We start from the raw sequence: 110,744 nt of genomic DNA, 5'->3' as shown, positions 1-110,744 counted from the left end.
TGTGTGGTGGCGCCATCCTTCTCGGAGGAGGCCCGCCAGCGGCTGGCGGCGAAGGCCAACCTGCGGCTGCTGGAGCTCGACCCCAAGGCCGTGACGGCGGCCTCCGGGCGCCTGCAGCTGCGCAGCGTGCTCGGGGGTGTGCTGGCCCAGCAGGCGGACGATGGCCCCGCCGATCCCGACAGCTGGCAGGTGGTGAGCGACCGCCAGCCCAGCGAACAGGAGTGGCGGGATCTGCGCTTCGCCTGGCAGGTGGTGCGTCACGTCCGGTCCAACGCCATCCTGGTGGCTCAGGGCGGCCGCACTCTCGGTGTCGGGGCCGGCCAGATGAACCGGGTGGGCTCGGCCCGGCTGGCCCTGGAGGCCGCCGGCGACGCGGCCCGGGGGGCGGTCCTGGCCAGCGATGGCTTCTTCCCCTTCGATGACACCGTGCTTCTGGCGGCACGGCATGGCATCACCGCGGTGATCCAGCCCGGCGGCAGCAAGCGCGACCCGGATTCGATCGCCGCCTGCCAGGCCAACGACATGGTGATGGTGATCACCGGCCGTCGTCACTTTCTGCATTGAGGTCGCCGGCAGTTGTAACTTCGTTGGGCCCACAACCGGCTCTGGCCCGGTGGAGTTCCAACGCGTGATGTTCGCCGCCCTCCCCAGTTCCCTTGCCTTCGGCCTCAACTTCGTGCATCCCCTGCTGATGTGGGTGCTGCTGGGCCTGGCCGGCTACGCGATGTTTCTGGGCATCAAGGCCAAGAAGACCCGCACCGCCACGCCCGAGGACCGCAAGGAGCTGATCAAGGGGCAGTTCGCCAAACGCCATTTCCTCTTCGGCAGCCTCGTGCTGGCCGTGCTGGTGCTCGGCTTGGTCGGTGGCATGGCCGTCACCTATATCAACAACGGCAAGCTGTTCGTCGGACCGCACCTGCTGGTGGGATTGGCCATGGCCTCCCTGATCGCCATGGCGGCGGCCCTCTCCCCCCTGATGCAGGCCGGCAACCTGATCGCCCGCAAGGTGCACGTGGGCCTCAATATGACCGTGATGACCCTGTTCCTCTGGCAGGCCGTCAGCGGCATGCAGATCGTCAACAAGATCCTCACCGCTCCGGCGGCCTGAGGGGATCGGGGCCCGTTCCGCTCTGAGCCATCAGGCCCTCAGAACTGGGCCCGGCGCCGGGGCGGGCAGGGGATGCCGTGGCTGGCGTGGAAATCCTCCTGCACCTTCCAGGTGAGTCGCCGGGAGATCTGTCGCACGATCTGGCGCAGCAGGTGGTCACCGCTGCTCTGCACCAGGTGGTCGGGAAGGATCGAGAGCATGCCGGGCAGGCGCAGCCACACGGCCAGATCCAGCTGCCAGCGCACCAGGGTGTGCAACATGACGCCATCCACCTCTTCGGTGGAGACCTCCGCCCCGCCGGCCTCATCGAGCCGCAGGGAGGCGGCGAATTCGACGTCGTAGAGACCCTGCAGGGCTTCATCCACCTGGGGCAGGGGCACGGTGAGGATGCGGTAGACGCCGGCGGTCTGGGGGAGCAGTTCGAGGCCGATCGTCGGCTCGACCTCAAAGCCGAAGTTGCCGAACCGGCCAAGGGTGAGCACGTAACCCTGGTTGCCGATCGGTTCGACCGTCATCGGGGCAGCGCAGCGGCGGAACCAGCCTTCGTGGCGGTCGAGGTAGGCGCCCACCACTGCAGCCGGAGCCCGCATCTCCATCAGATCGGCGAAGGCGCTGGCGTAGCGACGTACGGAGGGATCGGACCGCTCCCGCAGGGGTTCGCTCTTGGGGGCCCCTGGATCGTCGGGAGCCTGGTGCAGGGAGGAACCTGCCGCCATCGTGATCTGGGGCGTGCGGTGGGTCAGAAGGGAGCTGCTGGAAAGGACCGGGGTTGCGCTCTCACCGGCGGCCGTGGGGGAGAGGAAAACCTTTCATGAATGTAAAGCCACCCGGTCAACCCCGGCTCTGGGTGGGGTCATCCCGGCTGGTGGCTCACGCTTCGCTGAGGCCCACCAGGCGCTCGATCACATCCTCCACGACCCGGTCGGGGGTGGAGGCACCGGAGGTGATGCCCACACGGACCGGGCCGGCCGGCAGGAAGGGTTCCAGGGTCTCGAGGGCGCCCCCCAGGGGCTTGTGCTCGATGCGGTTGCCCGGGCCGATGCGCTCAGGGGTATCGATGTGGAAGGAGCGGATGCCGCGGCTGACGGCGATCTCCTGCAGGTGGGTGGTGTTGGAGGAGTTGTAGCCACCGATGACCACCATCAGGTCGAGGGGTTCGTCCACCAGGGCGAACATGGCGTCCTGGCGCTCCTGGGTGGCGTCGCAGATGGTGTTGAAGGCCAGGAAGTGCTCGTCGAGCTCGGCGGGGCCGAAGCGCTGCAGCATGGTGCGCTCAAACAGGCGGCCGATCTCCTCGGTTTCGCTCTTGAGCATGGTGGTCTGGTTGGCGACGCCCACCCGCACCAGGTCCCTGTCCGGGTCGAAGCCGGGGGAACAGGCATTGGCGAAATGGCGCATGAAGGCCTTCCGATCGATGGCCCCCTGGCCCCGCTCGAGGATGAAATCGCTGACCATGCGGGCCTCGGCCAGATCAAGCACCACCAGGTAGGTGCCGGCGAAGGAGCTGGTGGCGAGCGTCTCCTCGTGCTTCACCTTGCCGTGGATGATCGAGGTGAAGGCATGCTTCTTGTGCTTCTCCACGGTGTTCCACACCTTCGACACCCAGGGGCAGGTGGTGTCGACGATGTGGCAGCCGCGCTCGTTGAGCAGCTGCATCTCCTGCACGGTGGCGCCGAAGGCGGGCAGGATCACCACGTCACCGGTGCCCACCTCGGAAAAGTCCTTGACGTCGTCGTCGACGGGGATGAAGCGGACGTCCATCTCGCGCAGATGGGCGTTGACCGAAGGGTTGTGAATGATCTCGTTGGTGATCCAGATCCGTTCGCTGGGGTAGTGGCGGCGGGTTTCGTAGGCCATCGCCACGGCCCGCTCCACGCCCCAGCAGAAGCCGAAGGCCTCGGCCAGGCGGATCTTGAGACGCCCGCGCTGCAGCACGTGGCCGTTCTCCCTGAGGCTGGCGATCAGGTTGCTCTGGTAGGCCTGCTCAAGGCTGCCCGCGACCTCCTCACCCAGGCCGAAGCCGCGGCGGTTGTAGCGATCCGAATGGTGGAGAGAGCGCTTGAAGGCACGGGTGTCCACAGGCAAGTACCGGGGTGTGCCGACTCTATGGGGGTCGGTGGTGGGACGGGCGAAAAAAAACCGCGGCGCGAGCCGCGGTGCGTGAACGGCCTGAACCGGGTGGTCAGTTGGAGGACGAGACGAAGTCGGGATAGGCCTCCATGCCGTGCTCGCTGATGTCGAGACCGAGCTCCTCCTCCTTCTCGTGCACCCGGATGCCTCCGGTGAGAGCGCCGAGGACGCTCCAGAGGAGCCAGGCGGTGACGATCGTGAAGATGGAATAGGAGAAGCTGCCAAGGATCTGCAGGCCGAGCTGGTTGAAGCCCTTGCCGAGCAGCAGGCCGGCGTCCTTGTTGAACAGACCCACGGCCAGGGTGCCCCAGATGCCACCGATGCCGTGGACGGAGAAGGCGCCGACGGGGTCGTCGATGCCGATCGAATCGATGAAGCTCACGGCGTAGACGACCAGGCCACCACCGATGAAGCCCACGACCCAGGACGCCCACATCGGGAAGCCGTCGCAGCCGGCAGTCACGCCCACCAGGCCGGCCAGGATGCCGTTGATGGTCATCGTGAGGTCGGGCTTGCCGGAGTGAATCTGGGAGAAGAGGGTGCCGGCGATGCCGCCGCCGGCGGCGCCGAGGGTGGTGGTGACGGCGATGTAGGGAACGGCTTCGGTCATGGCCAGGACGGAACCCGGGTTGAAGCCATACCAGCCGAGCCAGAGGATCAGGCAGCCCAGGGTGGCCAGGGCCTGGCTGTGGCCCGGGATGGCCTGGGGCTTGGAATCGATGAACTTGCCGATGCGGGGGCCGAGGATCAGGGCGCCGATCACGCCGGCCCAGGCGCCCACGGTATGGACCAGGGTGGATCCGGCGAAGTCGATGAAGCCGAGCTGATTGAGCCAGCCGTTGGCGTTCCACTTCCAGCTGCCGGCGATCGGGTAGATGATGCCCACCAGGATCAGGGAGAAGATCACGAACTCCTTGAACTTGATGCGCTCGGCCACCAGGCCGGAGACGATCGTGGCGGCGGTGCCGGCGAAGGCAGCCTGGAAGAGGAAGTCGACGCTGGGGGTGAGCTTGCCTTCGGTCACCATTTCAGGGGTGACGGTGGGATCGAAGAACAGGCCCTTGAAGTGCAGCCAGCCACCGGCGATGGAATCGCCGTACATGAGGGAATAACCGATGAACCAGTAGGCCGTCACCGCCAGGGCGAAGACGATCAGGTTCTTGGCCAGGATGTTGACGGCGTTCTTCTGACGGCAGAGGCCAGCCTCCACCATGGCGAAGCCGGCGTTCATGAAGATCACCAGGAAGGCCGCGATGGCCAACCAGAGGTTGTTGATCAGGAAAGCGGGGGTGAGCTCGGGCAGTTCGGCGGCGTGGGCGGAGAGGGTGAACACGCCCAGGCCGAACAGGGCGAGGGGGACACAGGCGAGCCAGGTGAGCCCCTCCTGGGAGGAAAAACCACGAACCTTGCGCATTAACAGGGTGGGCGCCTCAAGAAGACTGGCCTCCCCGAGGCTTCGAGGCGCTCGGGACTTGTGCTGTTGACTTGAAACGGTCATGGGAACGCGGTGAAGTGAATGCTCGACTTCTGATGCCGCAACTGGCATCAACAATGTCCGACTATCCATGGGGTGAGACCGGGGCAATGTCTGATTCGATACCAGGGGAATTTCAGAACACATCCTCCGGATCGCAGGGGGGGCCCGGCTCCAGTCTTCCCGTCTCCGCTCCAGTCCCCATGGCCATTCCTGCCCACTGCTATCGCGGCAGCCACTACCACCCTCACCACGCCTGAGCGGCAAGGCCGAGGAACGTCACGGCGGCGTCCGTGAAGCTGTAGCGGCAGGGGAGCACCTCGACCCCGGCCGCCACGGCCGTGCGGAACAGCTCCCCATAGCGGGGGTCGGCACTGTCCCCGGGCGCGAAGCGGGTCACATCGCCCCGGCTCAGGCAGGGCACCAGCACCGCCCGGGCCCCGGGTAGCTGGGCCGTGAGTTCCACCAGATGCTTCTGGCCCCGCTCGGTGACGGTGTCGGGAAACAGGGCCAGATCGCCGTCGCTCCAGGTGGTGTTCTTCACCTCCACGTAGATCGGCCGCGGATCGGCGGCCCCCGCCGCCGGTGTCAGCAGCAGGTCGATGCGGCTGCGGCGCCCCTCTCCGTACGGCACCTCGGCCCGCACGCTGCCGACCGGGCCCAGCCAGGGCTCCAGGCAACCCGCCTCGATCGTGGCCCGCACCAGCCGGTTGGGCAGCGCCGTGTTGACACCCACCCAGACCTGGCCGCCGCCATGGGCTCCCACCTGGGCCTGTTCCCAGGTCCAGGCCAGCTTGCGGCTGGGTGAGGGGTCGTGGCGCAGGCGTACCCGGCCGCCCGGCAACAGCACCCCGGTCATCGGCCCGGTGTTGGGGCAGTGGGCCGTCACCGTCTGGCCATCGTCCAGGGCCACATCGGCCAGGAAGCGCTTGTAGCGCTTCAGCAGCACCCCCTCCACCAGCGGACCGGTGGGCAGCACGGGCACGGCGGTGGTGGCTGGGGCCATGGGTCGGCTGCCGGGGGAGGAGGGCCATACTGCCGTGCGTCCCGATAGGCACTGCCCCGCCGCCATGGCCCGATCCCTGCGCCGGATAGCCCTGATCGTGGGGGCGGCCACGGCCCTCAGCAAGGTGGCCGGCCTGCTGCGGCAGCAGGTGATCGCCGCCGCCTTCGGCGTTGGGGCGGCCTACGACGCCTACAACTACGCCTACGTGCTGCCCGGTTTCCTGCTGATCCTGCTCGGTGGCATCAACGGGCCCTTCCACAGCGCCATGGTGAGCGTGCTGGCCCGGCGGCCGCGCCACGAGGGCGCCCACGTGCTGGCCAGCATCAACACCCTGGTGGGCGCGGGACTGATCGTCGTCACGGTGCTGCTGCTGCTGGCCGCCGATCCGCTCATCGATCTGGTGGGTCCAGGCCTGGACGCGGAGCGCCATGCCCTGGCCGTGCTGCAGCTGCGTTGGATGGCGCCGATGGCCCTGTTCGCCGGTCTGATCGGCCTCGGTTTCGGCGCCCTCAACGCCGCCGACGTGTTCTGGCTGCCCTCGGTGAGCCCGCTGCTCTCCAGCGTCGCCGTCATCGTCGGCATCGGTCTGCTCTGGTGGCAGCTGGGCAGCAGCATCACCCTGCCCGCCACGGCGGTGATCGGCGGCGTGGTGCTGGCCGCCAGCACCACGCTGGGGGCGATCCTGCAGTGGCTGATCCAGCTGCCGGCCCTGGCCAAGGAGGGCCTCAACAGGCTGCAGCTCGTCTGGGACTGGCGCGATCCCGGCGTGCGGGAGGTGTTGCAGGTGATGGCTCCGGCCACCCTCTCCTCGGGGATGCTGCAGATCAACGTCTTCGTGTCGCTGTTCTTCGCTTCGGGCATGCCGGCGGCGGCGGCGGGCCTGGGCTACGCCAACCTGCTGGTGCAGACGCCCCTGGGCCTGCTCTCCAATGTGCTGCTGGTGCCGCTGCTGCCGGTGTACGCCCGGCTCACGGCACCGGAGGACCGGCCCGAGCTGATCGGCCGCATCCGCCAGGGACTGATGCTCTCCAACGCCACGATGCTGCCCCTGGGGGCGCTGATGGTGGCCCTGGCCGTACCGATCGTGGCCCTGATCTACCAGCGCGGCGCCTTCGATCGCAGCGCCGCCGACCTGGTGGGCCAGCTGCTGATGGCCTACGGGATCGGCATGCCGGCCTACCTGGGCCGGGACGTGCTGGTGCGGGTGTTCTACGCCCTCGGCGACGGCAACACCCCCTTCCGTTGGTCGTTGGCCGGGATCGGGCTCAACGCCGTCTTCTGCTGGGCGTTCACCGGCGGTCCCACCCCGGGCTGGGGTCTCCAGCTGCCGATGCTCAATGCCGGCGCCGCCGGCCTGGTGCTGGCCACCGTGGCGGTGAACCTGATCACCTGCGCCGGCCTGCTGCTGGCCCTGAGCCGCCGGCTGGGGGGCCTGCCCCTGCGGCTCTGGGCCGCCGACAGCGGCAAGCTGCTGCTGGCGGCCGTGGCCGGCGGAGCCGCCTGCTGGGGGCTCTCGCTGGCCGTGGCCTGGCCCCCGGGTCTGGGGGGTCTGTTGCTGCAGAACGTGCTCTGCAGTGGCCTGGCGGTGGGCCTCTACGGCCTGCTGACGAGCCTGGCCGGCGTGCCGGAGGCCCGCCAGCTGCTGCAGATGGTGCGCCGCCGGGCCTAGGAGAGCCGCACCTGGCGCTCCTCGCGGACCTGCACGGGAATCTCCAGGTGGGAGCGGCCGATCATCTGGGGGCCGTCGATGGAGAAGATCCGGGCTTCGATGCCGAAATCGCGGAAGGCGGTCTCCAGTTCCTGGATCAGGGCCTTCTCCACCTGGGCCTCGGCATCAACCACCTTGCCGATCAGACGACCCCCGAGCCTGCCGATGCGCTGGCGCACCACGTCGCGGGCATTGGTGACTTCGATGACCAGCACGACCCGCCTGCGTGGGGTGGTCACCCTATCGGTAGAGGGGGCTTGCGGCCGCGGCTGTCAGCAAAAGGGTTGCAGCACGTCTTCGAGATCCCGCAGCTGGCCGGCGGGCACCAGCCGCGCCAGGGGCAGCCGCGTGCCGCCGCCGCCGATCGGCACCTGCACCGCCTCCAGGGCCTGGCGGGCGCAGACTTCTGCGCCCTGGTCGAGCCGGGCGGCGCACTCGATCGCCAGGGTCTGGGCCAGGCCCGCATCGCCCAGGTACAGATGCCAGCCGGCCACCTGCACGTAGAGTCGATCGGCGATCGAGCGGCTCAGTTCTTCGAGATCAGCGGCGGCAAGCGTCATGGCTGGGGCTGGGGGCGTTGCAGCACCACCACGGTGCCATGGATCAGCAGCAGCCCCGCCCAGCCGAGCGTCAGCCAGTTCAGGTGGGACCAGGGGTGCCGCATCCCCTGGACGAACCAGAGGCCGCTGTTCACGGCGGCGAACAGGGCGGCATGGAGGGTGAGGTTCACGATCCGCGCGAAGTGCCGATAGGTGGGATCGTCGGGATCGGCGGGGCCGTACCAGCGGATCGGCATGGGGGAAGGTCTGGGCTCTGATGCGGACCCTATCGGGGCGGGGGTGGCAGGGGCGTTGTTGACGGATCGGCACCCCGTGGGGTGAGAATGACCTGGCAGGCGCTTGTAGCTCAGCGGATTAGAGCATCTGACTACGGATCAGAGGGTCGGGAGTTCGAATCTCTCCAGGCGCGTTCTCTCTCTCACCGCCCCCCGGGGCGGTTTTTTATGGCCGTCGGGCTGGCCCCGCCCGAAGCCCGGCCAGTCCAGCGCCGTTTGCCTACGATCGGATTCATCTTGCGTAGCCCCATGGCGGACCGAATGGATCACGGCCCTGCTCCCACCTCCTCCAGCGTGGCTGCCATCGACAGCTCCCTGGCCAGTGGTGATCCGGCCATCGCCGCCCTGATCGAGAAGGAGCTGCGGCGCCAGCAGACCCACCTCGAGCTGATCGCCAGCGAGAACTTCGCCTCCCGGGCGGTGATGGAGGCTCAGGGCTCGGTGCTCACCAACAAGTACGCCGAGGGCCTGCCCCACAAGCGCTACTACGGCGGCTGCGAGCACGTCGATATCATTGAGGAGCTGGCCATCGAGCGGGCCAAGCAGCTGTTCGGTGCGGCCTGGGCCAACGTCCAGCCCCACAGCGGCGCCCAGGCCAACTTCGCGGTCTTCCTGGCCCTGCTGCAGCCCGGCGACACGATCCTGGGGATGGATCTCTCCCACGGCGGCCACCTCACCCACGGCTCGCCGGTGAACGTGTCGGGTAAGTGGTTCAAGGCCGTCCACTACGGCGTCGACCCCGAGACCCACCAGCTCAACGTCGACACCATCCGCCAGCTCGCCCTGGAGCATCGGCCGAAGCTGATCATCTGCGGCTACTCCGCCTACCCCCGCACGATCGATTTCGCCGCCTTCCGGGCCATCGCCGACGAGGTGGGGGCCTACCTGCTGGCCGACATGGCCCACATCGCCGGCCTGGTGGCCTCCGGGGTCCATCCCAGCCCGGTGCCCCACTGCCACGTGGTCACCACCACCACCCACAAGACCCTGCGGGGCCCCAGGGGTGGCCTGATCCTCTGCAACGACGCCGACTTCGGCCGCCAGTTCGACAAGGCCGTCTTCCCCGGCTCCCAGGGCGGGCCGCTCGAGCACGTGATCGCTGCCAAGGCCGTGGCTTTCGGGGAAGCGCTGCAACCCAGCTTCCGCAGCTACAGCCAGCAGGTGGTGCGCAATGCCCAGGCCCTGGCCGAGCGGATCCAGGAGCGCGGCATCGCCGTGGTCTCCGGCGGCACCGACAACCACCTGGTCCTGCTCGACCTGCGCTCCATCGGCCTGACCGGCAAGCTGGCCGATCGCTTGGTCAGCGACGTCAACATCACCGCCAACAAGAACACGGTGCCCTTCGATCCGGAGTCGCCGTTCGTCACCAGCGGCCTGCGTCTGGGCAGCGCCGCGCTCACCACCCGCGGCTTCGATGCCGAGGCCTTCCGCGAGGTGGCCGATGTCATCGCCGATCGCCTGCTGCATCAGGACGATGCCGCCGTCGAGCTGCGCTGCCGGGAACGGGTGGCCTCCCTCTGCGGGCGCTTTCCTCTCTATGGGCGTCAACGTGAGCTTCAGCACGCCTGACGCCCCCGTTCGCCCGTAACCTGACCCCCTAAGGACCGTTGCTTTCCGGCCCGCCGTTGTGACCCTCGCCTACAGCCCCAACGCGGCGGCCTTGCTCACAGCCACCGCGGCGGCCCTGCTTACGGCGCTGATCGTGCCGGTGGTGAGGAGGCTCGGTCTTCGCTGGGGTCTGGTCGACCCGCCCGATTCCCGCAAGCAGCACACCCTGCCGATGGTGCGGCTCGGAGGGGTGGGGATCGTGGCTGGCTTCAGCCTCTCGCTGGCCTTCACCTGGACCTTCGGCGGCTTCGCCGAGCTGCCACCGGACAAGGACCAGCTGATCTGGACCACCCTGGCGGGGGCCCTCTGTTTCTTCGTGATCGGCCTGGCCGACGACCTGTTCGCCCTTCCCCCCCTGCCCCGTTTGCTCGGCCAGGTGCTGGTGGCCGCGGCGGTGTGGAACCAGGGGGTGCGCATCGGCAGTATCGATCTGCCCTTCGGCCTGGGGACCTCCGTCGCCGGTCTGCCGCTGCCGGAGGGGCTGAGCCTGCTGGCCACGGTGGTCTGGCTCGTGGGCATCACCAACGCGATCAACTGGCTCGATGGCCTCGACGGGCTGGCGGCGGGGGTGAGCGGCATCGCCGCCGTGGGGCTGCTCTCGGTGAGCTTCAGCCTCAGCCAGCCCGCCGCCGGCCTGCTGGCGGCGGCCCTGGCCGGCAGCTGCCTGGGCTTCCTGCGCCACAACTTCAACCCGGCCCGCATCTTCATGGGCGACGGGGGCTCCTACTTCCTCGGCTTCGCTCTGGCGGCGATCAGCATCGTCGGCCCGGCCAAGCGCCTCACCAGCGTCAGCCTGCTGTTGCCGCTGATGATCCTGTCCCTGCCCCTGGCTGACATGTCGGCGGTGATCATGGGCCGCCTCCGGGCCGGCCGCTCCCCCTTCTACCCCGATCGCCGCCACCTGCACCACCGCCTGCTGCGGGCCGGCTTCAGCCACCGCCGCACCGTGGTGCTGATCTACGCCTTCACCCAGTGGCTGGCGTCCATCGCCCTGGTGCTGGCCAATGCGGAGATGCGCTTCCTCTGGCTGGCCCTGGCCACGGCGGTGCTGATCGCCGTGCTGGTGGTCTGCCGCCGGCAGATGCAGCAGGAGGCCAAGTGAGCAGCTCCCCCGGCGGCGCCGGGGTGGAGGTGCTCTGCATCGGCACCGAACTGCTGCTGGGCAACATCGTCAACGGCAATGCCCGCTGGCTGGCCGAACAGCTCGCCGCCCTCGGGGTGGTGCACCACCGCCAGCAGGTGGTGGGCGACAACCGGGAGCGGCTGATCGAGGCGGTGCGGCAGGCGGCGGGGCGCTGCCGGGTGCTGATCACCACCGGCGGCCTGGGCCCCACCCCCGACGACCTCACCACCGAAGCGATCGCGGCGGCCTTCGACGCCGACCTGGTGGAGCACGGCGAGATCTGGGCGGCGATCCAGGCCCGGATCACGGCCCGGGGCCGGACCGTGGCCCCCTCCAACCGCAAGCAGGCCCTGCTGCCGCGTGGGGCCGCGGTGCTGCCCAACCCCACCGGCACGGCGCCCGGGATGATCTGGACCCCGGTGCCGGGGTTCACCGTGCTCACGTTTCCTGGGGTGCCCAGCGAACTGCGGGCGATGTGGGAGGCCACCGCGGCCCCCTGGCTGCAGGAGGCGGGCCTGGCTGGTGGGGTGTTCGCCAGCCGCATGCTGCGCTTCTGGGGCGTGGCCGAGTCCGATCTGGCCGAGCGGGTGCACGACCTGCTGGCGCTGGAGAACCCCACCGTGGCCCCGTATGCCGGCGCCGGGGAGGTGAAGCTGCGCATCACGGCCCGGGCCGCGGACGGGGCCGCCGCCGCCGCCCTGCTGGCCCCGGTGGAGGCGGAACTGCGCCGCCGCACCGGAACCAGCTGCTTCGGTGCCGACGGCGACAGCCTGGCCTCGGTGGTGCTGGCGGCCCTGCGGCGCCGCGGCGAGACCCTGGCGGTGGCGGAGTCGTGCACCGGCGGCGGCCTCGGGGCCGCCCTGGTGGCGGTGCCGGCGGCATCGGAGGTGTTTCTCGGTGGGGTGATCGCCTACGCCAACACCGTGAAGCAGCACCTGCTGGGGGTGCCGGCCGAGCTGCTCGCTGCCCATGGGGCAGTGAGTGACCCGGTGGCCGAGGCGATGGCGGAGGGGGCCCGGCGCCTCACGGGGGCCACCTGGGCCGTGGCGGTCACGGGCATCGCCGGACCCGGTGGTGGCACGGCCGAGAAGCCGGTGGGGCTGGTGCACATCGCCGTGGCCGGCCCCGATGGCTGCGGCAGCGAGGCGGTCCGCTTCGGCAGTGGCCGCGAGCGCACCTGGATCCAGACGCTCACGGTGGGGGAAAGTCTGAACCGCCTGCGGTTACGGCTGAACACGGCGGCCAGCTGATCGGGCCCCATCGGAACATCTGCTGCCCCCGGCCGCCAACGATCACGAATCCTGTGGCATGGACTTTTCCCCCCTGCCTGGCACTTTTCCCCCGAAACACAGGGCCTTTTCCACAGGTCGCCGGGGCTGGGCCGAAGCCGTCGCAGGGGTCCTCGCCTCTTGCTGCGGGAAAGGCCTTCCCCCCTTGACCTGACGCAGTCCCGCACGCAGGTCCGTCGACTGCCCCCGGGCATTGGCTGGGAAACCGCCCCCCGCCGTGATTCTCAGCGGCGGTCCCTTGGGACCGGCCCGGTGGGGCCGGCTTTGACGCCGGGGGGAGCCCCGTGGCCTGATGGGGGGGACCGACGACCAGCGCCGCATGAGCCAGATCCCCGACCACGCTCCCCGGACCGTCAGCATCGAGAACCAGATGCCGGAGGACCTCTTCGAGGCCATGCGGGAGTTCATCCGGGTGCACCCCCAGTGGGACCAGTACCGGCTGATGCAGGCGGCCCTGGCCGGATTTCTGTTCCAGCACGCCAGCCATGACCGGGCCGTGGCCCGCCACTACCTCGACGGCCTCTTCCGGCGCGAGCCCGCCCCGGCGGAACAGGCGCCTTCTAGTGTGGTTTCAGACTGTCTTGATCCTTCCTCTTGAGCGCCGGCACCCTCTACGACAAGGTCTGGGAGCTGCACCGGGTCGCCGACCTGCCGGGCGGAGCCACCCAGCTGTTCATCGGGCTGCACCTGATCCATGAGGTCACCAGCCCCCAGGCTTTCGCCGCCCTCAACGACCTGGGTCTCACGGTGCGCCACCCCGAGCGCACGGTGGCCACGGTGGACCACATCGTGCCCACCACCTCCCAGGCCCGCCCCTTCGCCGATCCCCTGGCCGAGGCGATGCTCGCCACCTTGGAGGGCAACTGTGCCCGCCACGGCATCACCCTGCATGGCCTCGGCAGTGGCCGCCAGGGGATCGTCCATGTGATCGCTCCGGAGCTGGGGCTCACCCAGCCCGGCATGACCGTGGCCTGCGGCGATTCCCACACCTCCACCCACGGCGCCTTCGGCGCCATCGCCTTCGGCATCGGCACGAGCCAGGTGCGCGACGTGCTCGCCAGCCAGAGCCTGGCGATGGGCAAGCTGAAGGTGCGGCGGATCCGGGTGGACGGGGCCCTGCAGAGCGGCGTCTACGCCAAGGATCTGGTGCTGCACGTGATCCGGACCCTTGGGGTGAAGGGCGGTGTGGGCTATGCCTACGAGTTCGCCGGACCGGCGATCGAGGCCCTCTCGATGGAGGAGCGGATGACGCTCTGCAACATGGCCATCGAGGGCGGCGCCCGCTGCGGCTACGTCAACCCCGATGCCGTCACCTTCGCCTACCTGAAGGGGCGGCCCCATGCCCCCACCGGCGACGCCTGGGAGCGCGCCGTGGCCTGGTGGAGCTCCCTGGCTTCGGGCCCTGAGGCCAGCTTCGACGACGAGGTGGTGTTCGATGCCGCCACAATCGCGCCCACCATCACCTGGGGCATCACGCCGGGCCAGGCCATCGGCGTCGACGAAACGGTGCCCACCCTCGAGCAGACCGAGAGCGACGAGCGGCCGATCGCCGAGGAGGCCTACCGCTACATGGATCTGCGTCCCGGTGCGCCGATCGAGGGGTTGCCGGTGGATGTGTGCTTCATCGGCAGCTGCACCAACGGCCGCCTCAGCGATCTGCGGGCCGCCGCCGACGTTGCCCGCGGCCGCCGGGTGGCTGCCGGCATCAAGGCCTTCGTGGTGCCGGGTAGTGAGCAGGTGGCGGCCGAGGCCGAGGCCGAGGGCCTCGATGCGGTGTTCCGCGCCGCCGGCTTCGAGTGGCGCGAACCGGGCTGCTCAATGTGCCTCGCCATGAACCCCGACCGTCTGGAGGGGCGCCAGATCAGCGCCAGCTCCAGCAACCGCAACTTCAAGGGGCGCCAGGGGTCGGCCACCGGCCGCACCCTGTTGATGAGCCCCGCCATGGTGGCGGCGGCGGCGGTGAGCGGCCATGTGGCCGACGTGCGCCGCCTGGTCGCCGCCCCGACGACCCCAGAGCCAGAAACCGCCAGCACCCGAGCATGAGCGCCACCCCCTTCCCGGCCGGACCGATCCAGCGCTGCGAGGGCCGCGCCGTGGTCGTACCCGGCGACGACATCGACACCGACCGGATCATCCCCGCCCGCTACCTGAAGTGCGTCACGTTCGACGGGCTGGCGGAGGGTGTCTTCGCCGATGACCGCAGCGAGCGGGCCGGGGATCACCCCTTCGACCGGGCCGAGAACCAGGGCGCTGCGATCCTCGTGGTCAACCGCAACTTCGGCTGCGGCTCCAGCCGCGAACACGCCCCCCAGGCGCTGATGCGCTGGGGCCTGCGGGCGGTGATCGGTGAAAGCTTCGCCGAGATCTTCTTCGGCAACTGCCTGGCCCTGGGGATTCCCTGTCTCAGCGCCGACCACGACGCCGTGCTGGCCCTGCAGGCCGCCATCGCCGCCCATCCCGGCGCGGTTCTCCAGCTTGATCTGGAGCCACCCCTGGTGAGGCTGGTCGCCGGCAGCGAGGTCCTGGAATGGCCATTGAGCCTGCCTGCCGGCCCGCGCCGCATGCTGGTGAGCGGCGAATGGAACGGCACCGCCCAGCTGGTGGCCCATGACGGCGAGCTGCGGGCCACCGCCAGCCGGCTCCCTTACCTGACCGGTTTCGCGGCGGCCTAGAAGGGCCGCTGCAGGGCCCCCTGGGTGGGGTGGTAGGGGATGAAGGGGGTGCCGGGTCCCTTGAAGTTGAAGTCGTTGAGGCGCACCCGGATGCCGCCCAGGCCGTCATAGGGGCTGTAATAAACGCCGATTTCGTAGGAGCGCCGCTGCCAGCGCAGCTCCACGTAGGAGCCGGTGACATCCCCATAGAAGCCCGAATTGGGATCCACGTTGAAGCCGATGCCGCCGCTGAACACCAGCGGCCCCACCAGCTGCTGGGACAGGCCGATGCCGACCGTGCCCAGGTCGACGGCCCGGTCGAACTCCAGCGGGCTCTGGCCCTGGCGCAGGGTGAAGCCGCCGGTGACCGTCAGCTGGGTGTAGTCAAGGAAGGGCTTCTCGAAGCGTCCCAGGGTGAGGGTGGGCCCCCCGGACAGACCGACCGTGTTCTGGTTGGTGCCGTCGCTGAAGTAGGCCGCCACGCCGAGCAGGTTGGCGTTGAAGCGCAGGCCGGGAACGATCGGCACCGGTGTATTGGCCAGGGAGATCATCGGTGGGCTGGTGGTGGGCTTGCCGGTCCAGATCGGGTAGGAGACGTTGAAGGAGCCGATGGCGTTGGCGCGCCACACCTCGAGCAAATCGGTGCCGGTGGTCGGGTTGGCCTGGAAGTTGCCCACCCCCATGCGCCAGTAGTAGCTGCGGGAGAGCTGGCCCCAGTTGGGCAGGCTGCCCTGCCGCTCAAGCGAGACGCCATAGGCGGAGTAGACATCCTGTTCGCCCAGGGAGCCGTTCCAGGTGCGGAAGCGGTAGGCACCGAAGAGGCGGAAGGTGCTGCTGCCCACCAGGGGCAGGTTCACCAGCCGGGCCAGGTCGCCGAAGCTGCGGGTGCCGTCGGCGATGTTGTCGGGATTGAGGGTGGAGAGGCTGAGGCGGGCATCGGCGTTGAAGCCCAGCAGGGGCCCGGTGAGACGGGCATCCAGACCGACGTAGTCGCCGCCCTTGGCTGGTTGCTCCACGATGGTGGTGGAGCCCGCCGGTGACCCTGGCAGGGGGTAGGCGTCGGTGTTGCCGGTGTAAAGGCGCTGGACCATCACCTGCGGTTGCAGGTTGAGGAGTCCCTTCTGACCGATCTTGATCGGCACGTTGTAGCCGAGGAAGAAGCCGTCCCGGTCTTCCCGGTCGTTGCCCAGCACCAGCGGATTGCTGACCTCCTCCTGTTTCTCGATGCGGCGCTGGCGGGTGACGCGGATCGGCAGGCGATCCTCCAGCCGCAACGTGTTGCGGCGGGCCTTCACCAGGGTGTCGCCGTTGGGCAGCAGGGTGATGACCACCTTCTCCGAATCCATCCACGACTGGGCGGGCGTGAACGGGTCGTTGGTGAAGCCCACCCGGTCGCCGGAGAGAGTGTTGGGGGTGAGCTTGAGGCGCCGGGCCTGGAGGCGCCAGCGGCTCACGGTGCCCTTGATCAGTTCCTGGTTACCCGTGGTGGTCTGGTCCTTGAGCTGCTCGGGGCGGGTGGTACCGAAATCGTTGGCGGTGTCCGGCGTGGTGAACTCCCGCGGGAAGCCGAAGCGCCGCTCGGCCTTGAGACTGCGCTCGAAGGTCACGTTCTCAACCCGCTGGGGAATCCTGGCGATGGCCTCGCGGCGCCGCCGTTCCTGATGCCGGGCGTTGCGCCACACCCCACCCTTGTCCTCAGGGGGCTGGACCGGGGGCCTCGGGGCCGGCTGGCCGCTGGTGCCGGTCCAACCGGGTCCCATCGTCAACTGCTCAAGCTGCTGGGCCAGCCCTTCGGGCTGCTCACTGGCCAGGGGTGGGGCGCCTGGGCAGCCCTGGGCAGGCGGCACCGGCAGCGGCTGGCTGGCGAGTTTGTCGGTGCCGAAGCGGTAGCGCAGACCCAGCAGGTAGGCGTTGCTGCCCTCGCTGACGCCGCTGAAGGTGCCGTAGGCCCCCGAGCGGTGGTGGATGCGGCCCACGGCCGACCAGCGGGGCGTGACCAGGGCTTCCACCTCGAAGGCCAGGTAGTTGAGCAGGCGCGACGAGTTCTCTCGGAAGGTCTGCTCGTAGTTGCTCTTGGCCGAGGTGACGCTCAGGCCCTCCACGAAAAAGATGTTGAGCCAGGGGCGCAGCCACAGGCGCAGGCCGACGCCACCGGTGAGCTCGCCGAAGCTCTGGCCAGGGGTGTCGGAGAAGGGGAACAGCTGGTTGAAGCCGCCCCCCGGCTGGGAATTGGCCTTGTGCCCCAGCAGGTTGGCATCGAACTCCAGCGACAGCGGGCCGGCCTGGAGGAGGCGGCGCTGCAGGCCGATCCCCCCGAAGTACTCGGGCCGGAAGCGGCCGCTGAAGGTGAAGGTGTCGCCGAACTCACCGGCATACGCCTGGCCGGCCCAGGCGGTGACGGCCCAGGGGTAGGGCTGCCACAGGGGCACGGCCGGGTAGGACGGCGTGCAGCTGATCGGCTCGGGTGGTGGCAGGGGGGCGGAAGCCTCCTTCTCGAGGTTGAAGTCCTCCTTGGTGGTGTCCAGATCAATGACGCCATACACATCGTCGATCTCCCCCACCCCCTCCAGCAGGGCGTAGCGGAGGCGGCTGCCCTGCAGGTACTGCTGGCCGCGCTGGAAGCGCACGTTGCCCACCGCCAGGAGGGTGCGGGTGCTGGCCTCGAACTCCAGCCGGTCGGCCAGCAGGCGGCCGCCGGCGAGGCGGGCCATGACACTGCCGGTGGCGACAAAACGCTGCAGCTGGCTGTCGTAGCCCTGCTGGTTGGCGGTCAGTTCCAGCTCGAGGGGCACCGCGTCGCTGGCGGGGTCGACGCCAGCCGCCGGGGCTGTGGCGGAAGCGGGGACGGCTGGGGTGGGCTCCGCTGGGGGCTGCAAGGGGGGAGCGGGTTCCCCTGGGGGGTCGGTCCCGGCCTGGGTCTCGGGTTGCGGCCCGCCCGGGGGCTCGTCGTCGAAGGGGTTGGCCGTAGCGGGTGCGGCCGGCGCCGGCGCGAGCTGCGCCTGGGCGACCTGGAGCCTGGAAGGGAGTTCCGGCCGGGCCTGGGCCGGTGCGGCCGTCAACGCCAGCACGCCGCCGATGCCCAGCCACAGGCCCATCCCAGGGGTCAGGCCTTCTGGGGCCTGGCGACGTCCCGAGCAGGGATGGAGCACCACAGGTAGCGGATGGGCGGCTAGGACGCGGCCGATCCTGCCATGGGAGTTCGGGGCCTATCCCCGCAGCGGTCCGGTTGTCCGGACGGGTGGCGCGTGGCGCCGCAGGAATCAGTCCTCCAGGTCCTTGCGGCTGGGGGAGCGGGTGGGATCGCTGGCCAGGAAGCCGAAGACGAAGATCCCGATGAAGAAGAAGACGACGGAGTAAACCGAGATCTTGAGAGCGAGCATGGTCTGTCCGGCGGGTGACAGGGAGTGACGGGCGCCGGTACGGGTCTCAATGACCCCTCGGCAGCCGCATCATCTTATGGGTGGTGGTTGACCATCCAGCCTGTCCGATGCCGTTTGGCAGGCGCAACCGGCTCCGATTGAAACGTTTCGGTCACGTTCCCCATGCCCCGGCCCCTGGATCTCCAACCGCTCTGGCAGGGCCTCCAGCCCGGGGGCGGCAGCGGTACGGCCCTCGGGGAGGCGTGGGGACGCCGCCACCGCCCCGACTGGGCGGCCCGGGGCCTGATCATCTGGCCGCGGGGCGGCCAGTGGCGCCGGCTGCACCTGTCCTGTCCCTGCCCGGAGCCCTGGCGGCCCCTGGCGGCCGGCGCCCGGGCCCGGCTGGTGCTGTCCTGGTGGGCCGACCGGGCCGAGCTGTGGGTCGATGGGCAGCGGGTCCACAGCGGCGATCTGTTCGACACCGCCTGCCGCTGGCCCCTGCCCGAGCGCTGGTGGCAGGGGGAGGTCCTGGATCTGGAGCTGCGGCTGCGCAGCCCTGTTCACGATGACGGTGCCCTGATCACCAGCCGGATCGAGCTCGAGCCGCTGGAGCCGGCCGATCCCCTGGGCCTGCTGGCGGCCACCGCTGCTGAGCTGCGCGAACTGCGCCGCGCCCATGGCCATGGGGAGGCCCCGGGGGAGGGGTTGCTGCAGGTGCTCGGCCATGCCCACCTCGACCTGGCCTGGCTGTGGCCGGTGGCCGACACCTGGCAGGCGGCGGAGCGTACCTTCGCCTCGGCCCTCGACCTGATGGAGCGCTTCGACACGCTCCATTTCGGCCATTCCACCCCGGCCCTCTACGCCTGGCTGGAGCGCCACCGGCCGGCCCTTTTCGCCCGGGTCCGCCGGGCCATGGTGGCGGGCCGCTTCGAACCCATCAACGGCCCGTGGGTGGAAAGCGACTGCGTGCTGCTCTCCACCGCCTCGCTGTTGCGCCAGTTCCAGGAGGGCCAGCACTACAGCCAGCGCGCCTTCCCGGAGTGGAGTCACCGGCTGGCCTGGTTGCCGGACAGCTTCGGCTTCGCGGCCGGTCTGCCGGCGGTGGCGGCCGCCACCGGGGTGCGCTGGTTCTGTACCCACAAGCTGGCCTGGAACGCCACCAATCCCTTCCCCCACCGGCTGTTCCGCTGGCGCAGCCGCTGTGGCGCCGAGGTGCTGGCCCTGATGACGGCGCCGATCGGCACCGACGGCGATCCGGTGGCGATGGAGCGCTACCGGCTGCAGTGGCAGCAGGTCAGCGGCTGCGCCGACGCCCTCTGGCTGCCGGGGGTGGGAGACCACGGCGGCGGACCCACCGCCGAGATGCTGGAGCAGCTGGAGCTCTGGCAGGACCAGCCGGTGGCCGCCGGCCAGCGGCACGGCACCCTGCGGGCCTACCTGGAGCCGCTGGAGTCCCTGGCGGGCCAGCTGCCGGTGTGGCGCGACGAGCTCTATCTGGAGCTGCACCGTGGCTGTGCCACCAGCCGCCCGGACCAGAAGCGCCACAACCGGACCCTGGAGCGGCTGCTGCGGGAGGCGGATCTGGCCGCGGCACTGTTCGCCCTGCCGGCCGAGGCCGCTGAGGCCGCCGAGGGCGATTGGCGCCGCCTGCTGTTCCAGCAGTTCCACGACATCCTGCCGGGCACATCGATCCCGGAGGTGTTTGAGCAGGCCGAACCGGAGTGGCGGGGCGCCCGCCGCCGGGCCGCCCGTCGCCGCGACCGGGCCCTGGGGCGGGGCCTGGCCGGGGGGGCGCCAGCCGGGGCTGCGGACGCCTGGTGCGCCCTGCAGCTCCAGCCACTGCCGGCCCAGCCCCGCACCCTGCGGCTGCCGGCGGGCGACTGGTGGCTGTCAGGGACGGACGGCGAACGGCGCCTGATCGGGCAGCCGGCCCCCGGCGGCGGCCAGTGGCTGCAGATCCCCGGCATCGAAGGGGTGGCGGTGCAACGCCTGCGGCGCCAGGACACCGGCGCCAGCACCATACCCAGCACCGGCATCGAGGCGGCCTGGCCCGTGGCAGCGGCGGTGCGGCTGGAACGGGTCGCCGGCGGCGGGCCGGACCACTGGCACCTGGGCAACGGTCTGGTTTCGGCGCTGATCGGCCCGCAGGGGGTGGAGCAACTGTTCGATGGGGCCGGTACGCCCCAGCTGGCGAGGCCGCTGGCCTGGTGCCGCTGGCGCGACCGCGGGGAGTTCTGGGATGCCTGGGACCTGGCGGCTGACTACCGCCAGCACCCGCTGGCGTGGCGCTGGCAGGGGGCGCCGCAATGGCTGGAGACGGGGCCGCTGTGTGGCCGCTTCGTCTGGCGCGGCCGCTGCGGCGAGAGTTCGGTGCGCCTCGACGGTCGCCTGCTGGCGGGCAGCCCCTGGCTGGAGCTGGTGTTGAGCATCCAGTGGCAGCAACGCCATGAGCTGCTGCGGCTGGAGATTCCCCTGGCCGCGCCGGCCTGCCGCTGGGCCGCCGACAGCTCCGGCGGGGTGATCGAGCGCCCGGCCACGGCCCGCACCGCCCGGGAGCGGGCCCGCTGGGAGGTGAGCGCCATCAGCTGGCTGGCCGCGGTGGGGCCAGGCCGCGGCGATGGCCTGGCGGTGCTGCTCGACGGCCCCCAGGGGGTGTCGGCAACGGCGGAGAGCCTGGGGATGTCGCTGCTGCGGGGTCCCACCTGGCCCGATCCCGGCGCCGACAACGGCTGGCAGCGGCAGCGGCTGGCCCTGCTGCCCTGCCCCGGTGGCTGGCGGGCCGCCGCCGCGCCCCAGCAGGCCACCCGGCTGCGGGAACCGCTGTGGTGCCGGCCGGTGCCGACGGCGGAGGGCTCAGCCGCGCCGACCCAAACACTCTTCCCTTCGCTCGGCGACGATCTGCAGCTGGTGGCCCTGCGGCCGCTGCCGGCGGCAGGCGCCCAGGGGGGGGCGGGGCAGGCGCTGCTCAGCGTGCAGAACCTCGGGCCCTGCCGACGCCGCCTCTCGATCGGCCCCGACTGGACCGTGCTGGAGCGCTGCGACGGCCTGGGCCAGAGGCTGGCCCTCGCCGACGGAAGCGATCCGCTGCAGCTGACCCCCTGGCAACTGGGGCACTGGACGCTGCAGAAGGTCGCGGCGGCTCAGTCCTCGTGATCGTCGAAGGGATCGGTGAGGCCCTTGGAGGGGGGGCCGAAGGCGGTGTACACGCCGAAACCGGTGAGGGCCAGCAGCACCGCGAGCACCGTGAGGGCCACGGAGAGGGCGGGGGACGTGCTGGCGGCGGGATCCATGGGGAGCTCTCAGGCGGGGCAGGAGACGCGAGGTTTGCGTCACAACTCTCGACAGCCCATCTCGGTGCGGCCGGCAAGACCCTTACAGTAAGCACCGCGATCCCGTGCCCGAGAGGTCCGAGCTGCCATGGCCCAACGCACCCGTCTGGGAGACCTGCTGCGCCCCCTGAATTCCGAATACGGCAAGGTGGTGCCCGGCTGGGGCACCACCCCTGTGATGGGCGTGGCCATGCTGCTCTTCCTGGTGTTCCTGCTGGTGATCCTGCAGCTGTACAACAAGTCCCTCCTTCTTGAGGGCATCAACGTCAACTGGAACGGCGTCGGCTGATTCCTCTCGCCCCCTGTCCATGAACATCTTCGGCATCGGTCTGCCCGAGATGGCGGTGATCGCCGCCATCGGACTGCTGGTCTTCGGACCCAAGCGCCTGCCCGAGCTCGGCAAGACCCTGGGGCGCACCCTGCGCGGCTTCCAGTCGGCCTCGCAGGAGTTTGAGAAGGAGTTCCGCACGGCCGTGGGTACCGACCAGTCCATCGACATCTCCGGCCCCCCCGCCGCCATTCCGCCGGCGGCTGACGCTTCAGCGCCGGCGGCGGTGGTTGAGGAGAGTGCCGGGCCCTCCAGCTGAGGGCGGCCATCCGTTGGATCTGCAATTGCTGGTGGGCTTGGGCAATCCCGGCCCCCGCTACGTCGACACCCGCCACAACGTCGGCTTCATGGTGCTGGAGCGGTTGGCCCGCGCCGGTGGCTCCAGCTTCCGCAACCAGGGCCGGCTGCACGGGCTGCTGGCCGAGACCGGTCAGGGAGACAAGCGGCTGCGGCTGCTGATGCCCCAGACCTTCATGAACGACAGCGGCCGCTCGATCCGCGCCGCCCTCGACTGGTTCCGGCTCGAGCCCGCCCAGATGCTCGTGCTGGTGGACGACATGGACCTGCCCCTGGGGCGCCTGCGGGTGCGGGCCTCGGGCGGGGCCGGCGGCCACAATGGCCTGCGCAGCACGATCGCCCACCTGGGCAGCGAGTCCTTCGCCCGGTTGCGCATCGGCATCGGTGCCCCCGGCGAGACGCCCGAGGAGCGCCGGGCCCGCACGGTGTCGCACGTGCTTGGCAAGTTCTCCGCCGCCGATCGGCCCGTGCTGGACACGGTGCTGGCGGAGGTGGAGGCGGGCATCGACCTGATCCGCCGGGTTGGCCTGGAGCGGGCCGCCAACCGCTTGAACAGTTTTCGCCCCGATCCACCGCCATCCTGAGAGCATCGATCGACACCGACGGCGCCCCGCCCCCCGCTTCCTGTGAGTCGCCTACCCGCCACCACCGCACAGCTGCGGGTGCTGCGCCAGAGCTTCAGCCCCTGCCTGCTGGAGGGGGAGATCAGCGCCGGTGGGTTCCAGTGGCGGTTCCGCTGGGCCTTTGATCGGGGCGAGCTGCAGGTGGAGCCCTCCCTGGGACGGGCCCTGATCCAGGACGCCCTGCTGCGCTTCCTGCTCAAGGCCGACTACCAGCTCGAACCGGGCGGCGACTACGTCTTCACGGTGCGGGCGTTGTTCTGATCAGATCCCGCCCCAGCCGGCGCTCCAGCAGCAGCTGGGCCACCACGTCGTCCCAGTCGCGCGGGGGCTGGCGCAGGCCCAGGGGCAGCAGCTGGCGCCAGCCCCTGGCGGGGAACAGCTGCCAGTAGCGCCGCCGCGCCGCCAGGGTGGTGCCGCGCTCATCCACCAGCTCCACCGGCAGCAGGGGCTCCAGGCGCCGCCGCCAGGGGCCGCTGCCGGTGCCGTCGCCGATCACCACAGCGGCCAGGACCTGGTGGCGGTGCCAGTGCTGCAGGTGCTCCCAGGCCGCTTCGGGGGGCAACACCAGGGCCTGGCGGATCTCGCGGCGTTCGGGATCGGTGAGCACCAGGCCGCACTTGCTGCGGCCGGGATCGAGGCCGGCCAGGGGGCCAGGGGCCGGCACCGCCGTGGTCATGGCCGCCCCGGTCGGGTGGCGGCGTCCTTGCGGACCCAGCGCATTTCAACGCTGATCGGGTCGGGGGTGTCGGCGTTCTGGCTGGCCACCGCCTCGAGGTTGGCGGTGACGCCGGCGGGCCGCTCGCTGAGCTCGCGGGCGAGGGCATTGAGGCTGGCGACATCGAACTGCAGGCCGTTGGCCAGGGTGCCCTGGCGCTGGGCCTTGGCGTAGGCGGCGGCCAGCAGCAGGTTGAGGCGGCTGCGCACGGCGTCGAGCTCGCGCACGTCGGGCTCGAGGGCGGTGCGGGAGAGCACCTCCCCCTGTTCCACCACCTGGCGGTTGGGGCGGAGGTCGGGGAAGGCGAGCACCTGGGCCTCGCCCCGCAGCACGTTGGCGGCCGAGCGGATGCTGACCACCCAGGTGCCGGGGGTGGCGAGCAGCGATTCGAGCCGGGTGATGTCGCTGCGGGGCACCAGCAGGATCTGGCGGTTGGGGGGCTGGCCGGGCAGCAGCAGCTGGAACGCCGCCCGGTTCGACTCCTGCAGCAGGGCGTCGATCACCTGCTTGGCCTGGTCGGGACGCTGCAGCAGCACCTTGGCGGTGGCCAGGGGCTGGCCGCTGGCGATCACCACATCTCCGCGGCGCAGGGCGATGACATTGGTTTCCAGGCCCTTGAGTTCCTTCTCGCCGGCGGCGATGCGGCGGCGCACGCTGGCCAGTTCGGTCTCGGTGCGGCGGATGTCCGCGTCCCGGCCGCGCACCTCCCTGGTGAGCCGGGCCCGCTCGGCCTCCAGCCGGACCCGCTCGGCCTGCAGGGGCTGCAGCTCACGGCGCAGGGTGTCGACGCGACGCTCGGCGGCCAGCAGCTGGGTCTGGGCCCGGCGCTGGCTGGCCAGGGCCTGGTCACGGCGGCGTTCGGCGGTGGTGAGATCGAGGCGGCTGCGTTCCAGCTCCCCCCGGGTGCGTTGCAGTTCACCCTTGTTGCGCTGCAGGGCGGCGCGGCTGTCACGCAGGCGGTCCTGGATCTGGTCGAGCTCGAAGAGCCCCACCCGCAGGCGTTCGCTCACCAGCAGCATCAGGGCCAGCGACACGGCGCTGATCAGGCTGCCGGTGAGCACCGTGATCACCACGGCCGTCTTGCGGGGCCGCAGGTTGAACAGGCTGAGGCGCGCCTTGCCCACACGGCTGCCGAGCCGGTCGCCCAGGGTGGAGAGCACTCCGCCGAGCACCAGAAGGGCCAGGATCAGCAGCCAACCCGACACCTTCTGCGCCTCGGCTTCGCGGTGCACCAAGTATCCCTGTCGGTGGCCTCATGGCACCCGGCAGGGGCCGCCCGATCAGCTGAATCTCAGCTGAACCGCTTGGCCAGGGCGATGGGGTCGAAGACGGTGATCTTCTTGCGGTCGATCTGGACCAGACCGTCGTTGCGCAGATCGCCCAGCAGGCGGGTGATGGTGACGCGGGTGGAGCCGATCGCCTCGGCGATGGCCTGGTGGGAGAGGCGCAGGTCGATGGTGATCCCCTCGCTGCCGGGAACGCCGAAGTCGCGGCAGAGCACGAGCAGGAAGCTCACCAGCCGGGAGGACATGTCCCGGTGGGTGAGGGTCTCGATCATGGTTTCGGTCTGGAGGATGCGGGAGGAGAGGCCCTGCAGCAACAGCAGGCCAACGCTGGCGTCCTGCTCGATGGCGCGCCGCACCGAGGTGGCCGGGGCCGTGACCATCTCCACCCGGGTGAAGGCGATGGCGTGATAAAAGCGGTCGGAACGCTGGCCGGTGAGCAGGGAGAGCACCCCGAAGAGGCTGTTCTCCCGCAGCAGGGCCACGGTGATCTCCTCGCCGGATTCGTAGACGCGCGAGAGGCGCACGGCGCCGCGGCGCAGCAGGTAGACGCGCTCGGCGGGATCGCCTGGGAAGAAGATCGTTTTACCGCGCTCGATGGTTTCAACGCTGCTGCCGGCCAGGCCCCGGATCACATCCAGCAGGGTGACGGTGGTCGCACCCGGTGCGCCCATGGGCGTCACAGAGCCGGGGGATCCGCTGGATGGGCTGCTGGGGTAGCGGCTGAAGCCACGCGTGGCGCCGACCATCAAGGCGTGGCGAGTGGGTAGGAACCTATGGATCGGCCTGGCTGATCCGTGTAGCCAATGACACTCTTTAACCGGTCGTCGTGCCTGGCGCCACAGCCAGGGCCTGGCGCTGGGCCTCCTGCAACGTCCGCAGGCCCGGTTCGGCCAGATCCAGCAGGGCATCGAGGCGGGAGCGGGGGAAGGGGGCGCCCTCGGCGGTGCCCTGGATCTCCAGCAGCCGCCCCTGCTCGTCCATCACCACGTTGAGGTCGACCTCGGCGCGGGAATCCTCGGAGTAATCCAGATCCAGCAGGGCCACGCCGTCCACCAGGCCCACCGACACGGCCGACACCTGCTGGCGCAACGGCGAGGCCTCCAGCACACCCTGCTGCTGGAGGCGCTCCAGGGCGGCGGCCAGGGCCACCCAGGCGCCGGTGATCGAGGCGGTGCGGGTGCCGGCATCGGCCTGCAGCACGTCGCAGTCGACCAGCAGGGTGCGCTCACCGAGGGCCTCCAGGTCGAGGGAGGCCCGCAGGCTGCGGCCGATCAGCCGCTGGATCTCCTGGGTGCGGCCGGAGAGCTTCATCAGCTCGCGGCCCTGGCGGCTGGGGGTGGAGGCCGGCAGCAGGCGGTATTCGGCGCTGAGCCAGCCGCTGCCGGAGCCCCGCCGCCAGCGCGGCACCTCCGGGTCGAGGCAGACGCTGCAGAGCACGCGGGTGCGGCCAGCCGAGAAGAACACCGAGCTGAGGGCGAAGCCCATCGGGTCCCATTCCAGGCCCACCGGGCGCAGGGCGTCGGCGCGGCGGCCGTCGCTTCGCAGGAGGTCGGCGGGGCTGGACACGCGGGCTGGGGCAGGGCAGGGGCAGCGTACGCGGCGCCAGTGGTACGTCTGTTCCGAGCCACTACCGATGGTGTGCCGAGCCGGCGAGGGCCGCTACATTCGGGAGGTGAGGGGCTGGGACTAGCCGTCCGGACCCTTCACACCAACGCTTCCCTGGGGTGTCCATGACCGCCAGCCTCATCGACACCAGCCACCCCCATCGCCCTGTGGCGCTGGTGCCACCCTTGGCGGCCCCGTTGCGGCTGGTGAGCCAGCCGGAGGGGCTGCTGCAGATCCATACGGCGCCGTTCCGAGGCAGCTTCGCGGCGGTGTTCAGCCAGGCCCTGCGCAGCGCCGGGCTGGGCAGCCGGGTGCTGGTGAGCCAGTTCCTCAAGGGGGGTGTGGAGCAGGGGCCGGCCGGCAGCCTGCGGCTGTGCGGCCGGCTGGAGTGGCTGCGGCCGGGCACGCCCCATTGCCTCGATGGGCCGCCGGGCTCCCAGGGCCCCGAGGGGGCCACGGCCGAGGAGGCGCTCGAGGCGGTCGCGGAGGTGTGGGAGGTGAGCCGCCAGCGGCTGCTGAAGGGCGATCTGGATCTGCTGGTGCTTGATGAACTGGGGCTGGCGGTGGCCCTGGGCTACCTAGGCGCCGAGGCGGTGATCGAGGCGCTTGAACAGCGGCCGGCCCATCTGGATGTCATCCTGACGGGCCCCTCGATGCCGGCCAGCCTGATGGCGATGGCCGATCAGGTCACCCAGTTGCGCCGCGGCGGCTGACGCCATGCTCAAGAACGACCACTGGATCAACGAACAGGCTGCGGCTGGGATGCTGGAGCCGTTCCAGCCGACGCTGGTGCGCCACCTGGATCCGGAGGCCCGCACCGGGCCGGTGCTGAGCTTCGGATGTTCGTCGTATGGGTACGACCTGCGGCTGTCGCCGAAGGAGTTCCTGATCTTCCGCCATGTGCCCGGCACGGTGATGAACCCGAAGCGGTTCAACCCGGCGAACCTGGAGCCGGCGCCGATGCACAGCGACGACGACGGCGACTACTTCATCCTGCCGGCCCATTCCTACGGGCTGGGGGTGGCGCTGGAGAAGATGCGGGTGCCGACGAACATCACCGTGATCTGCCTGGGCAAGAGCACCTATGCGCGGCTGGGCATCATCGTCAACACCACCCCGGCTGAAGCCGGCTGGGAGGGCCACCTCACCCTGGAGTTCAGCAATTCCTCCGGCGCCGACTGCCGCATCTACGCCGGCGAAGGCATCTGCCAGCTGCTGTTCTTCGAGGGCGACCCCTGCGCCACCACCTACAACGACCGCCAGGGCAAGTACCAGCACCAGCCCGAGCGGGTGACGCTGGCGAAGGTTTAGGGGGATTGGGGGGATGGATCAGTTGGCAGAGGAATGGCGCTTCTGTAGCGAAACGGACAGGTGGTTATGGGGTCCGTCTAAGGGGCTGGATGGAGTCGAATGACCGGAAGCGGCTGATCAAAGCCGTGAAGCCGCTCCTTGTCGGCACGAATGACTTCTATATCAGCAGCGGCCTTGACTTCTGGTTTGTTCCCGGTGGCGCGAGGGCCAAGGTGCCGAAGCGCTGGAAGCAGTTCCTCATCACGTGGTCCGCCATCTATCCGCTTGTCCTTTTTCTGCCCCTGGTGACCCTTCCGGTTCTGCGCACTCTTGGGGTACCCTCCTATCCGCCACTCAATACGCTGGCGGTCACAGCGGCCATCGTATTTCTTATGGTGTATCTGATCATGCCACGTTACACCCGAATTGTGCAGAAGTGGCTCTTCTCGTAGCAACCAACTATTGAGAAAAGATGCGTCGTTCGCGCAGTCGCCGAGATGCCGCATGGAATCGCTTGAACAGATCTCGTTGTCCCTCGCATCGGTCGACGCAGAGTGGCCCTCGCCACCTGCGAAGCGGTCCAGGTCACCATGCTGACCCTCCATAGAAGGGAATGCATCGCTGAGATACAGTGAAACCTCCTATTCGCTGCACGAGGAAACAACTTGAACAAGCCATGTCTCCAACTGCGCGCCGGAATCACCGCGGCCTTCCTGGCCGTGACCTTCGCGTCGGCGGCTTCCGCCCAGACCTTCAGGATGACGACCCCCACGGCCCCGGGCGTGGCCACCCCGGATCGGCTCGACACCTCCATCGGCACCCTCAACCTCAGCGATGGCGTGCCGAAGCCGGAGACGATCACGAAGATCTACGACAATCTGGATCGCTCCCGCGCCTTGCAGGCCTACCTGCTCGCCATCCCGATCGTCAACCAGGCCGGCATGCGCGATTCCCTGCGCAAATTTGGTCCCGTGAACACCACCAACGTGATCTGGGAAAACCTGGTGGATTCCAAGACCGTGGAACTCACGGCCAACGACAACACGATCTACAGCTTCATCTGGCTCGATACCCGCAAAGGCCCCCTGGTGGTGGAAATCCCCCCAAGGTGCTCGGTGCCATCAACGACTTCTGGTATCGCTGGGTGACGGACGTTGGCATCACCGGCCCGGACAAGGGCCAGGGCGGCAAGTACCTGATCCTGCCGCCGGGCTATCAGGGGGCCATCCCCGCGGGCTATGCCGTTGTCCGGCCGAAAACCTACGGCAACTGGATGCCCTTCCGCTCCTTCCTGGTCGATGGTTCTCCCAAACCCGGGGTGGAGTCCGTGCGGAAGAACCTCAAGATCTACCAGCTTTCCGATGCCGCCAATCCGCCGCCGATCACGTTCGCCAATGCTTCGGGAGTACCGGCCAACTTCGTCGCCCCGGGTGACGACTCCTTCTGGACCCTGCTCAACCAGGTGATCCAGGAGGAACCCCCAGAAGGAGCTGATCCGACCACCCTGGGCCTGTTCGCCTCGATCGGCATCGTCAAGGTCAAACCCTTCCAGCCCGACGCGCGCATGAGGACGATCCTCAGCGATGCCGCCAAGATCGGGGCGGTGACGGCGTGAACCCTGGCCTTCAAGATTCGCGAACCCGATGCCTTCTTCTATCCCAACAGTTCCTGGCGTCTGCCGTTCTTCGGTGGCTACAGGTTTGAGGTGTCCCCGGGTGTGGCCAATCTCGATGGAGCCATCTTCGACTACTACGTCGCCACCGGTGTCACACCGGCCATGGAGGAGAAGATGGTGGGCCAGGGTTCCCAGTATCCCTGGGCCTCCCTGGATGCGAAGGGCAACCCGTTCGACGGCGGCAAGACCTACAGGTTGCGGTTGCCACCCAACATTCCCGTGAAGGATTTCTGGTCCGTGATTGTCTATGACAACCAGACCCGTTCGATGCTGCAGACCGACCAGCCCCGGCCCAGCGTCAGCAGCCAGGACAAGGGCATCCAGACCAACGCCGACGGCTCCGTTGACGTCTGGTTCGGCCCCAAGGCCCCTGCTGGCAAACAGAGCAACTGGGTGCAGACCATCCCCGGCAAGGGGTGGTTCATGATCCTGCGCCTCTATGGCCCGCTGGAGCCCTGGTTCAACAAGACCTGGCGGCCGGGGGCCATCGAGCTGCAATCCTGAGCCCGCCGATCGCGAACTCCTCCGGCTGCCGGGCTGCGCGCTCCTAGCGTCGGGCCATCTCAGCGCGCCCAGCGTCTCACCAGCGCCATGACGACGCAGTACTACACCGCCTCAAGCCTCGACGGTTTCGTCGCCACCGAAGACGACGGCTTGGATTGGCTGTTCCCGCTCGGCGATGTCAGGGAAGCGGGCTACCCGGCCTTCATCGCCCAGGTGGGCGCCATTGCGATGGGAGCCTCCACCTATGAATGGATGCTGCACCATTCCGACAAAGTTGTGGAGGATTCGGGTTCCCCCTGGCCCTTCACCCAGCCCTGCTGGGTGTTCACCCACCGCGGGCTTCCCGGCATCGATGGAGCCGATCTTCGCTTCGTCCAGGGCAGCGTCCAGGAGGTCCACCGAACGATGCTGGAGGTGGCGGCGGGGAAGAACATCTGGATCGCCGGCGGCGGGGCCCTTGCCGTGCAGTTTCACGATGCCGGGTTGCTGGATGAGGCCATCATCCAGATCGGTTCGGTCACCCTTGCCCAGGGCAAGCCGCTCTTCCCCCGTCGGGTGACCAACCCACCCTGGCGCTTGCTGTCGGTGCGCCAGATCGGCTCGGGTCTGGCCGAGCTGCATTACGCGCTGCCCCGCCCCGGCCGCTGAATTCATGGCATGACGCCCATCATCCGATACCCCGAGGGCCACAAGCAGGCCGTGCGCGCGCGCATCGTCGAGGCGGCGTGATCGCCGCCCTCGGCGCTGAGGGGGCCAGCCAGCCGGCCCCCGTGCGTTCCGCCTTCGCGGCCGCCGCCCGCGGGCTGCTCGCGGCGATCGAGCGCAAGCTGCATCCGCGCCAACCGGCGCCCGAGCCCAGCGATGGGGCCCTGCGGCTGGTGCCCACGATGGTGGGGGCGGTGGTGCTGCAGGCCTGCCACCACTTCGGCCGCCGCTTCCGGGAGCGGGGCCGGGGCGGCCTGGTGCTGCTCAGCTCGATCGCCGCCTTCCAGGGGATGCCGTACGCGGCCCATGACGCGGCCACCAGGGCCTATGGGCAGAGCCTGGCCGAGGCCCTGCAGGTGGAACTCCAGGGCGACGGCTTCGCCGTGCTTGACGCTGCGCCCGGGCCCACCCACAGCGGCTTCGCCGCCAGGGCCGGGATGCGGTTGGGGGCGGCGATGGATCCGGAGGCCATCGCCCACCCGATCCTTGATGCGCTGGGGCGGCAGACCACGGTGCTGCCGGGCGCCCTCTCCAAACTCCTGACCTGTTCGCTCGTGCCCCTGCCGCGCTGGGCGCGGGTGAGCATCATGGGCACGGTGATGCAGGGCATGGCAGGCAGCTGATGCAGAGCAGCATCTTCACGGTGGTCCTGCTGCCTGTGGCGTTGGCCATCGTCATGCTGGGCATGGGCCTCAGCCTGGTGCCCGAGGACTTCAGGCGCATCACGCGCTACCCCCGGGCGGTCGCGGTGGGCACGGTCTGCCAGATCCTGGTGTTGCCGCTGCTGGGGGCGCTGATCGCCCTGGTGGTGCCCATGGAGCCCGTGATGGCGGTGGGCCTGATGGTCGTGGCCGTCTGCCCGGGTGGGCCGTCTTCGAACCTGATGACCTACCTGGCCCGGGGGGATGTGGCCCTGTCGGTGACCCTGACGGCCGTGAGCAGCATCGTCACGGTGTTCACGATTCCGCTGTTCACCAACCTGGCCCTGCAGCATTTCCTGGGGGAAGGGGCCGCCATCGCCCTGCCGATCGGGACCACGATGCTGCAGATCGTTCTGATCACCCTGCTGCCGACGGCCATCGGCATGGCCATTCGCCATCGCTTTCCCGGAACAGCCCGGCGCTTGGAGAAGCAGATGGGCCGGCTGGCCGGGGGCCTGCTGGCGCTGATCATCCTGCTGCTGTTCATTCGCGAGGCCCCCAAGCTGCCGGGGTTTCTGGCTCAGATGGGACTGGCCATCGCGCTGCTCAACGTGTTGGCGATGCTGGCGGGCTTCCTGGCCGGCAGGCTGTTCCGGCTGCCCCTGGCCCAGCAGGTGTGCATCGCGATCGAAGTGGGGATTCAGAACGGAACCCTGGCGATCGCCATCACCGCCGGCCTGCTCAACAATCCCGACATGGCGGTGCCGGCGGCGGTCTACAGCCTGCTGATGTACGTGTTCGGCTTTGGGGCGGTTCTCTGCGGCAGGCGCATCATCCCCTCGGCCCGCCAGGCGTGAACTCCGACGCCAAGGCGAAGGCGTTCTTCGAGTCCCCCGAGCTGGTGGAGATTCGTCGGCAGGCCGGTGTCGAATCCCCGGAGTTCCCCTATCTGCATCAGCTGGAGGCGGGCACGCTGTGACTGCTGGCGCCTTCCCTCCCCCATGAGCCCGATCTTCCCCGGCCGTTACACCGCCCAGATTGAGGGCCCGTTCGTGGTGTTCATCATCGGCCTGCGGGTGAATCGCTTCTGGGCGCTGCACCAATGGCTGCCGGTGGCCCGGGCGATGGGCCCGATGATGGATGAGTTGCTGGCCAGTCCTGAACTCGGTCTGCTCAGCGCCCAGACGATCCTCTACTGGCGCGGTGTGGGGCTGGTTCAGGACTGGCGTTCCTTCGAAGCTCTCGAGAGCTTCTCGAAGAACCCGAAGGCCTCCCACCTGACGGCTTGGAAGCGCTTCAACCAGGCGGTCGGCGCCAGTGGCAGCGTGGGCATCTGGCACGAGACCTATCTGGTGGAGGCCGGCCGCTATGAATGCGTCTACCGCAACATGCCCCGCTTCGGCCTGGCCCGGGCAGGAACCCATCAACCGGCCACCGGCGCCAGGGAAACGGCGAGCCGCCGCCTCGGGCGGGACGGCGATCCCACCGTGCCCAGCTATGACAACCCCTGAGGTCAGCACTGCCAGGATGATTGCCGTTTCTGAAATCCCCGTGTTGCGCCTTCGGCCGCCCCTCGTCCCCCTGGCCACTGCCGCAGCCCTCTTCGCCGGGCTCATGGCCGCCCTTGGGGGCGCTCCCGCCCTGGCCCAGCAGCCTGGACAGGGTGCCCAGAAGGCGGTGTTCGCCACCAAGGCGGAAGCCGAAGCCGCCGCCAAGCACTTCAACTGCACCGGCGCCCACAAGATGGGCAACCAGTGGATGCCCTGTGCCACCCATGGCGAAACCAAAGGCGGGGCGTCCAGCCACGGCTCCCATTGATGCCTGAACCGGACGCGCCGGAGACCCCTCCCGCCGGCGGCGCCCCTCCTGCTACGAGCCCCTCAGCCTGCGGTGGCCGGCCGAAGATCCTGGCCATCGGCATCGCCCCCCTGGGCATCATCTCGATCGGCATCGTGCCCATGGGAGTGATCAGCATCGGCGTCGTGCCGATGGGGGTGCTCAGCGTGGGGGCGGTGGCGATGGGGGTGATCAACGCCTCTGTGGTGGGCATGGGCATCCTCATCGCCGGGGTGAACGTGATGGGCGTCTGGTGGGTGGGGATGGAGGGGATGGGCCCCTACCGGCTGGGGAGCCCGAGCGGCCAGGTGCACCACCACAGCCGTGACCACAACCACAACCACGGCCAGGGCCAGCAGAATCTCTACGCCTATCCCACCAAGGAAGAGGCCCTGAGCAAGGCCAAGGACCTCGGCTGCGAAGGCGTGCACCCCATGGGCTCCCTCTGGATGCCCTGCGTGGAGCACCCGTCCCCCTGAACTCAGGCCAGCGTTTTGAACATCACCAGGGCATCCACCGCCCCCAGGCGGGGATGGCGGAAAGCCCCCGGCAGCCGGCCGATGGTGCAAAAGCCGTTGCGGCTCCAGGCGGCCACGCCGGCGGTGTTGGTGCTCACCACCAGGTTGAACTGCATCGCCGTGAAGCCCCGCCGCCGCGCCTCCTCCTGGGAGTGGCGGCAGAGGGCATGGCCCACCCCCCGGCCCCGGGCGGCCTCGGCCACCACATAGCCGGCGTTGGCCACGTGGGCGCCCAGGCACGGCTGGTTGGGCCGCAGGTAGTAGGTGCCCAGGATCGCCCCGCCCGCCTCGGTGGCCACGAAGGTGACGGCAACGGCCTCCACCCAGGCCTGGCGGGCCGCGTCGCTGTCGATGGCCGGGTCGTGGGGGAAGGTCTCGCCGGCCCGGAACACCGGCTCCAGCACCGCCCACACCCCTGGCCAGTCGGCCGGTTCGAACGCCCGGATCATCCCGCCGCTTGCACCACGATCGATTTGGTCACCGTACCGGGCAGATTCCGCGACACCGGGCAGACCTGCATGCGTCGCTCCAGGAAGGCCCTGCTGGGCTCATCCAGCTCCAGCGTCGCCGCCCCATCGGCCGCCTCCAGCCGCACCTGGACCGTGCCGTCGACCGCCTCGACCATCCAGTCGGCGGAGGCGGTCACACTGAGCACCCCGTCCACCGCCGCCAGGGGCAGGTCCCGCTCCCGGGCGTTGGCCACCAGGTCGTGGTGCTGGCAGAGCAGCAGCGACAGCAGGAAGAGCCGGAAGCCGGGGGTCTGCAGGCTGGGCTCCAGCGGCTGCCAGGGCTCCAGCTCGCCGTTGCGGACGTCGACGCTGAGGGCTTCACCGGCGGCGCCGTGGCGGCTCTGCAGGCGGAACTGGAACAGGAGGTTGGTCATCGCTGCTGCGGGACGGTGGGGGGGGAGGGGATGGCGGAGCTGAGGTGGCGCTGGCGCTGGAAGGCTTCGGCGCCCGTGAGCAGGGCCGAACCGACCAGCAGGGCGGCGAAGCCCTGGCGCAGGTGACGATCCGACAGGTGGGGGGCCAGGGCCTGGCCGGCGATCGCCCCCACCAGACCACCCACCACCAGGGGCCCCAGCAGCGGCAGGCCCGCTGCCGGCCAGTGCCCCAGGGCGGCAAGGGCCACCAGGCTGTTGGTGGCGATCAGCACCAGGCTGGTGCCGCTGGCCAGGGGCATCGGCAGACCGGCCAGCAGCACCAGGGCGGGCACGATGGCGAAACCGCCGCCCACGCCGGCGATGCCGGTCAGCAGGCCCACCAGCACCCCCTGGCCCGCGAGGGCCAGCGGCGATCCGGTGGCCCGGGGCGCCCGGGCGGTGCCGCTGGGGCGGCGGGAGAGCAGCCTGGCGGCCACCAGGGCGGCAACGGCGAACACCCCCAGCTGCACGGGCTCGGGGATCAGACCGTGCTTCACCACCGTGCCTCCGATCCAGCTGCCCGCCAGGGCCGGCACCCCCAGGAGCAGGGCGGGCCGCGGTGCCACCTGGCGTCGCCGCAGGTAGGGGCCGGCGTTGGCCACCGCCAGCAGGGTCACCGCCAGGAGCGACAGGGGCACCGCTTCCCGGGTGGGCAGACCGGCGCCGCTGATCAGCAGGGGCAGCAGCAGGATCGAGCCGCCGGCCCCAAGCACCGCCAGCAGGAAGCCGATCAGCCCCCCCCCACCGGCCATCAGCAGCAGAACGGCGGCGCTCAAGGACGCACCCGGTTCCAGGGCATCACGGCCAGCAGGCGTGCCATGCCGCAGACGGCGGCGGCCTGGGGGACGGGGGGACCTGACGCCATGGACGCAACCTGCCTGGGCACTTATGACTTTACACGCATACAACGACGAAAGAGTGGCGGCGGCGCTGCAGGTCGCTGCAGAGGGCTGCTCCATCGCGGAACCGTTCCGCTCCCCACCACGGCCGGGGAAACCCTGCATAATTCCTCTAGCGTCATAACCTTCTGTCATGGGCGTTGCCGGCCCCGGTTCCATTCCCAGCCCCGAACTGCTGGAGGAGTTCAGCCAGTTCTTCCGTCTGCTGAGCGAACCGGCCCGGCTCCAGCTGCTCTGCCACCTGCGCCAGGGGTCGGCCGATGTCGCCTCCCTGATCGAGGCCACCGGCTTCAGCCAGTCCCACATCAGCCGCCAGCTGTCCCAGCTGCAGCGGGCTGGCCTGGTGACCTGCGACCGGGACGGGGTCCGGCTCATCTACCGGGCCGACACCGAACTGGTGGAGGAGCTCTGCGAGCTGGTGCAGAAACGCATGAAGCAGCGCCTGCAGCAGCAGCTGGATCAGCTCCAGACCGCCTGAGGCCATGCGCCCCAGCGCCCCCTGGGGACCCGGGCCTTCCATGGTTTCAACCTGCTGCTGCTGCTCCTGATGGCCGCCAGCGGCCTGGAGATCTACAACGCCAATCCGGTCTTTGGCGGACGGGAGGGTGCCACCGTGCCGGAGCTGTTCACCCTCGGCGGTTGGCTGGCCGGCGGCCGCGACTGGCACTTCGGTGCCATGGGGTTCTATGGCGCCAGCCTGGGGCTCTGGATCGGCCTGTTGCTGTGGCGCCGCCACCGACGCCTGGCCAGCCCGGCTCAGCCTCAACGGGGCCGCGGCTGGCGGATGTGCTGGCCCTGGCCGGTCCCTCTCCCCTGGGGGCTTACCTGGCGATCCGTTCGGCCGACCAGTCCTTCGAAACCTGGGATCTGGCCTCGGCCCTGCACCCCCAGACCCCGCTGGCCACCCCCATGAACGGTGCGCCAGCCCCATCAAGCTCGGCGACATGCAGAGCAAATGGGTCACCGGCCTGGAGCTGATGACGAGCCTGGGCGAACGCCTGGGCACTTGGGAGGACAGGGGCTACGAGTGGTTCGCCGGGCTCTGATGGGGCCCTGGGCTGCTCAGGGCTTCAGGGGCGCCCAGGCCATCGTGGCGTTGAACTTCTGGCACCAGATCAGCACCGATTTCTGGGCCTTCAGATCGATCGAGGCGGGGATCACGTAGCTCTGGCCCCCCTTGCTGGATTTCAGCTTCGACAGCAGCGTGTAGCTGCCGGGCTTGAGGGGAAAGGCGGGCGCCTTGCTCATGGCCAGGGGCGTGGCGGAGGGGCTGAAGGCCACCCAGAGATCGGGAGCCATGTCGTTGGTCGTGAAGCCACCGCTCACGGGAGCCTCGGCCTTGCGGAAGCTGCCGCTGGCCATCGCCATGGCCATGCTCTGGGCCACCGAAGCCACGGTGGGGGTGATCGGATCACTGAGGCTGCGGGCGTGCAGGACGGCACCGGACAGGGCCGTGGCGGCGACGAGGCCGAGGGCGCTGGTGCGGAGGAGGGCGCTGGAGGAGCGGGTCATGGGGATCGGGTCGGATTGGATCCGAGGGCCTTCAGCCGATCGGCCGGGTGCGGTCGAGGGCCCCGAAGTCCACCCGGCGCCGCCCCTGGCTCTCCGCGGACACCAGATCGGCGAAGGTGCGGCCCCGGAGAATGTCCTCCAACCGGTCGTGGTCAACCTGGAGCAGGGACGATTCCGTCACCGGGTCGGAGCCCTCCACCAGCACCATCACGGCGCCACTGGCTCAGAACGGCCGTCAGATGCAGCTGGGGTGTGGCGGCGTTGAGCAGCGCAAGAACCGCTGGGAGCTGGTGCAACGCTGGTCGCAGCAGTTGTTCCCCGCTGCCGTGCCCACCCCCCAGGAACACGCGGAGGCGGATGAACTGGCGCGACGGGTTCGTCAGGCCCTTCAGGCCATCCCCGCCAACCAGCGCCAGGTGCTGGAAATGGCCTACTACGAGGGGGATGAGCCAGTCGGCGATCGGCGACCTGCTGAAGCTGCCCCTCGGCACCGTCAAGACCCGGGCCCGCCAGGGCCTGATCCGCCTGCGCGCCCTGCTCCACGACGCGCCCGCCCCGCCATGACCCCCATCCCCACCCAACTCCATGCCGATCTGGCCCTGCGGGTCGTCGTCGACAGCGGCGCGTTGCCCTGGCACCCGTCGCCCCTGGCCGGGGTGGAGCGGCGTCTGCTGGAGCGCGACGGCGGCGAGGTCGCCCGGGCCACCTCGCTGGTCCGTTATGCCCCGGGACGTCGCTTTTCCCCCCACCACCACGGCGGCGGCGAGGAGTTCCTCGTGCTCGAAGGGGTCTTCTCCGATGAGCACGGCGACTACGGCCCCGGCACCTACGTGCGCAACCCGGTGGGCTCCGCCCATGCCCCCTTCAGCGCCGCCGGCTGCACCATCCTGGTGAAGCTCCGCCAGATGGATCCGGGCGACCAGGCGCGGGTGGTGATCGACACCGGTTGCGCGACCTTCGTGCCCGGCCTGGTGCCCGGCCTGAGCGTGCTGCCCCTGCACGGCTTCGGCCTGGAGCACGTGGCCCTGGTGCGCTGGGAGCCCGGAACCCGCTTCCCCCTGCACGCCCACCCGGGGGGCGAGGAGATCTTCGTGCTCGAGGGGGTGTTCGAAGACGAGCAGGGGGCCTACCCGACCGGGACCTGGCTGCGCAACCCAGCCGCCAGCCGCCATGCGCCCTTCAGTGGCAGCGGCTGCCTCATCTGGGTCAAGACCGGCCACCTGGCCCCGTCAATCCCCGCCATGGGGCCACGGCCAGGGCGGTGAGGAAGCCCACCAGCTGGGCGATCACCACGCTTGGGCCCGACGGCAGGGCGAAGGCGGCCGAGAGCAGCAGACCCAGCACGGCGCAGGCGGCCCCCAGCGCGGCGGCCAGGGCCACATAGGTGTCGAAGCGGCGGCTCACCAGGCGGGAAGCGCAGGCGGGGATGACCACGAAGGCGCTGATCAGCAGCACCCCCACCGCCTTGACGGAGATGGCCACCACCACGGCCAGCAGGATCAGAAACAGCAGCCGGTGCAGGGAGACGGCGACCCCCCGGGAGCGGGCGAGCGGTTCGTCGAGGGTGAGCAGTACCTGGTCGCGCTGGGTGAGGGTGAGGTAGCCGGTGGTGATGACGAGCAGGACCCCGATCAGGCTGAGGTCGAGCCAGGTGACCCCCAGGATGTCGCCGAAGAGCAGCTGCTGGATGCCGCCCTTGTAGACCCTCAGCAGGCTCAGGGCCACCACGGCCATGGCGAGTGACGAGGAGTAGACGATGTTCAGCAGGGCATCCGCCGGTAGGCGGCTGCGTTGCACCAGCTGGTTCGTCATCAGGGCGAAGAGCACCGCGAAGGGGATCAGCACCAGGGTGGGATCGATGCCCAGCAGGAGGCCCAGCGTGATGCCGAGCAGGGCGGAATGGCCCAGGGCGTCACTGAAGAAGGAGAGCTGGCGCAGCACCGCAAAACTGCCGAGGACCCCGCCGAGGGCGCCGCTCAGCAGCCCTCCCAGCAGCGCCCGCTGCATGAACGGCAGCTGCAGCAGGTCCACCAGGGTCGATCCCTCCGTCATGTCCACCGCCATCGGTCCAGGGTACCCAGGCTGCCCGGACACCCTGGCGGGCCCGCCGGGCACCCCTGCCGTCAGGAGGCAGCGTGGGCCAGGGCCTCGCCCACCAGGGCCAGAGAAGCCGCCAGCAGAACCAGGCGGCCGGCCCGGCAGAACAGGCGTGAGGCGACAACGAAACCCATCGGGATCATGGCAGTGCTCCGTTTCAGGGCAAGGGGAAAGGACTCAGCGGCCCGTCGTCTGCAGGGGGCGGAGGTCCGGCAGGGCCACCGAAAAGGCGGGGGATCCGTGGCGGGTCAGGGGCCAGCGCCGCACCCAGCAGCTGTGGGTTTCTTCGTCGATGCTGATGACCTGGTAGGTGCCGCCCTGGCGGCTGCACAGTTGGACGAAGCCGCCGGGGTGGGGGGCTGGGGCCGAATGGGAGGAGGGGTAAGGCATGGGTCAGACCACGCATCAGCCCTCAACGTAACAGAAAGTTGCAGATTGATTGACGAGAACCACCTTGGTGTGCATTCCAAGGCACATGGCGGCCGCGCCTGCCCCACACATGCGTAACCCCCTCGGGGCGGGCCCAAGGGGGTTACTTCGCGAAAGCAGTGGGGAGTTGATCAATCTCCCTGCCCCGCAAGATCGTTCTAGATCGGCGGTAACGACTACAGCGCAGGCCTGAACATTCCGTCACAGGTCAGACGCTGTTGTGCGTCGGTTCACTCCTCGTCGTCGGAGCCGCCGACCGGCACCAGGCGAATCGCCTTGCGACCCAGCTTGATCTCGAACTCATCGCCCGGCTCGAGGCCCAGCATCGCGGTGTACGCCTTGCCCACCAGCAGGTTGCCGTTGAACTGGACCTTGGCGGTATAACCGAGTTTACGGCCGGCCTTGGTGGCCGCCTTGCCCACACCGTCGCCGAGGTTGATCCCCTTGGCATCGAGAAGCGCTTCGTAGAAGGCTGTGAAGTTCAGGCGCTCATTGCCGTCCTTCTTGGTGCTCACGTAGCCGCAGCTGCGGACCAGATCCGACTTTGAAGCGTCTCCAAGCTCTTTCACCTTGGCGAGCAGATCGGGACCTTTAAGCATGATGCAATGGCGGTGGGTATTTCAAGGAAATTGTACAACTCGGGCCCGCGATCGCAAGTTGGGCCAGATTCGGCCTTCCCCGCTCTCTGCCCCTATTCAGCGCGGCCGCTCGCGCAGCAGCTGCTGTGCTCCCCCCGCCGTTCCATGGCCATGGCCGGAGGGACGCAATCCGGCAATGCAGGCTAACCACGAGGCCGCTATCCCCAGCGGCGCGCAGGGCCACGGTCCACGGGCATGGCCCGGTGGCAGGAGCTGCACCCTTCAGCTCTTCGGTGGACCCTCCACCTGATACTGCACCTGCTGGGGAAAGGGGATCTCGATGTCCCGTTCCCGGAAGGCCCGCCAGATGGCCGCCTGGACTTCGCTGCAGATGGAGACGTTATCCATCGGATTGGCGATCCAGAAGCGCAGGGCATAGTCGATGGAGGAATCCCCATAGCGGAGCAACAGGCCCTTTGGTGCCGGGTTCGGAAGAATGCGGTTCTGGCTGAGGGCCGTCGCCTCCAGCAGGTCGATCACCTCCAACGGATCATGGTGGTAGGCCGCGCTCACCAGCACCTGGCTGCGCCGCAGCGTGTCGCTGCCCGTGTAGGTCACGGTGGTGCTGGTGAAGAACGTCTGGTTCGGGATCACCAGCTCGGCATTATCCCGGTCGCGCCAGAGCACGGCGGCCCGCAGGCCCAGGCTGCGCACTTCGCATGGATCCCCGTCGATGAACAGCACCTCTCCGGGCCGTACCGATCCTTCGAACAGGAGCCAGAGGCCACTGACAAAGTTGGAGAAGACTTCCTTGATGCCGAACCCCAGGCCCACCGAGAGGCCACCGGCCACTGCCAGGATCGCGGTGCGGTTGAAGCCCACATGATCGAGGGCCCAGACGATCCCGAAGGCCACCGCCGCATAACGAATCATCAGGGCCAGGGCGCGGCGGCTGCCGTTGCTGATGCCCACGCTGCGCTGCACCAGCCAGGCCATCCCCTGGGCCGGCGGTCCCGTGCCCATGGCCAGCACATACAGGATCACCACCGCCAGCAAAAAGCTGCCCAGGGTCACCTGCGAGCCGAACCATTCGCCGATGGGGATCAGGGCCAGATCCTGGGGGTTGTCGAACACCCGGATCACCAGCAAAGCGGAGACCAACAGGTACGCCGGGCGGATCAGGCGCGTCTCCAGCAACTGCATCGGCTGGGGCTGGATGAAACGGCCCAGCAGCAGGCGCACCCCGCCCAGCCCCAGCCAGCCCAGGTAGAGGAGCAACCCCAACACGAGCAGTCCGTACGGTTGGCCGCCAATCCCCAGGGCCAGCGACAGCAGGCCCAGCAGACTGCTGATCACCAGCTTCGGCTGCCCTGCCGGGGGAAACCGCGGGGCCAGCCGCCGGCCCAATGGCCCCTGTCCGAGGAACACGAGCAGCAGCAGGATCAGCTGGACACGCACCTCGATGCGCTGCAGGTAGCCGAACCAGCCCAGGATCTCCAGCAGCAGAATGTTCATCGGGACCGCTCGCCGTCCAGGAGGTCGATCAGACCATTGAGGGCGTCCTGCTGGCTCAGGTCATCAAAGAGGAAGCGGGTGAGCAGCGCCTGCCAGGCGTCCCTCTGGCTCTTGCTGGTCTTCCCCACCAGGCGAAGCGTCGAGCTCTGAACAGATTGTCGTCGCCCCTCCACCATCGCCGCCACCACGGAGGAACTGCTCACCGGCGGAGCCACCTTCCGGTTCACCGGCAGCACGAACTGGTTGCGCAGGACCATGTCTCGTTGGTGCAGCGGACTGATGGCGAATCGGGCCAGGGCCAGGGCCAGCTGGCGCTGGTGCGGACTGGAGTTGACCCCGAAGGCGAGCACACGCTCCCGGGTGATCGGGCTGGCGGCGCCGAAGGGGCCGGAGGGCAGGGGGGACACGCCCAGGTTCCTGCCCAGACGCGACCGGAGCCGGGTGATGTTGATGCTGCGGCAGGGAATCCAGTCGAGGGTCCCCACCATCAGTTCCTTCAGCAGTTCCGTCTCGGTGGGGTAAAAAGTGACGCGCTGTTGCAGGTCAGCCGCGCGCAACCATTGCAGCCAGCCATTCAGGCTGGTCCGCATCGCCGGGGTCACCGGTGCGCCGGCCAGCAGGTCTCCCACCGCGTCGATCGCCCCAAGCGGGCCCAGGGTCCAGACCAGGTTCACCGCATCGAGGGATAGCCCCACTTCCATCCCCTTGGCACTCAACGCCAGAAGCTCGGTGAGGGTGGCGGGGCTGCGCCTGACGCGGCGCTGATCGAAGCAGGCCACCAGGGGCTGCAGCTCCATGGGGAGGCCGGTCAGGGTTCCATCCGCGCGTCGCACGCGCACCACGGAGCCCGCCTCCAGCTGATCCAGCACCACGGCCGGGAAGGACACGGTGCTGATCAGCCGTTCCCGGGCCAGCTCCTGGGCCGTGGACTCGTTCACCAGCAGCAGGTCGGGGCTCAGGCCCGTCCGGTTGCGGACGAAGAGTTCATTGCGCAGGCTTTCCTCGTTAAAGGTTTCCACCTGGAGCCGGACCCGTGGCTGCAGGGAGCGGAACGAGGCCTGCAGCAGGGCCGTGCGTTCCCGGACTTCCTTCTGCAGTTCGGTGTCCATGGCCTCTTGGCTGACCCCGATGACGATGTAAAGCGTGCCCTCGAGGGGGCGGAGCATGGGCTGCAGACGCTGACCTTGGCAGCCCCCGAGGCTGGCCACCAACGGGAGGAGAAGCCCTGCGGCGATCAGCTTCATGGCCAGCGGCCGGCGACCCTGACCGGACGGGGCCTGAGCAGGTCGGGTGGGGAAGCAGCGGCAGAGGGGGGTCACATCGGGAGGCTAGGGGTGTTCGCTGCGGCGGGCACCCCTGGCGCTACGGATCAGTCCTCCGGGTAGAGCAGCTCGGCGAGTTCGTCGGGGTCCACGTCGTAGACCCGCGCCAGGGTCGTTTCGATGGCGCTGGTCACCACATCCGGCAGGAAACGCATCGCGTTGAGGGCGTCATCGGCGATGTCGTCGGTGAGGAGCTTCTCGCCCCCCAGTTTCTCGTCGTTGATCACGGCCATCACCCAGCTCTGGTAAGCGGTGACGAGATCGGCAAACTCGAGCTCAGGATCGTTCAGATCGAGGGCCATCGGGCGTCTCCAGGGACGGATGTTGCCTCTGCAGTTTGCCGCCTGGTCGTCAGGATGGCTGGATGCATCAGGAACCCCTGCCATCGGTGGCCTCCCTGCAGGGCACCCTGTTCGACTTCGCCATCGCCGAGCTGGTGCGCGGCCATCGCGAGAGCTTCCCGCCCCTGTGGACGGCCGACAGCTGGGCCAAGCTGATGATCTGGCTGGCCCTCAGCTGTGGCTGCTCCGGCGAAGCCCGGGCTCTCGAGGCCTTCGCGGCGGCCCTGGGTCCGGCACTCACGGCAAGGATGCGGCGGCTGTTCTTCGAGCGGGAGCTGCCCGACCTGAACCTGCGGGTGATGGCCGATCCGGCCGAGCAGCAGGTGCTGGTGCTGGCCCTCGAGGCGGGCCAGGACGCCGACGCGGACCCAGGGGGGTCGCTGGATCCGGAGCGGGTGGCGGCGGCCCTACAGGCCGTAGGCCTCAGCGCCCTGGTGACGGCCGATCGCCATCGCTGGCAGCCGCTGCAGGCCCTGATGGCGGTGCCCTGGCAGGCGTTCTAGGTTCCCCTTCAGCGAGATCCCTGGCGCGGATGCGGCTCATCGGCAGCTTCGAGGATCCCGGCTACGTGGCCCTGGCCGATGTGGCGATGGCGTTCTTCGACCGTCGCAGCGACCTGCAGCGCAGCGGTGTGGCCTTCTCCTTCGGCAGCGACGGCGCTCCCGGGACGGGTTCCGAGGCTGGCACCGCGGGCGATCCCGGCAAGATCTCCACCGACATCAGCCTGGTGTGGATCGACCGCTCCGACCCGGAGGCCCAGGGCCTGGCGGATGTGATCATGCGCGGTGTTTCCGCGGGTCTGAAGCGCTACCTGGCCGAGCGCCCCCTGTTCCTCACCTGCTGCCCGGAGCGCTCCCTGTTCGTCAACCCGATCTTCAACCTGCAGCGCTACGCGCCGGGGGAGGGGTTCTACAGCTGGCACTGCGACTGGAACACCAGCGACGAGGCCACCGAGCCGATCCGCCGGGTGCTGGCCTGGATCCTCTACCTGAACACGGTGCCGGACGGCGGCACCGAATTCCACTGGCAGGACCACCACGAGGAGGCCGTCAAGGGCAAGCTGGCGATCTTCCCCGCCGGCCTCTCCCACCTGCACCGGGGCCGCGTCAGCCAGAGCCACACCAAGACCATCGCCACCGGCTGGATCAATGCCGGCACGCTGGACGCCTACGTGGCGCGCCTCGCCGCCGGCTGAGGCCTCATCCCAGCGCCGAGGGCACGATCAGCTGCTCCAGCCGATGCTCCAGCTCCTCGGTGAGCGACTGCACCGCCTTGCGCCGATCGCGGCGATAGTCCGCCATCCGTTCGTCCACCACGATCGGCGTGTCGATGCTGATCCGCGCCCGCAACCTGCCCAGCCGCGGGCGCTGGTTGGCGGTCTGGCCCTGGATGCGGCACTGGGTGTCCCAGAGCAGCAGCAGCGTGTCGGCGAAGCGCTCCTGGCTGGGCCGCTCCCGCACGTAGCTGCCGCTCACGGCGACGAAGGACTCCACCACGCGCATGTGCCACAGCTGGGCCTCGGTCTCCTCCGCCAGCCGGTCGGCCAGAGCCTGGGCCAGGGGACTGGGGGGGCCTGCGGCGGCGGGCTGGGCGGGATAGAGCCGATCCCAGCCGGCCTGCTCCAGGCGGCGGCAGCGGTCGGTGAGGCTGCCGATGGGTTGCAGCCCGAAGGACAGCTCCACCCGCCGCAGGGCCAGATCCATCAGCCGCTGCAGCCGGGGCCCGAAGGGGGGGTCGGGCCCCGGCTCAGCGGCGTCCGCGGCGGCAGCGCACTCCTCGGGCAGGGCCAGGTGCACCTTGTCGCGGTAGAAGGCCTCCATCTGCTCGAGCATGCGCTCCCCGAGCCGCACCAGCCGCTCCAGCAGCCGGGCGGCGGCCAGGTCGTGGCTGGGATCGGGAGCCAGGCCTGCCCCCTGCTCGAGCCGGCAGAGCAGGGCCTCGATCGCCACCCAGATCGGTGTGGTGTAGCTGTACTGCAGGCCGATCGGCAGCAGGTCCATGCGTTCGCGACGGGCGGCGTCGGCGAGGTCGGCGGCTGTCCAGAAGGCGAGCTGGGCGGTGCCGGGCTCCAGCGGGCTGAGCAACTCGTTGTGGCCGTTGGTGGCCCCCTCCGGTGCCAGGGCGAAGGGGTGGGGGCCGTCCAGCAGCAGCCGCCGGGCCGTGCGCAGGGCCGGCAGATCGAGCTTGCTGCGCTGGATCGAGCCGCCCCCCAGGTGGGTGAACAGCCAGCCCATCCCCGCCCCGGCCCAGAGGGGGATGCCGCGGTCGAACAGGAACTGGGCCGAGGGCGCCGGGTCGAAACGCAGACCCTGGAGCCGGCCCGCCCGGGCCAGCTCCACCCACAACAGCCGGGCCATGCTCAGGGGATCGTCGAGGCTCGGGTGCCGGAAGGCGAGCAGCAGCCGGCTCTCCCCGGCCTGGAAGGCACGCATCGCCTCCACGAGCGAGGTCATGCCCACTACCTCGACCCTGTCGATCCTGCAGCGCCAGCGAAGCCAGAGCGGCAGCACCACTCTGCCCACCGCCAACACCCGCCCATCCAGGCGGGGTGGCAGGAATTCCAGCGGCGGGGCGGTGGCCATGGGCGGAGGCTAAGCGGGGTGATCGGCGGCCCGCCGCGCGATGGGAGCGGGTGGGGCCTGGCTGCAGGGAGCACTGTGTCGAAGTTGGCTGCGACACGGCTGGCCGCAGCGGCCACAGATAGGTTCCGGGCAGGTTTTTCGGCGATCCATGCCCCTCAACGAATACAAACCCGGCACCACCTTCCCCGGTGTGATCGGCCGCACCGCCGATGTGTCGACCCCGGCCTGGCCCGAGCCCAACCGGGCGAAGGAGGGTGCGCCGAACGTGCTGTACATCGTTCTGGACGACACGGGCTTCGGGCAGCTGGGCTGCTATGGCAGTCCGATCGCCACGCCGCATCTGGATGCCCTGGCGGCCGATGGGCTGCGCTACAGCAACATGCACACCACGGCGCTCTGCTCGCCGTCACGCTCCTGCATGCTCACCGGGCGCAACCACCATTCCAACGGGCTGGCCTGCATCACCGAGGGGTCGATGGGCTACCCAGGCTCCAACGGCTACATCCCGTTCGAGAACGGCTTCCTCTCCGAAATCCTGCTGCAGAAGGGTTACAACACCTACGCCGTGGGCAAGTGGCACCTCACCCCGGCGGAGGCCACCTCCGCCGCCGGACCCTACGACCGCTGGCCCCTGGGAAGGGGTTTTGAGCGCTTCTACGGCTTCCTCGGCGGCGACACGCACCAGTACTACCCCGAGCTGGTGCGCGACAACACCCAGGTGGAACCAGAGAAAACTCCTGAGCAGGGCTATCACCTCACGCCGGATCTGGTGGAGAAGGCGAAGGCGATGATCGCCGATGCCAAGCAGGTGGCGCCGAACAAGCCCTTCTTCATGTACTTCTGCACCGGCGCCATGCATGCGCCCCACCATGTGCCGAAGGAATGGGCCGACAAATACAAGGGCCAGTTCGACGACGGCTGGGACGCCTACCGCGAGAAGACGTTCGCCCGCCAGAAGGAGCTGGGCATCATTCCCCCGAACACCACGCTCTCCCGCCACGATCCCGACGTGCAGGACTGGGCCTCTCTGTCGGACGATGAGCGCCGGTTGTATGCCCGCATGATGGAGGTGTTCGCCGGCTTCCTGGAGCACACCGATCACTACATCGGCGAGCTGATCGCGTTCCTCAAGGATCTGGGTGAATACGACAACACCCTGATCATGGTGATCTCCGACAACGGCGCCAGCTCCGAGGGCGGACCCACCGGATCGGTGAACGAGGGCAAGTTCTTCAACAACGTGCCGGAAAACCTGGCGCAGAACCTGGCCGCGATCGACGACATCGGCGGACCGAAGTACTTCAACCATTACCCCTGGGGCTGGACCCATGCCGGTAACACCCCCTTCCGCCGCTGGAAGCGGGAGACCTACCGGGGCGGCACCAGCGATCCCTTCATCGTGAGCTGGCCGAAAGGCATCAACGCCAGGGGGGAGATCCGCAGCCAGTACGCCCATGCGATCGACATGGTGCCCACCGTGCTCGATGCCCTGGGGATTGAGGCGCCCACCACCATCCGGGGGGTGACCCAGAGCCCGATCGAGGGCTTCAGCCTGGCCTCCTGCTTCAACGACGCCACCGCGCCGAGCCTGCATCTCACCCAGTACTTCGAGATGTTCGGTCATCGCTCCCTGTATCACCAGGGCTGGCGTGCGGTCTGCCCCTGGCCGGGCACTTCCTTCAGCGAATCGGGCCGCCGGTTCGGCGATCCCATCTCCTACGACCAGCTGATCCAGCTCGACGCCCACGGCTGGGAGCTCTACAACCTCGAGGAGGATTTCGCCGAAACCAACAACCTGGCTGCTACGGAGCGCGACCGCCTCATCGCCATGATCGGCATGTGGTACGTGGAGGCCGGCAAGTACAACGTGCTGCCGATCGACAGCCGCGGCACCCAGCGTTTCGGGGTCGAGCGCCCTCAGATCGCCGCCGATCGACAGCGCTACGTCTATTACCCCGGCACCCAGGTGGTGCCCACCAATGCCGCCCCCAGGGTGATGAACCGGCCCCACTCAATTTCGGTGGAGGCCGTGGTGCCCGAAGGCGGAGCCGATGGGGTGTTGTTCAGCATGGGGGGCAACGACGGTGGTTTCGCGTTCTACGTGCAGAACGGCCTGCTCACCTACGGCTACAACTATGTGGCCGAGAGCCACTTCCGGATCACCTCCACGGCGGCGATTCCCAGCGGCCATCACATCTTCAGCGTGGAGTTCACCCCCACGGGTCCGGCCGACATCGCCAATGGCAAGGGCACCCCGGCGGCGATCAAGCTGTTCGTGGATGGCCAGACCGTGGGTGAGGGCCATCTGCCGGTCACGATTCCCCTGAGCCTGGGCCTGGCGGCGGGGGCGGCGGTGGGCGCCGATCCCGGCTCCCCCACCATGCCCGATTACAAGCCCCCGTTCGCCTTCACCGGCACCGTGAAGCGGGCGCTGGTGGATGTGACCGGCACATCGGTGGAATCGCAGGACGAGAAGATGCGGATGATCCTGGCGCGGCAGTAGTCGGCATGACCCAGAGCAAGCCCGTCAAATCCCTGCGCATCGAACTGCGCTGGTCCGCCGCCCTCGCCGTGGTCGTCCTCTGGGCGCTGGAGAGGGGGCTGCCGAGCCGGTTCCGGCTCCTTCCCTACGGCTTCGACTTCATCCTCTTCGCAACGGTTCTGATCCCGATGCTGGCCGTCGGACTGACGGCCGGCAGCACGAGGTGGTTGCGCATCGAGCGCGTCACCACCTGGCTCTTCGTTGCGGTCACCGGCAGCATCACGCTGGCGAATCTGGTCGTTCTGATTCAGGAGATGCTGTTCGGTGGAGGACAGCTCAATGCCATCGAGCTGCTCGCCTCCGGCATCGCGATCTGGGTCTCCAACGTGGTCACGTTCTCTCTGGCGTTCTGGCATGTCGATCGCGGTGGCCCCGAGGCGAGGCTCAATCGTCTGCCCATCCGCGCGGACTGGTTCTTTCCCCAGGAGGGGGTGCCCGATGCCGTCCGCCCTGACTGGCGCCCCACCTTCATTGATTACCTGTTCCTGGGCTTTTCGACGGCGACGGCCTTCAGCCCCACCGGGGCCATCCCACTCAGCGCCCGGGCCATGCTGCTGATGATGCTGGAAAGCTCCATCTCCCTGCTGACCATCGCCGTGATCGCGGCGAGGGCCATCAACATCCTCGGCACGTGAGCCCAGGGCCACGAAGATCGATCCCGATTTGAGCCCATAGGGCAACGGCCGGTGCGGGATTGGCTTGTGCGGCGTCACCCGGCGGCTGCCGTGCCGCAGGCTGAGGTTGCAACGAACCTTCAGCAGGCGTGCAGGCGGTGATCCACGCCCCCTACTGTGCAAGGGCGCAAGGTGTGTTTGAGGGTGAGGCAAGTGTCCAGCGAAACCCCACCGCTATTCGGTAAAACCAGGTTTCTGGTTGGGCTGATCGATGAGTTTCTCGACAAGATCTCCGAGGGTGTGATTGTCGTCGAGATCGGGATCAAGGCCTATCTCACCACCAGTGAAGGGCCGGAGATCTGCCTGGAGAAGCTGAATCAGATCATTGAGATCAAGCGCAGCTGCAGTGAACTGAGGCGCACGATCGTGACGATGCTCTACACCGAGATGCTGCTGCCCGATGCCCGCGGCGACGTGCTGAGCTTGCTCGGCAGCCTGTTCGAACTGCTCGACGAGATGGGCGACAACTTTCAGGAGCTGATGATCGTTCAGCCGCGCGGTCTGCCGGAATTCGGTCAGGATTTCGCCGATCTCACCACCATGGCGATCCGCAGTGTGCAGGCCGTGGTGGTGGCGGCCCGCACCTTTTTCCGCACGCCGGCGGCGGTGCGCGACCACATCAACGAGGTCCGGGTGTTCGAGGATGAAACCGACAAGCTCGCCTGGCGGATCAAGCGCAGGATCTTTGCCGCCGAACTCAGCTTCGAGCAGCGCACGCAACTGCGGGAGGCCGCGGCGATGATCGACGCCCTGGCGGACAAGGCGGAGAACATCGGCGACAGCCTCTCGATTTTCGCGATCAAGCGCTCGCTCTGAGCCGGAGCTTCGACCATGGCCTTGATCGTCACCTTGACCTTTCTCTCCAGCGGCCTGTTCCTTGGCTGGTCGATGGGCGCCAACGACGCCTCCAATGCTTTCGGCACCGCCGTGGCCACGCGGATGATCCGCTTCTCCACGGCTGCCTTCCTATGCAGCGTGTTCGTGATCATCGGTGCGGTCACCAGCGGCACCGGCGCGGCAGAGGGGCTCGGACAGCTGGGAGCGATCAACGCTCTGCCGGGGGCCTTCACCGCCGCCCTGGCGGCAGCGCTCACGGTGGCCTGGATGAGCAAGGTGGGGCTGCCGGCCTCCACCAGCCAGGCGGTGGTGGGTTCGATCCTCGGCTGGAATCTGTTCAGCGGCTCCCCCACCGACCTGGACACGCTGCGGCGGATCCTGGCCACCTGGGTGATCTCACCGGTGCTCGGGGCGATCTTCGCGATGCTGCTGTACAAGCTGCTGGTGGAGTGGATCCGGCTCACCAAGCCCCATCTGCTCTCGCTCGATCGCAACACCCGCAGCGGCCTGATTCTGGCGGGCATCTTCGGCTCGTACGCCATCGGCGCCAACGGCATCGGCAATGTGATGGGTTTCTTTGTGGAAGCCTCACCCTTCCGTGACCTCACCGTTGGAGCCTTCAGTGTCTCGTCCGTGGAGCAGCTGTTTCTGATCGGCGCCATCGCCGTGGCCGTCGGCGTCTATACCTACTCACGACGCGTGATGATGACGGTGGGCGACGGCCTGTTGGCCCTCTCGCCGCTGGCCGCCTTCGTGGTGGTCGTGTCCCATTCGCTGGTGCTGTTCCTCTTCTCCTCCACGGCGCTGGAGAGCCTGCTGGCGCGTCTGGGCCTGCCAACGATTCCGCTGTTGCCGGTGTCGGGATCGCAGGCTGTGATCGGTTCGGTGCTCGGCATCGGCCTGCTGCAGGGTCTCAAGGGGGTGCGCCAGATTCGCTGGGGGGTGCTGGTGGGGATCGCCTCCGGCTGGGTCACCACGCCCCTGATCGCGGCGGTGATCGGCTTCGTGCTGTTGTTCGTGGTGCAGAACGTCTTTGGCCAGGAGGTGTTTCGCCCGCTCGATCAGGGGCTCAGGCCAGCGGCGATCGAGCGCGTCAGTGGGGCCCGCCTCCCTCCGCTGGCTGTGCTGGCTCCCCACGGGCTTTAGACGACGCTCCGTCCGTTCGCCATCAGCGAACGGGTGCATCAGCACCGCTGTGGCCTTCCTGCCGCTCAGGACCACCAAGAGCTGGGTGATGCGGATAATCGAGCCGGTGCCAACCTCAGCGCAGCTCCAGGGGGGTGATCGGCCCGTCGCCCCGCTGCACCCCCAGCCGGATCGGCCGCGGCGGACCCTGCGCCGGCAGGGTCACCTCCACCCAGAGCCGCTCGTCGGCCGGGCGGCGGGAGGGATCCGCCACCCCGGGCGGGATGAAGTAGGCCACCGATGGCCCAAGGCGCCAGCGTTTGCCCTGCGGTGTCGCCGGAAGGCTCTCGGAGCGGGGGGTGGCGTCCGTGGCCAGGGTGGCCTGCACCCGGGCGGCCTCGTTGCGCAGCACCAGCCGCTCCCCCGACCAGGGCCTGGACTGGCCGATCGGCACCTCTGGGGCCGGCACCAGCAGGGCCAGGTTCACGTAACGCCCCCGGATCGGCAGGTAGGGATCCACCGGCTCGCTCAGGATCCAGCCCCGGGGCCGGGTGGCCCGATCCAGCAGCAGCTGGCCCCCCAGGCTCAGCAGCAGTCCGCCCTGCAGCAGGGCCACCAGCAGGCCGCCTGCCGGCCCGGGGATCATGGGGTCCCCCTGGCGACGGCGCGGGCCACGAGCCGGCGGCGCAGCAGCTCCAGGCCCCAGCCGCCGCCGAGGAACAGCACCCCCAGGCCGATCAGGCTGGCGGAGCGCCCCAGGCTGTCCATCACCTGGGACACGTAGAAGGCCAGCACGTCGATGGCGATCAGGGCAGCGCCGAAGTTGACCCGCTCGGAGCGGCCCTCCATCACGCCCCAGGCCACCAGCAGCAGCCCGCCGACGGCCCACCACAGATAGGTGAACACGCCGGCGTCCTGCGGGGTGCCCCAGGCCAGCGCCACCCCCGGCAGCAGCCAGCCGATCGCCACCGCCAGGGGCCAGGCGCGCCGGCCCCGCAGGCGCAGGCCCAGCAGCAGGGGGGTCCCCAGGGCGACGGCCCAGCCGATCAGGGCCAGGGGCAGCGGCAGGGTGGCGGTGGAGGGGGCCATGTGGCTGAGCAACTGCCAGAGCAGGCCCGCCGGCAGCAGGCCCAGCCCGCCGAGCCAGAGCAGCACCCGCCGCGGCGCCGGGGCGGGGCCCGCTCCCGCCGGCGCCGCCAGATAACAGAGGCTGAGCAGCACCAGGCCCGCCGCCGGCGCCAGCACGGCCGTCGGATCCCCGGATCCCCGTTGCAGTCCCTCGGCGGCGGTGTCGACGGCCCGCTGCCATGTGCTGATCAGCCAGGCGGGTCCCAGCAGGGCCAGCAGCGCCAGCTGGGGCCACTGGCGCAGCAACACCCAGCCCAGGCCCGCGCCGATGGCCCAGAGCAGCAGCCCCTGGGGCCAGTGGGCCTCGAGATGGAACAGCTGGCCGGCGAGGAACAGGCCGGTCCCCAGGGTCACCGTGCCCACCCCGTGCAGGCTCACCGCCAGGGGCGGGAAGCGGCTCTCCACGGCGGCGGCGCCCCCGTGCAGGCCCACCACCAGCGCCAGCAGCAGGCCGAAGCGCTGGCCGGGTCCGAGGGCCGCCCAGTGGGTGGAGACGAACAGCAGCAGCCCGGCGGCCACCAGCACGCCCCCGAGGGCGACCGCCACCAGCACCGGCACCCGCAGTCGTCGTCGGCCCGGCTGGGACCTCTCCCAGGCCCGGATGGCCTCGGCGCCGGCGGGGTCGATCAGGCCCGCCTGCCGCCAGCGCTCCAGCCGTGATTCCCAGCCGTCAGCCATGGCCTGAGGCTACGGGGACCGGGTGGCTCCGCAGTCGCGCTCCGCGTGAAAGTTTTCGCCTTGGCGCAGCGGCGGGTCCGGTGGTTGTCCATGATGCAAAGACCCTCTGATCCGTCCCGTTGTCGGCCAACGGAGCGCCACGGCCCAACCCGTCGCCCGTCGACAGCCCTGCTGGCGGAAGGATCGTTGCCGCCGAGCGGGAACGGCGCCTCAACGAGGAGCGCCATCGGCTTCTGGCCGAGAACGCCAGGGATGTGATCTGGACCATGGCGCCCGACGGATCGATCACCTCGGTCAGCCAGGCGGTGGAGAGCCTCCGGGGCCTGACGCCGGAGGAGGCGATGGTCGAGCCGATCGAGCAGACCCTTCCCCCTGACTCGCTGGCGGTCTCCCTGGGTTACTTCACCCAGCTGGTCGAGGACCTGTAGGCCGGCCGACCGCCCCAGTCCTTTCGCGGCGAGCTGGAGTATTACTGCCGCGACGGCTCCACCGTCTGGATGGACGTGATCGCCCTGCCGGTGCTGGACGAGCAGGGGACCTTCCTGGAGCTGCTGGGGGTCAGCCGTGACATCACGGAGCGCAAGCGCACGGCACTCGAACTGCAGCAGGCCCGGGCGGACGCGGAGGCGGCCAACCGGGCGTTGCTGGCCGCCAACCGGGCGCTGGAGCGGCTGGCCAGCACCGATGGCCTCACCGGGCTCTGGAACCGGCGGGAACTGGACGAGCGGGTGCGCCGGGAGATCGATCGCGCCGACCGCTACGGCGATGACCTCTCCCTGGTGCTCTACGACATCGATCACTTCAAGACGATCAATGACCGCTTCGGCCATCCGGCGGGGGATCGGGTGCTGGTGGAGCTGGGGCGGCGGCTGCGCTCCCAGCTGCGCGAGAGCGATGGCCTGGGTCGCTGGGGCGGCGAGGAGTTTTTGGTGCTCATGCCCCACAGCAGCGGCGAGGAGGCGCGCCGTCTGGCGGAGAAGCTGCGGCGGCTGGTGGCGGAGACCCCCGTCGAGGACGTGGGCACGGTGACGGCCAGCTTCGGGGTGGCGCAGCGGCGGCCCCAGGAGCCGGCGGAGGCCTGGTTCCGGCGGGTGGATGGGGCGCTTTACCGCGCCAAGCAGGCGGGTCGCAACCGGGTGGAGCTGGATCCGGAACCGCCTGCCGGGTGAAGGAGACCGTACCCCCAGGGTTGCCGGGCATAGCCTCCCCCAAAAGCGGTCGCTCAGCTCAGGTGCTCGGCCGTTCTGCTTGTGCGCAGCACCAATCCCCTGAACTCTCCCCGACGCATCCTCTTGCTCAACCTGGCGGCCCTGGTGGCCTACGGGGTGCTGGCCGGTCTCTCTCACTACCTGGTGGGAGGCCAGGCCCTGGTGCCAGGCATCTGGTTCCCCTCGGGCCTGATGGCGGCCCTGGCGCTGCGGTGTGGCCCCACCGTTCTGCCCGGTCTCTGGCTGGGGGCCAGCCTCGTCGGGGCCCTGTCCAGTCCGGGCTCCCTGGGGCTCCACGCCGCCCTTGGACTGGCGACCTGTCTGGAGCCCATGGCCGTGCTGCTGCTGGCGCCCCGGCTGATGCGCAGCCGAGACCCCATGGACAGCCTGCACGACTTCGCCGGCTTCTACAGCGCTGCCGCTATCGGTTTGGCGCTGTCGATCGGGGCCACCGGGCTGTTGCAACCCGCAGGCCCGTACGCGCCCCTGTCGTTCATCCTCCACCTGGCGGGAGTCCTGGCGCTGGCGCCGCTTCTGCTGGCCGTGCCGGAGCCCGGGGATCGGGCCGGCCTGCAGCGCCTGGTCGCTGAGCTGCGCCAGCCGGACTGGTGGGCGCTGCTGCTGGCCATCACGGTGAGCACCTTGCTGATCAACGGGGGGTTCCTGCCGACCCTGAGCCTCACGCCCCTGGCCCTGCTCTTCCCCCTGCTCCTGGTGGCGGGCTTCCGCTTCTCGTCGGCTGCCGCCACGGGGTTGAACCTGCTGGCGGCGCTGCTCCAGACCTGTTTCCCCTTCGTCGTCGGCGAGGGCCTGCCGTCCTCGAGCGATCTCCTGCTCCGCTCGGTCATGGCCCGCCTGTTCTGCGGTCTGCTGCTCCTGGTGCTGATGGTGCTGGTGACGAACCAGCAGCACCGGCGGATGCGCGCCGGGTTGGAGCAACAGGCGCGTCGCCTGGAGGAGGTCGTGGCGGCGCGCACCCAGGACCTGACCGTGGCCAATGCCCGGCTGGAGCGGCTCAGCCATCTGGACAGCCTCACGGGCATCCCCAACCGCCGCGGCTTCCAGCGGACATTCGACGCCGAGTGGCAGCGGGCCCTGCGCCATCAGCTGCCTCTGACGGTGGGGATGCTGGATGTGGACCATTTCAAGGCCTACAACGACCTCTACGGCCATCCGGCCGGAGACCGCTGCCTGGAGCAGATCGCGGCCGTGCTGGCGGCGGAGCTGGGACGCCGTGGTGAGCTGGTTGCCCGCTATGGCGGGGAGGAATTCGTGCTGTTGCTGCCTGGTCTGCCGCTTGAGGCCCTGGGCCCGCTGGGCGACAGGCTCTGCAGCAGCATCCACAGTCTCGGTCTGACCCATTCCCGCGGCGGACCCGAGGGCCTCGTCACCATCAGCCTCGGGCTGGCGACCGCCGTCCCCAGGGACGGCCTCACGCCGGAGGATCTGCTCGCCGCCGCCGACGCCCTGCTCTACAAGGCCAAGGACGAAGGGCGCAACCGCGTGTGCCTGGTGTCGCTGCCGCTTTGAGACCATGGGGCCACGCCGTGCCCCCGCCGTGTCCGCCGAGCCCCTCCCCAAGACCTACGACCCGGCCGCCACCGAGGCGCGCTGGCAGGCGGCCTGGGAGGAGGCCGGGGCCTTCCACCCCGACCCCACGGCACCCGGGGAACCGTTCAGCATCGTCATCCCGCCGCCGAACGTGACCGGCAGCCTGCACATGGGCCATGGCTTCGAGACGGCCCTGATCGACACGATCGTGCGCTTTCAGCGCCTGCAGGGCAAGAACGTGCTGTGTCTGCCCGGCACCGACCACGCCTCGATCGCGGTGCAGACGCTGCTGGAGAAGCAGATCAAGGCCGAAGGCGGCAGCAAGGACGACCTGGGCCGTGACGCCTTCCTGGAGCGGGCCTGGGCCTGGAAGGGCGAAAGCGGCGGCACGATCGTGGGCCAGCTGCGCCGGCTGGGTTACTCGGTGGATTGGCGCCGCGAGCGCTTCACCCTCGATCCCGGCCTGAGCGAGGCGGTGGTGGAGGCCTTCGTGCGCCTGCACGAGCAGGGGCTGCTCTACCGCGGTGAATACCTGGTCAACTGGTGCCCGGCCTCGGGTTCGGCGGTGAGCGACCTGGAGGTGGAGATGAAGGAGCTCGACGGCCACCTCTGGCACTTCCGCTATCCGCTCAGCGGCGGCGCGGCGGCTGACGGCACCGACCATCTGGTGGTGGCCACCACCCGCCCCGAAACCCTGCTGGGCGACACCGGCGTGGCCGTGCACCCCAGCGACCCCCGCTACGCCTCCCTGGTGGGCCAGACGATCACCCTGCCCCTGGTGGGGCGCCAGATCCCGATCGTGGCCGACGAACATGTGGATCCGGCCTTCGGAACGGGTTGCGTCAAGGTGACCCCCGCCCACGATCCCAACGACTTCGCCATCGGCAGCCGCCACGGCCTGCCGCTGATCACGGTGATGGCCAAGGACGGCAGCATGAACGCGTCCTCCGGCCGCTTCGCCGGGCTGGATCGCTTCGAGGCCCGCAAGGCGGTGGTGGCGGCGATGGAGGCGGAGGGGTTCCTGGTGAAGGTGGAGCCCCACCGCCACAGCGTGCCCTTCTCCGACCGCGGCAAGGTGCCGGTGGAGCCGCTGCTTTCCACCCAGTGGTTTGTGAAAGCCGAGCCGCTGGCCGCCCGCTGCCGCGAGGCCCTCGATGGCGGCGCCCCCCGCTTCGTGCCCGAGCGCTGGGAGAAGGTCTACCGCGACTGGCTCACCGACATCCGTGACTGGTGCATCAGCCGCCAGCTCTGGTGGGGCCACCGCATCCCCGCCTGGTTCGTCGTCAGCGAAACCGGTGGCGTGATCACCGAGGCCACGCCCTACGTGGTGGCCCGCGATCAGGCGGAGGCCGCCGCCAAGGCGGATGCGGCCTACGGCGAGGCGTCCCGTGCCGCTGGCCGGCAGGTGCAGCTGGAGCAGGACCCGGATGTGCTCGACACCTGGTTCTCCAGCGGCCTGTGGCCCTTCTCCACCCTGGGATGGCCCGATGCGAACGCTGCCGATCTGGCCCGCTGGTATCCCACCAGCGTGCTGGTGACGGGCTTCGACATCATTTTCTTCTGGGTGGCCCGCATGACGATGCTGGCCGGCGCCATGCAGCCCCTCGGGGCCGGCAAGGCCTGGATGCCCTTCGCCGACGTGATGATCCACGGCCTGGTGCGGGATGAGAACAACCGCAAGATGAGCAAGAGCGCCGGCAACGGCATCGACCCGCTGCCGCTGATCGAGCGCTACGGCGCCGATGCCCTGCGCTTCGCCCTGGTGCGGGAAGTGGCCGGCGCCGGCCAGGACATCCGCCTCGACTACGACCGCAGCGACGGCAGCTCCGCCACGGTGGAGGCGGCGCGCAACTTCGCCAACAAGCTCTGGAACGCCACCCGCTTCGCCCTGATGAACCTGGGCGGGGAGACACCCGCCAGCCTGGGCCGGCCTCTGGCCGCCGAGCTGGAGAGCGAGGACCGCTGGATCCTCTCGCGCCTGGCCCGCGCCGCCAATGAGGCGGCCGAGCTTTACGGCAGCTACAGGCTGGGGGAGGCGGCGAAGCTCCTCTACGAGTTTGCCTGGAACGATCTCTGCGACCAGTACATCGAGTGGGCCAAGCCACGCCTGGCCGGCGCAGACACCACCGCCCGCATGGCAGCTCGGCGGGTGCTGGCCACCAGCCTCGAGGCGCTGCTGGTGATGCTCCATCCGCTGATGCCCCACCTCACCGAGGAGCTCTGGCACGCCGTGACGGGCGCCGATGCCACGGCGTTCCTCGCCCTGCAGTCCTGGCCCCAGCCCGAGGCCGCCTGGCGGGACGAAGGTCATGAACGGGCCTTCCAGTTCGGGATCGAGGCGGTGCGCGCGTTGCGCAACCTGCGTGCCCTCTCCGGGGTGAAGCCCTCAGAGCGGCTGCCGGTGGGAATCCACAGCGGCAGCCCCGAGCGCCGGGCTTTTCTGGAAGTGAACCAGGAGAAGATCCTGCGCCTGGCGGGGGGCAGTGCTTTCGGCCTGGAGCCCCAGCCGGCGGCAGGTCAGCTGCTGGGCATCGTGGACAGCGACGCCCAGGTGAGCCTCACCGTGCCCCAGCAGAGCCTTGAAGCCCTGCGCACCCGCCTTGAAAAAGACCTGGCCAAGGCGGAGAAGGAGATTCAAGGCCTGGCCGGCCGCCTCGCCAACCCCAACTTCGCCGGCAAGGCACCCCCCGAAGTGGTGGCAGAGTGCCGCGCCAACCTGGCCGAGGCGGAGGCCCAGGCGGCTCTGGCGAGACAGCGCCTGGCCGACCTGGGCTAACCGGAACAGCAAGGATTCACCAAGGCGATGGCCGGCCAATCCAGTCTCAATGCCAAAAACCTCGAAGCCCTGGGGGCGGCCAGGCTGGCGGAGCTGCTGCTCACCCTGAGCAAGGGGGATGCCAGTGCCAGGCGCATGCTGCGCCTGGCACTGGCGGAACAGAAGGGTCCTGCGGAGATCGCCAGAGAAGTGCGCAAGCGGCTGGCCACAATCGAGCGCTCTGGCAGCTTTCTGGATGACCACCAGAGGGACGCGCTGTTGCAGGATCTGGAGCGGCAGCGCCAGGCCATCAGCGGGCCGATCGCCGAGCAGGATCCAGCACGGGCTGTGGAGCTGCTGTGGGATCTGCTCGCTCTGGCGGAGGGCCTGTTCGAGCGCTGCGACGACAGCGACGCCGTTTTGCGCGACTTCTTTCATCAGGGCAGCGCCGCGCTTGGCGCCGCGGCCCTCAGGGTTTCCGGGGATCCCAGGCCTCTGGCTGATCAGGTGTATGCCGCGATCGTGGGCAACAGCTACGGCCAGTTCGATCCGATCCTGCGGGATCTGGGGCCGGCGCTGGGGTCGGAAGGGCTGGCCCATCTGCGGCAGCGGCTGGAGACCCTGCGGGCTCGCGTCACCAACAACGAACAAGCGAAAACGCACCGAGATTGGATCGTGCGCATCGCCATGCTCGACATCGCCGATGCCCTGGGCGATGCCGAGGCCTATCTGGCGGAATACCGCGACCATGATCCCGAGGCGCTGACGGTGCCGGCGATCGCGGCCAGGGTGGCGGAGCGGCTCACCCCCGCCGGCCGGGCCGAGGAGGCGCTGGCGCTGCTGGAGGAGGCCGACCCAAGGCTGTCCGAGCGCCGGGCCGGGGCCGAGGAGTGGTGCGATGCCCGCCTCGCGGCGCTGGAGGCCCTCGGCCGCCACGACGAGGCCCAGGGGCAGCGCTGGGAGTATGCCCTGATGGAACTATCGCGCCGCCACCTTCGCGACTACCTGAAGCGGCTGCCAGCTTTCGAGGATGCGGATGCCGAGGAGCGGGCCCTCGATCTGTTGGCGGAGCACGACGATCTGCAGGAAGCGCTCTGGTTTCTCCTGCACTGGCCCGAACCGCGCCGCGCCGCCCGGCTGGTGCTGGCCACGCCGAAGCCGCTCAATGGCGACTGCTACGTGCTGCTGGCACCGCTGGCGGAGCTGCTGGAGAAGGATCACCCCCTGGCTGCCACCCGCTGCCTGCGGGCGATGATCGACTTCAGCCTGCGGGTGGGGCGCAGCAAGCGCTATCCCTATGCCGCCCGCCATCTGCACACCTGCCACCTCCTGGCCCAACGGATCGAGAGCTGGGGGGAACTCGCCGATCACCGCAGCTATGGGCCCCAGCTCCGGCGGGATCATGGCCGCAAGTACGGCTTCTGGAGCCTGGTGCCGAAAGAGGTTGCGCCTGAATCCGAGCCAGCAGGACAGTCGAGAACAGCCCAAAGTGCTGACCCCACTCAGGCTGCCAGTCCTGCCGCCAGCGATGGGCCGCTGCAGCCAGGTTTATGGTGATCTGTCGGGGTTGTTGTTGATCAGTCGCGTCACTATATCCCGCACGAAGTTGCGGAACAGTGAATTGTCCTTGAACTGCTTGTAAAACTCCGTCTGATCGAGAAACAGCGGATCCACGGCTCGATTCAAAGCGGCATCGAGCTCGATGGCGGCCGTGTTCGGGGTGTTCGCCTTGGCATTGCGGTAGCGCTGGTCCTGGGCCACCTGGGGGGCGATCTCATCACGGATGAGGCGGCGGATGCGGTCTTCATCGCTGAAGCTGGTACCGAACTTCTCGTTGAAGTTGGTGACGATCACCGAAAGTGATTCGAGTACCGGCTGGCGCCCGAAGCCACCGCCTGAAACGGGGGCGGGATCCAACGTGGAATCCTGATCGGGAAGAGGTACGCCGCGCTCCTCCTGCTTCTCGATGCGGTAGCTGTCCATGTCGATCAGCTCCAGCATCCCTTTGGTCAGGTCGTCCTCCTCTGGGGCTGGCAAGGCACGCACCAGCAAGGTGAGGAAGATGGAAAGCTTCTCCCATTCCGGATAGTCGTAGGTGAGGATTGTGGCCAGGAAGTCGTAGCTGCGCACAAAGGCTTTGGCCTTGCTCTTGAAGGCCACCTGGTCGTCTTCACTGAGCTGTTCGGTGTAGATCTGGCGGCACTGGTTCAGGATCGGCTGCAGGGCTTCGCGATCCCTGTTGCTGAGGAAGAGCCCCACGAACTCCTCCACCTGCTCCCAGGTGTACACGCCAAGTTTGTCGAGGCTGTCACGGAGATCGTGCAGCTTGTTGGTGTCGGTTTCTTTGCTCAGCAGGGTGGTCTTGTAGTAATCAGCGAAGGCCGCCTCCACAGCAGCGGCGTTGTCCTGAAAATCGAGCACAAACACGCGTTTCTTCCCCGGGGCAGCGCGGTTGAGGCGTGAGAGGGTCTGCACCGCCTGGATGCCGCCCAAGGCCTTATCCACATACATGGCCTGCAGCAGCGGTTCGTCGTAGCCGGTCTGGAATTTGTCGGCGCAGATCAGGAAGCGATAGGGATCCTCCTGGATGCGGCTGGTGATCTCGCTGGAGGGAAAGCCGTTGAGGGAGACCTCGCTCACGGGCCCACCGCCGAAGTCGTGGTCGCCGGAGAAGGCCACGATCGGCAGGAAGGGGCTGTGGCGCTCGTGTAAGTACGTGCGAATGGCATGGAAATACTGCACCGCCCGCTCAATGGCGCCGGTCACCACCATCGCGCGGGCTTCCCCCTTCATCTCCCGCAAAGGCAGCACATCGTCGAGGAAGTGATCCACCATGATCTCGGCCTTGTTGCGGATGGCCGTGTCGTGGCTTTCCACATAGCGGCGCAATTTTGAGCGGGCGCGTTTGCTGTCGAACAGCGGGTCAGCCTCGATCGTTTTCACCAACCGATAGTAGCTGCTGATCGGGGTGTAGTACTGCAAAACATTGAGGATGAACTTCTCCTCAATGGCCTGCTTCATTGTGTAGGCGTGAAAGGGCCGACGACCGATCTTGCCTTCCCCATCCGGAGGTAGGGGCGTGCCGAATAGTTCGAGCGTCTTGGCTTTGGCGGTAGCGGTGAAGGCGTAATAGCTGGCGTTGGGGCGCAGGCGGCGGCTGCTGAGCCGCTGCTCAATCACCGTATTCACGAAGTCTTCAATGTCGGCGTCGTCCGGCAGGTTCGGCTCATCGGCGGCCAGGGCCTGGTTGAGGGCGGCGGAGGCCTTGCTGCCCTGGCTGGAATGGGCCTCGTCGATGATCACCGCGTAACGGCGCCCCTGGGGAGCCTCATCCAGCTGGCGGCAGAGTTCGGGAAACGTCTGCAGGGTGCAGATGATGATCTTCTTGCCGGCGGCCAGAAACTGCTTGAGCTGCTCGGTCTTGGAGCTGCCTCGGCCGGTGACGGCGCCTACTGTGGCGCCCACCTGCATGAAGGCGAGGATGTTGCTCCGTAACTGCTCATCGAGGTTGCGGCGATCGGTGACGACGATGACCGAGTCGAACACGCGCTGACCGTTGTGGATTACGTCGGCGACCTGGTGGCTGAGCCAGGCGATCGAGTTGCTCTTGCCGCTGCCGGCGGAGTGCTGGGCCAGGTAGCAGCGGCCGGCGCCATGGGCGGCCACATCCGCCAGCAGCGAGCGCACCACATCCAGCTGGTGGTAGCGGGGAAAGATCTGCCTGTAGCTCCTGCGGCCGGTGCGCGGGTTGGGCTTTTCCACCACCTGGGCGTAGTTCTCCAGGATGTCGGTGAGGCTGCTCGGCGTGAGGATCTGCTCCCACAGGTAGGCCGTTGCGATGCCGTCTGCGCTGGGGGGATTGCCGGCGCCACCGGAGGCGGTGCCGCGGTTGAAGGGGAGAAACTCAGATTCCTTGCCGATGAGGTGGGTGCAGAAACGCACCTCTTGCTCGTCCACGGCGAAGTGCACGAGGCAGCGGGCGAAGGCGAAGAGCGACTCGCGGGGATCGCGGTCGTGTTGGTACTGGCGGATCGCGTGCTGAACGCTCTGACAGGTGAGGTTGTTCTTGAGCTCAAAGGTGGCCACCGGCAAGCCATTGATGAACAGGGCCAGGTCGAGGGCGCGGTGGGTCTGGTCGTTGCTGTAAGCGAGCTGGCGTGTGAGGCTGAAGCGGTTGAGGCCGAACAGCTCGGCGGCGCGGCTGTTCCCAGAGGAGGGCGTGCCGTAGAAGAGCTGGATCTCGTGGGGGCCGTGGCGAATGCCCTTGCGCAGCACGTCCACCACGCCGCGCTGGGTGATCTGTTTCTCCAGCCGGGCCAGGAACTGCCGGCGAGTGGGCCCATCCACTCCGATCGCAAGGGCTTCGGCGATCTGCGGCTGGGTGGCCTCCAGAAAACCCTGCAGCTGCACCAGATCCAGGCAGTGGCTGCGGTCGTAGTGGCGCGGGTCGCCCAGCAGCCAACCGGTGCCGCCACTCACCGGCACGGCGGATGACGTGGCCTGGTGGGACGGCTCCAGCAGATGGGTGCGCCCGGTCATGGCGCGGGTGATCAGCGCTTCCAGGCCCTGCTCGCTTGTATCGGTGGGCATGGGGGCCGGGTGGTTGTGGCTGGCCTGAGGCCAGTCTGGGGCACGCCACTGGCTTATGCCGTTCGGGAGCTCTGCTAGGGGCTTTGCTAACTGCTCTGCTAATCGCCGGCGATGGAGCCGCCCTTAGTAGAGCCCTCGGCTGCTGCCCTGAGGATCCACCGTGCGCCCTCCAGGGTGCCGATCCGCTCGATTCGGCCAGCGCGGCGCAGCTCCTGCATCAGGTTCTGAACCTTTCTGAGCTTCTGCTCCTCGCTCAAACGCTCAGGCAGCTTGGGCAGTAGCAGGGCATCCACCTCCTTGCGGGCCACAGGTTCATGCTGGCGGACGAGTTTGAGGATCAGATCGAGGTAGTACTGCTTCTCGAAGCCGCTCTCGCGGATGTGGCGGGCTGTTTCGCCCGTGGCGCGGGCCATGGCGGCCGAGACGATCAGATGGGGAAACCGGCCCTCCACCAGCCTCTGCTTCTTGAGCTGCTGGTGCTCGTCGCGGCTGATCGGGAGGCCCTTCTGGATGCGGTCGAGCAGGATCACCTGGGTCAGGGAGAGGTCGGGCTGCTGCATCAGCAGCCGTGTGTAGCGTTCATCGAGGATGCGGCCGGGGATGGTGACCTGCACCCGATCGGAGGCACTGAGGTCGTAGTCGGGCAGGGGGAAGGAGCGCCGTCGCTGGGTCTCGAACATACGTTTGATGCCGCCGCCCTGGGTATCGATCAGGTTCAGTTCCACCATGGCGTCCGCCAGCATCCGGTTTCGGTAGAGCTCCTGTGGGGCGTCCTGCTCGATCACGGTTCGGATCGTTCCGGGGAGGAAGTCGCCCACGTTGGTGATCAGCACGCGGTCGGGGAACTCCACCACGGTGATTCGGCCATGGCGGAGATAGTCCTGATGGGCGATGGCGTTGTGGAGCGCTTCCCGCAGCACCCAGGGGTCGTATTGGCTTAACTCCTGCGGGAAGAGGGTGCCACTGGGCAGGGCGCGCACCGTGAGGTTGCGCAGGCGTTGCAACAGCTGATCACCGGCCAGCAGAAACGGAGGACCGATGTGGGCGTAATCGAGTTCGTGGTTGCCGGCGTCCTTGAGGATCCAGGACACCTTGGCCACGGCTGGCGACAGCAGCGTGGCGGCCTCAGACCGGCCCAGAAGCAGAACAGCGGTGTGGGTGATCGCCCCCTGGCGCAGCAGCCGGGCCTTGTTGAGGAAGGTGCGGTCGTCCCAACTGGTGAGCTCCTGGGCCTGCTGGGGATGCTTGATCTGAAACTGCTCGCGGGCCTTGGCAATGGCCTCGGGATCGAGATCCGCCAGGCTGGCGCCGTCGCAGACGTTGGCAGACCAGTCGACCCCCTGAGACCAGAGCCTGCGCGCTTTTTCCGGGTGATTGGCGAGCTTGGTCTTGCTGGTGCCAGCGCGGCAATAGCCCTGCCCCCGAAACTCCACCGGCCGCCCCCTGGCAGGGCCTACTGCGAGCAGAGCAACCCTGCCATCGGGGTGCTTGAGGCAGTGAGGCTCGATTCCGGGATTGGGTTGCAGATGGGCGGCCAGCCAGGGCAGCAGATCCTGATTGCCCTTGGCTTTGGCCGTGTAGGGATCGAAGCGACAGCCAACGACGGCGTGGCTGGCATCCTCGATGCCAAAGATCAGATAGCCGCGCGGCTGATTCAGCAGCGCGGCTTCATTGGCCAGGGCAGAGAGGTACTCACCGATTTCCTCGGGATCAGCATTGTTGTGCTTGAACTCCAGCCACTCGGTTTCTCTGGGCAACCCGCGGAGGCGATCCACCAAGGCAATGAGCTCTTGCTCGTTCATGGCAGCTCGGGATCCACTTCTTCGTCGGGCTCGAGTTCTTCGATGTCGACACCTGGCTCGCCGGGATCGAAGGTTTCGATGTCCTCCGGCAACCCGGCCGCAGCCTGCCGCACATCAAGCTTGCCGGTGACCACATCGGCGATTAGGCGGGTGCGGTACTCGCGGATGAGGGTGATTTCGCGCTCTAGGCGGGATGTTGCGGTTTCGTATGCAGTGAGCTCCTCGGCGAGATGGCGGCCAATTTTATCTTGCTCTTGCCTTGGTGGAATCACCACTGTGAGCGCCTTGATTTGAGCAATGTTGATCCTCTTGAATGTAGAGCCAACCAGAAGCAGCTCTAATTGCTTCTTCATGAATGAGCTCTGCAGTAGATAGTTTAGATATTGCTGACTCTGCAGTTCTGACCGAATCAGGCATACGTCTTGGCCCATTGCAAACTTGGCATCGGTTGTCACTAGTGCTGACGAGCCAACGCTTACGTTACGGCAATAGATGATGTCGCCCTCTTCAGGCTTTCGATCGCCTTGGATCAGATGCTGGTACCACTCAGGAGTTGTTAGTTTGCATTCGCTTAGGTCAAGTTCAAAATTTCTGACTTCTCTGACGCTGGCAAGAGGAACTCCGTTCTCTACAAATGGGACGGTGAGATGCTTGCAGTCGGTAACTGTCCAGTGCCGGCGAAGCGCTGTCACCTCCCAGTGCTCCGGAATCTCCCCCAGCCAAGGAATCCCCGAATCCTTGAGCGGCACGGAGGGATTCAGCCCCCGCGTCACGGCACGGTGAATGATGGCCTGCTTCTGCTCATTCAGCAGGGCGATGATCCTTCGCTTGGCCCGGATGGTGCGGTCCAGGCGGTTGGTAGCCCAGGTGAGGAAGCGAACAATGGCGTCCTGCTCTTCAGTCGGCGGGCAGGGGGTGGGAATCTGTTTGAACTGATCCCAATAGAGGCGGTTGCGGTCTTTGACAATGCCTCGAGAAAAGGCATCAATTTCTGCAAGATAGTCATCTGTTCGGAATAGCGATGCAAAGTAGCCCGGATTGATATGGGGCAGAGGCTTGGCCACCACATAGGCAGGGCTCACCAAGCCATCAACCGGTGCAATCCCGGCAGCCCCTTGCCACATCCTCATCATGTTGTAGACGTAGTCCCCTTTGGCGGCGCATTTGTATTTCGCCTTATCGCTCATAACTTGCTTGCGCTTTGATGATCCGAACTCGCGGATCCGCACCCCCGTTCTCAGAGAAACCTCAAGAATGGGCCAATCGGGCTCGCCGACGGCATTGCGCTGCAGGAACAAACTGCCATTGCGCTTGATCTCCCAATGCGCCGGAATCTCCCCCAGCCAGGTCAACCCTGAATCCTTGGTCTCCGGATAGGGCTTCAGATCCTCAATCACGCTGCCACCTCCTGCGGCGTGTCGCCGAACAGCTCGATGTAGGGCTGGTAGCAGAAGCGGCGGTGGCGTTTCTGCCCCGTCATCTCACGAAGGATGCCCAGTGCCTCCAGCCGGGCCACCAGCGTGTTGGCAGCGGGGTAGGTGGTGGCGATCAGCGCTTCGATCGCGTTCACGCTCACGATCGGCCGATCGAACAGGCTTTCCAGCACTCGGTGCCCGTTGGCGGCGGCGCGGCCCAGATGGTCTGTGATCAGAGCTCGGTGCTGCTCCCGCAACGCCAGGATGCGCCGTGCCGTGCCGCTGGCCTCCTGGCTCACTTCTGCCACGCCTTGCAGAAAGAAGGCCAGCCAGCCCTCCCAGTCGCCATTGTCCCGTACCGCCTGCAGATGGTCGTAATAGGCCTGGCGATGCTGCTTGAAGTAGTGCGAAAGGTAGAGAACTGGTTTCTGCAGGATGCCCTTCTCGGTGAGCAGGAAGGTGATCAGCAGCCGACCCACCCGGCCGTTGCCATCCAGAAAGGGATGGATCGTTTCGAACTGGGCATGGGCCAGGCCGATGCGGATCAAGGCCGGCAGATCGTCCTGTGCATGCAGAAAGCGCTCCAAGGCCCCCAATGCTTCCGGCAGCTGCTCCGGTGGTGGTGGCACGAAGCTGGCAGTGCTCAATGTGCAGCCGCCCGGGCCGATCCAGTTCTGGCTGCGGCGCAGCTCCCCCGGGGTGAGCCGGCTGCCGCGTACTCCCTGCAGCAGTTCGGCGTGAATCTCGCCGATCAAGCGCATCGACACCGGCAGGGTGACCAACCTTCCCAGGCCATGGTTCATGGCTCGCACGTAGTTCACCACCTCATCCACATCGTGGGGCAGGTTCTCCGTGCCGAACAGGTTGGCCTCTGCCGCCAGCAGATCCTGCAGGGAGCTCTGGGTGCCCTCGATCTGGCTGGAGAGCACCGCCTCCTTGCGTACATACATGAACACGAACAGATCCGGATTCGGCAACGTTTCCACCGACCCATCCAGCCGCCCCAGTGCCCGATCGGCCTGGGAGAGCAGCACCTGCAGCTCGCCGCCCAACTGCAGCGGCGGATCCGGAGGCAGCGGCGCGGGATGGAAGGCCCTGTAGCCAGTGGGCTGGGTGCGGTAGGTGCCGGCGCGGCTCGACCTGGCTTCAAGCATGGGTTGCCGTGCCTTTCCCATGGGCGCTTCCTGGTTCCATGGTAAACGCTGTCTTCACTATGGGGGGTGTTGGGCGGCATGCGCATCGCAGCCTTTCCCATGGCACCCTTCACCCCGCCCCCACCAGCAACCCATCCAGCAGCCCCTCGGCCTCCTGCTCGATCGCGCGGATGTCGGCGGCGATCTCGGCGAGGGAGCGCAGGGGCTTGGGTTTGTAGAAGTGGCGCGTGAAGCTCACCTCATAGCCCACCTTGGTGGCTTCGGCGTTGATCCAGGCATCGGGCGTGTAGGGCAGCACCTCGCGGCGGATGAAGGCCTCGATGCCGCCCTCCTCCAGCAACGGCACCTGTTCGCTGTCGCGCAGGTCCACGTCTGGCTCGTACTCCACCACGCAGGCCTTGCCGCCGATCTCGGCCTCGTAGCGGCCATGGAGCGGATCGGCTTCGACCTTGCTCGGCTTGTGGACCTTGGTGATCACTGGTGGCGCCTGCTCCTCCCGCCAGCTTGTTTCCTTCAGCAGCGGCTTCAGATCGGCCGCCGTCAACTTGATGCCCTGAAGCTTCAGACCCTTCTGCACCTCGGCGCGGAAGTGGTTGTGATCGGTGAACAGCTCCTCACCAAACAGCTCCCGCAGCGCCTCGGCGGCCACGGTCAGCTGCTCATCGCGTTGCCAGGTGGCTCCATCCAGCAGTTTCTTGCGGCGTTTCTCAGGCAGCACCCGCTTCGGGGCCTCGTCGCCCTCCTCGTCGTCGTTGTCATCCTCGGAGCCCCAATCGTTGAGGAAGCCCTCCAGGCTGGGCCGCACGGCGGCAAAGTCTGTCACCAGAGCATCGCCGAACTGCTCCAGGGCCGCTTCACGGATCTCCCTGTCTCCCGAGGCGGTGCGCAGCGCCGCGATCGCGGCTGGGGTGATGCGGCTGTGCAGGCGCAGCGGGCGCTCCACCGTCACCTTCCAATAGCCGAAGGCCTCATTGGCGAACACCTTGGCGTGTTCGCTCTCCTCCATAGCGACATACGCGGCCATCACGCGATCGATATCAGCCGGACCCAGCTCGCAGTTCTTCTTGCCCAGGTTCTTGCGCAGCGGCTGGCTCCAGCCGCTGGCATCAATCAGCTGCACCTTGCCCTGCCGTTCGGGCATTTTGCGGTTGCTCAGCAGCCACACATAGGTGGCGATGCCCGTGTTGTAGAAGAGATTGAGCGGCAGGGCCACGATTGCCTCCACCCAGTCGTTCTCGAACAGCCAGCGGCGGATGTTGCTTTCGCCCGAGCCGGCATCGCCGGTGAACAACGAGGAGCCGTTGTGAACCTGGGCGATGCGGCTGCCCAGCGGCGAGTCGTGGTTCATCTTGCTGGCCATGTTGGCCAGGAACAGCATCTGGCCATCGCTGGAGCGCGTCACCAGCGACAGCAGCTCATCACTGTGGTTCACTTGGAAACGTGGATCCTTCATCTCCTTCTTGCCGCCCATCGCTTCGAGATCCTTCTTCCAGCTCTTGCCATAGGGCGGATTGGAGAGCATGAAATCGAAGACCCGTGCCGGGAAGGCGTCGTGTGACAGGGTCGACCATTCAGCCCCGCCCACGATGTTGTCGGCGTTCTCGCCCTCGCCCTTGAGCAGCATGTCGGCCTTGCAGACCGCATAGGTTTCGGGGTTGATCTCCTGGGCATACAGGTGCGTTGCCACCTGCTGGCCATGGGCCTGCGCAAGCTCCCGCAGGGTTTCATCGGCCACCGTGAGCATGCCGCCGGTGCCGCAGGCGCCGTCGTAAAGCAGATAGCTGCCGCTCTTTACCTGGCCTGCGATCGGCTGGAAGATCAGGTTGCTCATCAGCCGCACCGCATCGCGGGGGGTCCAGTGCTCACCTGCTTCCTCGTTGTTGTCTTCATTGAAGCGGCGCACCAGCTCCTCGAACACCGTGCCCATGGCGTGGTTGTCGAGGGCCGCTGGGCTCAGATCGATCTGGGGATCGAGGAACTTGCTGATCAGTGTGCCAAGCGAATCCGAGCGTGACAGCGTGGGGATGTGGTTGCGGAACTTGAAGTTTTCAAGTATGTCCTGCACGTTGTCGCTGAAGCCCTCCAGATAGGCCTCGAAATCGGCCCGTAGTTTTTGTTCGCTGCCACGCGTTGTGAGATCGCGCAGCACGAAGGGAGAAACGTTGTAGAAGGCCTGGCCTGCCGCTGCGCGCAGAGCCGCTTCTTGTTCCTTGATTTCGGCTGCATCGAGCCTGGTCTTGGCTTCCAGCACCTTGGCCTTGGTGGGCTCCAGCACTGCATCCAGCCGCCGCAGCACCGCCATCGGCAGGATCACATCCTGATACTTGCCCCGCCGGAACAGATCGCGCAGCACGTCGTCCGCGATGCCCCACAGGAACGACACGATCCGGTTGTGGGTGGCCTGATCCATCCGAACGTTGTCTTGCCAATGGCGTTCACAGTAGGGAGAGCTCACCCCTTAACCCCCATCCAGCACGTCCGGCGGCGAGCGGCGTGGAGCAGGGGCTGCTGCCGATCGAGGGACTGGTGGGCCTCGAAGCCCTGCGGGGCCGCCTCGAGAAAGACCTCGCCCATCCCAACTGCGCCGGCAGAGTGCCCCCGGCCTGCGCCGCTCAGCTCTCGACCAGCTGGCCACCCTCGAGGGTGACGATCCGATCGGCGATGTCGAGGATCTTGTTGTCGTGGGTGACCATCACGATCGCGGCGCCGTTGTCGTCCGCCAGCTGGCGGAACAGGTCGACGACGTCGCGGCCGGAGGTCTTGTCCAGGGCGGCGGTGGGTTCATCGGCCAGCAGCAATCGGGGGCTGGGGGCCAGGGCCCGGGCGATCGCCACCCGCTGCTTCTGGCCGCCGGAGAGCTTCTCTGGGAAGTAGTGCTGCCGCTCCGCCAGCCCCACGTGGCCGAGCATGGCGGCGGCGCAGTCATCCATCGCTGCCCGGCCCCGAGCCAGCCAGGTGGGCGAAACCTCCAGGCCGAAGCGCACGTTCTCCTGGGCCGTCAGGTAAGGCAGCAGATTGTGGGCCTGGAAGATGAAGCCCGCCTGGCGCCGCAGCCGGGTGAGGGCGTCGTTGTCGGCATGGAGCAGCTCCTCCCCCAGCACCCTGAGGCTGCCGCTCTGGGCGGCCCGCAGGCCGCCGAGCATGGTCAGCAGGGTGGTCTTGCCGGAGCCTGAGGGCCCCGTAAGGATCAGGATCTCGCCGGCGTGCACCGTCAGGTTGATGTCGATGAGCACCTGTTTGGCGGTCTCCCCCTCGCCGAACCAGTGGTCGAGATGCTGGAGCTCGATGGGCCGCTCGCGCCCGACTGCAGCGTCCAGCGGCGTCATCAGAAGATGTCGGCGGGGTCGAGCCGCCGCAGCTTGCCGGTGGCCAGCCAGCCCGATCCGGCCGCCATCACCAGGGTCAGGCTGAACACCACCAGAGCCCGCTGGAGGGTCATCGCGATCAGCAGCGAGGTGGAGCGGGCCAGCAGCGCATACAGGCCCATGGACAGCAGCAGGCTGGGCAGGCAGGCCAGGGCGGCCAGCAGCAGCGATTCCTGCACGATGATACCAACGACGAAGCCATTGCTGTAGCCCATCGCCTTCATCGTGGCGTACTCCGGCAGATGGTCACTGACGTCGGAATAGAGGATCTGATACACAATGATGGCGCCGACCACCAGGCCCACCAGCACCCCAAGGTTGAAGATCAGCCCGAAGGAGGTGTTGTTGCGCCAGTGGTCCACCTCCACGTCCTCCAGCTCCTTGAGGGTGAGCACCTTCACCGACGGATCGAGAAAGCTGTTCAAGGTGGCTTGCACCTGCAGCGGGCTGATGCCCGCTTCCAGCTGGATCACACCGAGCTGGATGTCGTCACTGGTCTGATCGGGGAACCAGGTCTTGAAGTTGCTGGCGGAGGTGAGCAGGTTGATGTCGGCGGCAAAGGTGAGCCCCATCGTGAACAACCCATTCACCACGGCCCGCTTGCCGCGCAGCTCGGTGTCGTAGTCACCGTCCCGGGCCACCACCTGGCCCACGGGACCCGCCGCCTTCTTGGAGAGGGTGTCGAAAAAGAGGCCATCGGGGCGCAGCAGCTTGCCCGGATCGGCCGTCACCTCGGGGATGCGCAGGGCAGGATTCTCCGGCGATAGCCCGAAGATCAGCGCCTGTTTTTTCTCGCGGCTGTCGCGGTTGAGCCAGTCGGTCTTGCCGATGTAGAGGGGCGTCACCGCCTTCACGCCCTGCACCCCCAGGGCCTGGATCAGGCGGCTGCGGGGCAGGTTGAGCGGTTCGCCCAGGTTGGTGTAGCGCCGGCTCACCATCACCAGCTCGCCGTTGAGCCTCTCCAGGGGGCGCTTCTGGCTGGCATAGAGCCCGCTGGCCAGCCCCAGCTGGAAGAACACCAGCACGTTGGCGAAACTCACCCCGGCGATGGCGGCGAGCAGCCGCATCGGTCGATGGCTGGTCTGCCGCCAGGCCAGGGGCGTGCGGCGCAGGGCGGTCAGCGGGTTCATCGCTTCTGAACAGCCAGAACACGGTCCCGGGCCGCCTTCTGGCTGGCTTTCTGGGCCGCCGTCAACGGGGCGAACAGCACGTTCACCTGCAGGTAGTTGAGGTGGCTGGCAACTGCCGAATCCTCCGGGGTCAGGCCGATCTTCACCTCCAGCACCCGCCGGTCCAGATTCTCGCCGGCCTGGCCGCTGAACACGGTCTGGCGGCTGACTTCGCGGGCGATCTCCACCACCTTCCCCTGCACGCTGCGCCCCTTGAAGCCGTCGGCGCTGAGGCTGACCTTCTGGCCCAGGGCGATCAGTGGGCGATCGCTCTGGTACACCTCGGCGATCACGCCCATGCGGCTGCTGTCGCCCATCTCCAGCAGGCCGTCGTCACCGGCCTTGTCGCCCGGATGGGCATGCACCTTGAACACAGTGCCGGAGAAGGGGGCCAACACCGTGGCCTTGGCCCGCTCAACCTTGTCCTTGTCCAGCGACGCCCGGCTCTCCCGCAGCTCTGCGGCCAGGGTGCCCTTGGTGGTGATCGCCTCGGCCAGCTGGGCCTTGGCACTGCTTTCGTCGGCCTGCAGTTTCTCGACCCGGTTGGCGCTGGTGGCCCCGGCGGCGAACAGCTGTTCAGCCCGCCGCGCCTCGGCACTGGCCTGGCCCAGATCCGCCTTGTAGCGGGCGATGACGCTGTCCTGGGCGGCCAGCTTGCTCTCGGCCACCCGTATCGCCGCCTCGGATTTGCGCACGCTGCTCTCGAGCGTGTCGAGGCTTTCGAGCACCGCCAGGGGCTGACCCTTGCGCACCTCCTGGCCATCCTTGACCAGGATCTCCTTGACCCGGTCGTTGCTGAGCGAACTGGGCACCGACACCTTGCTGATGCCGCCCAGGGGCTCGATCCGGCCCAGGGCGGCCACCTGGCGCGGCAGCAGCGGTACGGCCTTCCGCGCTTCGACCTGCTTCTGCTGGCGTTCCTGCCACAGGCGACTGCCGAGGCCGGCCAGCAACACCAGGGCGAGCAGGGCCGCCACCAACGGCCAGGGTCCGCGGCCCCCCTTACGACCCGTGGGCCTGGGCATGGTCACCGTCCGACGCGTCCTCGCCTGGGCCGGTTATAAGGCGCCGGCCTGGCCCTGCCCATCGCTACGGTTCGGCCATGGATGGATCGGCCCTGCTCGACCAGCTGCTGCCCGCCCTGCGCTCCCCCCTCGGCGCCCTGGCGTTCGTGCCGCTTTATGCCCTCTGGGTGACCCTGCTGCTGCCAGGGGTCTGGGCGTCGATGCTGGCCGGTGCTCTGTATGGCACCTGGTGGGGCAGCCTGATCGTGTTTGTGGGGGCCTGCCTGGGCGCCGAGATCGTGTTTCTGCTGGGTCGGGGCTGGCTGCGCAACTGGGCCCGCCGGCGCCTGGCGGCCACGCCCAGCCTGCTGCAGGTGGAGCAGGCCGTCAGCCGCGAGGGCCTGCGGCTGGTGCTGCTGACCCGGCTGTCGCCGGCCTTCCCCTTCAGCCTGCTCAACCTCGCCTACGGCCTCAGCGAGGTGAGCCTGCGCGACTACTCGATCGGTTTGCTGGGCATCCTGCCGGGCACGGTGCTGTTCTGCGGCCTCGGCGCCCTGGCGGGTGATGTGGCCCGCTTCCAGGAGGTGCTCACTGGCGCCGCCAATCCCGGCACCTGGGCCCTGCGCCTCCTCGGCTTGGTGGCGACCGTGGGCTCGGTCTGGCTGGTGGGGCGGGCGGCCCAGCGGGCATTGGCCCGGCCGGAGCCGGAGGCCTGAGCTCAGGCTGAAGTCTGAGCCCAGGGCCGATGGGCTGGACCCAGGCACCAGGACCCATGCAGGGCCCTGAGACTCAGGTCCCGTCAGGGCAGTGAGGGTCCTGTCGGTCGTTGTCCAGATCGTTCGGGGGGACTGCTCAAGCACCCCTCAGATGAGCGGATCGTCGTGCTGCTGGCCCCGTGGACCACGTATCAACACCGGGTAGCCGGGTGGCCAGGGGGCGCTCAAGCGGGGGCGGGACAGGTTTTCAACAGCCTCCTGGGGCCGTGTGATCCGGCGCTGGCCGGTTTCTTCACTCGTGCGCCGGAGCCGACAGCCGCCAGTCCCGCAGGGCGGCGATCAGCACAAACCAGGCCAGGCGCAGGCGGGCCAGGGGGCCGCTGCGGGCCGCCAGCTCGGCGTATTGCGCCCGACCGCATTCGGTCTTGATCCAGCGGTGGATGGGGGGCGTGGTCATGGCTTGAGCCTAGGGAGGCTCTGGACAGCTGCCGACCCAGCCCCGCATCCCAGGGTTCTCGGGTCTGCTTCAGGATGAACAGGAGATTTGCTCTGTTGGGATGCTTGCTCTGCTGCGTATGGCGGGTCTCTCGGCGGTGGCCCTGCTGGCCGCCGCCCGTCGTGGCCTCAGCGGGTAGCGGGCTGTTCCAGCAACTGGCGAAGCCCCGCCTCATCCAGTCCCGGCACCCGCAGGCTGTTGGCTTTGCTGAGCTTGCTGCCGGCCTCGGCGCCGGCTACCACGTAGCCGGATCTTCTTCAAGGACGGCAGGGTGCCGGAGAGCACGAAGGTCCGCCCTCTCAGATGGTCAGGGTTCCGCCCACTGTTGCTGGCCCCACCTTCGGGAGCGCTGGCCAGGGCGAAGCCCAGGCTCTCTAGGTCGCTGAGCAGCTGCTGGTTGGCGGTGGTGCTGAACCTTGCTGCGGCTCCACCAGCCTGGCGCAGCGGCAGTCGGGCTTCACCCAGCGATGGAAGGAGGGGTTGTTCGCATCAGCGCCCAGGCTCGGCTTCCGCCCAGCCCGTCGCAAAGCACAGCCCCTCAGCGCAAGGAGGTGTTGATAATCACTTGCCCGAGGTGTGCCTGGGTTGAGATGGTTGTGATCGGGCGCACATTTCAATAAATTTTGCTATTTGTTGAGCTTGTTTTTACCGCCCCTTTACCGGTCTCTGGTGATCCTTTGCGACGTTGTACGAGACCTCTCTGACTAGGTTCAAGAATGGCTGTGCCTTCCCCCGGCTCTTGGCTCGACATTCTGCTGAATCAAATTTATGGGAGCCGTGCCAGCGCCCGGCCCCTCAAGGGCACGCTGAATCTCTCCACCACCATTCCGCAGACCACGCCTCCTACGGAGAACTTCCAGAGCGAGATCTCCGCGGTGGCAGTGGCCGATGGCCAGCGCTTCACCGTTTCCTCCGGCGGTGGCGGCACCCTGCAAATCAGCACCGCCAGCATCCTGCCCGCCGCAGCGCCGGAACTGCTGGAGCGCCTGACCTACGGCAGCGCACCGGTGGCCGTCTCTCCCAACCAGGTGGCCTGGAATTCCCAGTCCGTTGCCAGCTTCGGCAGCCTCGTGGCGGTCGCCCTGTCCCCCAGTGACTACTCCACCAACGCCGGCCGCGGTGTGGTGCGCTTCTACCGCGCCAATGCCGACGGGGTGCTCACCTTCCTTCAGGAAGTGAGCGTGGGCTACCTGCCCGATGGCATCGCCTTCAACAGCACCGGCACCAAGTTGGTGGTGGCCAACGAAGGCGAGCCCACCACGAATTACGCCATTGATCGTGAGGGCAGCATCGGCATCATTTCGATCACCCGTCCACTCGGCCGCCCGAGTTTCAGCTATACCGAGCTGGGCTTCAGTGGCCTCACGCTGCCATCCGGGGTTCGCGTCAGTGGCCCTGCCGGCACCACGCAGGCCACCGACATCGAGCCTGAGTATGTGGCGGTGAATGGCAATTTCGCCTACGTGACTCTTCAGGAGAACAACGCTGTTGCCAAGGTGAATTTGCTCACCAACAGCATTGAGCGCATCTTCGCCCTGGGATCGGTTGATTTCTCGAAGCAGCTCGTCGATCTCTCCGATCGCGATGACTCAGCTGGGACGGGCCAATTGATCAAGCCGGTGTTCGGCAACAACGTGCTCGGCTTGCGCATGCCCGATGGCATTGCCGCGTTCAACCTCGGAAGCAAAAGCTATTTCATCACCGCCAACGAGGGCGATGGCCGCGCCTACGGCAGCTTCACCGATGAGCAGCGCAACGCTGGCCCTGGCAACCGCCTCAAAACGATCACGGACATCAGCAGCCAGCCCACCGCCTTCGGCAGCCGCAGCATCAGCCTGTTTGACGCCAGCAACGGGGCGCTGCGCTGGGACAGTGGCAACACCCTCCAGTCGGTGGCGATCGCCCAAGGCGTCTACGACGACACCCGCAGTGACGACAAGGGCACCGAACCCGAGGGCGTGGTGACGGCCACGCTCAATGGCCGCACCTACGCAATCGTGGGCACGGAGCGCACCACCAAGAGCATGCTGGCGGTGTTTGAAGTCACCGATCCCACCAAAGTGTCGTTTGTCACCAGTGCGGTGCTCCCCGCCAGCCTCTCGCCCGAAGGCCTGGCCGTGGTGCAGGGCGCCAGCAGCCCCTCCGGCAAGCCGATGTTGGTGGTCTCCAACGAAGTGTCCAACACCCTCGATTATCTGGATCTGCAGGAGCTGGTAAGCAGCAAGGGCGTCAATGCCGGCGCCTTCGGCAAGACCATGCTCAAGGATGTGGCCGGCGGCGACAAGCTGACGATCCGCAGCCTGCTCACCAACGGCGAGGTGGTGAACGGCCTCACGGCAGGCAGCAGTGTGTACACGCCGGTGGGCATCTTCGATGGCATGGGGGCCTATGACAACAACGACGGCACCTACAGCCTCCTGGTGAACCATGAGATCGGTAGCAGCTCCGGCTACCAGTACCAGGTGCAGGTGAAGGCCGGATCCGCACCCCTCACCACCCAGACCGTCACGGGCGGTCGCATCTCCCGCTTCGTCGTGGCCAAAGACCTCGACGGCAATGCGGCGAATGGGTTCCAGTCGGGCATGCTGGCCGGAGGCCTGGCGTACAGCCAGGTGATCAGTCCCAATGCCTCTTTCTCCCTTGGCAGCGGCATCAGCCGCTTCTGCTCCGCCAACCTGAGCCCGGCCGGACAGTTCGGCGGACGGGGATTCGTTGACAGGCTCTATCTGGCCGGCGAGGAAACCAGTAATGGCCGCTTCTTCGCCCTGGATCCAACGGGCAGCGGCAAGCTCTACCACGTGCCGGCCTTCGGTCTGGGCGGCTGGGAATCGGCCGTGCAGGTGGACACCGGCAATGCCAACACGGTGGCGACGATGCTCTTTGACGACACCTCCGGCATCTCCAACTACCTCTACATGTGGGTGGGCACCAAAACCGCCGGCAGCACGAATCTGCTGGCCCGCAACGGCATTGGCGCCGGCAACGGGTCCCTCTATGCCTGGAAAGCCGACACGATCGCCAACACCCCCGCCGGCGTCGCCGGTGTGGCCCTCAACACGGCGATTGCCGGGAGCTGGGTGCAGCTCGGCACGGGCACCCAGATTGCCGCGCTGGCCACCGCCAGCGACCTGCGCACCCTGGCCAGCAATGCCGGCGCCATGCAGTTCACCCGGATCGAGGACGGCGATGTGGGCCCGAGCGGCAAGCAGGTGGCCTTCACCACCACCGGCGGCAGCGGGACCGACCTCTACGGCAACGTGCAGGTCCTTGACCTGTCCAACAGCTTCGATACCAATGGCCTGCTGGCCGCCGGGGCGAACACCTCCATGAAGGTGGTGGTGGATGCCGATCGGCTTACCGGCACCCGTCCCCTGAACGACCTGCGCAACCCGGATGGCCTGGCCTGGAGCGGGAACTACCTGTACGTGCAGGAAGATCGCTCCGTTCCCGCAGGAACAGCGGCGGGCAATTTCGGCAGTCAGGAGGCTTCGATCTGGAAGGTTGACGCGATCACCGGCACCAAACAGCGCTGGGCCCAGATCGATCGCACCGCCGTGCCCACCGCCTATGGCCAGAGCGATTCCGCTCCCACCGACATCGGCAACTGGGAATCCTCCGGTGTGTTCGATGTGTCGGCGATGTACGGCGCCAGCACAGGAAGCTATTTCCTGGCCGATGTGCAGGCCCATAGCCTCACCAACGGCAACATCGTGGGCAGTCATTACCTCACGGAAGGCGGCCAGATCGACCTGATCAAGGTGGCGCCGCCGCTGGTCTGATCTGATCTGATCCGATCCCTTCGGCCCGGCGCGAGCCCGGCCCTCGGCCCCTCCTGTGAGGGGCTTTTTTCTTTCAGGGCTCCTCGGCTTCCTCTCCCAGCGGCTGCCAGGTCAGGGGCCCGAAGCGGGCCACCACGGCCCGCAGGCCATCCAGTTCCAGGCCGCTGCGGCCGCTGAAGCCCAGCACCACGCTGCCTGTCGGCACCGTCCAGTCGACCGGCCGATCACCGGCCTGGCCACCCCCGCCGATCTTCTGGCCATCGCTGCTGGTGAGGAACAGCCGGTCGACGCGGGTGCCGCTGAGGGCTTCGATGCGGCGGATCACCACGCCGTCCCCCAGCTCCAGGCGGCCCCGGTCGCCGCCGCCGCCGCCGCCGTGGACCTCCGCCTCGAACGGCTCCCCCTCGCCGGCATAACGCAACCGGATCTGATCCACCCGCGAGCCGGTGCGCAGAGCCACCTCCACCAGCTGCCGCCGCTGGCGGATGGCCTCGGCCCGCCTGGGGTAGGGGAAGGGGGAGCCGCCGTTGCCCCCCATCGGCGGCTCCTCGCCCAGGGTCACGTTCAGCTCGGGGCTGCCCGCCGCCAGGGACGGCAGCGGCGTTGGCTCTATGGGAGTGGCGGGGGCAGCGACGTACGCGGCCCGGCAGGCGTCGATGGCCGCCACCCAGTCCATCTGGTGGATCAGGCCCTCCAGCCGTTCGCGGCGCTCATCCAGGCCATCGCCAGGGCCCTCGCCGCTGAACAGCTGGCGGTTGGTGGCCACGGCCCGGAAGGCGGCGCCGATGGCAGGCACGCTCTCGTAGCCCCTGGTCCGCCAGGGCGGGGTTCAGGGACAGTCCGCCGAAGACCAGCTCCGCCCCGATCTGCCGCTCCACCATCCGCGCCTGTTCCCGTGACTGGGCCTAGAAGGTGAACACCCCGTGGCACTCCCCGCCCACCTCCGCCGCCGCCACGAAACCATCCCCGTGCAGGGCCACGAAGACCTCCAGCTCGGCGGGGCCGGCCGGCACGGCCAGTCCGTCCAGCAGGTGGGTCTGGCCCACCTCCAGCGCTGCGGCCACCTGGCGGGCCCAGACCACCAGCGAGAGGCTGAAGGCGGTGGTCCTCAGGGAGTCGCGGAAGTCCTGCTTGGCCTTGAGCAGCTGCAGGGGGCCCAGGCCGATCCCCAGCGAGCTGCCGCTGTGCAGCGACTGCACAATTCCCTGGCGGCTGCGGCACAGCTGCCAGCCCGCCGGCAGCACCGTGCCGCCCACGGCGGCCTCCAGGGGCTCGCCGCTGCCGGTGACGCCGTGGCGCCCGCGGAACAGGGCCCCCCGGGCGACCTGCTGGGCCAGCTCCGAGGGGTCAGCCATGGCAGCACGGGCAGCAGACCCAAGCGTAGGCAGGGTCGATACGGTGGTCCCATGGACTCGCTCTGGCTGCCGGATCACCTGTTGCCCTGGCTGCGTTCCCCCGTCGGGGCCGTGGCCTTCGTGCCCCTCTATGCGCTGTGGGTGACCATTCTCCTGCCGGGGGTGTGGGCCTCGATGCTGGCCGGGGTGCTCTACGGACCGTTCTGGGGCAGCGTGCTGGTCTTCGCCGGGGCCTGTCTGGGGGCCCAGGCGATGTTCCTGCTGGGGCGTGGCCGCTGGCGCGGCTGGGCCCGCCGTCGCCTGGCCGGGGCGCCGCGGCTGCTGGCGGTGGAGCGGGCGGTGTGCCGCCAGGGGTTGGCCCTGGTGCTGCTCACCCGGCTCTCCCCCGCCTTCCCCTTCAGCCTGCTGAACCTGGCCTACGGCCTCAGTGAGGTGAGCCTGTGGGACTATTCGATTGGCCTGATCGGGATCCTCCCCGGCACCGTGCTCTTCTGCGCCCTGGGGGCGGCGGCCGGCGATCCCAGCCGCTTTGCGCCCCTGCTGGCCGGCCCGGCCGATGGCGCCACCTGGTCCCTGCGGCTGCTGGGGGTGGTCGCCACCCTGGCGGCGGTGCTGCCGGTGGGCCGCCAGGTGCGCCTGGCCCTGGAGGAACGCGGGGTAGCATCCGCCGTTGCGATTCAGGCCAGCGATGGTGACGGCCGAGACTCCCCCCAGCCCCACCACCGGCGCCTGCCCCAACTGCGGCGGCGGACCTCTCACCCTGGTGCGACGGGTGCGGGTGAGCAAGGCCCGGGTGGAGGCTGAACTCGCCCACTGCAGCGCCTGCGATTTCCTGTTCCTGGCCGATCCCACCTGGCTGGATGTGGCCTACGAGGAGTCCTTCTACGGCGACACCGGCTACGTCGACCGCAACCTGCACGCCTCCCGCCTGCTGCGCCTGCTGCTGGTGATCGGCCGGCTGGGTCGCTTCGGTGCCAGCGAGCCGGGCTGCGACCTGGGCACCGGCCTGGGCATGCTGCCGCGGCTGCTGCGCGACCACGGCTTCGATTTCCACGGCACCGACGCCTATGCGGCGATGGAACTGATCCGCCCCTTCTGCGAGCCCCCGGGCGATGGCCCCATCGGCTGCAAGACGGCCTTCGAGGTGATCGAGCACGTGGGCGCCACCCCCGGGTTCCTGCGTGAAGAGGTGGGCGCCACGCCCCTGTTCGTCTTCTCCACCCTGATGCGCCAGGTGGGAGAGATTCCCGCTCCCGACTGGTGGTACTACGCCTTCGGCAATGGCCAGCACATCAGCTTCCACAGCCGCCGCAGCTTCGAGGTGGCGATGGCGCAGGCGGGGATGGATCCGGCCTGGCTGGTCTGCATCGACGGGCCGGTGCACCGCCGTGCCCTGCATCTGATCGCCCCGCAGGCCCGTTGGCGGCGGGCCTTCCGGGTGGCCGGCGCTCTGGTGAACCGCGGCCTCGACGGGCTGCTGCTGCCGTGGCTCGAGCCCCTGGTGGGCTTGCGCACTCGCATCATCCCCGACCACTACGCGGCCATGGAGCGGCTCAGATCTGCCGCAGAGCGTCCGCCTTGTCCTTGAAGTCGCTCAGCAGCAACTGCAGGTAGGTCACCTTGCGCAGCTTGACGTTGGCGGTGAGCGACATGCCCACCTGCAGGGGCAGCACCTTGCCGCTCTTGAGTTTCAGCTGCTGGGAGTTGAGCCGGATGTCCACCGGAAAGCGGTAGAAGTTGTTCATCTGGTCCGGGGGCAGGGCATCGGAACCGATGCGCCGCACGGTGCCCTGCAGCACGCCGAAATCGGTGGCCGGGAACGAATCGATGCTGATGTCGGCGGCCTTGCCCACCGAGACGAAACCGATCTCCCGGCTGGGCACCTCCACCCGTGCCTCCAGCTTGTCGAACGGCACCACCTTCATCACCGGTTCGCTGGTCTGGGCCACGAAGCCGCGGGATTTCGGCTTGAGCTCGAACACCACGCCAGCCTCCGGGGATCGGATGACCTGATAGCGGATGTTGACGTTGAGCTCGGTCAGTTTGCTGCGCAGGTCGGCCAGCTCGCTCTGGATTTCGCGGATGCCCTGCTGCAGGATCGCCTGCTGGCGCAGCCGGTCCACCTGGCCCTCCTGGAGCTTGCCCTCCACCTCCTGCACCTTGTTGCGCTGGGAGAGGTACTGGAGTTCGGCGGTGGCGCCCTCCTTGTTGAGGGTCTCGAGGCGGCCGAGCACGTCCTTCTCCAGCACCAGGCTCTGGCGCAGCACCCGCTGCTCGGTGTCATTGAACTGCAGGTACCGGTCGAGCTCCACCTGCTTGAGCCGCAGTTGCTGCTGCTTGTACCGGATCGTCTGCTCCATGCTGGCCTGGCGGTCGAGGGTGGTCTCGGTGTCGAGGCGCAGCAGCACCTGGCCCTTCTTCACCCGCTCGCCCTCCTTGACCATCACCTGCTCCACCACGCCGCCCACCGGCATCTGGATGTCCTTCACCACCCCAAGGGGTTCGAGCTTGCCCGGGGCGGTGACGATCTCCTCGGTCTGGGCGAAGGCCAGCCAGCCGAGGCCGAACAGGGTGACCCCCATCAGGGTCCAGGTGATCGAACGGGCCCAGAAGCGCGACTGCTGCAGCACGACGTCGTCGCTGTCGGTGTGAATGCGGCGCTCGAGGCCGTTCTGGGCCCGGCGCAGCAGGCTGCCTGGGGTGGGGGGAACCATCAGCCCGCCTCCTGCTGGCGAAATAGCGCGAAATAGCGTCCCTTCATGGCCATCAGTTCCTCATGGCTGCCGGTCTCGACGATGGCGCCCTGGTGCATCATCACGATCAGATCGGCGCGGCGGATGGTGGAGAGCCGGTGGGTGATGAAGAACACGGTGCTCTGGCTCATCGCCTCCCGCAGGTTGTCGCACACCCGGCGTTCGGTGTCGTAGTCGAGGGCGCTGGTGGCTTCGTCCATCACCAGCAGCTGGGGCTGGCTCAGCAGGGTGCGGGCGATGGCGATGCGCTGGCGCTGGCCGCCGGAAAGGGAGGCGCCGCGCTCCCCCAGGGGGGTGCTGTAGCCGGAGGAGAGCTCCATGATGAAGTCATGGGCGTCGGCGATCCGGGCAGCCTCGACGATGGCGTCGCTGGGGGCCTCCGGGTTGGTCAGGGCGATGTTCTCACTGATGGTGCCGGAGAAGAGCAGGGGGTCCTGGGGCACGATGCCGATCTGGCGGCGCAGGGAATAGAGCTCCACCTTGTCGATGTCGTAGCCGTCCACGAGGATGCGCCCCTTCGTGGGGGAGTAGAGCCGCGGCAACAGCTTCATCAGGGTGCTCTTGCCGCTGCCGCTCTGGCCCACGATCCCGGTGAAGGTGCCGGGGGGAACGTGCAGGCTGACGTTGGTGAGAACTTCGGGTCCGGCGGGATTGAAGCGGAAGCTGAGGTTCTCGAACACCACGTCGCCTTTCACCGGCGGCAGGGGGATGTGGCCGCGGTCGGCTTCGCTCGATTCCTCGGGGGTGTCGACCACGTCGGCGAGGCGCTCGAAGGAGACCCGCAGCTCCTGGATGTTCTGCCAGATCGAGGAGAGCCGCAGCAGGGGCTGGGTGACGTAGCCGCTGATGATCCGGAAGGCGATCAGCTGGCCCAGGGTGAGCTCCCCCTTGAGCACCATGGTGGCGCCCACCCAGAGCACCAGCAGCTGGGAGAGCTTCTGGAGCACCGAGCTGGTCTCGTTGAGGAAGGTGCCGGTGATGGTCTTCTCGAAGGTGCGGGAAATGTATTTCGCGTAGAGCTCCTGCCATTTCCAGCGGCTCACCATCTCCACGTTCTGGGCCTTCACCGTCTGGATGCCGGTGAGCACCTCCACCAGGTGGCTCTGGGTGCGGGCGTTCTCCTCGGCCGCCTGGCGGTACTGGCGCCGGAACAGGGGGGCCCCCAGCAGGGTGAGGCCCACCTGGATGGGCAGCACCGCCAGGGCAATGATCGTGAGCAGCCAGCTGTAGATCGCCATCACGATGATGTAGATCACCGAGAAGGCCGCATCCAGCAGCGTCATCAGGGCCTGGCCCGTGAGGAAGTTGCGGATTTTCTCCAGCTCGGCGATGCGGGTGCCCAGCTCCCCGACGGGGCGCTTGTCGAAGTAGCCGAGGGGTAGCCGCAGCAGGTGGTCGATCACCTCGGCGCCCAGGCGCAGGTCGATGCGGTTGGTGGTGTCGGTGAACAGGAAGGTGCGCAGCGAGCCGATCACCCCCTCCATCAAGGTGACCACCACCAGGGCCATGCCCAGGATCTGCAGCGTGTCGAGGCTGCGCTGGGTGATCACCTTGTCGATGATCACCTGGATCAGCAGGGGATTGGCCAGGCTGAACAGCTGCACCACGAAGGAGGCCAGCAGCACCTGGAGCAACATGCCCCGGTAGCGCTTCAGGGCCGGCCAGAACCAGCCCGGACCGAAGGTTTGCTCCGGGGTGTCGATGCTGCGCTCCAGCAGCAGCAGCTCCAGTCCCTCCGGATACTGCTCGGCGATCTGGGCCGGGCTCAGTTGCACCCAGCCCTCCGCCGGGGAGGCTAGACGCAGGCCGGCGGCATTGCTGGCGGTGGCGATCGCGAAGCCCTCCTTCCAGGGCACCAGGCAGGGGGTGATCAGCCGGGTGGCGGACGCCGCCGGCACCTTGGCGCCGGTGACCAGCAGGCCGAGCATGGCGGCGATCTGGCCGCAGAGCTGCAGATCGGGCGGCTGGCCGCGGCGCATCTTGTCGCGCAGGATCTTGTCGACCGCGTCGCGGCGGTAGGGCAGCTCCAGCAGCTTGCCGAGCATCTGGAAGCAGGCCAGGGTCTCCTCCAGCGGACCGCTGCCCCGCACCAGGGTGAGGCCCCTGTCGCTGCGGTCCTGGCCCAGATCGAGGCTGCTGGGCTGGGCCAGCCCGCCGGCTGCGACCTCGATGGGGATGGCGGGGTCGCCAGCCTGGGTGGTGTCCGAGGGGTCTGGGGCGGCGGGGGCCAGGGCCAGCAGCCGCAGGGGCAGGGGGGGACGGGGCTGGGGCAGCGGTTCCGCCGCCGGCAGCACCGAGCCGATGGCCAGGTCGGGGACGTTGGCGCTGGCCAGGAGCAACTCCTCCCCGTCCCGCAGGATGCTGGCGCCTGCGGCGGTCGGCAGCACGCCCCGTGTCCGCAGGCGCAGGCGCTCGATCCTTTGGCGCCAGAGCGATGGATCGAAGCGGCCCGCCGCGGCCCCGTCCCGTTGCAGCAGCAGCTGATGCAGTTCCGCCGTCCAGACGTGGTGGCCACACCACTGACGCAGGCCGTCCTCGGCCAGCAGCAGTTCGAGCACGAGCGTGTCCGGAACCGCTGTCGCCAGGAGCTCGGAGGCGGCGCTGACCGGCTCGATCCCTTCCGCCCGCAACAGGGAAACCAACCCCACGATGGCGCCGGGCCCCAGCCGCTCAAGGGTGAAGGGCTGACCGTCCCTTTCCGCCAGCAGCCGGGCTTCACCCTCGTGCAGCACCAGCACGCGGTCGCCGATGCTGCCGGCATGGCTCAGGTCCTCGCCGAGGCGGAACCGGCACGGGCGGGCCTCCGCCAGCAGCCGCTCGCGCCCTTCGGCGGAGAGGCCGTCGAAGGGTGGCAGGGTGAGCCAGTCGGTGCGTCCTGGGACGGTGGAGGTCATGGCGTCTCCCCCGGCTGCAGCTGCAGGGCCACTTCCTGATCTACCCATTCCTCAAACAGCTCCCGCGCCATGCGCTTCTGCATCTCGTCGTCGAAGCTGGCGGAGCGGAGCGTTTCCAGTCGCACCACCAACCACCAGCGGTCGATGCGCAGGGGGGGATGGAGCTGGCCCGGGCGGCTGGTGCGCAGCAGTTCGGCCAGGGATGGATGGGCTTGCAGTAACGGCACCGGACCCACCACCCCCCGGGTGGAGCGTTCGGGCCCCTTGGCGTAGGTGGCCGCCAGCTCGGCGAAGTCGGCTTCCCCTTCGGAGATGCGCAGGTAGAGCTCGCGGGCCAGGGCCCCGTCCTCCACCCGCAGCAGGCTGTAGATCACCTGATCCAGCTGGCTCTTGCGGGCCAGGTAGCGCTGCTCCGCCTGGTGCAGGAAATGGTCGTGGCAGTGGTGCTCGATCCTGAAGGGCAGCTCGGCCTGCCAGAGCACATCGGCTTCCGAGAGTTCATGCCGCTGCAGGTGGCTCCTGAGCTCGTCGGCGGAGCGGATGCCGTTGCTGGATCCCCAGGCCTGCTGGGCCTTCTGACGCTCCTCCTCCGCCAGGGCCACCGTCGCCACGGCCGTGGCGATCACCGACTGGCGCAGTAGCGGCAGCAGCAACTGGTGGCGGGCCAACTGGCGCCGCAGGTCCGCAGGGATCACAGGCAGCGGCTCCACCTCCACCTCCACCAGCACCGGCGGCCGGGAGGGACGCACGGGCGGATCGAGACTGATGTCGTGGTCGAGGTCCAAAGGGTGGGCGACGGGCACGGGTGAGGCATTCACCCTGACATTCTGGGGTTACAGGGGCAATTCCAGATGTATCGGTTGCCGTTGGCCGCTTCGGCAGCTCAGGAGCGGCGCAGGATCGGCTCGGCGCGTACCACGCTGCCGAGCAACAGGAACAGTGCGGCTTGCGTCTCGCGGGCCGGCATCTCGAAATTGAGTCCCAACAGGTGTTTCTGCTGCAGCCGGCTGGTCCTAACCAGCCCGACGGGTAACTCCAGGTGGTACTGAGGCACCCGCAGCAGGCCCTGTGTCTCGCCGCTCGAGGGACGCCACCAGAGTGGATCAACGGTTCAGGCCCGATCGCTCTCCAGCAACGCCTGCAGGCCCGGCTCGTCGAGCACGGCCACCCCGAGCGTCTCCGCTTTGGCCAGCTTGCTGCCGGCCTCGGCGCCGGCCACCACGTAGCTGGTCTTCCTGCTCACCGAACCGCTCACCTTGCCTCCGGCGGCCTCGATCAGGGCCTGGGCGGCGGAGCGGCTCAGGGAGGGCAGGGTGCCGGTGAGCACGAAGGTCAGCCCCGCCAGGGGTGTGGCCGCCGGCGGCCCCCCATCGCCGCCCCCGTCCTGCTCCGGAGCTGCAGCCAGGGACAAGCCCTGCGCCCCCAGCTGCTCCAGCAACAACCGATTGGCCGGCGTGGCGAACCACTGCCGCAGGGACTGGGCGATCTCAGGGCCGATGCCGAAGACCGCCGTGAGCCGATCCGGCGCCCCGTCGGTTTCGTCGGCCTGGGCAGCGGCCTCCAGCGCGCTGGCGCTGGGGAAGGCCCGGGCCAGGGCCTTGGCGTTGACCTCGCCCACATGGTGGATGCCGAGGCCGTAGAGCTGGCGGTGCCAGGGCTGCTGCTTTGAGGTCTCCAGGGCGGCCACCAGCTTGGCGGCCGAGGTCTCCCCCATCCGCTCCAGGCTGGCCAGCAGGGCGGCATCGAGCCCGTAGAGGCCGGGGATCGACCGCACCAGGCCCCGGTCCACCAGCTGCTCGATCAGCTTCATGCCCAGGCCGTCCACGTCGAGGGCCCCCTTGCTCACCCAGTGGCGCAGGGAGCCCCGCAGGATGGCGGGGCAGCCGTTGTTGACACAGCGGGTGGCCGCCTCCCCCTCCTCCCGCACCAGCACCGAGCCGCATTCCGGGCAGGTGGGGGGAAGCTCCAGGCGCCTGGCCCCCTCCGGCCGCAGCTCCACCAGCACCCGCACCACCTCGGGGATGATCTCACCCGCCTTGCGCACCACGATCGTGTCGCCGGCGCAGAGATCCAGCTCCGCCAGGCGATCGGCGTTGTGGAGGGTGGCGCGGCTGACGCTGGTGCCGGCCAGGGGCACCGACTCGAACTCCGCCACCGGCGTGACGACCCCCGTGCGGCCCACCTGACAGGTCAGCCGCAGCAGGCGGCTGGGGGCCTCCTCGGCGGCGTACTTGAGGGCGATCGCCCAGCGGGGCGCCTTCTGGGTGAAGCCCGCCTCCTCCTGCAGGCGCAGGTCGTCGAGTTTCACCACCACCCCGTCGGTGGCGTAGGGCAGGCCGCGGCGCTCCAGCTCCCAGTGGTCGCAGAAGGTCTTCACCGCCGCCAGGTCGGGGCAGAGAGCGCAGTGGGGATTGACGCGGAACCCGGCCGCCTTCAGCCAGTCGAGGGCCTGCCACTGGCTGCGGGGCACGGCAGGGTCGCCGGGGCCGGCCCGCCAGTCCTCGCTCAGGTGCAGGGTGTAGGCGAAGAACGACAGGCCGCGGGCGGCCACCACCGTCGGATCCAGCTGGCGCAGGGTGCCGGCACAGGCGTTGCGCGGGTTGGCGAAGGGGGCCTCGCCCCGATCGGCGCGCTCGGCGTTGATGGCGGCGAAGGTGGCGTCCGGGATGAAGGCCTCACCGCGCACTTCCACCCAGGCCGGTGGTGACGCCAGCTCCAGTCGCAGGGGCACGCTGCGGATCGTGCGCACGTTGGCGGTGATCTCCTCGCCCCGCTCCCCTTCCCCCCGGGTGGCGGCCCGCACCAGCACCCCCTGCTCGTAGCTCAGGGCCAGGGCGTTGCCGTCGATCTTGAGTTCGCCCACCATCGGCAGGGCCGGCGCCGGGGAGCCCTCCTGGGGTTCCCGGTCGAGCACCTTGATCAGGCGTCCGTACCAGACATCCAGGTCCCCATGCGAAAAAGCGTTGTCGAGGCTCAGCAGGGGAACCCTGTGGGCCACGCTCGTGAAGCCGTCGGCCGGGGCTCCCCCCACCCGGCGGGTGGGGCTGTCGGGCCGGATCAGTTCCGGATCGGCCTGCTCGAGCGCCACCAGTTCCCGGTAGAGCCGGTCATAGACCGGATCCTCCATGACCGGAGCATCGAGAACGTAGTAGGCATGGGCGGCGCGGTTGAGCAGGCGCCGCAGTTCTTCTGCCCGGGCTTGGGCCACGGCTCAGGCGGCCGCCAGCCGGGTGATGCGATCCACGCGCCAGGCCTCTTCCACTTTCACGAAGGTGAAGTCGAGGGGGAGTTCCTCCTTGCCGTCGGTCTTCAGCTTGACCGTCAGGATCACCTGGCCCTCCTGCAGCCGCGGCCGGCCGGACTTGAGGTTGCGGTACTTGTTGAGCTGCAGCCCGGCCAGGAAGCGGATGAACTGCTGGCGGTTGACGTGGGAGCGGTAGTTGCGGGTGGTGAGCAGGTAGGCCCCGTCCACTTGGCCGGAGGCCACCTGGGTGAAGAACTGCTTGATCAGCGGATTGATGCCCCGGGCGCTGAGCACCAGCCGGACCGCCGAGATGGTCCAGTACAGAAGCAAGCCACCGGCTCCCGCCAGCAGGAGCTTGGTGCCGATGTCGCGGGCCAGTCCCCAGTCCATGGTGATCCCATCCGTTCGCAGCGTTGCAGAGTCTGACGGACGACCCCACCAGAATGGGCCGATGCCCCTGGAACCCCTGCTGCCCCTGTTCCACCGGCTCAATCGCGAGCACTTCGACGGCCAGCTCACCCGCGAGGACAGGCCCCTGGTGGACGTGCGCTGGAGCGACGGCCGGCTCACCCGCACCGCCGGCTTCTACCGGCGGGGGCGTCTGATCGACGGGCGTGACCTCTGCGAGATCGTTCTGTCCCGACCCCTGCTGGAACCGTTGCCCCGGCAGGCCACCCTGGGCACGCTCTGCCACGAGATGATCCACGCCTGGGTGGATCGGGTCCTGGCGGTGCGGGAGGTGCACGGCCCCCACTTCCGGGCCCGGATGGCGGCGATCAACCAGGTCGAGAACGGCTTTCAGGTGAGCCTGCGGCACCGCTATCCCCTGCCGGTGGCCGCCAGCCGCTGGATCGCCCGCTGCCCGCGCTGCGACAGCCGGACGCCCTACCAGCGCCGCCGCCAGGGCCTGGCCTGCCGCCACTGCTGCGAGCGCCTCCATGGCGGCCGCTGGGATGCGGGTTGTCTGCTGGTGTTTGAGCCCAACACCGCCTAGGTTCGCCGCAGGTGTTGGGGCCGATGGCGACGTTTCTGTGGACCCTGGAATGGGGCGGTTTCACCATTGCCCTGGTGGGAATGGGACGGGAGCACTGGCTCTCCGGTCGGCGCCGTTAAATTGGCGTGATGCCTACGACGGATCAGGGCTACGGCCGCGAACGGGATCCCTGGGACCGTGATCCCAGAGAACGGGACCCAAGGGATCGTGAGCCGCGTGATCGTGAGTCGTTCCGGCGGCCCCGGAGCGCCACCGACCCCCTGGATCAACGGGTAGACCGCTGGGTGACGGCTGGGCGCCAGTTCGTCGAAGGGGTGGCGGGCTCGCGCCCCGGCGGCCGTCCGGCGCCTCGGGGCACCGACCGCCGCCCCCCGCTGCGACCCCGCATGGACGAGCTCGGCCGCTGGGTGGAGGGGCGCCTCGACTGGCTGCTCGATGACGGAGACGACTGGCGCGAACCGTGGCAGGAGTCCGAACGCAGCACGCCTGAGCCGCCGCCCCAGCAGCAGCAGACCGCCGCTCCGGGCCGTCCACGCCGCCAGGGGCTGGAGGCGGTGTCTCGCCGCGGCCGACCGGGATCGTCCCCGTCCCAGCCACCGGCCCCAGAACCCCGCCTCAGCGCTGGCACCGCCACCAGCGACGACGATGGTGACTGGCCCGATGACGCCAGCTTCACCCTGCCCCGGTGGCAGCGTCCTGAGGGTGCCGAGCGGTCAGCTCCCCCGGAACCGACACCCCTTCCACCGCTGGAAGGCCGGCCCCTGCCGCGCTCCAGCCGTCGACGCCCCTGATCCCTCGACACCGCCATTTCGGACCGAAGTGAGTTAGGAATACCCAGTCATCGAAAGCATGTTGGCCATGAGCAGCCTGGTGGTCGTTGGGTTTCCGTCCATGGAGGAAGCGGACCAGGTCCGGCGCCAGCTGGTGGAGATCCAGAAGGAGGAACTGATTGCCCTGGAGGATGCCGTGGTGGTGGAGGCGGAGCCGGACGGCAAGGTGCGCTTGCACCAGTCGCTCAACCTCACCCAGGCGGGTGCCCTCGGCGGTGGTTTCTGGGGAACTCTGGTGGGTTTGCTGTTCCTCAATCCCCTGCTCGGGGCCGCCGTGGGGGCGGGTCTCGGGGCCGCGTCAGGCTCCCTGTCGGATCTGGGCATCAACGACGGCTTCATGCGCGAGGTGGGAGAAACCCTCCCCCCCGGCAGTGCGGCCCTCTGTCTGTTGCTGCGTGATGCCACCCCCGATCGGCTGATCGAGCGCCTGAGGATTCACGCCCCCCACGCCAAGTTGCTGCGCACCAACCTCAGCCACACCGACGAGGACCGGCTGCGTCAGCTGCTCGAGCAGGCGAGCAAGCAGGCCCAGGCCCTGCGGTTGTCCTGAGCTTCGGGTTGACCCGGAAGCTGCAGCCCCGCTGACGCAGTTCCCTGTTGACCGGCTTGACCAGGTCGCGGGGAACGTCATCGGCCATCTCCTCAGCTGAAATGCTGATTGACGGCGAGCCGTTCTGAAGGGCACTCAGCAGGTCCGCCCAGAGGCTCACCATGGTGCGCTGGGCCTGGGGCACCAGGCCCAGCCGTTCCAGGTGGGGGGCACAGCCCTGATGCAGCCAGAGGCTGGAGTGGTGATGGCCGGGCTGGGGGCGCATGGCCAGGCCGGCCGCCAGGGCTTCGGGGGTGGGCTCGCCGCTGCTGCGGCGCAGGCCGGAGGTCACCAGCAGTTTCCCGGTGTGGACGGCGGACACGCCGTAGCGGCGGCCCAGTTCGGTGAGGGTGAGCCAGTCCCCTCCCGGCGGGGTCTGGACGCTGTGGCGGGTGGACATGCCGGCAAAATCAAGTACCCGAATCCTGCCCATGGCCCCTGAAGCGTCAATTCGTCAACAGCAAACCGCCACACGGTGTTACCGAATTGATGAGGCTTTAGAAATCATTCAGGTTTCGGCCGGGCCCAGCCAGCGCTCCAGTGCTGGGGAGAACACCTCCCGGATCACCGTGAGTTCCCTCCCCTGGCGAAAGAAGCGGTAGTGGCGGCTCCAGAAGGGGCCATCGCAGCCGAAGCGCTCCGCCAGCCAGGGTTCCTGCACCTGGCCGAAGCCATCCACCTCGCGGTACAGCTCCGCCCGTCCGGCCGAGAGGCTGCGCCAGATCGGCAGCCGGCGATCCTGCAGATGGGCCTCCGCCTCGGCCTGGTTCCACCAGCTCTCCGCCCAGCCCAGGGCCTGCGTCCCGCAGGTGAGCCACACCTGTCGCCGCAGCAGGGGCTCCGCCAGATGGGCCACCTCCGCCGGGGCCCCGGTGGCCCCCCCCGGTTCGGACGCCATGGCGATCACGTCCACCTCCACCGGCAGGCCCGTGAGCAGCTGCAGGTGCCGGGTCGGGCTGCCGTCTCCGAGCAGCAACAGCTTCCAGGGTCCGGTGAGTTCCCGGCCGTGCGGGAGCTCCTGGCATTCGCCGGCGCTGGCCTGCCACAGAAAGCCGGGAGACGGCCACAGGACACCGGAGTGCATGGGCATGGCGGGCTGGGGCGCGGGTCGGTAGCCGTTCAGGTCAGTAGCCGTTGCTGATTGAGAGACGCCGCACCTCGCCACCCCGCTCGATCAGGGCGGCATCGCCATCGGCGGAGCGAAGGCGCCAGCCGCTGCCCCCGATCGCTTCGCCAGCGTTGACGCTGGTGGAGCTGCCCCCCATCTGGAAGATCGCCGAGGCAGCGCGTCCGGCCGAGCCCACGACACCGACCAGCTCCGGCACGGCGCCGCCGCCGCCAACCGGAGCGGAGCTGCGCTCGGGATAGCTACCAACGCCGCTGGCGGCTGGGGCGGCGGCGGCCAGTTTCGGGCTCACCGGCACCCGCAGGACCGGGGCCCTCGCCCCTTCCTGCTGGGGCAGCTGGGACAGCTGCTCAATCCAGGGTTCTTCCGGGGGCGGCGGCAGTTGGTCGCCAGAGGATGGCAGCAAGGGCTGGCTTCCGCTGGCCAGGGCGCCGCCGACGGCCCCGAGCGGGGCCGGATTGGCCGGCCCGAGGCTGCGCAACCGTTCGACCAGCAACAGGCTGCGCTCCTGGGTGAGGGCCTGCTGCATGCGGCTGGAGTGGGTCAGATAGAGCACCGAGCTGGCCACGCTGATCATGCAGACCCCGCCCATCGCCGTCAGCAGCAGGGTGTGGCGGTCGGGCCGGGTCGGGCCGGGGGCCGCTGATGGGGATGGAGTGGCTGGTCGGCCCCGCAGCGGGCGGGTGGGGGTGGCCACCGGCAGTGACGGGGGGGGCTCGGCCTGGGCCGCCACATCGAGATCGATGGTGGCCTCATTGTCGAAGACCCGGTTCATCATCTGCTCAGCCTTCAGCTCCCAGTACGCACGGGAGGTGGGGATGCCGCGCAGGGGGCGCCGAGGGGAGGGGCTCACGTGCAATCCTCGGCGTCAGGCGTGCGTCAGTGTAACGATGGTTCCGCGCGCTGATGAGGGTCCGCTGCTTCCCGGCGCCGTTCCAGTTCCAACCAGAGCAGCAGGGCATTGACATCGGCGGGACTGACGCCGGGAATCCGGGAGGCCTGCCCGAGGCTGCGGGGCTGGATGGCCGTGAGTTTCTCGCGGGCCTCCGCCGAGAGGGTGCGGATGCCGGCGTAGGCGATGTCGGCGGGGATGGCCCGCCCCAGCTGGCGCCGGACCCGTTCGATCTGCTGTTCCTGGCGGGCCAGGTAGCCGCTGTACTTGATGTCGATCTCGGCGCCATCGCGCACGTCGGGTGGCAGATCTGGGTCACAGAGCCCCAACTGCACCAGGTCCTCGCCGTGCAGACCTGGCCGGCGCAGCAGGTCGGCCAGGGTGATGGAGCCGTTGATGCCGGCGCCGGTGGCGGCGGCCACGGCGTTGGCGGCGGGATCGGAGGCCTTGAGCCGCACCGTTTCCAGCCTGTGCTTCTCGGCATCGATGCTGGCCTGCTTCTGCTCGAACAGGCGCCAGCGCCGTTCGTCGATCAGGCCCAGCTGGTGGCCGAGGGGGGTGAGGCGGCGATCGGCGTTGTCACCGCGCAGCACCAGCCGGTATTCGCTGCGGCTGGTCAGCACCCGGTAGGGCTCCTTGAGGTCCTGGGTCACCAGGTCGTCCACCAGGGTGCCGATGTAGCTGCCCTCCCGGGGGAAATGCACCGGGTCCTGGCCCCCCAGCAGCCGGGCCGCGTTCAGCCCGGCCACCAGCCCCTGGGCGGCGGCCTCCTCATAGCCGGTGGTGCCGTTGAGCTGGCCGGCCGAGAACAGGCCCCGCACCCGTTTGGTTTGCAGGGAGGGCTCCAGCTGGGTGGCCGGCAGGATGTCGTAGTCGACGGCGTAGGCGGGGCGCAGCATCACGCAGGCCTCCAGCCCGGGCAGGGTGCGCAGCAGGGCCAGCTGCAGGGATTCGGGCAGGCCGGTGGAGAAGCCCTGGACGTACAGCTCGGGGGTGTCGCTCCCCTCCGGCTCCAGGAAGATCTGGTGGCTGTCCTTATCGGCGAAGCGCACGATCTTGTCCTCGATCGAGGGGCAGTAGCGGGGCCCCTTGCTGTCGATGAAGCCGCCGTAGATCGGCGTGAGGTGCAGGTTGTCGCGAATCAGCTGGTGGGTGGCCGCCGTGGTGCGGGTGATGTGGCAGGCCATCTGCTCGCCGCTCACCCGGGCGGTGGGATCGAAGCTGAAGAAGCGATCGGCGGCGTCGCTGGGCTGCTCCACCAGCTGGTCGAGGGCCACGCTGCGCCGGTCGACCCTGGCGGGGGTGCCGGTCTTGAGCCGGTTGGTGCGGAACCCCAGCTCCTCCAGGGCTTCGGTGAGGCCTACGGCGGGCTGCTCGCCGGCCCGGCCCGCCGCCATCGAGCGGTTGCCCACCCAGATGCGGCCCCCCAGGAAGGTGCCGGTGGTGAGGATCACGGCGCCGGCGCCATAGACGCTGCCGAAGTAGGTGCGCACGCCGATCACCCGGGCCGGCGGACCGGTCGGGTCATGGGGATCCCCTTCCACCTCCAGGCCGGTCACCATCGCCTCACGCAGGGCCAGGTTGGGGGTGTGCTGCAGCAGCTGCAGCATCTGGCGGGCGTACTGGCGCTTGTCGGTCTGGGCCCGCAGGGCCCACACGGCCGGGCCGCGGCTGGCATTGAGCAGCCGTTTCTGCAGGGCGGTGGCATCCGCCAGCCGGCCGATCACCCCCCCCAGGGCATCCACCTCATGCACCAGCTGGCTTTTGGCCGGTCCGCCCACGGCCGGGTTGCAGGGCTGCCAGGCGATGCGGTCGAGGTTGAGGCTGAACAGGGCCGTCGAGACGCCCAGCCGGGCGGCGGTGAGGGCCGCCTCGCAGCCGGCGTGGCCGCCGCCGACCACGATCAGGTCGAAGCGTTCGGTGGGATCTGCGCTCAGGGCCATCGTTTGAATGTATGGCGGCGCAGCGCTTGGTGCAGCGCCGCCCCAGGCCAGCAGGGCTCGGGTTCAGCCATCCTGGAAACGATCCCGGATCGCTTCCACCGCATCGCGCCGCCGCCTGACGGCCGCCACGCAGTCGGCATCAAACTGGCCTGCGGCCACCATTCGGTCGAGTTCCGTGAGGGCCGCGTCCATGCTCCAGGCCTGCTTGTAGTGACGGTGGCTGCTCAGAGCATCGAACACATCGGCCACCGCGATGATCCGGGCCTCCAGGGGGATGGCCTCACCCCTGAGGCCCTTGGGATAGCCGGAGCCATCGAGCTTTTCGTGGTGGCCGGCCACGACGTTCTTCATCACGGCTGAGTCGGGCAGATCCTCAAGTCCAAACTCACCCACCATTTTTTCCACGATCTCCAGGCCTTTCTGCACATGGGTTTCCATTAACTTGTGTTCCTCTGGATCCAGGGGGCCGGGTTTGAGCAGGATGCGATCGGGAATGCCGATTTTGCCGATGTCATGCAGCGGCGCAAACAGATAGAGATGTTCGATGTACTCATCGCTGAGTCCGTGGCTCTGCTGGAGTTCCCGGGCGATCAGCCGTGCGTAGTGCGCCATGCGCTGCAGATGGGCGCCGGTTTCAAAGTCCCGCAGGTTGGCGAACTCCCGGGCCACCTGGACCGAAGCCCTGATTGAATAGACCAGATTGAGTTCGCTGCTGATCAGCATGTTGATCATTGAAGCGATCAAAGAAAGCTTTCGCTGCACACTTTCGGTGAACGCTGCTCGCTTCAGTGAATCGAAGAAGAGAAGGCCGATGAAGGAGCCCTTGTCGAACAGTGGAATGGTCAGCGAAGAGCGGTAGCCCTCCTTCAGCAGCCAGGCCGAGTGCTTGGTGTTGGCTTCCACCGCCGCCGGGATGTTGTCCAGCACGCGGACGGATCGGCTTTTGGCCAGGTGACTGAGCGATTGGCTTTTGGAGAGGTGGAACTCATAGCCGCTGATCGCCTCTCCGGTGCGGGTGCTACTGACGAACGTCTTTAATAAATCAACCTCAGGGTCGTAAAGTGCGACAGCCATCCGATCCACATCGGGCGTCAGTTCCATCAATTGCTGGTGCAGCTGCCGCAGCCGGTGATTGAGGGCCTGCCCTACGGGGGGTGCTTCGCTGCCGGCCTCAGCCACGGAGATGCCGTCGCTGTCGATGGGGCCTGGAAGCGGGGTCATCGCATGGACGCCAAGACGCTTTTTCCCATTCTTGCGCTTCGTAGCGCCCCCCTGGCAGATCCCCCCGGCGAAGCGGGTTGCCGCTCAGGCCCCGGGCCGGACCAGGGCGGACGGCTGCAAAGCGTCCGCATAGGCGGGATCCTCGCTGCCGAACACCCAATCCCAGAAGGTGAAATAGAGCCCGAAGTGCTTGCCGTGGCGGCGGTGGTGGATGGAGTGGTGGGCGGGCCCGATCACCCACCGTCCCAGCCAGTGGTGGGGGAAGCGCAGCGGCAGCACCTCCAGGCCCAGATGGTTCACCACCGCCCACACGGTCATCGTGGTGAGCACCGCCAGCAGGGTGGCGAAATGCAGCGGGATCAGCATCACGACCCCGATCAGGAACAGGGCCTGGACACCGGCTTCGAGGGGGTCGAAGGCGAAGGATGTCCAGGGCGTGGGCTGCCGCGATCGGTGGTGCCCCTGGTGAAACCAGCGAAACAGTTTTGGATGGTGAAACAGCCGGTGAGTGGCGTAGAAGTAGGCGTCCTGCAGCACGAGCACGGCCAGGTAGCTGAGCGGCAGAACCCACCAGTTGGCTGCATCCATCCGGCCGTGGAGTCTGGTCATGCCCTGGTCGTACAGGGTCATGATCAGGGCGGTGGCCAGGGCGAAGATGCCCGTCGACAGGACGGAGAGGTGAATGTCCCTTGGAACGGACACATTCGCCGGCTGGTGGTGATAGAAAAGCCTGTGGGCGAAGCCCGCCATGGCAAGATAGCGCAGCAGAATAATGCCGAAAAATGTAAACATGTAAAACATGAAGGAATGCTGCTGCACGTATATCTTCTCGATGCCTGGAGATCAGGGTACAGGCCCCTTCCCTGGCGCGATACGGCGGATATCCCTATGCAGCAACCCTAAGCAGCGAACCTATGCCGCCAGATTGCGGAAACGGGTGAACTGGGGCTCGAACAGCAGCTTGACCGTACCGACGGGGCCGTTGCGGTGCTTGGTGACGATGACTTCGGTGATGCCGCGGTCGGCGGTTTCGGGGTTGTAGTACTCGTCGCGGTAGATCATCAGCACCAGGTCGGCATCCTGCTCGATGGAGCCCGACTCCCGCAGGTCGCTGAGCATGGGGCGCTTGTTGGTGCGGGACTCCACGCCCCGGCTGAGCTGGGAGAGGGCGATCACGGGCACATGCAGTTCCCGGGCCATGCCCTTGAGGCCCCGGGTGATGCGGGAGAGCTCCTGAACGCGGTTGTCCGGGGTGCTGCCCTCCATCAGCTGGAGGTAGTCGATCACGATCAGGCCGAGCTCCTTGCCGGTTTCGGCCATCAGGCGTCGGCAGAGGGAACGCATCTCGAGCACCCCGGAGTTGGGCTTGTCGTCGATGAACAGGGGCAGCTGGCCGAGGCTGTTGATGCCCTGGCCGAGCAGGGGCCACTCCTCCTGCTGCAGGCGGCCGGTGCGCAGGCGGCCGCTCTCGATGCCCACCTCCATCGACAGCAGGCGGTAGGTGAGCTGTTCCTTGCTCATCTCCAGGCTGAACACGCAGACCGGCAGCTGGTGCAGCTGGGCCACGTTCTTGGCGATGTTGAGCACGATCGAGGTCTTGCCCATGGCGGGCCGTCCGGCGACGATGATCAGGTCGCTGCGCTGCAGGCCCTGGGTGATGGCGTCCAGGTCGTAGAAGTTGACCGGGATGCCGGCGACGGCGGTACCGAGGGAGCGGCTCTCGATCTCGTTGAAGGTGCTGGTGAGGATCTCGGCGGTGGGGGTGAGGCCGGAGGTGGGTTTCTCCTGGCTGATGGCGAAGATCTTCTGCTCGGCCTCATCAAGCACCTGCTCCATCGGAATGCTCTGGTCGAAGCCCAGGCGGATCACGTCGTTGGCGGAGCGGATCAGCTGCCGCCGCAGGTGCTTGTCCATCACCAGGCGGGCCACCTGGTCGATGGAGGCGGTGGAGAGGGTGCGCTCCACCAGCTCGACCAGCCTGGAGCTGCCGCCCACCTTCTCCAGCTGGCCGGTGTCGGCGAGCCAGGCCGCCATGGCCGTGAGGTCGGTGGGCTTGCCCTGGCTGTGCAGCATCAGGGCGGTGCGGTAGATCTCGCGGTGGGCGCCGAGATAGAAGGCCTCGGGACGCAGGACGTCGGCGACGCGGCCGATGGCGTCGGGATCCAGCAGGATGCCGCCAAGGACCGACTCCTCCGCCTCCAGGTTCTGGGGGGGAACGGAATCGGGCAGGGCCTCGAAGCCGGCCTGGTCCTCGCGCCTGGCCGCCGGCCTGGGCCCGTCGGGCCGGGGGGGATCGGATCCAGCCAGGGGCAGGCTCACCATGGACGGAACACCAGTAGGCGACTCACGGGAGAGGGAGCCGGATCGGTCGGGATCGGGCACCAGTGAGAGGAGTCACTCTGGGGCCCGGAGCCGAAGAAATCGGTTCGCTGCTGGCTGATCAGTAGCTGACCACTTCCAGGTTGACGTCGGCGACGACCTCGGGGTGCAGCTTGATCTGCACCTTGTAGGAGCCGGTGCGGTGGATCTCGGGAACGGTGATGACGCGGCGGTCGACCTCCTTCTTGGTGGCCGCCTCGATGGCTTCGGCCACGTCGCCGTTGGTGACGGTGCCGAACAGGACGTCATCGCCGCCGGTCTGCTTCTTGACGGTGAAGCGGCCGATGGTGTCGAGGGCGGTGCGGAAGGCGACGGCCTCAGCCTTGAGGGCGGCCTGACGCTCGGCCTCCTTGGCCCGGCGGTGCTCCACCTGGCGCAGCACGGCGGCGGTGACGGCCAGGGCCTTGCCGGTGGGAAGGAGGTAGTTACGGGCGTAGCCGGGAGCCACATCCACCAGATCCCCGTTTTTGCCCAGGGAAAGGATGTCCTCGCTCAGGACCACCTGCACACGCTTCTTGACCATGACAACGCCCCGGCTGAGCCATCTGAAATCCGATCGGTCAGCCTACGACATGGTGCTGGTGGGGGCCGCGGCCCGGGGCAGGCGGACCTGGGTGGCCAGGCCCAGGGCCCGCATCAGGCGGATGTGCTGCCAGGTGAGGTCGAACTGGCGGGGGCCGAAGCCGTGGCGGGCCGAATGGGGGTAGGCGTGGTGGTTGTTGTGCCAGCCCTCGCCGAAGGTCAGCGCCGCCACCCAGGGGTTGTTCTTCGACTTGTCGCCGCTCTCATGGACGGACTCGCCCCACAGGTGGGTGGCGGAATTCACCAGCCAGGTGCACTGGTAGACGATCACCAGGCGCAGGGGGATGCCCCACAGCACCAGGGCCCAGCCGCCGGCACCGGTTGAGCTGCCGATCCAGAACAGCAGCAGGCCCAGGGGCACCTGGAGCAGCAGGAAGCTGTGGTTCAGCCAGCGGTAGTAGGGGTCAGTCGCCAGGTCGCCCGTGAGCCGGGGCACCGCGGCCATGGCGGGAATCTCCTCGAACATCCAGGCCATGTGGGACCACCAGAAGCCCTTGTTGCTGTCGTGGTGATCGGCTTCCGTATCGGAAAACTTGTGGTGGTGGCGGTGCAGGCCGACCCAGTCGATCGGGCCATGCTGGCAGCTGAGGGCGCCGCAGGTGGCGAAGAAGCGCTCCAGCCACTGGGGCACGCGGAAGGAGCGGTGGCTGAGCAGGCGGTGGTAGCCGATCGTGACGCCCAGGCAGGCGGTGACCCAGTACATGACCAGCAGGGCACCGACGGCCTCCAGGCTCCAGAAGCGGGGCAGCAGGGCCACCACCGCCAGGACATGGATCAGGACCATGAAGCCGATCGTGCCCCAGCGGGTCCCCTTGGGGGACTCGCCGCGGGGTTCGCCGCGGCGCGGCTCGTGCAGGGCCCTGGCCCTGACGAGGGCGTCGGGTCCCAGGTTGATGGCGGCGGGGCGGCGGGTGTGGCGGGCTTTGGTGCCGGCGCGGGAGAAGGCTGTAGCGGCCATGAAGGACCGGACTCCAGTTGGGTGATTAAGATGGTAGCAATACGAATCCTGATCGAGTGGGGTATCGAGACGAACTCGTATCTGGCCGCATTGCCTTCGCCCACCTGATCCGCGTCTGGCACGAGCGCAACGGCTGGTCCCACCGGGTTCTGCCGATGCTGGCCGAGGCCCTCGACCTGGGTCGGGTGCACAACTCCCAGCTCTCGATGCTGCGCAACGGCAAGCTGGCCTCCCCCGGTCCGGAGGTGTTCCTGGCCCTGGGCAGCGTCAACCTCTGGCTCGACGCCCAGGCCCCCGAGGGTCGCTTGGAGCCGCTGGCGGCGCGCACGCTGCTGGCGGCCCACCCCGAACTCTTCGAGGCCCTCTGCAGCTCGGCCCTGCCGGTGCGCGACGAGCAGCAGCGGGTGCTGGGGCCCGGGGCCCTGCTCGAAGTGTTCGTGGGCCTCTCGCAGCCGCCGGCCAGCTTCGACCTGCGCATCGGCGAGGCGGAGGCCGCGGGGCTCAGCGCCGCCCTGGCCCAGCTGCTCACCGCCGGCCGGCCCTGGCGCGACTGCCGCGACCGGTTGATGGCGGCCTATCCAGTGGCCAAGCGCCAGCGCCGGGAGCGCTTCGCCGAGGTGATCGCCGGCCAGCGCGACTACACGGCGGTGGAACTCGATGCCGAACTGCCGGAACTGCGCCGTACCCTGGCGGCCCTGGGGGCGGCGGGGGAGGAGGAGCTGGGGCCTGACCGCTTTCTGGAGCTGTTGCGGCAGCGGGCCCGCCGGCTGCAGGGGGACGGATCCGAGCCGGCCCTGGACGACCTGGCCGCCGCCATCCGCCGGGAGATCGGGGCGGCGATCCCGGCGCCGGCCGACCCAGCGGAGCGCTGATCAGGCGCTGGCGGTCGCGTCGCCGCGGTGGCCGAAGACGGGGGCGATGCGGACACGCCTGGCCAGGCCCAGGGCCCGCAGGGCGCGGATGTGCTGCCAGGTGATGTCGAACTCGAACCAGCGCAGCCCGTGGCGGGCCGAATGGGGATAGGCGTGGTGGTTGTTGTGCCAGCCCTCGCCGAAGGTGAGCAGGGCCACCCACCAGCAGTTGCGGGAACGGTCGGGGCAGTCGAAGTTGCGGTAGCCGAAGGCGTGGGTGGCGGAGTTCACCAGCCAGGTGACGTGATACACCAGCACCAGGCGCAGGGGAATGCCCCAGAGCACCAGGCCCAGGCCGCCGCCGGGCACGTTCGCCCAGTTGCCGTACCAGTAGAGGGCGGCCCCCAGGGGCAGCTGCAGCAGCAGGAACCAGCGATCCAGCCAGCGGTAGAGGGGATCCTTCTCCATGTCGCCGGTGAAGCGGTGGATCTCGGTGAGCGCTGGGATCTTGTGCAGCATCCACTCGCTGTGGGCCCACCACAGGCCGCGGGCGGCGTCGTGGTGGTCGTTGGGCTGGTCGGAGAAGAGGTGGTGGTGGCGGTGCAGGCCCACCCATTCGATCGGCCCGCTCTGGCAGGCCAGGGTGCCCATCAGCACCAGCAGCCGCTCCACCCAGCGGGGCGCCTCGAAGCCCCGGTGCGCCACCAGCCGGTGCAGCCCCAGGGTCACCCCCAGCACCGTGGCCCAGTAGAGGACCGCCAGCACGATCACCCCCTGCAGGCTCCAGAAGCGCGGCAGCAGGGCGAAGACGGCCCCCACGTGGATGGCCAGCATGAAGCCGGTGGTGCCGGTCTTGAACTTGCGCTGGGTTGCCGGCAGGGGCGGCCGGGGCAGCTCCATCGCCGCCAGCAGCTGGGCCTTCTTGCGGGAATGGGAGGGTTCCTGCCGGGGGACGCGCACGGTTTCGGCGCTCTGGCCTGATCGGAAGGCTTCGGATCGTGCGACCAAGCGGTTCTCCGGTGGAAGGGCGGGTGTGGTCTGGGACTCGGCCTCCCATCTTGACCCACGGCAGCGATGGCAGAGTGGTCCCTGCTGGCCCCAGGGCTTTGGAGCAGGTTTGTCCCGGCCCGGGCGAGGTGGCGGGCCCGGCCGATACGGTCGCCGCTGACACGGTTGCCGCTGACACCGTCGCCGCCGCCCTCGAGCGGCTGGCCCCGGTGGCGGCCCGTCGCACCGCTGCCGTGCGGCCCCGTCTGGCGCGGGTGCTGGAGGCCTTCGCCGCCGAACGCCTCGGCGTGCATCACTTCGCCTCGGTCAGCGGCTACGGCCACGGCGACCTGGGCCGGGAGGTGCTGGATCGGGTCTTCGCGCGGGTGCTGCAGGCCGAAGCCGCCGCCGTGCGGCTCCAGTTCGTCAGCGGCACCCATGCCATCACCGCTGCCCTGTTCGGGGTGCTGCGGCCCGGGGACCGGCTGCTGGCGCTCACCGGCCGCCCCTACGACACCCTCGAGGAGGTGATCGGCCTGCGGGGCCGGGGGCAGGGATCCCTCGCCGAGTTCGGCATCACCTACGACGAGCTGGCGCTCACTGCCGACGGGCAGGTGGACGAGGAGGGCCTGGAGGCAGCGCTGGCGGTCCCTACCCGGATGGTGCTGATCCAGCGCAGCTGCGGCTACAGCTGGCGCCCTTCCTTGCCTGTGGCCACCATCGGGCGGCTCTGCGAACGGGTCAAGGCGCTTCAGCCCGACTGCGTCTGCTTCGTTGACAACTGCTACGGAGAGCTGGTCCAGGACCAGGAACCCACCGCTGTCGGGGCCGACCTGATCGCCGGCTCCCTGATCAAGAACCTCGGCGGCACCATCGCCCCCACCGGCGGCTACGTGGCCGGCCGCCGGGAGTTGGTGGAGATGGCCTGCTGCCGGCTCACCGCCCCGGGCATCGGCAGCGAGGGGGGCACCGGGTTTGATCAGTACCGGCTGCTGTTCCAGGGGCTGTTTCTGGCCCCCCAGATGGTGGCCGAGGCCCTGATCGGCGCCGAGCTGGTGGCCGAGGTGTTCGCCGGCCTCGGTTATCCGGTGAACCCTGCCCCCGGCGCCGAGCGCAGCGATGTGATCCAGGCGGTGCGGCTTGGCCATCCCGACCGGCTGATCGCCGTCTGCCGGGCGTTCCAGCAGCTCTCCCCGGTGGGGGCCTACCTGGACCCGGTGCCGGCCCCCATGCCCGGCTATGCCTGTGATCTGGTCATGGCGGGGGGGACGTTCATCGACGGCAGCACCAGCGAGTTCTCCGCTGACGGCCCGCTGCGGGAGCCCTGGGTGCTCTATGCCCAGGGCGGCACCCACCACGGCCATGTGGCCCTGGCCCTGGAGAGGGCCCTGTCGGCCCTGGCGCAGGCAGACTGAATCTGCCTCCTCCGCACACCTCCGGCCTTGGCGCACTCCTTCCCCGACGACTGCCGTTATTTCGAAAGCCACGAATACGTGCGCCCGGAGGGCGACCTGGTGCGCCTCGGCATCAGTTCCTTCGCCGTCGATCAACTTGGCGACATCGTCTTCGTCGAGTTGCCGGCGGTGGGGGCCTCGCTGGCGCGCGGCACCAGCTTCGGCAGCGTCGAATCGGTCAAGGCGGTGGAGGATCTGATGGCCCCGGTGAGCGGCACGGTGGAGGCCCGCAACGAGTCGGTGCTGGCCAGCCCCGAGGAGCTCCAGAACGATCCCTATGGCGAAGGCTGGCTGCTGCTGGTGCGGCTGGGTGCTCCTGACGAGCTGGACGCCCTGATGGATGCCGCCACCTACGGGGCCAAGGTGCAGGCGAGCTGAATTCCTTAGGATCACGCCACCCCTTCCCCTGACGCCCGTGTCCGCCTCCTTCCTGGTCCGGCATCTGGGTCCGGATCCCGAAGATCAGCACCGGATGCTGGCGGAGCTCGGCCTGGGGTCCCTCGATCAGCTGGCGGCTGAGGTGGTTCCGGCCGACATCCTGCTGACGGCGGCCGAGGCCGACATCGGCCTGCCGCTCCCCTGCCCGGAGGCGGAGGCCTTGGCCGAACTGGCTGAGTTGGCCTCCCGCAACCGGGTGCTGCGCAGCCTGATCGGCCTCGGTTACCACGGCACGTCCACGCCGGCCCTGATCCAGCGCCACGTGCTGGAAAACCCCTGCTGGTACACCGCCTACACCCCGTACCAGGCCGAGATCGCCCAGGGGCGGCTGGAGGCCCTGCTGAATTTCCAGACCCTGGTCAGCGAGCTGACGGGGTTGCCGATCGCCAACGCCTCCCTGCTGGATGAGGCCACCGCCGCCGCCGAAGCGATGGCGATGGCGGCGGCGGTCTCGCCGCGCGGCCAGGCACGCCGCTTCCTGGTCGACAACGCCGTCTTCCCACAGACGCTGGCCGTGCTCCACACCAGGGCCGAACCCCTGGGGATCGTGATCGAGATCTTCGACGCCGAAGCCGCCGCCAACGGCCCCGATGGGGTGCTGGGAGAGGACGTCTTCGGCCTGCTGCTCCAGCTGCCCGGCGTCGAGGGCCGGCTCTGGGATCCCTCGCCGCTGCTGGCGGCGGCCCGCGCCTGCGGGGTGATCAGCACGGTGGCCGTGGATCCGCTGGCCCAGGTGCTGCTGGCGCCGGTGGGTGAGATCGGCGCCGACATCGCCGTCGGCAGCCTGCAGCGCTACGGGGTGCCGATGGGGTTCGGTGGCCCCCATGCGGCCTTCTTCGCCACCCGCGACGACTTCAAGCGCCAGATCCCCGGCCGCCTGGTGGGGCAGTCGAAGGATGCGGAGGGGAACCCGGCGCTGCGGCTGGCCCTCCAGACCCGGGAGCAGCACATCCGTCGCGACAAGGCCACCAGCAACATCTGCACGGCCCAGGTGCTGCTCGCCGTGATGGCGAGCTTCTATGCCGTGCACCACGGTCCCGATGGCCTCGAGGCCATCGCCCGCCGCCTTCTGCTCCTGCGGCAGGGGCTGGTGCTGGGGCTGGCGGCCCTGGGGCTGGCGCCCGATCCGGGACTCGGCTTCGACACCGTCGTGGTGCGCACCGCCGCCGCGCCTGGCTTGCGCCAGCGGGCCGTGGCCGCCGGCTTCAACCTGCGCTGCGGGATCCGGGGCGACGACGGTGAGGCCGCCCTGGCCATCAGCCTCGATGAACTGTCCACGCCCGAGGAGCTGGCGGCCCTGCTGGCGGCCCTGGCCCCTGATTCCGCTGCCGCCGCCGCGGCACGCACGGCCCTCCAGGAGGGCCTGGTTGCCCTGGAGGGCAAGCCCCTGGAGGAGTTGCTCGAGGGCGTCCCCGGGCGGGAACGCCCCTGGCTAAGCCAGGAGGTGTTCCATCGCTATCGCAGCGAGACGGAGCTGCTGCGCTACATCCAGCGCCTGGTGAGCAAGGACCTGTCGCTCGTCCACGGCATGATCCCCCTGGGCAGTTGCACCATGAAGCTCAACGCCGCCGCCGAGCTGGCGCCGGTGAGCTGGCCGGCCTTCGCCCAGATCCATCCCTTCGCCCCCTCCGACCAGACCGCCGGCTATGCCGCCCTAGTGGCGGATCTGGAGGCCTGGTTGGGGGCGATCACCGGCTTTGCGGGGGTGTCCCTGCAGCCGAACGCCGGCTCCCAGGGCGAGTACGCCGGCCTGATGGTGATCCGGGCCTGGCACCGCAGCCGGGGCGAGGGCCACCGGCAGGTGTGCCTGATCCCCACCAGCGCCCACGGCACCAATCCGGCCAGCGCCGTGATGGCGGGGATGCGGGTGGTGGCGGTGGCCTGCGATGCCCAGGGCAACATCGACATCGCTGACCTGGAGGCCAAGGCGGCCGCCCACGCCGCCGACCTGGCGGCCCTGATGGTCACCTACCCCTCCACCCACGGGGTGTTCGAGACCGGCATCCGCCGCATCTGTCAGGTGGTGCATGACCACGGCGGCCAGGTGTACCTGGATGGGGCCAACCTCAACGCCCAGGTGGGCCTCTGCAAGCCCGGCCTCTACGGCGCCGACGTCTGCCACCTCAACCTGCATAAGACGTTCTGCATCCCCCATGGCGGCGGTGGCCCCGGTGTGGGGCCGATCGGCGTGGCGGCCCACCTGGTGCCGTTCCTGCCGTCCCATCCCCTGGCTGCCGCCGCGAGCGGCCAGGCCATCGGCCCGGTGTCAGCGGCGCCCCTGGGCAGTGCCGGCATCCTGCCGATCAGCTGGATGTACATCCGCATGATGGGGGGCTCGGGCCTGCGCACTGCCAGCCAGGTGGCCCTGCTGGCGGCCAACCTGATCGCCGAGCGACTCGAGCCCCACTTCCCCGTGCTCTACCGCGGCCGCGGCGGCCGGGTGGCCCATGAGTGCATCCTCGACCTGCGGCCCCTCAAGCGCAGCTGCGGCCTGGAGGTGGACGATCTGGCCAAGCGGCTGATGGACTACGGCTTCCATGCCCCCACCGTCAGCTGGCCCGTGGCCGGCACGGTGATGGTGGAGCCCACCGAGAGCGAATCGCTGCCGGAGATCGACCGCTTCTGTGCGGCGATGGAGGGGATCCGCCGCGAGGCCTGGGCGATCGAGACCGGCGCCGCCGACCCCCTCGACAACCCGCTTAAGCAGGCCCCCCACACCCTGGCGGCGGTCACCGCCGACCACTGGGATCGGGCCTACAGCCGCAGCGAGGCGGCCTTCCCCGCCGGGGAGGGCCAGCGGCAGGCCAAGTTCTGGCCGGCCGTCGCCCGCATCGACAACGCTTTCGGCGATCGCAACCTCGTCTGCACCTGCCCGAGCGTCGAGGAAGTGGCAATCGCCGAACTGGCCGCCTGAGTGTTCCGGCGGTACCCTTTCCCCCCGGCATGGCGCATCATTGCTGTGCCATGCCGTCACGGCGATGGCAACCGCCTTTCATTTTGATGGGGTACATGAACGGCAACGACAATTCAGGCGATGGGCCGGGCCCAGGCGCCCTTTCTCCGGGTTTGCCGGAGGCCAGTCAGCGGGTGGATGGCACCAACGTGGTGCGGGTGCCCTTCGGGGTGCGCCGGGCCCGGCGCCGCCGGCCCGAACGGCCCGACCACTGGGCCACCCTCGTTCTTCCCTTCCAGGCGGGTGGCGGCGGGTCGCCCACGCCCCCCCACGCGGCCTAGTCCTGGGGGTCAGTAGCTGGCACCGCTGCGGCGCTGGTGAACGGCGGTCGTGGCAGCCGCATCCAGCAGGTCGCCGCTGAGGGCTTCGGCGTAGAGCAGCCAGTGGTCGCCGCATTCCATGCGTTGGCTGACGCGGGCCTCCAGCCAGGCCAGGGCTTCCGGCAGCAGGGGCTGTCCGCCTGGGGTGGCGTCCAGCTCCAGCCCCGCCAGGCGATCCGCCCCCGGGGGGAAGGACTGCAGGAACCGCTTCATCGGGCCGCTTTCCTTCCCGGCCGCCAGCACGTTGAGGCTGAAGCTGTCCCCCACGTGCAGCAGGCTCTCCATGGCCCGGTCCTTGGCCACCGCCACGGTGAAGCCGGGGGGGCTGAAGCTGGCCTGGCTGACCCAGCTGGCCACCATGGCTCCACCGATGGCGTCGGATCCTTCCCCTTTGCGGGCCAGCACCACGCACAGGGCACCCACCACCCGGCCGAGGGCCTGGATCGCCGGGTTGGTGCGACTTTCACTCAGGCCTCCGCCGGAGCTGCGCCGCTGGGTCTGGCGATGCTGGCTGCGCAGGCGGCGGCCCAGGGCGGTTCCGGTTTCCTCCAGGGTGCGCAGGGTGGCCAGATCGGGGCTGAACTTGATCCGGATCGGATCGAAGGCGAACTGGAAGCCGCCGTCGCGGAGCTTGCCTTCCAGCAGATCGATGGCTTCGCCGCTCCAGCCGAAACTGCCGAAAACCCCCACCGGCTTGGTCCGGTCGCCTTCGGCCAGCACGGTGCCAAGCGCCGAGACGATCGGCGTGGGCGCATGGCCCCCGAGGGTGGGGGAACCGATCAGCAGGGCGTCACAGGAGTGGATCGCCTCCAGCAGCTGTTCCGCTGGCGCGAATTCGCAGTTGATGCTCTCCACCCGCACGCCGCTGCGGGCCACCCCCTGGGAGAGGGCGTCGGCGATGGCGGCGGTGTTGCCGTAGGCGCTGGCGTACAGGAGGGCCACCGACAGGCTGGCCTTCTCCTGACTCTCCCCCCAGCGGCGGTAGTCAGCCAGCAGGCTGCGCCAGCTCTGGGCGATGGCCGGGCCGTGGCCCGGCGCGATGGTGCGGATCGGTAGTTCGTCGAGCCGGTCGACCACCGTCTCCACCTGGCGGGCCATCGGCGCCATCAGGCAGTCGTAGTAGTAGCGGCGGTCCTCCTCGGTGCTGCTGCGGTTCGCCTCGGCGAAGTCCTCGGTGCAGAGGTGGGCGGCGAAGAACTTGCCGCTCATCAGCAGCCCCGTGGTGGCTTCGAAGGCGATCAGGCCGCCGGGCCAGCGGGGGGTGGGGGTGGGAAGCAGGGTGAGGACATGGCCGTCGGCGAGGGTGCGGCTGGTCTCCTGTTTGACCACCTCGATCGTCGGCAGGGGCACTGGGCCGGCTGGTGCGGCAGCCTCACCCGCTGGGCCGGGCCGCTGCTGCTCCCAGAGTTCGGCGAGCACCTGGGCGCCGGGATTGGAGGCCACCAGCACCGTGGCTGGCCAGCCCGTCGCCAGCTGCTTCAGCAGGGCGACCCGGTTGGGGTTGACGTGGCCGACCACCACCTTGAGCGGGGCGTCGGCCGGCACCAGCAGGGCCAGCTGCTCCAGGAAGGGGGCGGCGAAGGAGGCCCCCGGGGGATGCACCAACACAGGGGCGCCGCCGGAGGTGCCCTGCTGGAAGAGAAAGCTGTTGGCGGTGGTGCCCCGCTCGAGCCCGTATTCCACCTCAAAGCGCAGCCGCCGGGGGCTCAGGCCGCGCAGGCAGAGCAGGCCGGGTTCGATCGGCAGGGAGATGACGCGCCGATCGGACGCGGAGGGGGAGGTGGTCATCAGTAGTGGTTGCCCACCTTGCGGTGATGCACGGCCGTGGCGGCGTTGGTGTCGGCCACGTTGCCCTCCTCCACCACCGCGTAGATGATCCAGTGGTCGGGGCCTTCCATGCGCTGGGTCACCCGGCAGCCCAGATAGGCCAGGGCATCCCCCAGGACGGGCCCGCCGGCGGCCACGCCTTCGAGCACGCTCACGCCGGCGAACCGGTCGGCCCCCGGCGGGAAGCGGCGCAGGAAGTGGCGCAGCAGGGGCTGGTGGTTGTCGTCCCGCAGCACGTTGAGCACGAAACGGTCGTCCACCTGCATCAGGGCCTCGATGGCCCGGTCCTTGGCGACGGCCACCGTGAGCCCCGGCGGATCGAAGCTCGCCTGGCTCACCCAGCTGGCCACCATGGCGCTGCTGCGGCTGCCGGCGTCGTCGTCCTGGCGGGCCGTGACGATGTAGAGGCCGCCGCTGAGGCGCCCCAGGGCCTTGTCCAGATCGCCATCGATGGCCTTCATGGCGGCGATGGTCTTCTCCTTGGTGAGCAGCTGGCCCAGGTCGGTGCCGGCCTCCTCGCAGCGCTGGTAGTCGGCGCCATTGGGCACCTGGCGGATGCGCAGGGGCTCGAAGGCCCATTTCTGCCCCAGGTTGCGGAGCTGGCCGGCCAGGGTGTCGATCGGCTCGTCGTTGCCGCCGAAGGCGTCGTAGCACCCGACCCACTGCTTGGGATGGAGGGCCGCCAGCAGGGTGCCGATGGCCGTCTGCAGGTCGGCATCGGGGGAGGCCGGCCAGGTGGGCACCACCACGGCGCTGGCCTCACCGATCAGGGCGGCCAGTTCCTGGGCATCGGTGGCGCGCAGGTCGACGAGCTGCACCTGGCCGGAGGCTTTGCCGACGCCCCGGGCGATGGCCTGGCTGAGCCGGTCGCAGAAGCCGTACTGGCTCAGATAGCAGACGGCCGCATAGGCCTCGCCGGCGCTGCGCTGGCCGCTCCAGTCGCGGTAGTCGCCCACCCAGAGCGGCAGGTGCTCCCGCAGCAGGGGGCCGTGGCCCACGGCGATCGTGGTGATCTCCGGCAGCCCCTCCATCCGCTTGAGCGCCTGCAGCACGCTGCGGGCGTTGGGAGCCATCAGACAGTCGTAGTAGAAGCGGAAGTCCGGGGCGATGGCGCCGGGGTCGACATCGAAGAGGTCGTCGGAGCAGTAGTGGAGGCCGAAGGCGTCGCAGGTGTAGAGGATGCCGGTGCCGTGGTCGAACGAGAAGATCGTGTCGGGCCAGTGCAGGTTGGGGGCGCTGAGGAAGCTGAAGCGATGCCCCACGCCGCTGTCGGGATGCACGCCCAGGTCGAGCTCGTCGCCACTCTTGACCGCCCGGCTGCGGAAGGGCCGGTGCACCTGGTCCTGGAGGAACTGGATCGCCACCTTGGAGCCGACGATCTCGATGTCCGGGTGGCTGTCGATCAGATCCCCGATCAGGCCGGAATGGTCCGGTTCGGTGTGGGAAACGATCAGGTGATCAATCGCTGTGGGCTCGATCAGACCCTCCAGCAGGGGGAGCCAGGTGTCGCGAAACTTGGCGTGGCTGGTGTCGACCAGGGCTGTGCGCTCGCCCCGCACCAGGAAGGCGTTGTACGTGGTGCCGTTGCGAAGGCCGAATTCGATGTCGAAGCGGCTGCGGTCCCAGTCGAGGGAGCGGATCGCCGTGGTGTCGGCCGCGATCGGCTCGCACTGCAGGCTGAGCCGGGAGGCTGCGGCCCCCGGCGGGGACGGCAGGCTGGTCGGGGCGCTGGCGATGCTGCTGCTCATCGGGTCAGTCTCCTTCCGCAGGCCTAAGACTGTAGGCATCGCGGTAGGGGTTTCGGTCTGTTAGATCGAAACCGGGTATCCCCAGGAACCCTGGAGAATGGACAGGAACAGTCGGAGGTTGGATCGATAGGTGGTCATCGGCGACCTGCAACGGTTTCGTGAGGCCTTTCTTCGGCTGGAGAGGCGCCTAGAGGAAGCCTCGCGTTCCGATCGTTACAAGCCTCCGACCGGCCTGGCCACGGCCCGACTCCATCTCTAATCGATGCAACCCACTGAAGGGTTGTCCGCCTAGGTGCTCGACCTCAGCGCCGATGGACTGAAGATCGCCACCGAGGCTGGCCACCAGCCCGCCATCGACCGCCCTGCAGCGTGGTCGTGGGTGATGGGGAGGGAGAGACCTACGACCCGAGAGGCACCGTGCGGTGGATCGAAGCCACCAGCTACATCTCGGTGATTGGTCTCTCCCTCGATTCCGCCCATCGGATCGAGGAGTGAGGGCCTCAGTCGGCCACCTTGACGCTGACGGACGTCAGCGACTGCGCCTTGGGTGCCGTCACCGTCAGCAGACCATCGCGGTA

The 110,744-nt window shown here is 68.6% G+C and carries 109 protein-coding genes, 1 tRNA gene and 3 pseudogenes (2 of these 113 only partly in view); 54 read left to right on the top strand and 59 right to left on the bottom strand.

Annotated features, from left to right (window positions below; all coding sequences use genetic code 11):
• Positions 1-564, top strand: partial view of a bifunctional phosphoribosylaminoimidazolecarboxamide formyltransferase/IMP cyclohydrolase gene (gene purH, locus KBZ12_RS04945; RefSeq protein WP_254956707.1) — the final stretch only. 999 nt of this gene lie to the left of the window's left edge; 564 of the gene's 1,563 nt are visible here — the last part of the coding sequence; its start codon lies off the left edge, out of view; its stop codon occupies positions 562-564.
• 67 nt (positions 565-631) lie between these two features.
• Positions 632-1,108, top strand: a complete 477-nt coding sequence (locus tag KBZ12_RS04940; protein WP_254956748.1) for a DUF4079 domain-containing protein — start codon at positions 632-634, stop codon at positions 1,106-1,108.
• Positions 1,109-1,146: 38 nt separating this feature from the next.
• On the opposite strand, the gene KBZ12_RS04935 is transcribed toward KBZ12_RS04940, so the two are convergent.
• The 4 genes from KBZ12_RS04935 to sfsA form a co-directional block, all read right to left on the bottom strand.
• Positions 1,147-1,824 (bottom strand): DUF1997 domain-containing protein, encoded by a 678-nt coding sequence (locus KBZ12_RS04935; RefSeq protein ID WP_254956706.1) that lies wholly within the window; start codon positions 1,822-1,824, stop codon positions 1,147-1,149.
• 154 nt (positions 1,825-1,978) lie between these two features.
• Positions 1,979-3,187: a 4-hydroxy-3-methylbut-2-enyl diphosphate reductase gene (locus tag KBZ12_RS04930; RefSeq protein WP_254956747.1), complete on the bottom strand. Its 1,209-nt coding sequence runs from the start codon at positions 3,185-3,187 to the stop codon at positions 1,979-1,981.
• 103 nt (positions 3,188-3,290) lie between these two features.
• Positions 3,291-4,736 (bottom strand): ammonium transporter, encoded by a 1,446-nt coding sequence (locus KBZ12_RS04925; RefSeq protein ID WP_254956704.1) that lies wholly within the window; start codon positions 4,734-4,736, stop codon positions 3,291-3,293.
• A 223-nt stretch (positions 4,737-4,959) separates the two neighbouring features.
• A complete protein-coding gene (gene sfsA / locus KBZ12_RS04920) occupies positions 4,960-5,718 on the bottom strand; it encodes a DNA/RNA nuclease SfsA (RefSeq protein ID WP_254956702.1) in 759 nt (252 codons plus the stop codon).
• A gap of 64 nt (positions 5,719-5,782) precedes the next feature.
• On the opposite strand from sfsA, the gene murJ reads away from it, so the two are divergent.
• Positions 5,783-7,387 carry a murein biosynthesis integral membrane protein MurJ gene (gene murJ, locus KBZ12_RS04915; protein ID WP_254956745.1) on the top strand — a complete coding sequence of 535 codons (1,605 nt, stop codon included), beginning with the start codon at positions 5,783-5,785 and terminating at the stop codon, positions 7,385-7,387.
• Here murJ and KBZ12_RS04910 read toward each other — a convergent pair.
• Genes KBZ12_RS04910 through KBZ12_RS04900 form a run of 3 tightly spaced genes read right to left on the bottom strand, consistent with a single transcriptional unit; the run spans position 7,384 to position 8,222 of the window.
• Positions 7,384-7,641: a cytochrome-c oxidase gene (locus KBZ12_RS04910; RefSeq protein WP_216907603.1), complete on the bottom strand. Its 258-nt coding sequence runs from the start codon at positions 7,639-7,641 to the stop codon at positions 7,384-7,386. The genes murJ and KBZ12_RS04910 overlap by 4 nt on opposite strands.
• Before the next feature lie 57 nt (positions 7,642-7,698).
• Entirely contained in the window at positions 7,699-7,986 is a 288-nt protein-coding gene (locus KBZ12_RS04905) for a DUF3181 family protein (RefSeq protein ID WP_254956701.1), read from the bottom strand.
• On the bottom strand, positions 7,983-8,222 hold the full coding sequence (locus KBZ12_RS04900; RefSeq protein ID WP_254956700.1) for a 2TM domain-containing protein: 240 nt from the start codon (positions 8,220-8,222) through the stop codon (positions 7,983-7,985). The genes KBZ12_RS04905 and KBZ12_RS04900 overlap by 4 nt, the downstream gene beginning before the upstream one ends.
• 99 nt (positions 8,223-8,321) lie before the next feature.
• Here KBZ12_RS04900 and KBZ12_RS04895 point away from each other — a divergent pair.
• From KBZ12_RS04895 to KBZ12_RS04865, 7 genes are all read left to right on the top strand, one after another.
• Positions 8,322-8,395 (top strand) — tRNA-Arg (locus KBZ12_RS04895).
• A gap of 127 nt (positions 8,396-8,522) precedes the next feature.
• Positions 8,523-9,830: a serine hydroxymethyltransferase gene (gene glyA / locus KBZ12_RS04890; RefSeq protein ID WP_396100650.1), complete on the top strand. Its 1,308-nt coding sequence runs from the start codon at positions 8,523-8,525 to the stop codon at positions 9,828-9,830.
• A gap of 58 nt (positions 9,831-9,888) precedes the next feature.
• A complete protein-coding gene (locus tag KBZ12_RS04885) occupies positions 9,889-10,971 on the top strand; it encodes an MraY family glycosyltransferase (protein WP_254956699.1) in 1,083 nt (360 codons plus the stop codon).
• Entirely contained in the window at positions 10,968-12,242 is a 1,275-nt protein-coding gene (locus tag KBZ12_RS04880; RefSeq protein ID WP_254956698.1) for a competence/damage-inducible protein A, read from the top strand. The genes KBZ12_RS04885 and KBZ12_RS04880 overlap by 4 nt, the downstream gene beginning before the upstream one ends.
• Positions 12,243-12,573: 331 nt before the next feature.
• Positions 12,574-12,879, top strand: coding sequence for a DUF2811 domain-containing protein (locus KBZ12_RS04875; protein ID WP_396100636.1), 306 nt, complete (start codon positions 12,574-12,576; stop codon positions 12,877-12,879).
• Positions 12,876-14,324 (top strand): 3-isopropylmalate dehydratase large subunit, encoded by a 1,449-nt coding sequence (gene leuC, locus KBZ12_RS04870; RefSeq protein ID WP_254956697.1) that lies wholly within the window; start codon positions 12,876-12,878, stop codon positions 14,322-14,324. Before KBZ12_RS04875 ends, leuC begins: the two co-directional genes overlap by 4 nt.
• Positions 14,321-14,953, top strand: coding sequence for a 3-isopropylmalate dehydratase small subunit 2 (locus KBZ12_RS04865; RefSeq protein ID WP_254956696.1), 633 nt, complete (start codon positions 14,321-14,323; stop codon positions 14,951-14,953). Before leuC ends, KBZ12_RS04865 begins: the two co-directional genes overlap by 4 nt.
• Here KBZ12_RS04865 and KBZ12_RS18380 read toward each other — a convergent pair.
• Together KBZ12_RS18380 and KBZ12_RS04855 are read right to left on the bottom strand one after the other, a co-directional pair.
• On the bottom strand, positions 14,950-18,027 hold the full coding sequence (locus tag KBZ12_RS18380; RefSeq protein WP_261359807.1) for a DUF3769 domain-containing protein: 3,078 nt from the start codon (positions 18,025-18,027) through the stop codon (positions 14,950-14,952). The two genes, KBZ12_RS04865 and KBZ12_RS18380, sit on opposite strands and share 4 nt — an antisense overlap.
• Positions 18,028-18,192: 165 nt before the next feature.
• Positions 18,193-18,312 (bottom strand): photosystem II reaction center protein I, encoded by a 120-nt coding sequence (locus KBZ12_RS04855; RefSeq protein WP_015109632.1) that lies wholly within the window; start codon positions 18,310-18,312, stop codon positions 18,193-18,195.
• Between the two features lie 162 nt (positions 18,313-18,474).
• Here KBZ12_RS04855 and KBZ12_RS04850 point away from each other — a divergent pair, with 162 nt between their 5' ends.
• Positions 18,475-21,444, top strand: a complete 2,970-nt coding sequence (locus tag KBZ12_RS04850) for a glycoside hydrolase family 38 C-terminal domain-containing protein (RefSeq protein WP_254956695.1) — start codon at positions 18,475-18,477, stop codon at positions 21,442-21,444.
• Here the strand turns inward: KBZ12_RS04850 and psbN are convergent.
• Positions 21,432-21,581, bottom strand: coding sequence for a photosystem II reaction center protein PsbN (psbN, locus tag KBZ12_RS04845; protein ID WP_254956694.1), 150 nt, complete (start codon positions 21,579-21,581; stop codon positions 21,432-21,434). The genes KBZ12_RS04850 and psbN overlap by 13 nt on opposite strands.
• 127 nt (positions 21,582-21,708) lie before the next feature.
• Here psbN and psbH point away from each other — a divergent pair, with 127 nt between their 5' ends.
• Genes psbH through KBZ12_RS04825 form a run of 4 tightly spaced genes read left to right on the top strand, consistent with a single transcriptional unit; the run spans position 21,709 to position 23,129 of the window.
• Complete coding sequence (psbH, locus tag KBZ12_RS04840; protein WP_254952803.1) at positions 21,709-21,909, top strand: photosystem II reaction center phosphoprotein PsbH; 201 nt, start codon at positions 21,709-21,711, stop codon at positions 21,907-21,909.
• 19 nt (positions 21,910-21,928) lie between these two features.
• Entirely contained in the window at positions 21,929-22,207 is a 279-nt protein-coding gene (locus tag KBZ12_RS04835) for a TatA/E family twin arginine-targeting protein translocase (protein WP_254956693.1), read from the top strand.
• A 13-nt stretch (positions 22,208-22,220) separates the two neighbouring features.
• On the top strand, positions 22,221-22,829 hold the full coding sequence (pth, locus tag KBZ12_RS04830; protein WP_254956692.1) for an aminoacyl-tRNA hydrolase: 609 nt from the start codon (positions 22,221-22,223) through the stop codon (positions 22,827-22,829).
• A 42-nt stretch (positions 22,830-22,871) separates the two neighbouring features.
• On the top strand, positions 22,872-23,129 hold the full coding sequence (locus tag KBZ12_RS04825) for a DUF3146 family protein (RefSeq protein ID WP_254956691.1): 258 nt from the start codon (positions 22,872-22,874) through the stop codon (positions 23,127-23,129).
• On the opposite strand, the gene KBZ12_RS04820 is transcribed toward KBZ12_RS04825, so the two are convergent.
• The 4 genes from KBZ12_RS04820 to rph all read right to left on the bottom strand — a co-directional run bounded on the left by KBZ12_RS04820 (position 23,107) and on the right by rph (position 26,435).
• Positions 23,107-23,544 carry a resolvase gene (locus KBZ12_RS04820; RefSeq protein ID WP_254956690.1) on the bottom strand — a complete coding sequence of 146 codons (438 nt, stop codon included), beginning with the start codon at positions 23,542-23,544 and terminating at the stop codon, positions 23,107-23,109. The two genes, KBZ12_RS04825 and KBZ12_RS04820, sit on opposite strands and share 23 nt — an antisense overlap.
• Positions 23,541-24,788: a DUF3084 domain-containing protein gene (locus tag KBZ12_RS04815; RefSeq protein ID WP_254956741.1), complete on the bottom strand. Its 1,248-nt coding sequence runs from the start codon at positions 24,786-24,788 to the stop codon at positions 23,541-23,543. Before KBZ12_RS04815 ends, KBZ12_RS04820 begins: the two co-directional genes overlap by 4 nt.
• 86 nt (positions 24,789-24,874) lie before the next feature.
• Positions 24,875-25,540 carry a global nitrogen regulator NtcA gene (gene ntcA / locus KBZ12_RS04810; RefSeq protein WP_396100631.1) on the bottom strand — a complete coding sequence of 222 codons (666 nt, stop codon included), beginning with the start codon at positions 25,538-25,540 and terminating at the stop codon, positions 24,875-24,877.
• Positions 25,541-25,682: 142 nt separating this feature from the next.
• Entirely contained in the window at positions 25,683-26,435 is a 753-nt protein-coding gene (gene rph, locus KBZ12_RS04805) for a ribonuclease PH (protein WP_315859270.1), read from the bottom strand.
• A 164-nt stretch (positions 26,436-26,599) separates the two neighbouring features.
• On the opposite strand from rph, the gene KBZ12_RS04800 reads away from it, so the two are divergent.
• The 12 genes and pseudogenes from KBZ12_RS04800 (at position 26,600) to KBZ12_RS04745 (ending at position 33,604) form a co-directional block, all read left to right on the top strand.
• Positions 26,600-27,187 carry a cob(I)yrinic acid a,c-diamide adenosyltransferase gene (locus KBZ12_RS04800; protein ID WP_254956688.1) on the top strand — a complete coding sequence of 196 codons (588 nt, stop codon included), beginning with the start codon at positions 26,600-26,602 and terminating at the stop codon, positions 27,185-27,187.
• Positions 27,188-27,191: 4 nt separating this feature from the next.
• Positions 27,192-27,785, top strand: coding sequence for a dCTP deaminase (gene dcd / locus KBZ12_RS04795; RefSeq protein ID WP_254956687.1), 594 nt, complete (start codon positions 27,192-27,194; stop codon positions 27,783-27,785).
• An 89-nt stretch (positions 27,786-27,874) separates the two neighbouring features.
• Positions 27,875-28,216 (top strand): hypothetical protein, encoded by a 342-nt coding sequence (locus tag KBZ12_RS04790; RefSeq protein ID WP_254956686.1) that lies wholly within the window; start codon positions 27,875-27,877, stop codon positions 28,214-28,216.
• A 306-nt stretch (positions 28,217-28,522) separates the two neighbouring features.
• Positions 28,523-29,379 (top strand): annotated as a pseudogene (locus tag KBZ12_RS04785) (DUF1254 domain-containing protein).
• 90 nt (positions 29,380-29,469) lie between these two features.
• Positions 29,470-29,943, top strand: a complete 474-nt coding sequence (locus KBZ12_RS04780; RefSeq protein ID WP_254956685.1) for a DUF1214 domain-containing protein — start codon at positions 29,470-29,472, stop codon at positions 29,941-29,943.
• 87 nt (positions 29,944-30,030) lie between these two features.
• On the top strand, positions 30,031-30,591 hold the full coding sequence (locus KBZ12_RS04775; protein WP_254956684.1) for a dihydrofolate reductase family protein: 561 nt from the start codon (positions 30,031-30,033) through the stop codon (positions 30,589-30,591).
• 77 nt (positions 30,592-30,668) lie between these two features.
• Positions 30,669-31,271 (top strand): hypothetical protein, encoded by a 603-nt coding sequence (locus tag KBZ12_RS04770; RefSeq protein WP_254956683.1) that lies wholly within the window; start codon positions 30,669-30,671, stop codon positions 31,269-31,271.
• On the top strand, positions 31,271-32,146 hold the full coding sequence (locus KBZ12_RS04765; RefSeq protein ID WP_254956682.1) for a bile acid:sodium symporter family protein: 876 nt from the start codon (positions 31,271-31,273) through the stop codon (positions 32,144-32,146). The genes KBZ12_RS04770 and KBZ12_RS04765 overlap by 1 nt, the downstream gene beginning before the upstream one ends.
• Positions 32,143-32,268, top strand: a complete 126-nt coding sequence (locus KBZ12_RS04760) for a hypothetical protein (RefSeq protein ID WP_254956681.1) — start codon at positions 32,143-32,145, stop codon at positions 32,266-32,268. The genes KBZ12_RS04765 and KBZ12_RS04760 overlap by 4 nt, the downstream gene beginning before the upstream one ends.
• 22 nt (positions 32,269-32,290) lie before the next feature.
• Entirely contained in the window at positions 32,291-32,800 is a 510-nt protein-coding gene (locus KBZ12_RS04755) for a DUF4188 domain-containing protein (RefSeq protein ID WP_254956680.1), read from the top strand.
• A 43-nt stretch (positions 32,801-32,843) separates the two neighbouring features.
• Positions 32,844-33,107, top strand: coding sequence for a DUF3721 domain-containing protein (locus KBZ12_RS04750; RefSeq protein WP_254956679.1), 264 nt, complete (start codon positions 32,844-32,846; stop codon positions 33,105-33,107).
• On the top strand, positions 33,107-33,604 hold the full coding sequence (locus KBZ12_RS04745; protein ID WP_254956678.1) for a hypothetical protein: 498 nt from the start codon (positions 33,107-33,109) through the stop codon (positions 33,602-33,604). Before KBZ12_RS04750 ends, KBZ12_RS04745 begins: the two co-directional genes overlap by 1 nt.
• Positions 33,605-33,606: 2 nt before the next feature.
• On the opposite strand, the gene KBZ12_RS04740 is transcribed toward KBZ12_RS04745, so the two are convergent.
• Genes KBZ12_RS04740 through KBZ12_RS04730 form a run of 3 tightly spaced genes read right to left on the bottom strand, consistent with a single transcriptional unit; the run spans position 33,607 to position 35,341 of the window.
• Complete coding sequence (locus tag KBZ12_RS04740; protein WP_254956677.1) at positions 33,607-34,092, bottom strand: GNAT family N-acetyltransferase; 486 nt, start codon at positions 34,090-34,092, stop codon at positions 33,607-33,609.
• Positions 34,089-34,526: a hypothetical protein gene (locus KBZ12_RS04735; RefSeq protein WP_254956676.1), complete on the bottom strand. Its 438-nt coding sequence runs from the start codon at positions 34,524-34,526 to the stop codon at positions 34,089-34,091. Before KBZ12_RS04735 ends, KBZ12_RS04740 begins: the two co-directional genes overlap by 4 nt.
• A complete protein-coding gene (locus KBZ12_RS04730) occupies positions 34,523-35,341 on the bottom strand; it encodes a sulfite exporter TauE/SafE family protein (RefSeq protein ID WP_315859271.1) in 819 nt (272 codons plus the stop codon). The genes KBZ12_RS04735 and KBZ12_RS04730 overlap by 4 nt, the downstream gene beginning before the upstream one ends.
• Positions 35,342-35,597: 256 nt before the next feature.
• Here KBZ12_RS04730 and KBZ12_RS04725 point away from each other — a divergent pair, with 256 nt between their 5' ends.
• Together KBZ12_RS04725 and KBZ12_RS04720 are read left to right on the top strand one after the other, a co-directional pair.
• Positions 35,598-35,942: a helix-turn-helix transcriptional regulator gene (locus KBZ12_RS04725; RefSeq protein ID WP_254956675.1), complete on the top strand. Its 345-nt coding sequence runs from the start codon at positions 35,598-35,600 to the stop codon at positions 35,940-35,942.
• Between the two features lie 69 nt (positions 35,943-36,011).
• Positions 36,012-36,377, top strand: a complete 366-nt coding sequence (locus KBZ12_RS04720; RefSeq protein WP_254956673.1) for a hypothetical protein — start codon at positions 36,012-36,014, stop codon at positions 36,375-36,377.
• Between the two features lie 149 nt (positions 36,378-36,526).
• Here KBZ12_RS04720 and KBZ12_RS04715 read toward each other — a convergent pair whose 3' ends face one another.
• Both KBZ12_RS04715 and KBZ12_RS04710 read right to left on the bottom strand, forming a co-directional pair.
• A complete protein-coding gene (locus KBZ12_RS04715; protein ID WP_261359805.1) occupies positions 36,527-36,976 on the bottom strand; it encodes a DM13 domain-containing protein in 450 nt (149 codons plus the stop codon).
• Positions 36,977-37,007: 31 nt separating this feature from the next.
• Positions 37,008-37,184: a hypothetical protein gene (locus KBZ12_RS04710; RefSeq protein WP_254956754.1), complete on the bottom strand. Its 177-nt coding sequence runs from the start codon at positions 37,182-37,184 to the stop codon at positions 37,008-37,010.
• A 352-nt stretch (positions 37,185-37,536) separates the two neighbouring features.
• Between KBZ12_RS04710 and KBZ12_RS04705 the strand changes: the two genes are divergently transcribed.
• Positions 37,537-38,241 carry a cupin domain-containing protein gene (locus tag KBZ12_RS04705; RefSeq protein ID WP_254956671.1) on the top strand — a complete coding sequence of 235 codons (705 nt, stop codon included), beginning with the start codon at positions 37,537-37,539 and terminating at the stop codon, positions 38,239-38,241.
• Here the strand turns inward: KBZ12_RS04705 and KBZ12_RS04700 are convergent.
• The 6 genes from KBZ12_RS04700 to KBZ12_RS04675 form a co-directional block, all read right to left on the bottom strand.
• The gene (locus KBZ12_RS04700; RefSeq protein ID WP_254956669.1) at positions 38,183-39,028 is read right to left on the bottom strand and encodes a metal ABC transporter permease; all 846 of its coding nucleotides are present in this window, start codon (positions 39,026-39,028) and stop codon (positions 38,183-38,185) included. The two genes, KBZ12_RS04705 and KBZ12_RS04700, sit on opposite strands and share 59 nt — an antisense overlap.
• Positions 39,029-39,250: 222 nt before the next feature.
• Positions 39,251-39,463 carry a hypothetical protein gene (locus tag KBZ12_RS04695; RefSeq protein ID WP_254956667.1) on the bottom strand — a complete coding sequence of 71 codons (213 nt, stop codon included), beginning with the start codon at positions 39,461-39,463 and terminating at the stop codon, positions 39,251-39,253.
• A 269-nt stretch (positions 39,464-39,732) separates the two neighbouring features.
• Positions 39,733-40,101 carry an AbrB family transcriptional regulator gene (locus tag KBZ12_RS04690; protein WP_254956666.1) on the bottom strand — a complete coding sequence of 123 codons (369 nt, stop codon included), beginning with the start codon at positions 40,099-40,101 and terminating at the stop codon, positions 39,733-39,735.
• A gap of 261 nt (positions 40,102-40,362) precedes the next feature.
• Entirely contained in the window at positions 40,363-41,595 is a 1,233-nt protein-coding gene (locus tag KBZ12_RS04685) for a mechanosensitive ion channel family protein (protein ID WP_254956665.1), read from the bottom strand.
• Complete coding sequence (locus KBZ12_RS04680) at positions 41,592-42,761, bottom strand: extracellular solute-binding protein (protein ID WP_254956663.1); 1,170 nt, start codon at positions 42,759-42,761, stop codon at positions 41,592-41,594. The genes KBZ12_RS04685 and KBZ12_RS04680 overlap by 4 nt, the downstream gene beginning before the upstream one ends.
• 203 nt (positions 42,762-42,964) lie before the next feature.
• The gene (locus tag KBZ12_RS04675; RefSeq protein WP_216906524.1) at positions 42,965-43,219 is read right to left on the bottom strand and encodes a hypothetical protein; all 255 of its coding nucleotides are present in this window, start codon (positions 43,217-43,219) and stop codon (positions 42,965-42,967) included.
• 62 nt (positions 43,220-43,281) lie between these two features.
• Between KBZ12_RS04675 and KBZ12_RS04670 the strand changes: the two genes are divergently transcribed.
• Both KBZ12_RS04670 and KBZ12_RS04665 read left to right on the top strand, forming a co-directional pair.
• The gene (locus KBZ12_RS04670; protein WP_254956662.1) at positions 43,282-43,761 is read left to right on the top strand and encodes a protein phosphatase; all 480 of its coding nucleotides are present in this window, start codon (positions 43,282-43,284) and stop codon (positions 43,759-43,761) included.
• 29 nt (positions 43,762-43,790) lie between these two features.
• Complete coding sequence (locus tag KBZ12_RS04665) at positions 43,791-44,453, top strand: 2OG-Fe(II) oxygenase (protein WP_254956661.1); 663 nt, start codon at positions 43,791-43,793, stop codon at positions 44,451-44,453.
• Between the two features lie 4 nt (positions 44,454-44,457).
• Here the strand turns inward: KBZ12_RS04665 and KBZ12_RS04660 are convergent, their stop codons facing one another.
• Entirely contained in the window at positions 44,458-45,840 is a 1,383-nt protein-coding gene (locus KBZ12_RS04660) for a 1-acyl-sn-glycerol-3-phosphate acyltransferase (protein ID WP_254956660.1), read from the bottom strand.
• A 148-nt stretch (positions 45,841-45,988) separates the two neighbouring features.
• On the opposite strand from KBZ12_RS04660, the gene KBZ12_RS04655 reads away from it, so the two are divergent.
• The 4 genes from KBZ12_RS04655 (at position 45,989) to KBZ12_RS04640 (ending at position 51,039) form a co-directional block, all read left to right on the top strand.
• Positions 45,989-48,343, top strand: coding sequence for an arylsulfatase (locus tag KBZ12_RS04655; protein ID WP_254956659.1), 2,355 nt, complete (start codon positions 45,989-45,991; stop codon positions 48,341-48,343).
• Between the two features lie 5 nt (positions 48,344-48,348).
• Positions 48,349-49,017: a hypothetical protein gene (locus KBZ12_RS04650; protein WP_254956657.1), complete on the top strand. Its 669-nt coding sequence runs from the start codon at positions 48,349-48,351 to the stop codon at positions 49,015-49,017.
• 192 nt (positions 49,018-49,209) lie between these two features.
• Positions 49,210-49,872 carry a DUF47 family protein gene (locus tag KBZ12_RS04645; RefSeq protein WP_254956654.1) on the top strand — a complete coding sequence of 221 codons (663 nt, stop codon included), beginning with the start codon at positions 49,210-49,212 and terminating at the stop codon, positions 49,870-49,872.
• Positions 49,873-49,887: 15 nt separating this feature from the next.
• On the top strand, positions 49,888-51,039 hold the full coding sequence (locus KBZ12_RS04640) for an inorganic phosphate transporter (protein WP_254956652.1): 1,152 nt from the start codon (positions 49,888-49,890) through the stop codon (positions 51,037-51,039).
• A gap of 115 nt (positions 51,040-51,154) precedes the next feature.
• Here the strand turns inward: KBZ12_RS04640 and KBZ12_RS04635 are convergent, their stop codons facing one another.
• Entirely contained in the window at positions 51,155-51,664 is a 510-nt protein-coding gene (locus KBZ12_RS04635; protein WP_254956651.1) for a GDYXXLXY domain-containing protein, read from the bottom strand.
• Positions 51,661-52,824, bottom strand: coding sequence for a DUF2157 domain-containing protein (locus tag KBZ12_RS04630; RefSeq protein WP_254956650.1), 1,164 nt, complete (start codon positions 52,822-52,824; stop codon positions 51,661-51,663). The genes KBZ12_RS04635 and KBZ12_RS04630 overlap by 4 nt, the downstream gene beginning before the upstream one ends.
• A gap of 119 nt (positions 52,825-52,943) precedes the next feature.
• On the opposite strand from KBZ12_RS04630, the pseudogene KBZ12_RS04625 reads away from it, so the two are divergent.
• From KBZ12_RS04625 to KBZ12_RS04605, 5 genes and pseudogenes are all read left to right on the top strand, one after another.
• Positions 52,944-53,411, top strand: a pseudogene (locus KBZ12_RS04625) (PAS domain-containing protein); the annotation flags it as partial.
• A gap of 54 nt (positions 53,412-53,465) precedes the next feature.
• On the top strand, positions 53,466-53,993 hold the full coding sequence (locus KBZ12_RS04620; protein ID WP_254956737.1) for a GGDEF domain-containing protein: 528 nt from the start codon (positions 53,466-53,468) through the stop codon (positions 53,991-53,993).
• Between the two features lie 81 nt (positions 53,994-54,074).
• Positions 54,075-55,562, top strand: a complete 1,488-nt coding sequence (locus KBZ12_RS04615; protein ID WP_254956649.1) for a diguanylate cyclase domain-containing protein — start codon at positions 54,075-54,077, stop codon at positions 55,560-55,562.
• A gap of 4 nt (positions 55,563-55,566) precedes the next feature.
• Positions 55,567-58,359, top strand: coding sequence for a valine--tRNA ligase (locus KBZ12_RS04610; protein ID WP_254956648.1), 2,793 nt, complete (start codon positions 55,567-55,569; stop codon positions 58,357-58,359).
• A gap of 27 nt (positions 58,360-58,386) precedes the next feature.
• Positions 58,387-59,895 (top strand): DUF6880 family protein, encoded by a 1,509-nt coding sequence (locus tag KBZ12_RS04605; RefSeq protein WP_254956647.1) that lies wholly within the window; start codon positions 58,387-58,389, stop codon positions 59,893-59,895.
• Here KBZ12_RS04605 and KBZ12_RS04600 read toward each other — a convergent pair.
• The 9 genes from KBZ12_RS04600 to KBZ12_RS04560 form a co-directional block, all read right to left on the bottom strand.
• Positions 59,887-62,928: a type I restriction endonuclease subunit R gene (locus KBZ12_RS04600; protein WP_254956646.1), complete on the bottom strand. Its 3,042-nt coding sequence runs from the start codon at positions 62,926-62,928 to the stop codon at positions 59,887-59,889. The genes KBZ12_RS04605 and KBZ12_RS04600 overlap by 9 nt on opposite strands.
• 98 nt (positions 62,929-63,026) lie before the next feature.
• A complete protein-coding gene (locus KBZ12_RS04595) occupies positions 63,027-64,730 on the bottom strand; it encodes an ATP-binding protein (RefSeq protein ID WP_254956645.1) in 1,704 nt (567 codons plus the stop codon).
• Positions 64,727-66,127 carry a restriction endonuclease subunit S gene (locus KBZ12_RS04590; RefSeq protein WP_254956644.1) on the bottom strand — a complete coding sequence of 467 codons (1,401 nt, stop codon included), beginning with the start codon at positions 66,125-66,127 and terminating at the stop codon, positions 64,727-64,729. Before KBZ12_RS04590 ends, KBZ12_RS04595 begins: the two co-directional genes overlap by 4 nt.
• Positions 66,124-67,299 carry a Fic family protein gene (locus KBZ12_RS04585; RefSeq protein WP_254956643.1) on the bottom strand — a complete coding sequence of 392 codons (1,176 nt, stop codon included), beginning with the start codon at positions 67,297-67,299 and terminating at the stop codon, positions 66,124-66,126. Before KBZ12_RS04585 ends, KBZ12_RS04590 begins: the two co-directional genes overlap by 4 nt.
• Before the next feature lie 109 nt (positions 67,300-67,408).
• Positions 67,409-69,709, bottom strand: coding sequence for a class I SAM-dependent DNA methyltransferase (locus KBZ12_RS04580; RefSeq protein ID WP_254956642.1), 2,301 nt, complete (start codon positions 69,707-69,709; stop codon positions 67,409-67,411).
• A gap of 41 nt (positions 69,710-69,750) precedes the next feature.
• Positions 69,751-69,873 (bottom strand): hypothetical protein, encoded by a 123-nt coding sequence (locus KBZ12_RS04575; protein ID WP_254956641.1) that lies wholly within the window; start codon positions 69,871-69,873, stop codon positions 69,751-69,753.
• A 38-nt stretch (positions 69,874-69,911) separates the two neighbouring features.
• A complete protein-coding gene (locus KBZ12_RS04570) occupies positions 69,912-70,625 on the bottom strand; it encodes an ATP-binding cassette domain-containing protein (protein ID WP_254956640.1) in 714 nt (237 codons plus the stop codon).
• The gene (gene devC / locus KBZ12_RS04565) at positions 70,625-71,794 is read right to left on the bottom strand and encodes an ABC transporter permease DevC (protein ID WP_254956639.1); all 1,170 of its coding nucleotides are present in this window, start codon (positions 71,792-71,794) and stop codon (positions 70,625-70,627) included. Before devC ends, KBZ12_RS04570 begins: the two co-directional genes overlap by 1 nt.
• Positions 71,791-72,858 carry an efflux RND transporter periplasmic adaptor subunit gene (locus KBZ12_RS04560; protein WP_254956638.1) on the bottom strand — a complete coding sequence of 356 codons (1,068 nt, stop codon included), beginning with the start codon at positions 72,856-72,858 and terminating at the stop codon, positions 71,791-71,793. Before KBZ12_RS04560 ends, devC begins: the two co-directional genes overlap by 4 nt.
• A gap of 77 nt (positions 72,859-72,935) precedes the next feature.
• Here KBZ12_RS04560 and KBZ12_RS04555 point away from each other — a divergent pair, with 77 nt between their 5' ends.
• Complete coding sequence (locus KBZ12_RS04555; RefSeq protein ID WP_254956637.1) at positions 72,936-73,553, top strand: TVP38/TMEM64 family protein; 618 nt, start codon at positions 72,936-72,938, stop codon at positions 73,551-73,553.
• A gap of 292 nt (positions 73,554-73,845) precedes the next feature.
• On the opposite strand, the gene KBZ12_RS04550 is transcribed toward KBZ12_RS04555, so the two are convergent.
• Together KBZ12_RS04550 and KBZ12_RS04545 are read right to left on the bottom strand one after the other, a co-directional pair.
• Positions 73,846-74,010 carry a hypothetical protein gene (locus KBZ12_RS04550; RefSeq protein WP_254956636.1) on the bottom strand — a complete coding sequence of 55 codons (165 nt, stop codon included), beginning with the start codon at positions 74,008-74,010 and terminating at the stop codon, positions 73,846-73,848.
• Positions 74,011-74,177: 167 nt separating this feature from the next.
• Positions 74,178-74,291, bottom strand: coding sequence for a DNA ligase (locus KBZ12_RS04545; RefSeq protein ID WP_254956752.1), 114 nt, complete (start codon positions 74,289-74,291; stop codon positions 74,178-74,180).
• Positions 74,292-74,765: 474 nt separating this feature from the next.
• Between KBZ12_RS04545 and KBZ12_RS04540 the strand changes: the two genes are divergently transcribed.
• Positions 74,766-77,828, top strand: a complete 3,063-nt coding sequence (locus KBZ12_RS04540) for a choice-of-anchor I family protein (protein WP_254956635.1) — start codon at positions 74,766-74,768, stop codon at positions 77,826-77,828.
• Between the two features lie 73 nt (positions 77,829-77,901).
• Here the strand turns inward: KBZ12_RS04540 and KBZ12_RS04535 are convergent, their stop codons facing one another.
• Together KBZ12_RS04535 and KBZ12_RS04530 are read right to left on the bottom strand one after the other, a co-directional pair.
• Complete coding sequence (locus KBZ12_RS04535; protein WP_254956634.1) at positions 77,902-78,624, bottom strand: jacalin-like lectin; 723 nt, start codon at positions 78,622-78,624, stop codon at positions 77,902-77,904.
• Positions 78,625-78,733: 109 nt separating this feature from the next.
• Positions 78,734-79,183 carry a hypothetical protein gene (locus tag KBZ12_RS04530; protein WP_254956633.1) on the bottom strand — a complete coding sequence of 150 codons (450 nt, stop codon included), beginning with the start codon at positions 79,181-79,183 and terminating at the stop codon, positions 78,734-78,736.
• Between the two features lie 51 nt (positions 79,184-79,234).
• Here KBZ12_RS04530 and KBZ12_RS04525 point away from each other — a divergent pair.
• Positions 79,235-79,834 (top strand): annotated as a pseudogene (locus KBZ12_RS04525) (TVP38/TMEM64 family protein); the annotation flags it as partial.
• 37 nt (positions 79,835-79,871) lie between these two features.
• On the top strand, positions 79,872-80,771 hold the full coding sequence (locus KBZ12_RS04520) for a class I SAM-dependent methyltransferase (protein WP_254956632.1): 900 nt from the start codon (positions 79,872-79,874) through the stop codon (positions 80,769-80,771).
• Here the strand turns inward: KBZ12_RS04520 and KBZ12_RS04515 are convergent.
• The 5 genes from KBZ12_RS04515 to KBZ12_RS04495 all read right to left on the bottom strand — a co-directional run bounded on the left by KBZ12_RS04515 (position 80,737) and on the right by KBZ12_RS04495 (position 88,464).
• A complete protein-coding gene (locus KBZ12_RS04515) occupies positions 80,737-81,897 on the bottom strand; it encodes an HlyD family secretion protein (RefSeq protein ID WP_254956631.1) in 1,161 nt (386 codons plus the stop codon). The genes KBZ12_RS04520 and KBZ12_RS04515 overlap by 35 nt on opposite strands.
• On the bottom strand, positions 81,897-84,830 hold the full coding sequence (locus tag KBZ12_RS04510; RefSeq protein WP_254956630.1) for an ABC transporter transmembrane domain-containing protein: 2,934 nt from the start codon (positions 84,828-84,830) through the stop codon (positions 81,897-81,899). Before KBZ12_RS04510 ends, KBZ12_RS04515 begins: the two co-directional genes overlap by 1 nt.
• Positions 84,827-85,648, bottom strand: coding sequence for a peptidylprolyl isomerase (locus KBZ12_RS04505; protein ID WP_254956629.1), 822 nt, complete (start codon positions 85,646-85,648; stop codon positions 84,827-84,829). The genes KBZ12_RS04510 and KBZ12_RS04505 overlap by 4 nt, the downstream gene beginning before the upstream one ends.
• A gap of 293 nt (positions 85,649-85,941) precedes the next feature.
• On the bottom strand, positions 85,942-88,038 hold the full coding sequence (ligA, locus tag KBZ12_RS04500; RefSeq protein ID WP_254956627.1) for an NAD-dependent DNA ligase LigA: 2,097 nt from the start codon (positions 88,036-88,038) through the stop codon (positions 85,942-85,944).
• 3 nt (positions 88,039-88,041) lie between these two features.
• Positions 88,042-88,464 (bottom strand): hypothetical protein, encoded by a 423-nt coding sequence (locus KBZ12_RS04495; protein WP_216906571.1) that lies wholly within the window; start codon positions 88,462-88,464, stop codon positions 88,042-88,044.
• Positions 88,465-88,525: 61 nt separating this feature from the next.
• On the opposite strand from KBZ12_RS04495, the gene KBZ12_RS04490 reads away from it, so the two are divergent.
• The 3 genes from KBZ12_RS04490 to KBZ12_RS04480 all read left to right on the top strand — a co-directional run bounded on the left by KBZ12_RS04490 (position 88,526) and on the right by KBZ12_RS04480 (position 90,448).
• Positions 88,526-89,068 carry a SprT family zinc-dependent metalloprotease gene (locus KBZ12_RS04490; protein ID WP_254956625.1) on the top strand — a complete coding sequence of 181 codons (543 nt, stop codon included), beginning with the start codon at positions 88,526-88,528 and terminating at the stop codon, positions 89,066-89,068.
• A 128-nt stretch (positions 89,069-89,196) separates the two neighbouring features.
• A complete protein-coding gene (locus KBZ12_RS04485) occupies positions 89,197-89,859 on the top strand; it encodes a hypothetical protein (protein ID WP_254956624.1) in 663 nt (220 codons plus the stop codon).
• Positions 89,860-89,926: 67 nt separating this feature from the next.
• Positions 89,927-90,448 (top strand): DUF1269 domain-containing protein, encoded by a 522-nt coding sequence (locus KBZ12_RS04480; RefSeq protein ID WP_254956623.1) that lies wholly within the window; start codon positions 89,927-89,929, stop codon positions 90,446-90,448.
• Here KBZ12_RS04480 and KBZ12_RS04475 read toward each other — a convergent pair.
• The 9 genes from KBZ12_RS04475 to KBZ12_RS04435 all read right to left on the bottom strand — a co-directional run bounded on the left by KBZ12_RS04475 (position 90,369) and on the right by KBZ12_RS04435 (position 99,588).
• The gene (locus tag KBZ12_RS04475) at positions 90,369-90,920 is read right to left on the bottom strand and encodes a hypothetical protein (protein ID WP_254956622.1); all 552 of its coding nucleotides are present in this window, start codon (positions 90,918-90,920) and stop codon (positions 90,369-90,371) included. The genes KBZ12_RS04480 and KBZ12_RS04475 overlap by 80 nt on opposite strands.
• 75 nt (positions 90,921-90,995) lie before the next feature.
• Positions 90,996-91,577 (bottom strand): chorismate lyase, encoded by a 582-nt coding sequence (locus KBZ12_RS04470; protein ID WP_254956621.1) that lies wholly within the window; start codon positions 91,575-91,577, stop codon positions 90,996-90,998.
• A 34-nt stretch (positions 91,578-91,611) separates the two neighbouring features.
• On the bottom strand, positions 91,612-92,466 hold the full coding sequence (locus KBZ12_RS04465; RefSeq protein ID WP_254956620.1) for a hypothetical protein: 855 nt from the start codon (positions 92,464-92,466) through the stop codon (positions 91,612-91,614).
• Positions 92,467-92,492: 26 nt separating this feature from the next.
• A complete protein-coding gene (gene mnmG / locus KBZ12_RS04460) occupies positions 92,493-94,448 on the bottom strand; it encodes a tRNA uridine-5-carboxymethylaminomethyl(34) synthesis enzyme MnmG (protein WP_254956619.1) in 1,956 nt (651 codons plus the stop codon).
• A 63-nt stretch (positions 94,449-94,511) separates the two neighbouring features.
• The gene (locus KBZ12_RS04455) at positions 94,512-95,669 is read right to left on the bottom strand and encodes an HD-GYP domain-containing protein (protein ID WP_254956618.1); all 1,158 of its coding nucleotides are present in this window, start codon (positions 95,667-95,669) and stop codon (positions 94,512-94,514) included.
• Positions 95,670-95,753: 84 nt separating this feature from the next.
• Positions 95,754-96,371, bottom strand: coding sequence for a sterol desaturase family protein (locus KBZ12_RS04450; RefSeq protein ID WP_315859414.1), 618 nt, complete (start codon positions 96,369-96,371; stop codon positions 95,754-95,756).
• A 210-nt stretch (positions 96,372-96,581) separates the two neighbouring features.
• Positions 96,582-97,991: a replicative DNA helicase gene (dnaB, locus tag KBZ12_RS04445; RefSeq protein ID WP_254956616.1), complete on the bottom strand. Its 1,410-nt coding sequence runs from the start codon at positions 97,989-97,991 to the stop codon at positions 96,582-96,584.
• A gap of 118 nt (positions 97,992-98,109) precedes the next feature.
• A complete protein-coding gene (rplI, locus tag KBZ12_RS04440; protein ID WP_216906589.1) occupies positions 98,110-98,571 on the bottom strand; it encodes a 50S ribosomal protein L9 in 462 nt (153 codons plus the stop codon).
• Between the two features lie 42 nt (positions 98,572-98,613).
• Entirely contained in the window at positions 98,614-99,588 is a 975-nt protein-coding gene (locus tag KBZ12_RS04435; RefSeq protein WP_254956615.1) for a fatty acid desaturase, read from the bottom strand.
• 56 nt (positions 99,589-99,644) lie between these two features.
• Between KBZ12_RS04435 and KBZ12_RS04430 the strand changes: the two genes are divergently transcribed.
• Positions 99,645-100,460 carry a hypothetical protein gene (locus tag KBZ12_RS04430; RefSeq protein WP_254956614.1) on the top strand — a complete coding sequence of 272 codons (816 nt, stop codon included), beginning with the start codon at positions 99,645-99,647 and terminating at the stop codon, positions 100,458-100,460.
• On the opposite strand, the gene KBZ12_RS04425 is transcribed toward KBZ12_RS04430, so the two are convergent.
• On the bottom strand, positions 100,461-101,339 hold the full coding sequence (locus KBZ12_RS04425; protein WP_254956736.1) for a fatty acid desaturase: 879 nt from the start codon (positions 101,337-101,339) through the stop codon (positions 100,461-100,463).
• Between the two features lie 236 nt (positions 101,340-101,575).
• On the opposite strand from KBZ12_RS04425, the gene KBZ12_RS04420 reads away from it, so the two are divergent.
• The 4 genes from KBZ12_RS04420 to KBZ12_RS04405 all read left to right on the top strand — a co-directional run bounded on the left by KBZ12_RS04420 (position 101,576) and on the right by KBZ12_RS04405 (position 106,552).
• Positions 101,576-102,841, top strand: a complete 1,266-nt coding sequence (locus KBZ12_RS04420) for an aminotransferase class I/II-fold pyridoxal phosphate-dependent enzyme (RefSeq protein WP_254956735.1) — start codon at positions 101,576-101,578, stop codon at positions 102,839-102,841.
• A gap of 27 nt (positions 102,842-102,868) precedes the next feature.
• Positions 102,869-103,258, top strand: coding sequence for a glycine cleavage system protein GcvH (gcvH, locus tag KBZ12_RS04415; protein WP_254956613.1), 390 nt, complete (start codon positions 102,869-102,871; stop codon positions 103,256-103,258).
• 37 nt (positions 103,259-103,295) lie between these two features.
• Positions 103,296-106,232 carry an aminomethyl-transferring glycine dehydrogenase gene (gcvP, locus tag KBZ12_RS04410; RefSeq protein WP_254956612.1) on the top strand — a complete coding sequence of 979 codons (2,937 nt, stop codon included), beginning with the start codon at positions 103,296-103,298 and terminating at the stop codon, positions 106,230-106,232.
• A gap of 86 nt (positions 106,233-106,318) precedes the next feature.
• The gene (locus KBZ12_RS04405; protein ID WP_396100606.1) at positions 106,319-106,552 is read left to right on the top strand and encodes a hypothetical protein; all 234 of its coding nucleotides are present in this window, start codon (positions 106,319-106,321) and stop codon (positions 106,550-106,552) included.
• A 9-nt stretch (positions 106,553-106,561) separates the two neighbouring features.
• Here KBZ12_RS04405 and KBZ12_RS04400 read toward each other — a convergent pair whose 3' ends face one another.
• Positions 106,562-108,379, bottom strand: coding sequence for a diflavin flavoprotein (locus tag KBZ12_RS04400; protein WP_254956611.1), 1,818 nt, complete (start codon positions 108,377-108,379; stop codon positions 106,562-106,564).
• Positions 108,379-110,166, bottom strand: a complete 1,788-nt coding sequence (locus KBZ12_RS04395; protein ID WP_254956610.1) for a diflavin flavoprotein — start codon at positions 110,164-110,166, stop codon at positions 108,379-108,381. The genes KBZ12_RS04400 and KBZ12_RS04395 overlap by 1 nt, the downstream gene beginning before the upstream one ends.
• A gap of 369 nt (positions 110,167-110,535) precedes the next feature.
• Between KBZ12_RS04395 and KBZ12_RS04390 the strand changes: the two genes are divergently transcribed.
• The gene (locus tag KBZ12_RS04390) at positions 110,536-110,661 is read left to right on the top strand and encodes a hypothetical protein (protein WP_254956609.1); all 126 of its coding nucleotides are present in this window, start codon (positions 110,536-110,538) and stop codon (positions 110,659-110,661) included.
• Positions 110,662-110,666: 5 nt separating this feature from the next.
• Here the strand turns inward: KBZ12_RS04390 and KBZ12_RS04385 are convergent, their stop codons facing one another.
• Positions 110,667-110,744: the 3' end of an Hsp20/alpha crystallin family protein gene (locus tag KBZ12_RS04385; RefSeq protein WP_254956607.1), read on the bottom strand. It continues 342 nt past the right edge of the window; 78 of the gene's 420 nt are visible here — the last part of the coding sequence; its start codon lies off the right edge, out of view; the stop codon is at positions 110,667-110,669.

It is taken from the genome of Cyanobium sp. Cruz CV13-4-11 (genome assembly GCF_024346055.1).
Taxonomy (GTDB): domain Bacteria; phylum Cyanobacteriota; class Cyanobacteriia; order PCC-6307; family Cyanobiaceae; genus Cyanobium.
The sequence above is the reverse complement of the archived record's forward strand: the minus strand, read 5'-3'. Positions and strand labels throughout refer to the sequence as shown.

Coding starts and splice junctions, on each gene's coding strand:
- glyA (WP_396100650.1), top strand. CDS start 8,523: ATGGATCACGGCCCTGCTCCCACCTCCTCCAGCGTGGCTGCCATCGAC.
- KBZ12_RS04515 (WP_254956631.1), bottom strand. CDS start 81,897: ATGGTTCCCCCCACCCCAGGCAGCCTGCTGCGCCGGGCCCAGAACGGC.
- KBZ12_RS04765 (WP_254956682.1), top strand. CDS start 31,271: ATGCAGAGCAGCATCTTCACGGTGGTCCTGCTGCCTGTGGCGTTGGCC.
- KBZ12_RS04405 (WP_396100606.1), top strand. CDS start 106,319: ATGGGGTACATGAACGGCAACGACAATTCAGGCGATGGGCCGGGCCCA.
- KBZ12_RS18380 (WP_261359807.1), bottom strand. CDS start 18,027: ATGGGCCTGTGGCTGGGCATCGGCGGCGTGCTGGCGTTGACGGCCGCA.
- KBZ12_RS04400 (WP_254956611.1), bottom strand. CDS start 108,379: ATGACCACCTCCCCCTCCGCGTCCGATCGGCGCGTCATCTCCCTGCCG.
- KBZ12_RS04775 (WP_254956684.1), top strand. CDS start 30,031: ATGACGACGCAGTACTACACCGCCTCAAGCCTCGACGGTTTCGTCGCC.
- KBZ12_RS04610 (WP_254956648.1), top strand. CDS start 55,567: ATGGGGCCACGCCGTGCCCCCGCCGTGTCCGCCGAGCCCCTCCCCAAG.
- KBZ12_RS04905 (WP_254956701.1), bottom strand. CDS start 7,986: ATGACGCTTGCCGCCGCTGATCTCGAAGAACTGAGCCGCTCGATCGCC.
- KBZ12_RS04800 (WP_254956688.1), top strand. CDS start 26,600: ATGACCGCCAGCCTCATCGACACCAGCCACCCCCATCGCCCTGTGGCG.
- KBZ12_RS04470 (WP_254956621.1), bottom strand. CDS start 91,577: ATGCCCATGCACTCCGGTGTCCTGTGGCCGTCTCCCGGCTTTCTGTGG.
- KBZ12_RS04485 (WP_254956624.1), top strand. CDS start 89,197: ATGCCTACGACGGATCAGGGCTACGGCCGCGAACGGGATCCCTGGGAC.
- KBZ12_RS04395 (WP_254956610.1), bottom strand. CDS start 110,166: ATGAGCAGCAGCATCGCCAGCGCCCCGACCAGCCTGCCGTCCCCGCCG.
- KBZ12_RS04720 (WP_254956673.1), top strand. CDS start 36,012: ATGGCCGCCAGCGGCCTGGAGATCTACAACGCCAATCCGGTCTTTGGC.
- KBZ12_RS04675 (WP_216906524.1), bottom strand. CDS start 43,219: ATGGCCCTCGATCTGAACGATCCTGAGCTCGAGTTTGCCGATCTCGTC.
- KBZ12_RS04570 (WP_254956640.1), bottom strand. CDS start 70,625: ATGACGCCGCTGGACGCTGCAGTCGGGCGCGAGCGGCCCATCGAGCTC.
- KBZ12_RS04875 (WP_396100636.1), top strand. CDS start 12,574: ATGGGGGGGACCGACGACCAGCGCCGCATGAGCCAGATCCCCGACCAC.
- KBZ12_RS04595 (WP_254956645.1), bottom strand. CDS start 64,730: ATGAACGAGCAAGAGCTCATTGCCTTGGTGGATCGCCTCCGCGGGTTG.
- KBZ12_RS04510 (WP_254956630.1), bottom strand. CDS start 84,830: ATGACCTCCACCGTCCCAGGACGCACCGACTGGCTCACCCTGCCACCC.
- KBZ12_RS04820 (WP_254956690.1), bottom strand. CDS start 23,544: ATGACCACGGCGGTGCCGGCCCCTGGCCCCCTGGCCGGCCTCGATCCC.
- KBZ12_RS04680 (WP_254956663.1), bottom strand. CDS start 42,761: ATGCTCCGCCCCCTCGAGGGCACGCTTTACATCGTCATCGGGGTCAGC.
- KBZ12_RS04850 (WP_254956695.1), top strand. CDS start 18,475: ATGCCCCGGCCCCTGGATCTCCAACCGCTCTGGCAGGGCCTCCAGCCC.
- KBZ12_RS04855 (WP_015109632.1), bottom strand. CDS start 18,312: ATGCTCGCTCTCAAGATCTCGGTTTACTCCGTCGTCTTCTTCTTCATC.
- KBZ12_RS04520 (WP_254956632.1), top strand. CDS start 79,872: ATGGTGACGGCCGAGACTCCCCCCAGCCCCACCACCGGCGCCTGCCCC.
- ntcA (WP_396100631.1), bottom strand. CDS start 25,540: ATGGGCGCACCGGGTGCGACCACCGTCACCCTGCTGGATGTGATCCGG.
- rplI (WP_216906589.1), bottom strand. CDS start 98,571: ATGGTCAAGAAGCGTGTGCAGGTGGTCCTGAGCGAGGACATCCTTTCC.
- KBZ12_RS04940 (WP_254956748.1), top strand. CDS start 632: ATGTTCGCCGCCCTCCCCAGTTCCCTTGCCTTCGGCCTCAACTTCGTG.
- KBZ12_RS04835 (WP_254956693.1), top strand. CDS start 21,929: ATGAACATCTTCGGCATCGGTCTGCCCGAGATGGCGGTGATCGCCGCC.
- KBZ12_RS04655 (WP_254956659.1), top strand. CDS start 45,989: ATGCCCCTCAACGAATACAAACCCGGCACCACCTTCCCCGGTGTGATC.
- KBZ12_RS04530 (WP_254956633.1), bottom strand. CDS start 79,183: ATGGCTGACCCCTCGGAGCTGGCCCAGCAGGTCGCCCGGGGGGCCCTG.
- KBZ12_RS04725 (WP_254956675.1), top strand. CDS start 35,598: ATGGGCGTTGCCGGCCCCGGTTCCATTCCCAGCCCCGAACTGCTGGAG.
- KBZ12_RS04480 (WP_254956623.1), top strand. CDS start 89,927: ATGAGCAGCCTGGTGGTCGTTGGGTTTCCGTCCATGGAGGAAGCGGAC.
- KBZ12_RS04575 (WP_254956641.1), bottom strand. CDS start 69,873: ATGGGCGAGGTCTTTCTCGAGGCGGCCCCGCAGGGCTTCGAGGCCCAC.
- KBZ12_RS04710 (WP_254956754.1), bottom strand. CDS start 37,184: ATGGTGCTGGTGGAGGGCTCCGACCCGGTGACGGAATCGTCCCTGCTC.
- KBZ12_RS04715 (WP_261359805.1), bottom strand. CDS start 36,976: ATGACCCGCTCCTCCAGCGCCCTCCTCCGCACCAGCGCCCTCGGCCTC.
- KBZ12_RS04925 (WP_254956704.1), bottom strand. CDS start 4,736: ATGACCGTTTCAAGTCAACAGCACAAGTCCCGAGCGCCTCGAAGCCTC.
- murJ (WP_254956745.1), top strand. CDS start 5,783: ATGGCCCGATCCCTGCGCCGGATAGCCCTGATCGTGGGGGCGGCCACG.
- psbN (WP_254956694.1), bottom strand. CDS start 21,581: ATGGATCCCGCCGCCAGCACGTCCCCCGCCCTCTCCGTGGCCCTCACG.
- KBZ12_RS04670 (WP_254956662.1), top strand. CDS start 43,282: ATGCATCAGGAACCCCTGCCATCGGTGGCCTCCCTGCAGGGCACCCTG.
- KBZ12_RS04900 (WP_254956700.1), bottom strand. CDS start 8,222: ATGCCGATCCGCTGGTACGGCCCCGCCGATCCCGACGATCCCACCTAT.
- sfsA (WP_254956702.1), bottom strand. CDS start 5,718: ATGGCCCCAGCCACCACCGCCGTGCCCGTGCTGCCCACCGGTCCGCTG.
- KBZ12_RS04560 (WP_254956638.1), bottom strand. CDS start 72,858: ATGCCCAGGCCCACGGGTCGTAAGGGGGGCCGCGGACCCTGGCCGTTG.
- KBZ12_RS04495 (WP_216906571.1), bottom strand. CDS start 88,464: ATGGACTGGGGACTGGCCCGCGACATCGGCACCAAGCTCCTGCTGGCG.
- mnmG (WP_254956619.1), bottom strand. CDS start 94,448: ATGGCCCTGAGCGCAGATCCCACCGAACGCTTCGACCTGATCGTGGTC.
- KBZ12_RS04790 (WP_254956686.1), top strand. CDS start 27,875: ATGGAGTCGAATGACCGGAAGCGGCTGATCAAAGCCGTGAAGCCGCTC.
- KBZ12_RS04585 (WP_254956643.1), bottom strand. CDS start 67,299: ATGCTTGAAGCCAGGTCGAGCCGCGCCGGCACCTACCGCACCCAGCCC.
- KBZ12_RS04540 (WP_254956635.1), top strand. CDS start 74,766: ATGGCTGTGCCTTCCCCCGGCTCTTGGCTCGACATTCTGCTGAATCAA.
- KBZ12_RS04635 (WP_254956651.1), bottom strand. CDS start 51,664: ATGATCCCCGGGCCGGCAGGCGGCCTGCTGGTGGCCCTGCTGCAGGGC.
- dcd (WP_254956687.1), top strand. CDS start 27,192: ATGCTCAAGAACGACCACTGGATCAACGAACAGGCTGCGGCTGGGATG.
- KBZ12_RS04605 (WP_254956647.1), top strand. CDS start 58,387: ATGGCCGGCCAATCCAGTCTCAATGCCAAAAACCTCGAAGCCCTGGGG.
- KBZ12_RS04425 (WP_254956736.1), bottom strand. CDS start 101,339: ATGGAGCTGCCCCGGCCGCCCCTGCCGGCAACCCAGCGCAAGTTCAAG.
- KBZ12_RS04755 (WP_254956680.1), top strand. CDS start 32,291: ATGAGCCCGATCTTCCCCGGCCGTTACACCGCCCAGATTGAGGGCCCG.
- KBZ12_RS04550 (WP_254956636.1), bottom strand. CDS start 74,010: ATGACCACGCCCCCCATCCACCGCTGGATCAAGACCGAATGCGGTCGG.
- KBZ12_RS04600 (WP_254956646.1), bottom strand. CDS start 62,928: ATGCCCACCGATACAAGCGAGCAGGGCCTGGAAGCGCTGATCACCCGC.
- KBZ12_RS04555 (WP_254956637.1), top strand. CDS start 72,936: ATGGATGGATCGGCCCTGCTCGACCAGCTGCTGCCCGCCCTGCGCTCC.
- KBZ12_RS04640 (WP_254956652.1), top strand. CDS start 49,888: ATGGCCTTGATCGTCACCTTGACCTTTCTCTCCAGCGGCCTGTTCCTT.
- KBZ12_RS04650 (WP_254956657.1), top strand. CDS start 48,349: ATGACCCAGAGCAAGCCCGTCAAATCCCTGCGCATCGAACTGCGCTGG.
- KBZ12_RS04740 (WP_254956677.1), bottom strand. CDS start 34,092: ATGATCCGGGCGTTCGAACCGGCCGACTGGCCAGGGGTGTGGGCGGTG.
- KBZ12_RS04630 (WP_254956650.1), bottom strand. CDS start 52,824: ATGGCTGACGGCTGGGAATCACGGCTGGAGCGCTGGCGGCAGGCGGGC.
- KBZ12_RS04935 (WP_254956706.1), bottom strand. CDS start 1,824: ATGGCGGCAGGTTCCTCCCTGCACCAGGCTCCCGACGATCCAGGGGCC.
- KBZ12_RS04455 (WP_254956618.1), bottom strand. CDS start 95,669: ATGACCCCGCTTCCAGGCCCCATCGACAGCGACGGCATCTCCGTGGCT.
- KBZ12_RS04695 (WP_254956667.1), bottom strand. CDS start 39,463: ATGCCTTACCCCTCCTCCCATTCGGCCCCAGCCCCCCACCCCGGCGGC.
- KBZ12_RS04685 (WP_254956665.1), bottom strand. CDS start 41,595: ATGAACATTCTGCTGCTGGAGATCCTGGGCTGGTTCGGCTACCTGCAG.
- KBZ12_RS04865 (WP_254956696.1), top strand. CDS start 14,321: ATGAGCGCCACCCCCTTCCCGGCCGGACCGATCCAGCGCTGCGAGGGC.
- KBZ12_RS04490 (WP_254956625.1), top strand. CDS start 88,526: ATGCCCCTGGAACCCCTGCTGCCCCTGTTCCACCGGCTCAATCGCGAG.
- KBZ12_RS04580 (WP_254956642.1), bottom strand. CDS start 69,709: ATGGATCAGGCCACCCACAACCGGATCGTGTCGTTCCTGTGGGGCATC.
- KBZ12_RS04700 (WP_254956669.1), bottom strand. CDS start 39,028: ATGACGGAGGGATCGACCCTGGTGGACCTGCTGCAGCTGCCGTTCATG.
- KBZ12_RS04745 (WP_254956678.1), top strand. CDS start 33,107: ATGCCTGAACCGGACGCGCCGGAGACCCCTCCCGCCGGCGGCGCCCCT.
- KBZ12_RS04665 (WP_254956661.1), top strand. CDS start 43,791: ATGCGGCTCATCGGCAGCTTCGAGGATCCCGGCTACGTGGCCCTGGCC.
- KBZ12_RS04475 (WP_254956622.1), bottom strand. CDS start 90,920: ATGGGCAGGATTCGGGTACTTGATTTTGCCGGCATGTCCACCCGCCAC.
- KBZ12_RS04660 (WP_254956660.1), bottom strand. CDS start 45,840: ATGGCCACCGCCCCGCCGCTGGAATTCCTGCCACCCCGCCTGGATGGG.
- KBZ12_RS04690 (WP_254956666.1), bottom strand. CDS start 40,101: ATGCTTAAAGGTCCCGATCTGCTCGCCAAGGTGAAAGAGCTTGGAGAC.
- devC (WP_254956639.1), bottom strand. CDS start 71,794: ATGAACCCGCTGACCGCCCTGCGCCGCACGCCCCTGGCCTGGCGGCAG.
- psbH (WP_254952803.1), top strand. CDS start 21,709: ATGGCCCAACGCACCCGTCTGGGAGACCTGCTGCGCCCCCTGAATTCC.
- KBZ12_RS04735 (WP_254956676.1), bottom strand. CDS start 34,526: ATGACCAACCTCCTGTTCCAGTTCCGCCTGCAGAGCCGCCACGGCGCC.
- dnaB (WP_254956616.1), bottom strand. CDS start 97,991: ATGGTGAGCCTGCCCCTGGCTGGATCCGATCCCCCCCGGCCCGACGGG.
- KBZ12_RS04435 (WP_254956615.1), bottom strand. CDS start 99,588: ATGGCCGCTACAGCCTTCTCCCGCGCCGGCACCAAAGCCCGCCACACC.
- KBZ12_RS04705 (WP_254956671.1), top strand. CDS start 37,537: ATGACCCCCATCCCCACCCAACTCCATGCCGATCTGGCCCTGCGGGTC.